This is a genomic window from Streptomyces stoeckheimensis, from assembly GCF_045822005.1.
In the GTDB taxonomy this organism is placed as follows: domain Bacteria; phylum Actinomycetota; class Actinomycetes; order Streptomycetales; family Streptomycetaceae; genus Streptomyces; species Streptomyces stoeckheimensis.
Genome location: NZ_CP169553.1, coordinates 1 through 112,538, shown reverse-complemented (window position 1 = coordinate 112,538; position 112,538 = coordinate 1). Strand labels below are relative to the sequence as shown.

Here is a 112,538-nt window from a genome sequence, read left to right as displayed (position 1 = left end):
GCCCAGCTGCGGCTGCTCGCCTCCCGCCCCTGGATCGCGAACCGCTGCCTCACTCTGGGCGGCCTCAGCTACAACACCTCCTTCTTCACGCCCCGGCCCGTCAGCACCGTCGGCGAGGAGGACTGGTACCTCGTCATGCAGTTCAAGCTCGTCAGCTACATCGGCTCCAGCCCGGCCGTCGGCGGCGCCATCGCCTCCGTCATCGACCGTGCCCATGGTCCCGTCATGACGCCCGACGACCGGGCCCGTCGCGCCGACTTCCAACACGCCTTCCTCGACCACCTCACCGCCACGGCGTGACCGCGCCCGGCAGAAGGGACACCTGGTGACCGACACGAGCCTCGAGCCCGAGGTCCTCGACTTCTACAACGAGGGCTACGAGCAGGACCGTCTGACCGCCCCACACCGCGCGATCGAGTTCTGGCGCACCATGGACATCCTGGCCCGCCACCTGCCCGCGGCGCCCGCGACCGTCTACGACGTCGGCGGCGGGCCCGGCCGCTACGCGCTCGCCCTGGCCGCCGCCGGCTACGACGTCCACCTCCTGGACCCCGTCCCCCTCCACACCGACCAGGCCGTCGCCGCCTCCAAGGCGAGCGAGTACCCGCTCGCAAGCGTCCGCCGCGGCGACGCCCGCGCCCTGCCGTACGAGACGCACCGCGGTGACGCGGTTCTCCTCCTCGGGCCGCTCTACCACCTCACCACCGCCGCCGGCCGCGCCCGGGTGTGGTCGGAGGCCGCCCGCGTCCTCAAGCCCGGCGGCACGGTCATCGCCGTCGGCGCGTCCCGCTTCTACACGGTCTGGCAGATGCTCTCCCAGGACCTGCTCGCTCTGCCCGGCGCCGAGGGGACGGTCGCAGAGCATCTGGCGACCGGGCAGCACCGCAACCCTGGCCGGGACTTCGAACGGCTGTGGACCACCGCCTACCTCCACTCCCCGGACGAGCTCGCCGCCGAGGCACGGACCGCAGGTCTGACCGTCCAGGGGCTCCTCGCCGTGGAGGGGCCGGCCAAGCTCCTACCGGACCTCGCCTCACAGATGGCCGACGAGCGGGGCCGGGAGCGGGTCCTGGCCGCGATCCGGCGGACCGAGGCCGAGCCGAGCGTGCTGGGCCTGTCCTCCCACATCCTCGTCGTCGCCCACACCGCCACCGGCGCGACCACAAGGGGGACGGCGTGAGCAGGACCCGTACCAGCGCGCTGATCTGTGCCGTTTCCGCCTGGATCGACGCGGCGCCCGGCAACAAGGACCGCGACCCGGAGGCGCTGCTCTGGGGGCGGGTCACCAAGGTCGGCGAGGAGTCCGGAGAGGTGATCGCCGCGCTCGTCGGCGCCACTGGCCAGAACCCGAGGAAGGGGAACTCCCACACACTGCAGGACGTCGAGCGCGAACTCCTCGACACCGCCATGACCGCCCTCGCCGCAGTCGCCCACCTCCACACCCGCGACGCCGAACCGCCCGACGTCCTCGACCTCCTCGACGACCACGTCCTCGCGGTCGCCCGCCGCGCCCAGCTCTCCTGAACGCACTGCTGCCCCGGCCGGAACCTCCGGCCGGGGCAGCAGCATGTGTGAGCGCTACGGGCGCCCGACCGACATGTACGTGAAGCCGAGCTCCCGCATCTCGGCCGGGTCCAGCAGGTTCCGTCCATCGAAGAGCACCGGTCGGCGCATCAGCTGGGCCACGCGCCCCCAGTCGACATCCCGCAGCTGCGCCCACTCGGTGACCACGACCGCCGCGTCCGCACCGTCCAGAGCCTCCTCCGGGCTCGCGTACCGCCTCGCGGAGAGCCACGGCTCCGCCGCACTGGGCCGGGCCAGCGGGTCCCAGCACCGCACGCTCGCGCCCTCAGCCTGCAGACGCGACGCGAGGACCGCTGAAGGTGCCTCGCGCATGTCGTCGGTGCCCGGCTTGAACGCCATCCCCAGCAGGACGATCTCCCGGCCGGCCAGGTCCCCGAGGACATCCTTGAGTTTCTGGATCGCCCGGCGCTTTTGGATGTTGTTGACGTCGATCACCGCGGACAGAAGCGGCGGGTGGAAGCCCGTGTTGCTCGCGAGCTGCCGCAGCGCCTCGGAGTCCTTCGGGAAGCAGGAGCCGCCCCAGCCGATCCCCGGGCGCAGGAAGTGGGGGCCGAGCCGGTGATCGAGTCCGACCGCGCCCAGGACCTCCATCGCGTCCGCTCCGGTGTTCTCGCACAGGGTGGCGATCTCGTTCGCGAAGCTGATCTTCGTGGCGAGCAGCGCGTTCGACGCCAGCTTGACCATCTCCGCGGAGCGGACGTCCATCGTCACGACCGGCGCGTCGATGCCCGAGTGCAGCTCGGCGATTAGCACCGCGGTGGCCGGTTCGTCGGCGCCGATGACGATCCGGTCCGGGTTCATGAAGTCGTTCACGGCCCGGCCCTCCGCGGTGAACTCCGGGTTCGAGGCGTATCCGGTGGCCGTGAGGCCGGCCTCGTCCAGCGCTGCCCGGGCCCGGACACCGGTGCCCACCGGCACGGTCGACTTCATCACGACCGTGTGCAGGTGCGGGGCGGCGGCCAGGGACCTGACGACCGACCACACCTTCGACAGGTCGGCATCACCGGACACCGACGGCGGCGTATCGACGCACACGTAGGCGACCTCTGCCTCCGCAAGAGCCTCGTCGAGGTCGAGGGTAAAGGTCAGCCGCTCCTTGTTCCGGGTGATCATGTCGCCCAGGCCCGGCTCGTAGATCGGCACGTCGCCGCCCTGCAGGACCCGGACCTTCTCCGGGTCGATGTCGCGTACGACAACGCGGTGGCCGAGCTCGGCCAGGCACGCTCCCGTCACCAGTCCGATGTAGCCCGCGCCGAAGACCGCGACCCGTCGATTCCGCCGGTCCGCCATGGTGATCCATCCAATCTCGGCAGCCCGAATCAGCCAGCCGAACGGGGGAGTTCAAGCTCAAGCCCGCAAAGGGAAGCCTCTACCCTATCCCCCTGCACGGTGCGCCCCGGGGCGCTGCGCGGGCCGCCTCGGGTGCGGCCCCCAGCGGATCTCTAAGCTGCGGTGTCGACCCGCCGGACCGCTGCCAGGAGAGATGCCACTCCTCTGGGTCGAGCTGGGGCTTGGGCGGCGCGATGCGCTGGATGAGGTCGAGGACATCGCGGCTGACCGCGGGCAGTGCGTCGGCGTACCGCCAGGTGTAGGCGTCGTACACGGCGGACAGGTCGATCCCAATGGTGTCGGCGCGGGCGCAGAAGACGAGCTGCCGGGTGATGGTTCCGTCGAAGGAGTAGTCGAAGGAGCCGGCGTAGTCAGTGAGCCCGATGCCATGGATGCCGGCTTCCGAGCCAAGCGCCCGCAACGCAGTCTGCTCAGGGCTCTCGGCCTCCGCGACGACCCCGCTTGGGAGGTCCCACAGACCTGGGATCACGTCTCCTGCGGCGCGCCCGCAGGAGCAGCACCCTCTCCCTGCTATCGAAGACCGCGACGCCGGCGACCAGGCGGGTGATTCCGTCGGCCGCGGCTTGTCGCACGAGCAGGGTGGAATGGATCACGGAAGAACACCCTGCCTCGCTGGCACGTCGGCGCCAACGCGCTCGTCCGCGACCAGAACGACCGGATCCTGATCGTCCGGCCCGGGCGGAGCAAGACCTGGCAACTCCCCGGCGGCCAGGTCGACGCCCACGAAACACCGTCCGAGGCCGCCGTGCGTGAACTCAGGGAAGAGACCGGACTCGTCCTGCCCGCCGGCCCGCTCGTCGCCATTTCCTTCGAGCACCCCAGCCCCGGCTGGGACCACCCCACGCAGATCCTCCTGTTCGACTTCAGCACCGTCGACTCCACAGCGGTCAAGCTCCTGGCCCTCGATCCCGACATCGCCGAGCACCGCTGGGTCACCGTTGACGAGGCCGCCGCGTTCCTCGGACCTGCCCGCGCGGACCGGCTTCACGCAGGACTCGCCGCGCTGCACGAAGGCCGTCCGGCACTCATCACGGCAACCGTCCCGGAGGTGTGACGAGCCAGCCCGGCGTAGCCGGGCCCGACGGGAGCCGGGCAGATTCTCCACGCGGCCCTCCCCCACGACCTCAGGTCGAACGCGTGTATGCGGTGTCACCCAGGTGAGGTTCGGCCGTGACGCCGGCCCGAGGTCCGGCATTGACCTGGTGTGAACATCACCAAGGCCCCCGTCCTGGCCGTCGTGACGGCGCTGAGCGTCCTGGCCGCGGCATCGCCAGCGGCATCTGCTGCCTCTGCTGTCTCACTGCGCTATCAGTGCTCCAGCAGTAAGCAGGTCATCGACGACGCCGGCTACACCGGGCCCGCACCCGACAACTGGACCATCAAGATCAAAGTGTGTGCGGCTCGCTCCAGAGCGACCGTCCACGCCTATGCCGAAGCGCAGTGGGACGGGCCCTACTACGCCTCCGCGGACGCGGTGATCCTCGATGCGGCGAAGCTTCGACTCCAGATCAAGCAGGCCCGACAAGGCACCGACGCGGTCGTCACCGAGCGGGACTTCGCAGACATCAAGAGCCCGCTGGAGAAGGCCACCCCCAGCGGGGACCGCGACGGCCGCTACCGGACACCGACGATCAGCTCCCGGGCCGCATCCGGGGCGGTGGCCGACGTGATCCTCTACCTGGACTGGCACCGGGACGGACGAGGGTATCGGCGGTACGACTACACCGGATCCCCGACTGTCTGATCCATCGACCGCCACGGCCGGACCGGCTTCCCCCTGCACGCTTACCGGACCGTTCTGGAGCCGCTCGGAGTTGGCGATGGAGTTCTCTAACGCTTCGCGCGCCTCGGCGACAACACCAAGGGGGAGGCTGCCGAGGACCGACATGCTGCTCGACATGCTCAAGGTCGTCGGCCTGCGGGAAGACGCGCAGCCTGCCCCCACACGACACGTACGAGGGGCGGGTCTCGGAGCACCAGGTGCCCCGAGACCCGCCCAGACGGCAGGAGACCAGGTCAGCGGCGGCCCCGGCCGTCCCGGTGGCGCCGGTCGGCCCGGACCACGACCACCACGAGCACGGTGAGCAGGATGCCCCCGGAGATCCACGGCCGGACCGAAGCCGGGATCATGTCGTTCAGGTCGGCGGCGACGAACAGGTACAGCCCGACGATCGTCCAGAACCGGGCCGAGAGCTGCCGGGCCCGGCTGGGCCCGATCGGACGGGGGACATCGGGCACGATCTGCGCCATGATGACTCCTTAGATAGAGGTGCGACCCGACCCCTTGGACGGAAACAGGGCGCGCACCCACTGGCGATGGCGGTCATCCAATTCGGGTGACCGCCATCTCTGACTCGCCGACATTATTCGACCGCGCCACCCCATGCCAGCAATTTCAGCAAATTCCTTCATGGGCTTCCATTGCTGCGCCTTATCGGATCGCACCTATCTGATAACGGCCTAGAAGCCTGGCCGGATAGGAACCTGCCTGGGCAGGTAGGTGGCTGGTGACCTGCGGAAACAGAGACGTGAATCCGCGTCTTGCTGCGCGCGCAGCAAGACAGGATCGCGACTTCCCCAAAAGGGCCCCCTCTTTCTCCACGCGCTTTTCTCCTCAGGAAACCCGGAGAATCGGACATCACTCTTTGGGGTGTTCGTGGGTTTTCTTTGCCTGTTATCGACAGTTTTTCGAGGCTTTTAAGGGCCGTCAGGGGCGAGCGATCGAGCAGAACCAGCAGGTCAACGCCGGTTCGCGGCCCGGGCTGCTGGCCAGTTCAACAGAAACATCCGCTGGGGAAACCACACACCAAAAAGTGCCGCAGCGAGCCCGGAAAGCTGTCGGGCCCCGGACCGCTGCCCTGCCTCTCGGTGCGCTACAGCGCCAACACCTACACCGAGGTGTGCGCGAGCCTGCAGAATCACCTGGCCGCCCGCGCACGGAGACCCCCGCCCCTCGAAGCCGCGGCCGCCGTCGCCCGAACCTTCCCGCCTCCCCCTTGGCCTGCCTCCGGGGAACACCTGGTCCTCCAGGACGAGCACACCGCCGTGTCCGTGTTCGGCGGCCACACGATCAGGCGCCGTGCGTGCTGGCCTTCAAACGCCCCGCCGCCGACCGCGCCCCCGTCTCACCCCTGCCGCCTTGCACCCCCGCACGCCCGCGCCCGCGGTGGTCGGCGGGACAGGTACGCGCATGGTGGTCGTCGTCATGGGCGCCCCGGTGGTCCCCAAGGCCGGAGTCTGAGATGCGAAGCTCCGGGTTCGGCCGAGCGATAAGACACCGTGGGACGGAACGGCGAACGCAGCAAGGCGCAGTGAGACAGCGGCAAGATACGCCGGGAGAGGACATCAACACACCAGTGGAAGGTCTCGTGGACCGTCACGGGCTGATGGGCGCCTCGAAGCTGGGCGGATCTACGAAACGGGACTCCCGCATACCGCACCTGAAACCGCAGCTCCTGCTCATCGGTGGAGGTGCCGGCTCGGGTAAGACCGTTCTCGCCCGTGCCCTGGCCGAGGCCGTGCCCAACGCGGCCCTCGTCCACCTGGACCTCTGCTACTACAGCGATCCAGACGTGGCCCCGAGCGTTCCCCGCTTCGACGGGCCAGGCCGGGTCGTCGACTTCAGCGACCCGCTCGCCCTCGACCCCGCCCGGATCCGCGCCGCGCTCGCAGAGCACGCCGACGCCGCGCTCGTGATCGTGGAGGGCACCTTCGCCCTCGCCCTCCCTGAGCTCACCGCTATCGCCACCGTGGCCGCGTTCGTCGACACCCCGGCGGACATCCGGGTGGTCCGCAAGACCCTCCGCAAGATCCGGGAGGGCAAGGACCCCGCTCCAGGCCTCCTCGGGCACGGCACCAGCCGCGTCTCCCACACCCGCCACGTCGCCCCCACCCGCGAACACGCGGACATCGTCCTCGACGGAACGCGCCCTCCAGCCGAACTCGTCGCCGAGCTCCGGGCTCAACTGACTGATCCGCGCGAAGGCGGACTCGGCCATGGGTCAGGCGCTGCGGGGTGACGTCTTGCGGGCGCGGGCGGCGGTCTTCTTCGCCGCCGTCTTCTTCTTGGCCGGGGCGTCGGTCTTGATCTCGTGGACGGTCGCGTCCTCCTGGCCGTGCTCGCCGCGGGCCGCTTTCGCGTCCTGCACCGACTTCTCCAGGGCGGCCATGAGGTCGACGACCTGCCCGCTGGGTGCTTCGGCCGGCTCGGGGGGCTGGGCCCGGCCGCCTCCCGCCTTGGCCGCGATGACGGCTTCGAGCGCCTCGCGGTACTCGTCGTGGAGATCCTCCATAGGGCGGCCCGAGAGCGCCTCGGTCAGGGCGATCGCAGCCTGCACCTCCTCCTCCGGCAGGTTCACGTCGGCCGGCGGGGTGCTGACGCCGTCAGTGGATCGAAGCTCGTCCGGCCACAGCATGATGTGCAGGCACAGGGCGTCACCGACGACACGGAGCAGGGCCAGGCGCTCGCGGCCGCGCAGTGCGACCTTCGCGACAGCCACCTTGCTGGAGCGCTCCAGGGCCATGCGCAGCAGGACGTACGGCTTCGCGGAGGCCGGCCCGCTGGCCATTAGGTAGTACGGCGTGCCGACCGCGATGGGGTCGATCGAGGCGGCCGGGACGAAGCAGACGATGTCGATCGTCTTGGCCGTGGGGAGCGGCATTCCGTCGAGGTCCGCGTCGGTTACCTCAACGAGCGTGCCGGTCGCGGTCTCGTAGGCGCGACCGATGTCAGCCTGGCCGAGCTCCTGGCCGTCGAGCTCGCACCGCTTGCTGTACCGGACTCGGCCGCCGTCCGTCGTGTGGATCTGGCGGAAGGAGATCGAGTGGTCCTCGGTTGCTGGCACAAGGGCCACTGGAATCGTGACCAAGCCAAAACTCACGGCCCCGTTCCATGTCGGTTTCAAGAGACCTCCGTCACCGCAGCGGACCCCTCTTCCCAGCGTCCCACCGGCGAGGACTGTGACTTAGCGTGCTAGTTGGCCCCGATGGACAACTAGCGTGCTAAATCTTGGAGCCCTCTCACCTGCGGAAACGCGCACACATGATGCGTCCCTCCCGGTCGATCGCCTCACCTGCGTCCCAGCTGGGACAGCTCACTGGATCAGGTCGGTGTGCGGATGATCGGGGGAGGTCGGGCAGACGTAGATCTGCATGTTGTCCGTGCTGCCCACTTCTACCCTCGTCGGCTGCGAGGGGTTCTGGCCCGCGTAGTGAGAGCCAGCGGCGTTCGCCTGGTCTTCCTGCGGCACCCAAGCTTCGTCGCCGTCCCACTCCCAGGAAGCGATCGTCAGCAGCGGGACCATCTGTGCCTCGCACACGGCGCAGTACCGGAGGATCGGGTCGGTGCGGCCCCACGGGGGCCAGCCGCCGACCTTCCAGCCGGGGGCGTTGCCCAGATGAATGGAATAGAAGTCGCGCGGATACGCCGCGTAGGAGCTGGCCAGGCCGGCGCCGCCTTCCTGCCACCTGTTCCAGTCCTCCAGCATCTCCTGCAGCTCCGGGCTCAGGTCCAGGCTGTTGGGGTACTCGGTGATCACTTCTGGTGCCAGCACGCACGGCTCCGGCACGTAACCCGGATAGTCCGCCTCGTACGCTTCCGGTGGTGCGACGAGGACGTCGCCGACGTCCGCGGCCGACCGCCAGAACACTGCGGTCGCCGGCTTGTAATCCGGATCGTGCTCATACGGGCACCAGAGAATCTGAAGCAGGTCGGCCTGCCCTGGCGGCCGCAACAGGGGTATGTCACGCAGGAACAGCTGAGCCACGGGCAGCATCGGGACCGGGCATTCGGCGGGCCTTGGAGGGCCGGCTTCGAGCCGTTTGGCGAGCCACGCAGCATTGCGCTTCTTGAGCGCCTCCTCCTCGGGCGTGAGCGTGGGTTGGACGTCAGGGCGCCACCTGAACTGCAAGAGCCTCTCAAGTCGCACTTCGGTCGGCGACTGACGGAATCCACTGTCCACGTGCAGGTGCGCGTCTTTGCAGTGCGGCCATGGCTCTCCTGCCGGCCAAAGCAGCGGCCCGCCTACCGAGCTGTCCCTGACCGAAGGTGCCCCCGGACGCGGATGCAGTCGCATCGCAGGACGTGCCAAGGGCGCCAGCTCGGGAAAGACCGCTGCCACCTCGACAGGCCGCGGCGGAGTGGTGCGTACGAAACTCATACTGGTGATCTTGTCACCAGGTACCGACAACGAGGGCTGGCCAGCTGTCGGACGAGATGGCCGACTACCGATCGAGTGTGACTGATTCCCAATGGCCCGTGTCGAGAGTCGAGAGTGACTACGGGCTGGGTGATGCCGTGCCGATCGCGTGCCGGAACCTTGCCCACAGTGAGGTCGGCAAGGTGGTGCCGGCGACTCCCTCGGGGGAGCCAACATCCCGTGCCGTGGCGGTCTGCTCTGCTGGATCTTCGCGAGGGTCTCCGCGGAATGAGACGGCCTCCTCGCCGAGCCCGACCACCGCCAGGAGCGTGTCCAGGGCCATGTCGGCTTGCTCGTGCGGCTGGGTGAGCCAGACGTACGAGACGCCGAGAGGATTGCCGTCGTGCTTGCTGATCGCGAAGCTGAACCCTTCCAGCCGGAACAGAACGACGTCGAGCTCGTCCAGCCCGTCCCACGACCGCTCCACGTGCAAACGGAGCCGCTGAGCGACCGGCTGCACCGACAACGCCAGCACTCCGATCACCTGGAACAGCGGAGCGGAGTGCTCCCAGACGCTGTACTGGTTGGCGGGGTTCTTGCCGGTGTAGTAGGGCGGTTGCGTCGCTGGCTGCCAGTCGGGCTCAGGACCCGGGACCTCGATCTCTGTCACAGCAGCTCCTCCCCAGGGCCTCCGGCCAACTGGTGATCAACCTACCCCCACCAGGCCGACCGGGTTGGTTCGGCTCTGGTCAGGCCCAGCCGCATTGGCTGGACTGTCCATTGGATTTGGTCCCGGATGAGGGGCCACGAGACGTCGAGGCGGCGGTGGGCGAGAGCGCGGTCCGCCATCGTTCACCAGTCCCGGCCGGCGGTCAGCACCTCCGAAGCCGCATCCGTGAAGCCGTATGCCGACGCGACGAAACAAAACTCGTCACAGATCCACTCACGTGCAACCGTCTCGATCCCGCTTCCGGCTGCCGCGAGCTCCCCGTCCCAGAGGTTGAACTCCTCCGTTGCAGCCTGGGTCAGCGAATACAAGGTCCCCAGATCAGACGGCTTCTCGACCTCAATTCGTTCGCACAGCCGCAGCAGGATCGCCTTCCCGTGGTCGACTACACGATCTGGAAAATATGAGTCGTTGTACATCTGCCACAGGAACGCGTGTCCCGCTATCTGCTGGTTTGTGATCGGCATGGCGCTCTCCTACCTCCGCGAAGACGTGACGCGCCGATCATGCACCGCACCACTGACAACGACGCCCTCTGCGTACCCCAGACCCCACGCGACCGGGACTTTCACAAAAGGCCCTATCGGCCGACGGTGCTCCAGTCGGTGGGGGCGGGCGAAACCGATCGGTCCGCAGCGTGCTCGCGGAGGCGCCGGGTCAGCTCCGGCAGATCGTACGCCGGGAAGCTCACCTGGAGCAGCTGTAGGCGAAACCCTGAGGGCAGCTCCTCCTTGAACATCGCCACGTCCATCGGCTTGACCGTCACGTCCCACGCGTCCGGAGCCGCCCAGTGCGTCATCCGAACGTAGAACGCGTCCCGCGGGCCGGCATTCGCCACGGCCGAGAGGAAAGCAAGGCCGCTGTCGACCGGGAAGTCGACGAGTATCCAGCCGCGCCTGGACTCCACCCACTCCGCCATGTGCGGCAGCTTCTCCGGCCAGTCCGCGTTGCTTTCGCCCACGTCCTGGCAGCAGGTGAAGGTATCGAACCCGCATTCCCACATAGCCTGGATCGTGGGTGCGAGCTGCTCGTCGATCTGTGCGTGCCGGTCGCCCACCTGCACAAGAACAGTGGGGTGGGCGCCTTCGTAAGACGTCATCGGGCGAGCATAAGAGCGAGGTACGACACCCCTCAGCCCGGGCCGCCTGCTGCACACCCCTCGGAGGACCCGTCCTCGCGCGACCTGACTTCAAGTCCGGCCTCGGTCTCCTCTGGTGTAGCGCCGGCCGTTTCAGCTCAGCAGAGGATTGCCCTGGAGGTTCCCTTCCCCGCACGGCCAGGGACCTTCAGCCAGGGAACTCAGCGGTGTACGGAAGACCATGACCTCGTTGTCCAGGGAGACGACGACGCTGCCTTCGCTCAGCAGGAGCGCGCGACCGATGACTGCTCGGCTGTCGTCCATGGCGAACAGCTCGTGTCCGGTGAGGTCGGTGTCCACGGCGAGCAGCTTGCCGTCGCGCCAGAACACGACGGTTCCCTCGCAGTCCATCGCGGGGTCGGATGTGTAGTAGCCGGTCAGTGCCGGCCCGTCCACGAGGCTGTTGTCCGGTGCGAGCCGCCGGAAGCGTGATCTCGACGGCAGGCGGTTTTCGAGCTCGGGGCCGCTGACGCTGCCGTTCTTATCGACGAGCATGGCCCCGTGGGTCGCCCAGCGCGCAGTCTCGGCTCCGTCGCCGCCGAAGAGGACGGTCGTGAACGCGCCGTAGCCCTGGGACCCGATCAGGAACTGGCCAGGGCCGGCTATCGCCTTTCGGCCTGCAGGAGCGGGAGTGGTGGCCGACACGGTCTCGCCGCTTTCCAAGTCGAGGAAGAACGTCCGCCCGATGCCGCCCCGTGTGTCGGTGAAGCTGGCTGCGATTCGGTCGCCCGATACGAGCAGTGGCTCCCAGTGGTCTACGCCGATCTCCTCCGGGACCCAAGGTCTACGCGGCCGGATCTCCCATCCGGTCCGGTCTCCCATCTCCACCACGCCCGGGAACGACACCGCACCGAGCACGATCGGCGCAGACCAGAGGCACTCGCCCTCGCGCGTGTACCGGGCCACGCGAGGCTCCGGTACAGACGTGGGCCGACTTCGTTCCCCACGGACCAGGCGGGAGGCACTGACCCAAGAGATGACGAACCCATCGTCGAGGAGGACAAACGCCCCGACCTCCTCATCAGGGCGGCACTCCGGGCGAACGGTGGGGCCGGTGGATCCGTCCGGCAGAACACCTTCCAGGAGCCGACCGTCACGATCCGGGTAGGCGACCCACAGCGTCCCGTCCGTGGACATACGGGAGCGCGGCCTGCCTGTCCCCGGGTAGGTCCGCTGCCACGCCACCTTGTCTGAGAGGTCGAACCTCGTGATGACGGTCGCCAGGGGGTTCGCACCGTAGCTGGTCACGGTCAGTGGCCCGGAGGGATCCGCCGCGGCCACAGCTCGGACCTGGCCTGGCAGGGTGAAACGCGAAGAGAGGGTCACGTCCGCATCTTGCCGCATGCCTACGTGCGCAGTGGTTGGCCCTCTACAGCGCCATCGGCCAACTGAACACTTCGGTCCAACTTCGATCCTGAGAGCCGAGGCTGTCTGGAGCAGCACCGCCCCATCATGGGGACCCCCTCACCTGGCCGAGGCACCTCGCGGGTCGCCTTCGCCGTCAGCGATAGCGATCTCGGCGACGCGGTGAAGGGCATTCTGGTACGCCACGGCGTTGCCTGGTTCCTTCTGCCAGGGGCGGATGGTGACGGTGGCGGAGTGCAGCGACCCCAGCGGGATTCCGAGGTAGAGGGCGGCGGACCGGCGGGAGCGGCCGGTGGCCATCTGGACGAGTCGGATCGCCGCGTCCCGCCGCAGTTGCCGTCTCGGTACGTCAAGCTCGTCGAGCGGGGTGGTCCAGTGCTCGGGCAGGACAGCGGGGATGGTGTGAGGGTCGAGTCTGCCCCGGTGCGTAGCGGGCTGGGGGAAGAGGGCAGGCTTTCCAACAGCCTTCCGTGGGAGCCGGACGACCCCGCGGAGCACCGCGGTCATCGTGGGTGAGCAGTGGGAGGCATGCCGGCGGAGCCGGATGTGGGCGGTACTCGTCGACGGCAGAGCGGACAGGAGCGGCGCGAGGGTGTGGTGCCCGTTCGGGTCATCGAGGATCGCCACAGTGAGGGCCATCAGGGCCGCTGCCGGGAGCGGGTCGGCGGGCGGGTGTCCGAAGGTTCGAGCGACCCGTCCGTCTCCCAGCGCCGCTGTCCGCTCGGGGTGGGGGCGGCGGAGAGCATCGACGTGGGCCGTAACCGCGTCCATCGACCCGAGCTCTGCGAAGACCTCGCTGGCCATGGGCCAGCTGCCGCGAACGGCCGAGACGGTCGCCCGGACGTCGTTAAAGAACGACTGGGCGGACACCCGCTGACCAAGGCTCGCTACCTCATGATCGGCCCCGGCTGTGGCGGCTTCGGCTAGCCGGCGGTGGGCGTGCGTCATGGCCGGGGTGGGCCGCAGGTGTTCTCCGGTGGGCTGGTCGAGTGGCTGGCCGCAGGCGGAGGCACGGCCAGAGCCGGCTCGGTGGCGACAGCGGGCTGGGTGCAGACGCTGCCCCGGGGCGGGGATGAGCTGGGTGGGTCGCCATCGTCCGTCGGAGCGGTAACCGTTGGAAAACGCCGGCGCGTGGCAGGCGGGGCATTGCCAGGCTAGAAGTCGGTTGTGCCGCTCGCAGAGAAAGGTGTGCGGGAGGCGCCAGGCGCCCTGCCAGACGGATCCGCCGGGGAGCTGGGCGGTGTCGGTCAGGCAGTCCGGGCAGTAGCGGCTGAAGGCGGTGAGCACCCAGCCGTCGTTGGCCATGGTGACGGAGCTCTGGTGCCGCCCAAGGTAGTCGATGCGCAGTGGTGTGTAGCCGGGGGCTTGCCCGGCGAGGGTGAGTGCGTGGACTTCGGCGGGGTGGAGGCGGCAGATGTCGGCGATCTGCTGGGCCTGGGCGGCATCGAGGCGGACGAGGTGGCGGGCCGGGAAGATCGGGCCGGTGGTGAGGCCGCAGAGGTGGCCGAGGTCCAGCGGTGGGAGGGCGATCCGGTGGGCGAGGCGTAGAAGGTAGCCGGGCAGCAGTTCGCCGGGGACGGGGTCGAGGCTTCTGGGCAGCGGGGTGTTCGTCATGCTGTGTCCGAGGCGGCGGGGCCGTGGTCGTCGAACGCGGTGTTGCGTCGCCGTCCGGCACGCGGGCGGCTGGCGGGAGCTGCGGGGACGGCCGGGATTTCGCCTGCTTCGGCATCGCGGCTGGCTCCGGCCAGGGTGAGCGGGAGGTCGTCGAGGAGGGTCTCGGTGAGGCGCTCGGCGCCGCTGGTGATCGCTTCGGCACAGCCGTCCTCAATGAGGCGTTCGAGTAGGCCGACGACGCCATTGGTGCGCGTGAAGAGGTACTCGGGCATGCGGCCTGAGGTGAGCATGCCCGGTGGGGCGTTCATCAGCCGGAGGGCCTGTTCCACGCCGGTGAGATGAGTGGTCCAGGCGGTGATCTGTTCGTCGGTGTCGTAGCGGAAGCGGTCGAGTTCGACGAGGTCGAAGCGGCGCTCGGTCTGGGTGGCCTCCAGACCGTGTGTGGTGGCGTGCCGGGACGGGGGCAGCACGCTCTGCCTGGACGCCACATCAAGGCGGCCTTCGCGCAGGAGGCCGGAGGCGGGGATGTCGACGCCGATGAGGACGAGGGTGACGTTCATGCTCATGAATGCGCGGATCAGGTCGAGGGTGTCTTGGTCGTCGGCGCGGTGCATCCGCAGCCGGGTGATGTCGTCGAGGACCAAGACCTTGGTCCCGTGGTCGGTCAGGGAGGCGGCAACCTGTCGGATCAGGTCGGGGAGGTCCAAGTTCTTCGTAGGCGCCCCGTAGAAGTTCAAGATTGCCTTGCAGGTGCTCTTCGGCTTCGCAGTCACCGGGGTCTGCACGTAGGCGACCGGCACCCACAGGTCGCGGGTTCCGGGCGTGGCGTCGGGGGGGAGTTGGTGGTGGAGGGTGCGCCAAGAATCTTCGAAGGCGGCCACGATCTCGCAGGTGGTCTCGGTCTTGCCCTGGTAGCCACCGCCGCTGATCATCACTCCCGCGCGGGTGGACGGCTTGGCCTTGAAGGCGTTGGTGCGGATCCGGGCGCTCAGCAGCCGGTCGACCGTCCGGCTCATCGGGGTGTCGAGGAGCGGGAGGTTGGCGTGGGTGGCCATCCGGTGCAGGTCGAAGGCGGATCGCTCCCGTGGGGTCATCGCCCGCCACTGGCCGAATGTCCGTGCTGACGCCGGTACGAAGGCGTGGCGTGCCCGTCGCCACGTGTCCCAGCCCGCCACCTGGTCCCGCGCCGCGGGCACGATCAGCCCGAGCCCGGCGCCGACCTGCTTCATGCCCCCCTCCCCTGCCCGCCCCGTGCCCGCTTCCTCATGTGTATCCCGCTCTTCGTCGGGGAGGAGGAAGAGGTTCTTGGCCCTGAGAGAATCGGACAAGAGCTGGGGCGCCGGCGGCGGGACGGAGACGGCGGACATACGGCGCCGCCGCCGGTCTGCCTCCACGGCGGCCGAAGCCTGCCTGTGCAGAGCCCGGGCGTCCGACGGTGGCGGTCCTGGAGGAGGCTCCGGTGCTGGCCGGTCGAGTGCCGCGGCCCGGGCCCGGGCCAGTTCGCGAGCCCGGTCGGTCTTCTGCTGCCGGGTCATCTGGGTCGGCCAGGCGTCCACCGGCGTCTTGGCGGCCACCAAGCCGAGAAGCACCGGCAGTAGTTCGGCGTCGCTGCGGGGCTTGAGCCCTGCCTTGGCGGCCTGCCGCAGAACATCCCCGACGCGGGCGTCGGAAAAGGCTGGCACCTCCTGGCCGGACGGGAGCCCGTTCCAGAGGAGCTCGTGCCAGGCTCCGTCCAGCTCGATGAAGACCTGGCGGCAGTCCCGGGGGTCGCGGTGCACCGCCCACTTCCCCGCGTGCTGGCCGCCCTTGCCCGACAGGCGGCCCCTGTGGGGTTCGAGAACGGGGCTGTGGGCGCCGTACCAGAGGCCACCGATCTTCACACCGCGCCGGGCGTCGATCCGTACGAAGTGCACCGGCAGCAGCTCGTAGTAGAGGTCAGGTGGCGGGATCTCCAGGCAGATTCCGTCCCGCGCGGCCGCGGCGGCGAAGAGGGTGTTCGGGCTGTGCCGACCGCCCGGATCCCAGGCGGGCGCGTACTGGTCGAGACGCCGGTTCTGCCAGATCTTCACGATCCACGTGGCCAACAGGTGCTCCATCTCCGACAGCGTCCAGGTCGCGTCGCCCTCCGGGTCGGCGCCCCGGTCGGCGACGTCGATGCCGCGGTAGCCGAGGAGAAGCTCCAGCAGCAGCGACTGGATCCCGGCGAAGGCCCGCTCGCACGCGGCCTTATCCGGCGGCCGCATCGCCCGGGCCGGCAGCAAATCGACCCCGAGCGTCGCCGCGGCCTGGACGAAGTGGTGGCTCTTGTAGACGGCGCCGTGGTCGCTGGTCACCGTCTCCGGAGCGAAGAACGGCAGACCCGCAACCGGATGCCCGGCCAAGTCCGCCACCAAGGCCGCCGGGGCGCCGGGGTAGGGCCATTCCGTTTCCGGGCCCCAGTCCGGCCGCATCGGCAGTGGCAGCAACACGTCCCGCAGCAGCATCACCACCTCCACCGCCGACTCCGCCACCGGTGTGAGCCGGAACGCCACGACCGAGTGGGTGCAGGCGTCCAAGGCGATCGTCAGGTGCACCGTGATCGGCTCGGCGAAGACGTCGTCCAGCACCTTCACCGGCAGCGGCGTCGTATCGAGGACCACCACCTGTCCCGGCCGGCTGACGTGCACCGCGGTCTCCGGCATCCAGGCCGCAGCGGCTGCGGCCGCCGAGCGGACGTAGCGCTGGCGGCCGCCGCCCGGCCCGAACCACTCCCGCCACACCTTGATCAAGGTCGTGTAGTGCGGGACTCGGACCTCGCGGTCGGAAAATCGCTCGCGTACGTACTGGTGAATCAGTCGCTCCTTCGACTTCATGCTCATCCGCGAGCGATGCAGCGATTCCGCGTGCACCGCCACAATCGCCGCCTCCACCTCCGGCGTCACCGACGCATGGCCGGACAGCCCACGAGTCCACCGGCCGTCAGCAAGGCCTGCAAGCCCTCGCTCGGTATGCTGCGCGGCCATGCGTCGAAGCGTTCGCTCGCTGATCGAATCCAGCCCCAGCTGCTTCGCCTCCTGCGGACCCATCTCCCGGAGCTCCCGGACCTTCGCCAGGCGCCGCTCAGTCAACGTGGTCCGTACGGGATCGAACGCGGAACGCGGCTCGTCAGGCCGGGCCCAGAACCGGCTTCCGCTCCGGTAGCCGGTCTCCACCTCCAGAAGGTGCTGCTCCCTGATCCGGGCCCGGGCGAGGTCGTGCTCGGCGAGGTCCTCCGCCCGGCGCACCTGGCCGCCCTTTGCCATCAGTCCATCCTCGGCAGGTAGATCCACGACTGATCTCCCAGCGGCAGGGCCAGGTCCACGGTCAACCGCCGCGACCAGAGCAGGTGCAGCAGGTAGGCCCGTGCGAGTGTCGGCCAGGAGGTGGCTGCCACAAGCTCGCCCAGTCGTCGCGGTTGGTCCGCAGTCAGCTCGAGTAGCTCCGGCAACAATCCCAAGGGGTCGGACATTGCGCGGCGCCGGGCGGACAACGCTTCCAGCGCCGCCCAAGGCTGCGGCCGCCATCCCGCGACCACCGCGTATTGCCAACCGACGGCTCCCGCCGCCCGCTGGGCAGCGGCGAACTTCACCGCGTCGTCCGGCTTGATCAGATCCGCCGGCCGGACGTCGATCAGCAACGCCGTCCCCCGCGTCAGCGCCAGAAAGTCCGGCGTGTGACGGACCGGGCGCCGGCACGTCGTGAACTTCAGGGTGAACGGCTGCGAGAGCACCTCCGTCATGCCGCCCACGAAGTCGAGCGCCAGCAGCACACGCCGCTCAGCCAGGCTCTCGAACCCGTGCAGCCGCCCCGTTCCCGACGAGTAGGCCAAGCCTGGGCGATGCCGCTGGCCAGGCCGCCAGGCGAACGCGCGGGCAGGCCGCGAAGCCGGCCACTCGAAGGCAGCGAGGTCGCGTACAGGGCTCACAACCTCCCCCTGAGCAGACCGCCATGTGGCGATCCACCTCCGTGCCCAGCCCGCCCCGGTGTCTAAGACTTCAGTCGCTTCTGGCACCACGAACAGGACCGCGAGATCATCGAGGCAGCAACTGTGGGACCACACCGGTCCCATGGCGGGCTGGACAAAGGCTGAAGCCATGCCGCCAGCACACACGTCTGTCGCGCGGTCCCGCCGCACTTTCACGAAAGCCATCACCGAGAGTGCTGCAACCGCTACCCTGCGGCCAACTTCGACGCTAACACCGGCCAACTAGGCCGCTAACTGGCCAACTACGGCACTAAGTCACAAGGACGTCCGGCTCGCCGCGGATGGAGTAACCGACTGGTCTGTTCGAATAAGTGTTCGGTAGGTTGATGGAGAGACGAGTGAGATTCGGCCAGGTCGGCTGAAACAGGCGACGGCTGGAGGTGGAGCATGGTCTGTGGCGTCCACCTGCACGTCGCCAGCGGCTACTCGGCCCGCTACGGCGCCTCACACCCCGCTGACCTGGTACAACGTGCCGCCGAACGCGGCATCGGCACATTGGCGCTCACCGACCGGGACACCGTCGCCGGGACCGTCCGCTTCGCGAAGGCCGCTGCGGTCGCCGGGGTCCGGCCGATCTTCGGCGTCGACGTCGCCATCGCCCCCTGGACCACGCCGCACCCGGCCGCCGGCCGCCCGCGGACTCCAGATCGCGGTGGTGCGCACGTGGTGGAACCGAAGCTGCGGGTGACCCTGCTGGCGCAGCACGCCGCGGGGTGGGCCCGGCTGTGCCGCCTGGTCTCCGCCGCACACGCGGGCGCCGCTGGTGGGCCCCCGGTGGTGTCCTGGGAGACCCTCGCCGCGCACGCGAACGAGGGCTTGATGGTGATGCTCGGGCCGTCCTCGGAGCCGGTGCGTGCCCTGTCGGCCGGGCGCCCGGACCTCGCCGAGCAGCTGATCGCGCCCTGGCGCGAGGCCGTCGGCGATGGTCTGCGGCTGGAGACGGTGTGGTGGGGGCTGCCCGGTACGGGGCCGGGTTCACTGCGTCTGGCCGCCCGCACCATCGGCCTCGCCGACCAGCTCGGTATCCCTGCGGTCCTGACCAACGCAGTCCGCTACGCCGATCCGGCCCAGCACCGGCTTGCCGACGTCCTGGACTCGGCCCGGCTGCTGCGCCCGATCGACCGGCGCCGGCTCGACTGCGGCGAGCGCTGGCTCAAGGGCCCCGTCTCGATGTCGGAGGCCGCCGAGCGGATCGCCGAAGCCGCTGGAGCGGGTCCCGGCCGCGCTGCCGCGCTTCTGGCCGAGACGGCCGCGACGGCGGAGGCATGCGTCGTGGACCCGCGGGCCGACCTCGGCATGGGCCGGCCCCACTTCCCCGAACCCACCGTCGTCGGCGCCGCCGCGGACCGGGGCGGGGCGATGGAGCTGCTGCGGCGCAGGTGCGCGGACGGCATGTTCGCGCGCGGCCTGGACGGCGACCGGCGGGCAGTGGGGCAGCTGGAGTATGAGCTCGGCGTCATCGGCCAGCTCGAGTTCGAGCCGTACTTCCTGGCGGTCGCCCAGGTCGTCACGGACATCAGGGCGATGGGAATCCGGGTCGCGGCCCGCGGGTCGGGCGCCGGGAGCATGGTCAACCACGCTTTGTTCATCGCGACGGCCAACCCGCTCGACCACAACCTGCTCTTCGAGCGCTTTCTCTCCGTACGGCGGTCCTCGATGCCGGACATCGACCTGGACGTGGAGTCCGCGCGTCGGCTCGAGGTCTACGACCGGATCATCGAGCGCTTCGGCAGCGAGCGGGTCGCGGTGACGGGGATGCCGGAGACCTACCGGGCCCGTCACGCCCTGCGCGACACCGGCCTCGCCCTCGGCCTGCCCCCGCAGAGCGTCGACATGGTCGCGAAGTCGTTCCCGCACCTCCGGGCCTGCGACATCCGCAGTGCGCTCGCCGAGCTCCCCGAGCTGCAGAAGCTGTCCGCCGAGGCCGGCTCGTACGGGCCGTTGTGGGAACTCGCCGAAGGGCTGGACGCCCTGCCGCGCGGGTACGCCATGCATCCGTGCGGCGTGATCATCTCCAACGCCTCGCTCCTGGACCGGTTGCCGGTGCAGCCGACGCCGGGCGGGCAGTATCCGATGGTCCAGGCCGACAAGCACGACGTCGAAGACCTCGGCCTGGTGAAGCTCGACGTGCTCGGGGTGCGGATGCAGTCGGCGATGGCGCACGCTGTCGCCGAGATCCGCCGTGCCACCGGCCGCCAGCTCGATCTCGACAACCCCGACCACGTCCCCCTTGGCGACGCGCGTGCCTTTGACCTGATCCGAGCGTCGGACACGGTGGGGATGTTCCAGCTGGAGTCGCCCGGCCAGCAGGACCTCGTCGGCCGGCTCCAGCCGCGCGACGTCCAGGACGTCATCGCCGACATCTCGCTCTTCCGACCGGGCCCGGTCAAGGGCGGCATGCCCGCCCTCTACATCGCCGCCCGCCACGGCGCCGCTCCCCACTACCCGCATCCCGATCTGGAGCCCGTACTCGCCGACACCTACGGGGTGACGATCTGGCACGAGCAGATCATCGGGATGCTCTCCGTCCTGACCGGCTGCGACCGCGCCCTCGCCGAGGTCGCCCGCCGCGCGCTCGCCGACCCCGACCGGCTCCCGAAGATCGAATCCTGGTTCCGGCGCGACGCCGGCGCCCGCGGCTACTCCCACGCGGTCCTCGACGAGGTGTGGGAGATCGTCAAGAGCTTCGGCGCGTACGGGTTCTGCCGCGCGCACGCCGTCGCCTTCGCCGTGCCCGCCCTGCAGTCCGCGTGGCTCAAGGCCCACCACCCCGCGGCCCTCTACGCCGGACTCCTCGAGCATGATCCCGGGATGTGGCCGGCCCGGGTGATCGTCTCCGACGCCCGCCGCCACGGCGTACCCGTGCTCCCCGTCGACATCAACCACTCCGCGCCTGAGCACCGGATCGAGCAGACCGAGACCGGCGTGTGGGGGGTGCGGCTCTCGCTGTCCACGGTGAAGGGCATCAGCGAGGAGCAGGTCGCGCGGATCACGGCTGGCCAGCCCTACAACGGTGTCCAGGACGTGTGGACCCGCGCCCGCCCCGCGTTGCCGGTCGCCGAGCGTCTCATCCAGATCGGCGCGCTCGACGGACTGCGCGGTCCGCTCACCCGCCGCGACCTCCTGCTGCAGACGACCGAGCTCCACCGGCACACCGCCGCCCGGCCCGCCGCCGGCCAGCTCCCCCTCGACGGCGAGCTCGTCACCGCCGAGCCGTCCGGGCTGCCCGAGATGACCAGCCGCGAGACCCTGGACGCCGAGCTCAGCGTGCTGAAGATCGACGTGTCCCAGCACCTGATGACCCACCACCACCGGCTGCTCCGCGAGATCGGCGCCACCGACTCCGCCCACCTGCGCGCGATGCACCCCGGGCAGCAGGTCCTCGTCGCCGGAGTCCGCGCCTCCACCCAGACCCCGCCGATTCCTTCGGGGAAGAGGGTCATCTTCGTGACCCTGGAGGACGGCTTCGGGCTCGTCGACATCGCGTTCTTCGACGACAGCCACGACGCCTGCGCGCACACGATCTTCCACTGCGGACTCCTCCTCGTCCGCGGCACCGTCGAAGCCCGCGGCCCGCGCCGCACCGTCGTCGGCCAAGCCGTCTGGAACCTCGACGCGCTCGCCGCCGCCCGCCGCGACCACGGACCCGAAGCCGTCCTCGCACTCCTCGGCCGGAGCGAGGCCGCACGCACCCCGGCTCAGGCGCCGTCGCGGACCCTCTCGAACGGCACCAGCGGAGCCCGCCTCCACCCGTACGCAGACCTCCAGCCCGCCGGCACCCGCGCCGCCGACCTCAAAGCCCTCGGCTACACCAGCCCCGGATCGGCCGGGTGATCACCATGACCGAACGCCGAATCCTTCACGCCTACTTCCACATCCAGCCCGGCTCCCGGCCGGACATGTACGAGCAGCTCCTCGCACTCGCCGAGAACCTGACCCCGCGCGTTCAGGCGATCCCGCCGGACGCCGCGCACCTGGACATCACCGGCGCGCTCCGATACTTCGACCGCGACCCCGAAGGAATCGCCGCACTGCTTCGGATGCGGACCCTGGCCTTGCACGGCGTGCAGACCACCTGCGCGATCGCCCCCACGAGGATGCTCGCCACGATGGCCGCCGCCGTCACCCCGCCCGGCGCCACCACCATCATCGAAGCCGCGGACGTGCAGGCGTGGCTGCGGCCGCGCCCCGTCGCCGCGCTCCACGGCGTTGGTCCTGCCACCGCCACCAAACTCCGGGCCTACGGCCTGCACACCATCGGCGACCTCGCCGACGCATCCCTGCCTGCCCTCACCAGGATCTTCGGCGCCGCCACCGGGCGCTCGCTCCATGCCCACGCCCACGGCCATGACCTGCGCACCGTCCAGCCGCAGCCGATCGCGAAATCGGTGAGCGCCGAGCGAGCCTTCGGGCACGACGTCCTCGACCCCGTCGAGCACCGCCGGGCTCTCCTTGACCTCGCCGAGGAACTCGGCGGTCTGCTTCGCGACGAGCAGCAGATCGCCAGCACCCTGGCCCTGACCTTCCGGTACGCAGACCGGTCCACGAGCTCGCGTAGCCGTACGCTGCCCGAACCCACCGGCCACACCCGACCGCTCGTCGGCGCTGCCTACGAGCTCTACGACCTCCTCGGCCTGCAGCGGGCCCGTGTCCGCTCCATCAGCCTGCGTGCACAGGAGCTTCGCCCGGCGGCGGAGGGCGCAGAGCAGCTCAGCCTCGACCCCACCGCCGACCGTGCCCTGGCCATCGAAACCGTCACCGATCGGGCCCGAGCCCGATACGGGCCCGGCACCCTTCGCCCCGCGACCCTCGCCAGGGCGGGTCCCCGGCACGACAGCCCGTCCTGACCTGCGCTCATAGACGGAAGTCGCAAAAAAACGCTGCAGGTGAGGCCTGAGCAGGCGCCTACGCCGCTTCCGTCATGTCGCCAGCGGCCGGGCGGGTCTGCTTCTTCAGCTTCATCCGGGCATCCACCAGGACGGCGCGGTCGACCGTCGCCCAGTACGGGTGGTCGACGAGGGTGATCGTCAGCTCCCGGATCTCGGCCCACATCCGGTCGACCGTCTCCTTCTGCTCGTCGCTCCAGCCGGGGCTGTCGGGAACGTCGCCGCGGTGGGAGAACCGCTCGCCCCGCCGCCAGCCGGCCATGGGCTCCACGCTCCACGGCAGCCCGGCCAAGTAGGCGCGATGCTCGGCGTGCGCGCGGTGGAGGCGCTCCTGGAGCTGGAGGAGGTCATCGGGGAAGGTCTCGGTCTCACCATTCGAGGTCACTCTTGAATCGTATGCTTGTTCGATTCTGGAAGGGAAGTCGGCACTCCGGCCGGTCACCCGTTCGGCGTGCGGACCGCGATGTGCGCCTCGGTGAACATGCCGCTCGCTCGCCTCCATGGTGTTCCGCGATCGCCCGCGCCGACGTGGGCGTCGCCGATAGCGTCGTAGCGCCAACCCGGGCAGTGGATGGGGAGGGGCGGGATGCCGACGACGGTGGTGGGGTTCCGGCTGGGCAAGGCCGCGACCGGTCGGCAGGTGACGGTCCTGGTCACCGAGTCCGGTGTGCTGCACCGCTCCCACGGCGTGTACGGGCAGCCGCCCAAGCTCGATACGCCGAAGCTGCCGTTGCGCTACCTGCGCCCCGACCTGCCGTGGATGCAGGGCGAACATGTACTGACCGGCCCGATCAGCGCACTGCGCGGACACCACGCCACCGCCATGAAGAACGGCTACGACAAGGTCCTCGTCCCGCCGGCGTGCGTGCGCCTGGAGGTAGAGGAGCACCCGCTGCCACCGCGGGAGGACCCCCGCGCGCGCGTTCACCCCGAGCTGACCGAAGCGTTCCTCGGCACCGCACCGCACCCCACACCGCGCAGCCGCTCGACCGTGCAGTCGACGCCTTCCGGACCGCGCTCGGCCTCCCGGTCCGGCTGCGAAACGTGACGTGGCGGCCGCGCCAGACACCGGTCCCGCCCCGGATCGAGGCCATGCTCCGCACCCTCGCCCACGGCTCCGAGATCACCTCCCCCGACCGGCTGGGCGCGGGCTGGAGCGTCACACCCCAGGCCGTCACGCTGCGCGCCGGCCGGACAGCACAACCCCTCGACCGCCAGGCCGTCCTCGAGCTGCAGGCCGCACTGACCGCCTGGCTGCGCCTCACGCAGCCACCGCCGTCGTAGCCGCCCGGGGGCGGTCTTCCGCGTCGCTGTCCGGCGTAGCCGGGCGCGCGCCCGGTCGTTGGGCAGCGACGCTGGCGGAGTGGAAGTCCCCGTGTCCGTCGCACTGACCGAGTCCGTCACCGTTCTGCCCGGCGGGCCGGGCTGGCCCAGCGGCGATGACCTCTTCTAGCGCGGCCCGGTACTGGGGGTGTTGGTCCCCGACTTGTCGGCTTGGTGCTGGATCTGCAGGCGGGTCGCGGGATCTCCGATGATGATCCGTGAGGCTGCCTGATTGTTAGGCACTGGCGTGGCGGTAGCTTCTCCGCGGATCTCTCCCGGGCTGCTGCTGGCCGAATCCAGGGTGTACTCGATCACCATCGCGTCCTTGCTGCAGAGCAGGGAGGCCCAGGCCTTCCCGCTGCCGTTGCCGGAGGCACTGTTGTAGGGGCCGGCCGGGTAGGGGGCGGCTCCCTGCCCAGGTGCGGGCCACTTTGACACGAGGTGGATATCGCTGTGCTGGGGGTCGTTCTTCGGCGTGGTGACGATTCCGCAGGAGTCGCTGGTCGCGTAGGCGATCAGGCGGACGTCTCCATACTGAACCTCGGACAGAATCTTAGGGCGCTCCTTCAGATCGCCTAGCGGGTCGCTATCCACCGAAATTGAACTCAACTCGGTCAGTGGAATGTTGCGTTCTCCGCTCGGAGCGGAGTTCCCGTCAGGCGATTTAGCGGAATCGCATCCAGCTGTCAGCGCAATCAGGGCAGCCCCGATGGCTAAAGTCCTCTTTGTTTTACCCATCAGGGCCGCCCCTTACTTACGTCACATGGTCAGACTCTAGTCACTGGTACCACGAATTGAAGCAGACGCCCACCGGCTTGTAAGCGTAGGCGTCCTTCCCCGTGTCCGGACCCCACAGGTTGTAGACGTCGCCCTGGTACAGATCGTAGAGCGGGAAGGCCTGCACGCTTCCCCACTTGCCGGCGGGCACCTCGTAGCGGGTCTCGTTCTTGACGGTGTAGGTGTTGGTGACGCTCCACCCCATCCCAGCCGAGATGGCCTTGACCTCGATGCCGATCTCCCTGGAGTAGGTCGCGGCGACGGCCTTCTCGACGGTCAGGACGAGTGTGGTCTTGCCGAATCCGCTCGTCTGCGAGAGAACGTCTGTTCCGCACGACTGGCCGATCCGGCGGGCGTTCTTGAGCTGGTAGGACGCCGCCGTACCAGCGGGCCCCGGGGTGACCGTTGCCAGCGCCTCTGCCGACGGCGTGCCGGGGACGTCCTCACCAGCGTTCCTCTTGACGGTCGTGTTCGGGCCCGGCGTGAAGAACTTGCCATCCGCCGAAACCGCACCCGGGGGTAATCCCTGCGGTGTTCCGGAGTCCGCGTACGAAACCCCCGAGGTCATGGTGGCGGTCAGCGCCGCCGCCAATGCAACTCCGGTAGCCATCGTGGCGGCGCCACGCTTGTTCAAGTGGAAGTTGATGCGCTTCACGGCTCTCCTTGAGCTTGGAAACTCGAATGTGATTCTTTGAAGAGGTGACCCTCTCCGCGGGAATCGCTTGGTTCACCGGAAGTTTGTTCTGTGCATCCGCATAGTTCAATCGACCTTAACTGAATGTGATCCAGGTCACGGTGAACCCTCAGGGGTACCTCAAATCTATTGCCGGATTCGAGCCATCGCGTCCAGTTCTCAGTCAAATCTAATTTTGGGTCGAAATTTGGGAGCTGCGATAAATTGCCATTGTGGCGAAAATTTGGCTGCTGCTCACCTGTGTAGCTGAGCGTCGGTGAGGAGCGGTTTAGGCTGGCGTAAACCCTGAATCTTGACCCGGTGTGAGTCCTATGTGCTGGGTTGTCTGCTAGTAAGCGGTCAGGTCCGCAGACCGTATTCGCGAGAACCGACTACACCTTCGCGGGCTTCGGCAACGTGAGCCGGATGAGCGAAGGGGACCTGCCCAGGCGTGCCGTTTCTGCGGTGAATCAGCACGCCCGCCCGGGTGACGGGCCCGTGGCCACTCTCCCGGCAGAGCTGGCACAGCGGCTACAACCCTGGGCGTGATCAAGAACCTGCTGCGCCGCGGCCTGCCCGCGCTCGCCCTGTCCGTCCTGCCCCTGCTCGCCACCACCGCACCGGCCACCGCCGCGGACGGCCCGGCTACGGCCCTCACCCTGCCCTCCCGGGTCGAGACGGCATCCCTGTTCGAGGGCATCGACCGGATCCCCGTAGCCGCCGAGTCCCGTGAGGGCTACGTCCGCCGCCTTCAAGCACTGGAACGCCGGCGCGATCGCGGACGACGGCTGCAACACGAGGATGGAGGTGCTGATCGCGGAGGCTGTGGAGGCCCCTGAGATCGGTCCGGGCTGCACGTTGACCGGTGGGGTGTGGTGGTCGTACTACGACGAGCGGCCGGTGACGCCGGCCGGGGCGCTGGACATCGACCACATGGTGCCCCTCGCGGAGGCGTGGGACAGCGGAGCCTCGGCCTGGACGGCTGCGCGCCGAGAGGCGTACGCGAACGACTTGGGCCAGGAGGCTTCGTTGGTCGCGGTGACGGCCCGCTCGAACCGCAGCAAGAGCGACCAGGATCCGGCGGAGTGGCTGCCGCCGTCGGGCTCCGAGGAGGTTCTGTGTCGGTACAGCGCCGAGTGGACCGCGACGAAGCTCCGCTGGGGCCTGGCCGTGGATGAGCTGGAGCGGGACCGCCTGTTGGACATCGCGGCTGGCTGCGGCGGCACCGAGGTGGAGTTCACCCCAGCCCCGTAGGCAGGCTGGCAGGAGCTGAGGGCCGTCACCTCGCGGGGCGGCGGCCCTTCGTCATCGGGCCGTACACGGGGTCCGCTGTCAGTTTTCAAAGTCGCCTGCACCGATGTCCGAAGTCCTCTGCCCGCGCGTCAGCTGAGGTCAGCGTGGTCGGCGATGGTCATGCTCGTCCGAGCTTCCCGTGCGCTCGACTACGAACAAGCTGGTCACCCGTGCAGACAACTACGGACATTGAGAGCTCCTGTGGGCGCTGCCCGGCATGATGCTCGGATGCCTTCACCAAGTAGCCTCCGCGCTGAATCCGTATTCCGTGAGCGGCTTGCCGAACTGGGCGCCACCCTCCTCGAAGTCGCCTGGCTCGGCCTCCACAAGCCGCACCGGGTGCGCTGCGCCCAAGGCCACGAGAACACACCCAGGCCGTCGAATGTGTCGCGGGGATTGGGGATCTGCCGTACCTGCGCCGGCCAGGACCCGCGGGTCGCATGGGCGGCGTTCAGGGCCCGGGTTACGGAACTGGGGGGCGAAGTCCTTGAACCCGCCTGGCTCGGCGCCCTCAAGCCCCACCGGGTACGCTGCGCCGCCGGACATCACTGCACCCCCCGCCCCAACGCCATCCAGCAGGGCCAAGGGCTCTGCCGCACCTGCGTCGGCAACGACTCCCAGGCTGCATGGGTGGCATTCAGGATCCGGGTTACGGAACTGGGGGGCGAAGTCCTTGAACCCGCCTGGCTCGGCGCCCTCAAGCCCCACCGGGTACGCTGCGCCGCCGGACATCACTGCACCCCCCGCCCCAATAGCGTCCACACCGGCCAAGGGCTCTGCGGCACCTGCGCTGGCCGCGACTCCCAGGCTGCATGGGTGGCATTCAGGATCCGGGTTACGGAACTGGGGGGCGAAGTCCTCGAACCCGCCTGGCTCGGCATCCACACCCCCCACCGGGTGCGCTGCGCCCAAGGCCACCACTGCACGCCCCAACCCGGTGGCGTCCAGAGAGGCCAAGGACTCTGCCGGATCTGTGTAGGCCAGCACTTCGATGTGGTCTACGTGGTCACCGACGACGAGAGGGAGGTGGTCAAGTTCGGAGTCACTGGCGGAGATCCCCGCCCTCGACTCTCCGACCACAGACGGGACGGCTTGGGCATAGTGATACGCCTGATCGAAAACCTCCCCGACGGCATCGCCCTGGAGATCGAGAACAGCATCAGGCTGGCGCTTCGCGACGCAAAGGAAACCCCGACGAGGGGCCGCGAATACTTTCCCGGCCGCTGCACCGGCCTGATCCTCTACACCATCGACAACCACCCAGCCATCTGTGAGGCCCGGACCGGCCGTGGGGACCAATCGAGCAGCCAATAACGGTAGCGACAGTTCCGCTTGTTGGCCTGCCGTGAGCCCGGACCGGCACCGTGACGAAGTCTCCGTTTCATAGGTGGTCCCCGTCGAAACACCGGGTGTGCGCCGCCGCGTGGACGGCCGAGCGCAGATCGCGGGCATCGGATTGTCGGCGCCGTCCCGCCCGGGCGAGCGGCTGGTGCACCGGCCGGCGGCCACCGCTGACGTCGGGCTGTCCTGGCCGATGTTTCCCAAGCCCTGGGAGGTGACGAGCAGCACCGAATCCTGGTGCCATCTCGTCACCTCACCCCCACAGGGAGCGGTCGAGGGGTTCGGCGGCGTAGGTGCCGTCGTAGGGGAGCGCGTCGGTCAGCTCGAACCGCTCCGCCCCCTCCAATCTCCACGGACAAGCGGTTGAGCAGGCGGCCGTGCCGGATGCACGGCTGTGACCTGCTATTACAGACCGTCAGCGCGGCCGGACATGAACGACTGCTCGGCCGCGTCACCCCGGCCCGGGTCCCGGGCGTGTCAGTGGCCTGCGGCATGATGCGGGAGAAGGGACGGCAGATCCGATAGGGATTTCAGAGGCCGTCCCGAACGGGGGGCGTGTGCACAAGCTGGTCTCAGATGGGGTAGGGGTCGCGGAGGATCGGCAGCTGCACTACGAGAGGTGGCGGTGGGGCGGAAGACTGCCGAGTGAGTCGCTGCGCCGTGCCCGCGAGAGCAACGTCCTGGGGCTGCTCGACTTCGACAGTGACCTAGTCCACGACCTCGGTGCCGCTGATCCAGACGTCCAGCGTGCCGTGGCGGTGCTCGCCGCTCAGCGGGCCTGCGAGGTGGCGGGCCTGACCGATGTGCCGTGGGTCGCTGGGGCGCTCGCCGCGTTGACGCAGGGGCATCCGCTACCGCCCCCTTTCGACGACGCGGCCCGGATGCGGGAGGCTCTGGAGTCCACCCCTCTCGAACCGGGCCCGGATGTTCTCGGGGCAGTACCGCCCCAGCGGGGGCGGTACTTTCCCCCGGCGCCGGCAGGGTTGGTGTGGGTCAAGACCGCAGAAGAGAGCGACGGGGAGACGAGCTACAGGCTTGACCGGCTACCGGGAAGCCAGGCACCGATGGTGTACACCGAACTCGTGTTCCCTGCCATCACACCGCAGGTCCGTGGGCCCATCTCACAGCCGCATTATGCTCTCCCCGCCGTACGCGCTGCTGCCGAACCCGACCCGCTCAAAGCAGCTCTGAATGCGGTGTGGCATGCGCTGGGCACGTACGGAGAGCACTATCCGAAGTTGTTGGATGAGATCCGGTCGATCTGGGGCGGACGGCTGTCCGCACCGGATGCAAAGACAGGGCCCGCTGATCTGGGCCGGCGAGTGCGGAGCGCACGAGGGAGCGTAGCGATGGTCAACTACCGGGTGAAGTGGGTACGCGCGCGCGACGGCAAGGCCATGTTGTCCGCGGTGAGCTACGACCAGCCCAGCGCCGAACACCGCAAGGCAGATCTCGAGGCGGAGGGCGCCACGGACATCAAGATCGTGAAGGTGCGGGCCGGCGAGTAGAACCGCCCGATTCGCGTGCACTCGGCCGTCTCCACGGCACACGCGGTGTTGAATGCGAACAGCCCCCTCGACCTGGTGGTCGAGGGGGCTGTTGCGTTGGTAGCGGGGACAGGATTTGAACCTGCGACCTCTGGGTTATGAGCCCAGCGAGCTACCGAGCTGCTCCACCCCGCGTCGGTGAACACCACCCTACGGCACTGGCCCCACGCTTCCGACCGAGTATCCGGGCGGTGAGGCGCTCCCGACCCACCCGCGGCAACAGCTTGTAAGGAACACCAGCGACTAGGGTCTGCTCGACATCGACGAGACCGCGGCCCGCGAGGACCGACCCGTACGGCGCCAGGCCGGTGGATACTCGGAGCATGACTGTCTCCAACCCCGGTCTCGACGACGCCGTCCTGTACAGGCTGAAATTCGCCCGCCGGCTTCCCCCGAGCCTGTCAGCGCTGACCGGGCCCATCCACGGAGTCATCGAGCTTCCCCTGCACGTGGCCTGGTCCGGGCTGCGCGCCTTCGACCTCGACCAGCCCCGCCAGCGCATGGGCCTCTACCGCACTGTCTTGGCCGAGGGCACTCGCGAGGACCTGTGCCGCTTCCTGAACGCTGAGCTGCTCGCCAGCCTGTGGCCAGTGCTGCGGACTCTGGCCGGGCCGAGCGTGCGGGACGTATGGGAGGAAGCCTTCCCCCAGCTCCGGGAGCTGGCCGCGGCGTGAAGATGCCGGAACTGCATGCGCGGCTCCTCGCCGACGTGCTCGCGCTCGGATCCCCCTACCCCCTGGTCCTGACCGGCGGCTACGCGGTGCAGGCGCACGAGCTGCTGGAACGGGTCAGTCAGGACCTGGACCTCGCTACCGAGTCCCCGACCCCTATGGACGAGATCGCCGAGGCCGTGCGCGCGGGGCTCACGGAGCGGGGCTGGCAGGTCGCCGAGGTCGAGATCGCCCCGCTGTCCGCCCGCTTCCAGGTCACCGACCCGCTCACGGGCGAAGCGTGCGAGGTCGACGTGCTGAAGGAGGTCTTCTGGCGGCCGATCGCCCAGAGCGCCTACGGTCCCGTCCTCGCCGAGGAGGACGTGATCGGCACTAAGGTCCGCGCCCTCGCCGACCGGGGCGCCGCCCGCGACTTCCTCGACGTGTACGCCGCCTCCCGCCGCTGGACCACCCCCGACCTCGAAGAGTTTGGCCGCCGCCACGCACGAGGCCGGTTCAGTCCCCAAGACCTCCAGAGCCGCCTGGCCGGCGCTGACTGGATCGACGACGCCGAGTTAATTGCCTACGGCCTCGACGAGAGCGCCATGGCCGCCCTGCGGACCTGGGCGCAGCTCTGGTCCGACGACCTCGCCCGCCGGCTCCACGAAGACGATGCCGACCGGGACTGACTCACTCCCAGCAGTCGGCCAGGATGCCGTCGCCGTCCGGGCTGAGTGACCCGTTCCCGGCGAAGCGCGGGCCACCCATCAAGAAGCGGATCCGCTGGTGTCGAGCTTGGTCATCGAGTCCCGCGGGCCTGATGGCGGCGCCTTCGCCTATCCGAGGTGGTGGACGGCGATGCGGGCGCCGACGAACCGTCCGGCTGCGGCCGCCTCGCGCATTAGACGGGTCTTAGTACGCTGATCGTCTGCGGGGACGTCGCCGATTCCTGCCTTCCCCACGTACATGACGCTCCAGCCGTAGTCCTCGACGCCGACGATCCACTGGGCCGGGGGGTGGATCGGGCCGGTGTAGAAGATTGTTCCGTCGGGTTCCATCACCGTCAGGTCGGAGGCGTTGTCCGGCCCCGGTGTGGTGTAGGCGGCCAGCCACTGGTCCGCGCGCGGAGGGGCCTGGCGCATACGGCCTACGGGGGAGAAGCCTCGGGCCAGGACGCGGGAAGCCAGAACGTCCATGAGCTCGGATCCTGTTCCCGTGCGGAGGAAGACTGGGGCCCCGATCTCCGCGAAGAGGGTGGGGAGCACGGCGCGGCCGTGGTCGACGGCAGAGGCGGTCATCAGCATGGGGACCCCCTCGTCCGGCGCCGCTAGCGCGGACGCGGTGCGAGGGGTGCGGGCTTCGGGAATCCGGACGACGGCCGAGGCGTGGCAGCGGGCGTGCGCGTACCGGACGTGGGCTACGTGGCCGCCGATCCGGACGACCACGTTGGCCGGCTCATCCGGATCGATCCTCGTCTCGCAGCCGACGCACACCGCGTTGGCGAGGGTGACCGCCCCGGCCTGGGCGATACCGTCGGGCCCGAGTACGGCGCGTACATCGGCGCTCATACGAATGTCGGTCATTCATCGCTCCCGGAGATCGATCCACTCCGCTCTACTGGTACCCAGTGCGGCAGATCCACGCACAGCCGGCGGGCAACTGGCCGGACCCGCGCCGCCCGTGTGAGCAACCGCCGCCACTCGTGAGGGCTCGCCGGGGTGCGGGGACGGGTCCGGTGGCCTGCGCCGGCAGGGGCGTGGTCGGGGTCCGTGCCCGTGCCGCCAGCGTCTCGATCCCCGCGCCCCGGCTCTTCCGGTTCCGCGAGGCACCGGTGGGCTCACGGTGTACGGACCAGACGGTGTCCGCGCACCGACGTGGCCGGGCCGCCTACCACGACCACCCCCTTGGACGCCCCGAACACCAGGGGACGCCTCGGCTCATGGCCACCCCCGCCCAGGTCACCAGGCCGTCCATCCGCCGCCCGACTAGAGCCGGCGAGTTGACGGGGGACTACCGGTGATGTCACCAGCCACCCGGTGAGCAGCGGGCCTGTAGGGCTGTGACCTGCGACGGGGAGGTCGTGGTGAGTCACCGTTCCAGCTGTAGCTCACCTGTGATGTCGGAGGGATTGCTGTGGGGAGCGATCCGGTGAGGACGCCGCCGTTCCGTGGGGCAGAGCAACTCCCCTCCCACGGAAGGCGTCACCATGAGTCCCACTCCCCTACGCCGTGGCCGTACGGCCCGGCGGACACCCTCCTCGTCGGCTGTGTCTCTGCGCCGATCCCGCCCCGAGACCGTTCCGGGCCGCCGCCCGGTCTCCCGCGGGCCCCGCTTCGCTCGGATCGGGATCTGGACCGCGCTCGCGGCCGGTCCCCTGGCCTTGGCCGTCGCCCTGGCCGCGCCGGAGGCAACGGTGGCCCAGGCCGCACCCACCGCGCGCGTCTCGGACGACGTCCGTCTTCCGGCCGAGCCGGGCGGTGTGGCGGAGATGTTCGTGGAGCTGTGGCTGCGCTCCGACGCGGCCGCCCCTGACAGCAACGTGGCGGTAGCCGTGCGGGCGCTGGCCCCACAGGCCCAGCTTCCCAAGAGGCCGCACTCCGAGGTAGGTGCCTTGGCGTCGGCTGTTCGTGCGGTGGCGGTGCGGACGTCGTGGGCTCCTGGCGGCAGGTGGACGGCAGTGGTGGCGGCCTACGGCGGCCGCGATCAGACGGCGCCAGCGGCACCGGGAAACCCGGTGGCGGGCGACGTCGCGCTGGTGCGGTACTTCGCGGTGTCCGGGACCGGCGGGAAGGACGGCGGCCCGGTCGCGATCAACGGTTCGCCGGCGGAGATCGCCACCCCGGGCGCGGTCGCGGTGCCTGACTCCGTGTTCACCCACCGCGTCCCGGCCTCGGGAGCGTTGGCGACCTCGCTGGGCGAGTTCGTCCGCGCCTACCTGGGCGGTCAGGGAGCAGGGCTGGAGCGGTACCTGTCGCCGGGGCTGGAGGTGTCCGCGCCCAAGGCCGCTCCGTACGTACGCGTGGACGTCGAGGACGTAGCCGCGGACGCCGAGTCCGCCGTCGAGGCGACGGTGCCGGCGGACGGGGCTCGGGCGCGGGTCCGGGTCCGGGTGATCGGTGAGGACCGGGCGGGGGTGCGGTGGCCGCTGGTCTACCGGCTGGAGGTGACCGCTCGGGCAGGACGCTGGGAAGTCAGCGGGCTGGAGGCCGGCGTCACCGCGCCGCCCACGGGCTCGACGTCCCCCTCCGCTGCTGCTGTCGCGGGCGGTGCCCGATGAATCCGACGAACACCGTGATGCTGGCGGGCAAGCTCGATGAGCTGGGCGACTCCCTGCTCGGGACGTTGGGCGACTGGGGCGACAACGGGCTGAAGGTCGCCCTGACGGTGCTCGTGCTCGCCGCCATCGTCCGCCAGTTCTCCGTCAAGGCCGCAATCGGCGCGGTCCTCGGGCTGATCGTCGTACTGAGTCTGTATGCCGCCCGCAACGAGCTCGCGGCCATGTTCTCCGACGAGGTCAAAAACCCGGCCAACGTCACCGGATCCAGCACTCTCGTCGTCAGCCCCCGCGCCACGGCGGACGGCCGCGGGGGTGTTCTGTGAGCACGGCCACGCGGACGCGTGTCGCGCGGGTCTACACGAGCGCGCGCCGGCATCCGTGGGTGCTGGGCAAGCTCGGGGACTGGACGATCTGGTTCGGCCCCTACACACCAGCGCAGCTGGTCGTGATGGGCGGCGGCGCCTTCACGCTGATCAAGACATACGCCTGGTGGTCGTGGGCAGGGCCGGTGCCGATCGTGATCTGGCTGGTCGCGGTGTGGGCGGCGCGCGGCGCGCAGATCGCCGGACAGAACCCGTTCACCGCGCTCCTCGGGGTGCTGACCCTGCTGGCGCGGCATCCGGCCGGCCGGATCAGCGGGCACGTAGCCCGCGACCGGCGACCCTCCTGCCTGCGGGGCCGGTTCGTGATCGAGGCAGCACCCGAAGTGCCGCCCGGCGTACCGGCCGTCGAGCCCGAAGGGGCCGCAGCACGCCACCGTGCGGCTGCCGGCTCAGGCCTGTCGCGGCTGCTCGCCGATACGGCCGGGCCTGTGGGGAGGGCGGCGTGATGCGGACCCTGTTTCGGCATGTCGCCGGACACCTGCTGTGGTCGCCCACAGCACAGGTCTGGGCGGTGTGGCGGGTGACCCCCCTCCCGGGGGGCTACCTGCCTGCCGCGGTTCACCAGGAGCTGCTGGAGCGCATCACCTCGCTGGTTCGTTCCATGCCCGGAATGGAACCGCGCCTGTTCGTGCTCGCCTCGCGCACCGATCCCGGTGAGGTCGCCGAGCGGATGACGGCGGGGACGCAGTGGTGGGAGCTGGCGGGGTGGGCGGAGACCTGCGCCGCGGCCGTTGACCTCCTGACCGGTGAGGAGATGCACGAGCGGACCCTGTGGCTTGCTGTGCCGTTGCCTGGCCGTGGCGGCGCCGTGACGGCGTCCCTCGCCGGCCTGTACGCGGAGCTGTCCGCGGCGCTGGACCTTGCGCCGATTGCGGTCTCCGAGGCTGAGGTCCAGGCGGCGTTCGCGGAAGCCGACCGGATCCAGACCTCACTCGGTGGCGGCCTGGGGCTGCGGCCCGCATCAGCGGCGGAAATCGTGTGGATGGTGCAGCACGCGGTCCACCGCGGGCTCGGTCAGGAGCCGCTCCTCTCGGACGCCGAGCAAAGCCCCCACTACGGCAGCCGGGTCCGTGCGGGAAAGCTGGACTCCCCCTCGTACGCCGATCTAGGCGCGATTCGGCTGGCCGAGGGCGGCCAGGACACCCGCAAGGAGACCAAGACGGCGAGTGGTCCGTGGTGGCGGTCGGCTGGAATGTCCTCGCCGGTGGGCCGGCGATGGCTGCAGGTCGAGTCCGAGGCCGGGACCGGCTATCAGGCGCACCTGGTCCTGGCGGAGCTCCCGCCGGCGGTGTCGGTGCAGCACGCCGACGTCCTGGCCCAGCTGGAGGGACTCTCGTTCCCGGTGGACGTTGCGGTGGACCTGCGGGTGGTGGCGGCGAAGAAGGCCCGCGCCCAGGTCCAGCGCAAGAAGCGCGAACTGCTGGACCAGTCCGGACAGTACGGTGCGCAGCCCACCGGGATGCCGCACTCGCTGCCGGAGGCGGCCGGAGATCTCGCCGAGCAGGATGCCCGGATGGCGAGGACCTCGGTCGAGGTGGAGGTCCAGTCCGTGACCGTGCTCTCCGTGTGGGGGCCGGACGCTGCGACCTGCGACGCGCGGGCGAGGACGCTGTCGGCGGCCCTGGCCGGCGGTGACTACCGGCTGGTGCGTCCGTACGGGATGCAGGAGGAGCTGTTCGCTCTGGGGCTGCCGGGCGCGGTACGAGCACCGAAGCTGCAGCAGTTCACGCAGCACCAGCTCTCCGAGGACTGGGCCGCGTGCGGTGCTTTCACACTGTCGCGGGTGGGTGACCCGGCGGGGATGATGGTCGGCCACGACCTGGATAGCGGTACTGTCCGGCCCGTCCTGCTGAATCCGGCCGATGCTCCGCAGGTCAACGCTTCCGCGTCCAGCGCGGTGGTCGGGGACCTGGGCGGCGGCAAGAGCGTGTTGGAAAAGCTGGTCACCGGCGCGGTGGTGGACCGGGGCGGGCGGGCCATCGTCATCGACCGCACCCCCATCCGGGAATGGGCGGCTTTCGGGCAGTCGGCGATGGGTGAGCGCTGCCAGGTCATCGACGCCGCCAAGGCCCGCATCTCCATCGACCCTCTGCGGGTGTTCGGCGGGCCGGTCGGCGCCCACTACGCCTTGTCCTACCTGGCCTTGCAGCTGGGGGTCGGGGCGATGACGACTGCGGGTGCCGTCTTGCACCACGCGGTCGAGGAAGTCGTGGCCGGGCCGGAGCCGTCGATGGGCAAGGTCCTGGGCGTCTTGTCCGCGCTGGCCGAAACCGGCGGGGGTACGACCCGTGGGGACACCGCAGCCACCATGGCCGACCTGCTGCGGATCGTGCGCGGAAACCCCCTCGCGGCGATGGTCTTCGACCCGGACCTGCCGCCGGTCACCTTGGACGGGGACCTGGGCGCCGACCTGGTCGTCTTCACCACCACCGGCCTCACTCTCCCCCCGAGGGAGGCCTTCGCCAATGCGGAGGTGCTGCGTCAGCAGCCGCTGGAGGCGCTGATCGGGCGGGCGGTGCTGTACCTCATCGCGGCGATCGCCCGGCAGGCGGCATTCACGCAGCCGGAGCGGTTCTGCACCGTCGTGGTGGATGAGGCCTATTGGCTCACCTCCTCGGCGGAGGGAGCCGCGCTGGTCCACGAGATCTTCCACGACGGCCGTAAGCACGGTGCCGGCGCCTTTCTGGGCGCCCACGACGAGGCGGAACTCGGCCCGGACCGCGCGCTGATCGCCTACCGGTTCCTCGCCCGAACCACCGACCGGGGCCGCGCCGCCAAGGGACTTGCCTTCCTCGGCCTGGACGGCGAGGACGAGGACCTGCTCCGGCTGGTCACCACCGGCCTTTCACCGGTCGGCCAGGCGGGGCGCGAGGGAGAGATGCTGCTGCGCGATCCGCGGATGCAGGTCGGCCGGATCAAAGTCGTCGTCCCCCCGGTGCCGCGCATCAAGGAATCCATCTACACCACGCCCGGCCGCTCCGTACGGTCCGAGGCCTCCGGGGGGAAGCGATGACCCGCACGAACGGTATTCGGCTGCTGCTCGTCACGGCCGCCACCTTGCTCCTGCTCACCTGCACCGTCGCGGCCTGGGCACTGCCCCACACCCGCCCGACTGCCCCGGCGTCGCTCACCGCGTCGGCGGCGGGGAAGCCCTGCGGGCGGATCATCGGCCCGGCCCGCGACTACTGCATGCGGAACACCAGCCCCTCGGTCGCCGCGGCGCCCGCGCCGGAGCGGGCGGCGTTGTGGCCCGGCGTGCGCGATGCCCGTGCTGGCCTGCTGTTGTTCTCCACCGCTGCTGTCGCGGCCGCCATCGCTCTCGTGTCCACCGCTGGGCGGCGGCTGTGATCGCGCGCTTCGGCCTGGACCGGGGAACGCTACGGGCGGCCGGGTTCGTCGCGCTGATGACGGTCGTGTTCCTCACGGTGAACACCGCCGTTGCGGCCGCAGCCGACGGGACCGGTGACGCCGCCGGTGAGGGGCTGCTGGGCCCGCTCAACATCGCCAGCTCCGAAGGTGTCCCGCTGGACGGCTACGAGCTGGGGGCGGACGGGGGCACTGCCCTGAACGTCGTCGGGCAGTTCCAGGTGCTGGTGCTCGGGGGACTGTTCTCTCTTGCACGGCTGCTGGTCGGGCTATCCGGCTGGCTGGTCGACTTCGTCTTCGACTTCCCCCTCCTGCGTCTGCTGGCCGACCCCGCGCAGGACCTCGCCGACACCTACAACACCCACGTCGTCGGCGCCTTGGGCCTCAAGGGCCTCCTGCTGGGCTGGGCGTTCATCTTCGGCGGCATCGTGTTCATGCGGGGGAAGGCCGGCACCGGCCTCGGGGAGATCATTTTGACCCTGGTGATCGCGGCGTTCGCCGCGAGCGCCTTCATCCGTCCCGACTACCTCCTGGGGCAGGACGGTCCGCTCAATCAGGCCCACGAAGCAGCCATTGAGGTCGCCCAGATCACCACCCGCAGCTACTTCGGCGAAGACGGAGCGGGCGTGTGTGCGGCGGCCGTGGGCCCCATGCGCGACACCTGCTACCGCGAGGAAGCACAGGGCACGGGCGTGGTGCAGCCCATCCAGGACGCGCTGACCGACGCCCTTGTTGTCAAGCCGTACATGTTGCTCCAGTACGGCACCGTCCTCGACCCCAAGGACCCGGCCGACAAGGCCGCCTACGAAGTCCACCTCAAGTGGGTCGCCAAGCTCGACAGAGGCAAGCCGGGCACGGGGAAGGGAAACCAGTGCCGGAAGATCAAGGGCCCCGCGCGGAACTACTGCTTGGGCATGAAGCCGCCCCCGATCGGGCTGACTCCCCAGGATCCGACGGAGATGCCGTGGGACCGCAACACGGCCGACCCCGAGTTCATGAAGATGCTCGCCGATCTGGAGAAGGCCGGGGAGCGGGGCAAGGAAGCCGCGGCGTACGCGAAGGAGCCTTCCTGGGATCGGGTCGGCGCCGCCCTGCTGCTCCTCGTCGCTGTCGTGGTGATCGCGCTGATGGTCATGTCGATGGTCCTGGTCATGTTCGGCGCCCAGGCCGGCGACGCGGCCGCGGCTGCCTGCGGGGGCGTGGCCTGGGTGTGGGCGATGCTGCCGGGCCCCTCCCGGATGGCGCTGTGGCGCTGGTTCGGGGTGTTCGTCGTCTCGGTGATGGTGTCCTTCGTGGCCGCGATGACGCTCCCGTTGTTCGGGATCACCGTCCACGTGGTGTTCTCCCGCAGCGGCCCCGATCTGATGGTGGAGCGGCTGCTGCTCCTGGACGCGATCGCGGTGGCCTTCCTCGTCTTCCACCGGCGCATGATGGCCGCCGCGTCCACGTTCGGGCAGCGCATGACCACCCGGATGCGGTTTGCGAAGATCGGCGGCAGCCACCTCCGCGGTGACAACAGCGAGTTCGGCGCCGCCCTCGCAGTCCACGGACCCCGCCCCGGCGCAGGCACCTTCGGCATCGGGGGCTCCGCGCCCGCGCACAGCGCGTTCGGAGCGCGCCTGCGCTCGATGGGAAGCCTCGCCGCCCTCACCGACCCCGCCGGCCTGCCGTTCGCTCCCGGCCGCGCGATCGGGGATGCACTCGCCGAGGGCCGCCGGGGTATCGCGCCCCTCGCGCTGGCCCTGCGCGGCGCGCATTCCCTGCTCGTCGGTCCCCCGCCCGCCCGCCACCCTGCGGCCAACACCCTCCAGCAGGCCCCTGGCGGCCAGCCGCACCCGGCGGGAGAAGTACAGGTCGACCAGCAGACCGGGGAAGTCCTGCACGACCCGGCAACCGACCGGCCCCTGCTGGGGTCCCGTATCCATCACGGTGCCTCGAGGCTGCGCGGCTACCGCGTCGCCCACCGGGCCGGCCGCGTCGCCTACGGCGCCACCATGGGCCTGCCCAGGACCCTCCACGCTGCCAGGACGACGACGAGCGAGTTCACTCAGGACGCCTTGACCCAGCTCCGCGTGACGCGCAGCCACCTCAGCGACGACGCCTTCGCCTGGGGCCAAACAGGCCGGGCCGTGCGGGACGGTGTGGACCACGCCGGGCAGCGCCTGGCCACCGCCTGGCAGGTCCACGACCCCGCCAGCACCGTCCGCGCCGCCGCCGTCGCCGCCGCCATCCACACCGCACCCCTCACCGCCGCCAGCCGTACCCCCCGCCCGCCGACCACCTACTCCGCCCCGCCCACTCCGGGCGGCCATCGGGTCGACCCCGTCCCGTGGGCCCGACCCGATGTCGCTCCGCATCCTGCAGTGCCCTCGCACATGCACCGTCCCGGCCCGCCCCTCAGACGTACCGGGGAACCCCGAACGGGCACCGCCCCGTCGCGATCCGTGCGGGCCGCGGATCCAGCCGCGGAGGCGAACGCCGCGCGGTTGCGGGCGATTTTCGAGGCCCGCGCCGCCGAGCGCCGCCGCCGCGAGGGCGAGGGCGAAGGCCCGTGAAGCGATGGAAGAAGATGGGCTGCCTGGGCGTGCTCCTGCTGGTGGCCGCTGCCTGCTGTACCGCTCCGGTCCTGCTGTCGGCCGTCGCAGGCCAGGCCTCGGCCGGGCAGGGCGCCCCGCCGAGCGCGGGTGCGGCCGGCATCCCGCAGCGGATGCTCACCGCCTACCTCACCGGCGCCGCCCAGGTCACCGCACACGTCCCTGAATGCAGGGGAATGCGCTGGCAGATCCTCGCCGGGATCGCCCGCGTGGAGTCCGACCACGCCCAGGGCCGGCAGATCACCCCCGTGGGAGACATCACCCCTCCGGTGATCGGCCCCCGCCTGGACGGATCAGGAGCAGGCGGCAACACCACCGCGATCCCGGACACCGACGGCGGCCGCTGGGACGGCGACAGCGAGTTCGAGCGCGCGGTCGGCCCGTTCCAGTTCCTTCCCGCCACGTTCGTCGCGAACGGCGTGGACGGCAACGCCGACGGCGCGCTCTCCCCGCACAACGCCGACGACGCCGCCGCCTCCGCAGCCGTCTACGTGTGCGGCAGGGGCCGCAACCTCACCGACCGCGCGCAGCTTCGCGCGGCCCTGTACACCTACAACGCGTCGTGGGCGTACGTGGACGACGTCCTGTCGGGCATCGACCGCTACGACTCTCTGGGGAACACACCCGCCGTCCCCTCGGGAAACGTCGGGACGCTCATCGCGGCAGCCCTCGCCCAGCAGGGCGTCCCCTATTCCTGGGGCGGCGGCGGCCCCAGCGGCCCGACGACCGGGATCTGCTGCTCCCCCGGTGGCCAGGACGGCCGCACCGTCACCGGCTTCGACTGCTCCGGACTGACCCAGTACGCCTACGCGCAGGCCGGCATCACCCTCCCCCGTACGGCGGCCGCCCAGGCCGGCGCCGGGCAGCGCATTCCCGCCGCCGCCGGATTCGCCGCACTCCAGCCCGGTGACCTCGTCTTCTACGGCTACAGCCCCACCGCTGACTCCACCATCCACCACGTCGGCATCTACGTCGGCGACGGAAAGATGATCAACGCACCCCGGCCGGGTAAATCGGTCCGCATTGACCCCGTGACGGCCATGCCCGATTACGCGGGCGGGGCGAGACCGCTCTGAGTTCTCCAGCTGGAGCGGCGACGGACTGTCCGCCACTGCGCCCAGCTCGCCGCGTCTTCGCGCCGTTGACCTGCGATGGGGAGGTCGGAGCGGGCGGCTGGGGAGTCACCGCCGCAACTGTTTCCCACCCGTGATGCCACGAGGGTCACTGCGGTGAGCAGACCGGTGAGGACGGCGTCGTTTCGTGGGACAGACCCCAACCCCTTCTACACGAAAGGCCTCTTCATGGCTGCTCGGGCACCAGCCCCCGTGCACGGCACCCGCACCCGGTGGTCGGGAGGCCAGCTCCTCACAGCCGCTGCCCTCCTCACCGCGGCCGGCACCTTCCTCCTCCACTCCGGACTCAGCGGCAGAGGCAGCGCGGGGGTGGCCAGCGGGGGGCATCGACCCCAGCCAGCACCCTCCTCGCAGGCCGAACTCCCCGTTCCGAAGCCGGCTTCCACGTCCGTAGGGCAACAGGTCGAGCCGGCGCACTCCACCACCCAACCGCAAGTCCTCAGCCAGCACACACCCGGCCGGACCGCGTCGCCGTCCGCCACCGGCCACACCGCTCTCCCCTCCTTGCCGTCGGGGCCGGCTGAACTCCCGCCGCCCGGTTCGGGACCGGCCGCCGACCCCCTCATTCAGCAGGCTCTGGACCAGGCCAGCGCGGCGGACCTGTCTCCCGTGGCCGAGCAGCAGGTTCTCGCTCTCGGCCGGACCGCGTGGCTGGCCGAGACCGTCGGCTACACGCAGGTGCGGATCCAGGCCGCGACCGCACGCCGCGACACGTCACCCCCGACCGGCACAGGCCCCGGCCCTGGCCCTGGCCCGCGGGAGCCGGTGCGGGCGGTGGTGCGGCTGGTCTGGGCCGGAGCCGACCCGGCAGGGACCTTCCTCGACGGCCGCACCGCGACCGTCCGCTTCACCCAGAACGGAGACGGATCATGGAACCGCACCACCTAGCCGCACCCGGAGTTCTCCGCGCGGGCGCCGAACTCATCGCCTTCCTCGTTGCCTTCGCCCACTGGGTGGTGGCGAACTCCTGGTGGCTGGTGCTGGTCGCGGCCGCCACTTGGGCCGGATGGGAGGCCTTGCAGCGGCGTCTGGCCGCCGCAGCCCTGTCCCGGCGCACGTACTTCGAGCTGGTGCCCACCGGCGAGTTCGACCCGAACCCGGAGCAGATCTGGCGCCAGGGGATGCAGCTGATCCGCGCAGCCGGCTCCGGTTCGTGGTGGACGCCCCGGCGGGCCCGCGCGCTGCGGCTGCGGCTGCGCGCCGACGGATCCCGCCCCCTCTCCTACCGGCTCGAGGCACCCGCCTCGGCGTACGCGCTGCTCACCCAGACCCCGTACGGCGACCGCGTCCAGGTGAAGCCGGCCAGCCCGGTCGCCGACAAGCACCGGGAGCACACCGTTCGCGCGGTGCTGGCCCTGCACGGGAAGCCCGGATCGCGCCTGCGTGACGTCCCGCTGGACCCGGATCCGCTACAGCCGCTGATCGATGCCGTCGCCGACCTGAACGCCGAGCTCGGGGATCTGGCCGAGGTGTGCGTCGACCTCTCCCCCGCCTCCCGCTGGCAGCTGGCCGCCCACCGCTTCCGCACGATGCAGCAAGCCCGCAACGAGGCGCGCCGTGAAGCCCGTCGTGAGGCCCGCTGGCTCACACAGGACTCCACCGACAGCGCGTCCGTCGCTCTGGGCCGGCTCCTGGATCCGGCGGAATGGCGCGGGACCCGCCGCGGGCAGATGGTGATGTCGCCCCAGCCCCGCCGCCTCGACCGGGACACCGTTCTGGGCAAGCTCGCGCACACGCCCGGGCTGGTGCGGGTGCAGATCCTGGTGCGCTGCGCCTCCGACGACGCCGGACGCGCAGAGTCGCGCCTCGTACGGATCGGCGCGGCCATGGACGTCTACGCGGGAGCCTCCCAACTCGCTTCGAAGGGATGGTCCCTGGGCCCAGTACGGATCGGCCCCGACCAGTGGCCGTGGCGGACGCGCTTCGACGCACGCTGGGCCAGCGGACGGATCCGACCGGCACGGTCCGGATGGGCGCACATCGAGGAACTCGCCGGGCTCCTCAAGCCGCCCACCCGCCAGGCACAGCTGCCGCTGATGGAGAGCGACATGCCCACCTTCGAGCGGGGCCAGGACCTCCTGCCACAGGGCTGGCACCGGGGCCCGGACGGCCGGGAGCGGCTGCTGGCCACCCACGAGGACGACACCCTCTTCGAAATCCAGTCCGGCAAAGCCGGCTGGGGCAAGACGATGCGCGCCCTGGTCCATGCCGTCGCCAGCGCCCACAACGGCCGCGGGCTCGGGTTTGTCGACCCCCATGGCGACTCCCTCGCCGACGCGGCCCGCTACCTTGCCCACGACGAGATCATGGAGCGGATCGCTCTGTTCGACCTGACCGTGAGCGACCCCGACGATCTGCTGGGCTGCTGGAACCTCCTCGATATGACCCGCGGGCAGCCGCCGCACGAGGTGACCGCCGCGGTGGTCGAGGCGTTCGCGACGGCCCTGGGATGGGACGACGCGGGCACACCGCGGGCGCTCACCGTCATGACGAAGGCTGTCGAAGCGCTCGTAGCCGTCAACGCGGCCGCCGTCGCAGATCGTGTTCCTGAGCAGCAGGCGACCGTGTTCCAGATCCGGCCGCTGCTGACCGACCCCTCCTTCCGGGGTCTGGCCGTGGCCGTTCTGGACGAGGAGAGCCGCCGCTGGTGGACGAGCATCTTCCCCGACCTCCCCAAGGAAGCGCTGCCCACCGTCCTCAACCCCCTGGAGCGACTGGGCGCGAACCCCGTCATCCGCGCCTTCTTCGGCTGCCCCGTCAGCGGCTACGACATCCGCCGCGCCATGGACGAGGGCCAGGTGCTGTGGATCTGCCCGCCGGGCACCGGGCCCACCGACCGGCTGCTGATCTCCCTGATCGTCCGGGACTTCCTGCGCGCCGGCCTCTCACGCCGCGACCTCCCCGAGAAGAAGCGACGGCCCTTCCGCCTCTACCTCGACGAGCTGATCTCCCTCGACCAAGGCTCCGACACCGTCCTCGCCGAGATCACCGAGCAACTACGCAAGTTCGGCGCCCGCCTGCACGGCATGACCCAGCTAATGACCCGCCTCTCCCCCACCACCCGCGCCGCCCTGCTACAGAACTCCTCCTGCCTGTCCACAACGGCCGGCTCCATCGAGGCCATCACCCAGATCACCAACCAGTGGCCCGGCGCCACCATCACCCCCCGCGACGTCGCCGGCCTCCACCGGTGGTGGCACTACGCGTCGTTCACCGTGGACGGCGAGCGCATCGGCCCCCTGCGCATCCGCGGCCCCGAGCTCGAAGAAGTCTTCGGCGACCTGGCCCGCCGCAAGGAGACCACCGCGCTGTACCAGGCCGCGCACCGCAACGCCGGCGCCCGCCCACTCGGGCAGCGCACCGAGGAGGCACTCGCCCAGGAGACGAAGGTCCGCGACTTCCTCACCACGAAGCGCACCACACCCGCCACCCCGGCCGACGACGCAAAGGACCACCAGTACCGATGAGCCCCACCCCCACGCTCCAGCCCCCCACCGGCGACACCCACGCACGGCGAGCCCTGGCCCTCATCTCCCAGTACCGGCTCCTCACGAGCACCCAGCTCCACCAGATGCTCACCCCCCACACCCCGCCACGGAAGATCCACAACGTGCTCGCGCCGCTGCGCGAGGACGGCCTGATCACGCACACCGCCCTGGGCGGGAAGAAGGGGATGCACGCCTACTTCCTCACCGCAGCTGGCGCCCAGACGGTCGCCGACTGGCCCGAGCTCCGCGGCCGTACCCCCACCACCATCCAGAGCTCCACCGCGGCCTCCCTGCGCGCCGCCCACACCCTTACCGGTGTCCGCGCCCATCTCGCCTTCCTCGCCGACGCACGTGCCCACGGTGACGAGTACGAGCCCCTGGACTGGGTGCCCGAGGTCACCCACCGCCTTCCCGACACCGTCGGGGAAGACCGGCTCATCGCGGACGCCGTCCTCCACTACACCGTCGCCAGCCCGCGCCGCCTGCAGTACCGGGCCTTCGTGGAGATCGACCGAACGACGATGAGCAGCGAACGGCTGGCCCGCAAGCTCATCTCCTACGCCCGCTTCCACAGCTACACCCCACAGCCCGCAGGCCGGCGCGGAAACATCGCCGACCAGGGGGCCATGCTCGCCTGGCAGCGGTTCTACCCCCGCTTCCCCCGGGTCCTGTTCATCCTCACCGGCGCCGCCCGCCCCACCCTCACCAGGCGCATTGAGGACCTGAGGCAGATGACCGCGGACCACGAACTCGTCACCGGTCTCGCCACCCACGTCCCCCTCGGCGCCGCCGTCCTCGAAGACCTCGAAGCCCACGGTCCGCACGGCAAGGTCTGGACGCCCCTCGCCGGCACCACTGAACCCCGTGGCTGGACCCAGCTCTAACCACTCCCCACCCCCACGCGGCGGGCGATCACGGGCGCCCGCTGAATGCCGCCCGCTACGCCAGAGCACAGCTGCCTTGTCCGGCACATCCGATTCCCTGGAGCCGTCAGATGCCCTCACAGCCCGCGTCGCCCTCAGACCTGTCCTCCGAGGAAGGGCCGGACTACCGGCAAGCGCAGAGCGACCACGACGAGCTGATGGACCAAGTCGCCGACCGGGAAGCCCAGATCGAGAACCCGGCTGATCGACTCCTACGGTGAGTACTCCTTCACCTGGACGCGCCCGGAGATTCCCGGTGACTGCGCGCCCCCAGCTGATCGTGAGCGGCAGAGCATCCAGTGGTGAGAACCGGCAGCCAGCACCAGAGAGTTGCCAACAGCAAAGATCTAGCCAGAGTGGCTGATTTCAGACATGATCCGCCGGAATCCCGTCATCCGCCGAGCCGTCCCGCCAGATGAGACAGGAGCTCCGCCATTCATCGATCAATTGGCATATGCGTGAAGGCAATTCAGGGCAAACCGGGCTGTTCGTTTACCCCCGCCCCAGAACGCCATAGGACCCGTGGCGTTGACGTCGTATGGTGCGCTGTACAACGCACTGTGACGGCAACAACACGTTGCACCAGCGATGACGCGGCCGGGGCGGGTGGCTCATACGACCTACCCCACGAGGTGACCACCGGGGAGATCTCCGTGACAACGGCACGACAGCACCACACTCGCACCGCCCACCACCGACTGCTCGCAGTCGCCGCCGTTGCCGTGACCGCCACGGCCCTCACCACCGGGTGTTCCAAGGACGACAAGGGCAAGGCCTCGCCTCCGCCGGCGAGTCCCTCAGCATCTCCGAGCCCGACACCTGATCCCCAGGCAGCCGAGAAGACCGCGATGCTCGCCGTCTACCGGGCCTTCTGGGACGCGCAGTTGAAGGTGTACGCGACCGGGACCATGAAGGACACCGGCATCGAGAAGGTGGGCACCGACAAGGCGTATGCGAAGGTGCAGACCACCCGCATTTACTACGTCGACAACGGCTTCGTCATGACGGGCGCTCCAGGCCTGTCACCGGCGGTGACCCGGGTGGACATGGCAGCCACGCCTCCCAGCGCGACCATCACCGACTGCATCGACAGCACGAACTACATCAAGATTGAGAAGCAGAGCGGCAAGCCGGTGGAGACGTTGGACAAGAACCGGCGTCACGTTGCTACCTACACCGCCTTGAAGATCGGTGGCGCCTGGCAGATCCGCGACTTCGAGATCTCGCGAGACCAGCTGTGCTGAGTCAAAGAGGGCGCGCCCTCGCCACCGCGACGCTGCTCGCCCTGTCGCTGGTTACCTTGCCTGCGGCTGCGGACGGGCCGAAGCCAGGAACAAAGTGCCCACCTGGTGAAGTGGACTGTGACATCAACTCAGGCGGCAAGAAGCCGCCGCGGCCGGGTGACCCTGGTGGAGGCGGGACCGGCGGGGGAAGTGGCGGTGGAGGATCTGCCAAGTGCATGGCCCGTGACGGCTCGGGTGGGACGTTCGAGGTGCCATGCCACAGCGCGGCGGGGTGGTTCGATCCCGGAACCTCCTGCTACTGGATCCTGTCGGATCCTCAGCCGCCCGCCGATGATCCGGTCTGGGCCGGCCGTACGCCGGGCGACGGGGAAATCTATGACGGCACGTGCCCGGGCCAGCCTCTGAACGGGGGCTACCGGTGGTGGCAGAACCCGCCGCCCGGGTACGGCGGGGGCCCCAACCTCGAAGCCCTCGCCGAGGAAGCGGTCACCAAGATGAGGCTGCTCGGCGCGAACATTGGCATCGCACCCAAGCAGGGCGGCACCGGCACGGTCGGCGTGCCCGTCTGGGTGTGGAACGGACCCGGCCCGCAGACGACCGGCCCGACGTCGGCAAGTGCCACGGCGCTCGGTGTCACGGTGACCGCCACGGCAACGGTGCAGAACGTGGTGTGGAACTTCGGCAACGGAACCACGGTGTCCTGCCCGTTCCCCGGTACCCCCTACAACCCGGCGTTCGGTCTTACACCGCCGAGCAACGCCAACGGCCAGTGCGGCACCGCGGGGTACTCCCGGGTCGGCGAGTACACGGTGACCGCCACGACGACTTGGGCGGTGCACTGGGTCGGCGGCGGCCAGCAGGGCGACCTGACAACCACCCGCACCTCCCAGGCCCCGGTCCGTATCGGCGAGCTCCAAGTCGTCGGCCAGTAGCAGCGCTCCTCACAGCCATCGGATCGTCCTTCCCCTCTCTTCTGGAGGCACAGCACGTGAGCACCACCACCTCGCCCGCGCCGGGCCGCTCCGTTCCCGGACCGAGCGGTCCGGGAGCACAGCCGGCGGCCGCACCCCGCTTGGTGCGTCAGCGTCGGCGCCGGCCCGGGCTGATCGCGTTGTCCATCGCGCTGATCGCCGCCGGCGGCCTGTCGGGGGCGTTGCTGTTCACCGCGTCCGGCCAGCGCACCGCGGTCCTGGTGGTGGCACGGGATGTACCGGTGGGTGCCGCGATCACCGACGCCGACCTCGCGCCCGCGTCGCTCGCGCTGGACCCGGCGGTCAAGGCAGTTCCCTTCGCGAAGAAGGCGGTAGTAGTCGGGCAGCGGGCCGCGGTCGCCTTGAAGGCGGGGGCGTTGCTGTCGCCTGGCCAGGTCACCTCGGTGTCCCTGATCAAGGCGGGCGAGCAGTTGGTGGGTGTGGCGCTGAAGCCGTCGCAGCTGCCCGCGAGCCGGCTGGCGCCGGGGCAGAGGGTGCTGATCGTGTCGACGCCGGACCCCAACCAGGGTGCGGCGGCCGGCGGCAAGGCGGTCGAGCCCGCCGCGCCGAAGACGGTGGATGCGACGGTGGTCGCGGTGGGGCTGCCCGCACCGGCCACCGGGATCGTCGTGGTGGACGTCGCCGTACCGGTCGCCCAGGGCCCGTCGTTGGCCGCGCGGGTGGCTACCGGTGCCGTGGCGCTGATCCTGGCTCCGCAGGAGGGCAGCTGATGGCGGTCATCGCGCTGGTTGGCGGCCTGGGTGCTCCGGGGGTGACGACGACGGCGATGGCGCTGCTGATGGCGTGGCCGCTCCCGGAAGGGCACCGGCTGGTCCTGGCGGAGGCCGATCCCGATGGCGGGGCAGTCCTGTCCGGCGCGCTTCAGGGCACGCTGGGCAATACGCACGGGCTGCGAAATCTGGCGCTGGCCGCGCGCCAGGGTCAGCTGGCGGAGGCGTTTTGGCGTCAGCTCGTTGACGTGACCGATGCGGGTAGCCGGGACCGCCTGGTCCTGCCCGGTCTCTATGATCCGGCGCACGCCTCCGCGATGGAGCCGGTGTGGAAGCCGCTGGCCGGGCTGTTCGCGGGGATCGAAGCGCATCAGCATGACGTGATCGTGGATCTGGGGCGTCGGGGAGCGGTCGGGGCCTCGGCGGCGCTCGCGCGGCAGGCCGACGTCGTGGCCGTCGTGGCCCGCAACACCCTGCGGAGCCTGACCCAGGCCGAAGTCCGCCTGGCCGCCCTGCGTGAACAGCTCGGCGCCGGCGCGGACATCGGGCTGCTGATGCTGGACGAGGGGCCGTTCTCCAAGGAGGAGGTCCGCAAGAAGCTTGAGGTGACGGTGACGGCGGTCCTGCCGTGGCGTCCCAAGGAGGCCGCGGTGCTCTCCGACGGGGCTGAGCAGCCCCGTCGTTTCGATGCCGCACCCCTGATGCGCTCCGCGCGGTCGGCAGCCGTGCGCTTGCAGGAGATGGTGGCGATCCGCCGCGCCCGCCTGGCACCCCCTCCCCCAGCCTCTGGCACTGCCCGGGCGGTGAATGGTGCGCGCTAACCCGCTCCACAACGATCCCCAAGTCGCACCCGGTTCGCTTCACGCCCGCCTGGCCGGCCCCCGCACCGCTTTCGGGAACCCAGGGTCGAACGGTGCCATCCCGGTCGACCCCCGACAGGCACCGCCGCTGGGCAGTCCGACGGTCACAGCGGCGCACGCGGTGTCGGTGCCTGTGGTGGATTACTCAGCTGTGCGCCTGATCAAGAAGGAGGTTGGGGAGCGGCTCAGCGACCTGCTCCGCACGCGCCCGGGTATGAGCTTGGGGGCGCAGGAGCAGCAGGGCCGGCATCTGATCAATGAGCAGGTGGCGGTGTGGTCGGACGCTGAGGCGATCAAGCGCGGATTCGGCACGGGTCCGGGCGAGGATGCCGCGATCGCCCAGGCCGTGTTCGATCTCCAGTTCCGGGCCGGCCGGCTCCAGCAGCACCTGGACAACTCGCTGGTGGAGAACATCTTCATCAACGGCTTCGCGGACACCTGGCTGGACTTCACCGACGGCCGCCGTGTGCAGGTGGCTCCGGTGGCCGACTCGGATGAGGAGTTGCGCGAGCTCCTGCACGACCTGGCGCGGCGTACCACCGGCCAGTCGGAGCGGAGCCTGTCGACGGCGGACCCGTTCCTGGCGCTGCGCCTGTCGGACGGGTCACGCCTGCAGGCGGTCACCGGCGTTACTCCGGGCACCTATGTGACGATCCGCCGGCACAGCATGCGCCACGCCAACCTGCCCGACCTGGTGAACCGGGGCATGCTCGACAGCACCCTGGAGCAGTTCCTGCGCGCCTGCGTCCGCGCGGAGAAGAACGTGATGATCGTGGGCGGCCAGGCTGCCGGGAAGACGACGCTGCTGCGCGCGCTGCTGAAGGAGATCGACCCGGACGAGCGGTTCGCGACGCTGGAAACCGAGTACGAGCTCTTCGCGCACGAGAACGGGCATCACCGCCAGGTCGTGCCGATGGAGGCGCGCGAGTCCAACGGTGAGATCGTCGCCGGCCAGGCGGCCGGTGTGATCACGCTGATGGACCTGATGTACCGGGCGCTGCGCATGACGCTGACGCGGATCGTGGTCGGGGAGGTCCGCGGCCCCGAGATCGTGGCCATGCTCCAGGCGATGACGAACGGAGCCGGCGGCAACCTGTGCACCCTGCACGCCATCCACCCGTCCGTCGTCTTCGACCGCATCGCCGAGCTCTACCTCCAAGCGCAGGCCAACATGTCCGAGACGCTCGCCTACCGGCAAGCTGCGAACGGCCTGCACTTCATCGTGTTCGTGTCCTCGATCGACGAGACGAAGATCGGCGGACACCGCCACCGGTTCGTCTCCCACGTCCTGGAGGTCACCGGCATCGGGGAAGGCGGACGCCCCGAGACCAACGCCATCTTCGGGCCGCGCCCGGAATGGGGTGAACACCGGGCGGTGCCGCTCATGCAGCCCCGCTGCATCACCGACCTGCGCCGCGTCGGCTTCGACGGATCCCTCCTCATGGACCCGAGCGGAGCCTGGACGGCCGAACTGCCACTGCTGGTCAAGGAGGCCGGGCTGTGACCGTACTGCTGCTGTGGGTCCTGGCCGGCCTCGCCCTCGCGGGCGGCCTGGTGGGCCTGGTCTACGGGATCGTGGGCACCACCGCCCCGAAGGGACCGGACCTGGCCGCGCGGCTGCGCGCCGGGCGCGGCGCCGCCAGCCGTGACGCCCGGATGGCCCGCCGTACTCGGCTGACCTTCGGGGCTGTTGCCGGCGCCCTGGTGTGGCTGATGAGCGGGGTGTTCGTCGCGGGGGTGCTGATCTTCCTGAGCGTGATCGGGGTGCCCTGGCTGCTCACGCCAACGAAGGCGGCGACAGTACGGATCGGGAAGCTGGAGGCCCTCGGCGACTGGACGCAGCGCCTGGCCGGCACCCTGCGCCTGGGCCGCGGCCTCGACGAAGCCCTGCAGATCTCCCGAAAAGGCTGCCCGGAGGATGTCGCCGCCGAGGTCGGCGACCTCGTCGACCGGCTTCAGGTCGGCTGGCGGCCCGCCGACGCGCTGCGCCAGTTCGGCGACGCCCTGGGCGACGTGACCGCCGACAAGGTCGTCGCAGCGCTGGTGCTGTCGGCCGCCGACCGAGGCCCCGGCCTCGCGCAGGCCCTGGACGACCTCGCGGAGTCGGTCCACGAGGAGGTCGCCCGACGGCGGGCGATCGAGGCGGACCGGGCCAAGCCGCGGACCACGATGCGGTGGATGACGATCATCACCCTCGGCGTCGTCGGAGCCGGCTTCCTCGTCCCCTCCTACACCGCCCCCTACGGCACGCTCCTGGGACAGCTCGTACTCGCCGTCCTCTCAGCCGGCTTCATCGGAGTCCTGGCCCTGATGCGGCAGATCGCCGACACGAAGCCGGTACCGCGGTTCCTGATCGCCGACCCCCGCAGCGCGGTCACCCCCACACCCATTGAGGGCAGCGCCGGTCACGAGAATATGGAGGTGACGGCATGATGCCCCTCGCCGCGATCCTGTCGGGCGCCGCCATCGGCGCCGGCACGGCGCTCCTGGTCCGTGAAGTCCTGCGGCCGGCGCCAGCGCTCGGCCCCGCCCTGGACCGCCTCAACCGTCCCGCGCCCGCGCGCGCCGACATCGAGAGCACCGACCGCGACGAGCGGTGGGGCCAGTGGCTCCTTGAACACCTCGCCGACGTACCCGGCGTGCGGATCCCGTACAAGGACCTCGCCCTGACCGGCGCCACCCCGGCCCGGTTCCTCCTGATGAAGGTGGCCCTCGCGGGGGCCGGTCTGTTGCTGCCGCCGCTGTCCACGGTGCCGCTGCTGCTTCTGGGCCTGCCCCTGTATCTGCCGGCGATCGTTGGGATTGTGGCCGCAGTCGTCCTGTGGTTCGCCCCCGACCTGGCCCTGCGGGACAAAGCACGCCGGGCGAGGGCGGAGTTCGCGCACGCGATGGCCGCCTACCTCGACCTCGTCGCGCTGCGCCGGGCCGGCAACGTGTCCGCCGAGCAGGCCATGGAACAGGCCGCGCAAGTCGGTGAGGGGTGGGCGTTCCTCCGTATCCAGGGGGCGCTGGCCCGCTCGCACGTCGACAAGGTGGCGCACTGGGAGTCGCTGGCCCGTCTCACCGCCGAGCTCGACTTGCCGGTCCTGGACGACCTCGCCGCGATCATGCGCCAGTCCTCCGACGACGGGGCCTCCGTCTACTCCACCCTCCGCTCGCGCGCCAAGAACCTGCGCACCGAGCTCCTGGCCGATCAGGCCGCTGAAGCCAACGCCAACAGCGAGAAGATGACCGCCCCCGGAGCACTCCTCGCGGTCCTGGTGATGGCCCTGATCGCCTTCCCCGCCATCATCCGCATGCTCAACACCTAACCCACACCAGCAAGGAGTCCATCATGATCAAGACCGCCATCCGCGTGACCCAGTGGCTCAAGAACCGCCGCGAGCAGGCCGGCGACCGAGGCGAAACCTCGATCACCACCGTCATCATCATCGTCGCCCTGGTGGCCGGCGCACTCCTCATCGCCGGCACCCTCGCGCTCGTCTTCAGCCGTTACAACACCGCCCTCACCGGCGTCTGACCCGCCAGAAACGACAGGAGGCGGGAAAGCGTGCCGCAGCAGGACAAGCCCGGACCGGCCCCGGCCGTGCCCGACAGCACGGGTACGGGCCGGTTCCGGGGCGACCGGGGTGAGGCGTCCCTCTCCACCGCGATCGTCTTCCCGTTCGTCATCCTGGTCACCGTCGCCGTGGTGCAGGCCTCGATGTGGATCTATGCCCGCAACATCGCGCTCACCGCCGCCAGGGAGGGCGTCGCCGCGGCCCGCACCTACCAGGCACCCGAAGGCGCGGGCGAGGCCCGCGCCCGGGAAACCCTGGGACGCATCGCCGGCAGCAGTCTGGCCCAGAGCGCGGTGAGCACCTCCGGGAGCAGCGCCGGTGAGGTACGCGTGACGGTCACCGGCCTCGCGCCGTCGCTGATTCCCGGCATCGCCGGGCTGAGCGTGTCACAGTCCGCCGGCGCACCGCGGGAACGGTGGGTGCAAGCACCATGACCACCCAACAACCCATGAAACAGAACGGAATCCGGGGCGGCTGGCGTGGGCGCATGCGCGATGACCGGGGCAGCGCGGCCATCGAGGCCGCCATCATCACGCCGCTGATGCTGATGCTGCTGTGTATGGCGATCGCCGGCGGCCGCATCGTCACCTCCGGGGCAAAGATCGATGCCGCCGCAGAGGACGCTGCGCGGGCCGCTTCCATCTCCCGTACCGCCGCCAGCGCGCAGGCGGAAGCGTCCGAAGCCGCGGCCCGATCCCTCAACGACCAGGGCATCCGCTGCGCCTCCACCAACGTCTCCGTCAACACGGCCGGCCTCGCCGTCCCTCTCGGCCAGGTCGGCACCGTCACGGTGACGATCTCGTGCACGGTCCCGCTGGCCGACCTTCTCCTCCCCGGCGTTCCCGGATCCCGAACGCTGACCAGTCAGTTCACTTCCGTCGTCGACGCATTCCGATCCCGGGAGGGATGAGCCATGCCCCAACCCGCATCCCCACCGGCACCGTCACCGGCACTGGAGTCGTCCTCGCAGGGGAGGAGGCTGCGTGGCGACCAGGGCGGGATCTCGGTCTACGCCGCGATCGTCACCGTCGCGTTGCTGGCCATCGTCGGGCTGGCCATCGACGGCGGCGGCAAACTCCGCGCCACCGAACGCGCGGACGCCGTAGCGATGGAAGCCGCCCGAGCCGCCGGACAGGCCATCGACCCCGCCTCCGCCGTCAACGGCACGGGCATCCGCGTCGACCCCGAAGCCGCGGCAGCCGCCGCCCAGGCCTACCTCGCCCGAGTCGGCAGCCAGGGATCGACCACCCTGTCCGCGGACGGCACCCAACTCACCGTGACCGTCCGCGGCTCGTACACGACGAAGTTCCTGCCGGTCGTGGGGATCGGCTCGATGGAAGTCACCGGGCACGGCAGCGCCCGTCTGCTCCACGGCGTCACCCAGCCCGAATAGCTGACCCGCTCAAGAAGGGGCCCCGTTCCATGCCCAAGCCCACCACCACAAAGCCGCCCGGCCCCCGCCGGACAAGCGGAGCACATACCGCGGCCGCCCTGCTGCGCGCTCTGCTCAGCCTGGCCGTCTTGCTCGCGCTGCTCGGCGGACTGCCCGTGCTGCTGTGGTGGGCCACCGCCCAGGTGGGCCCGCCCGGACTCGCCGCCCTGTCCAACCTCCTGTCGACCGACGACTCCGGGCAGGTTTTCCTCCTCGCTCTCGCCGTCGCTGGCTGGGCAGGGTGGGCAGCTTTCGCCTGTGCGGTCCTGCTGGAAATCCCCGCCCAGCTCCGCGGCCGCGCCGCCCCGCAAATCCGTGGCCTCGTCGGCCAGCGGGCCGCCGCCGCCCTCGTCGGCGCCGTCCTGCTCGCCCTGCCCGCCGGCCCAGCGCTCGCTACACCGGCCTCCGCCGCGACCTCCACCGCGACCTCCACCGCGCAGACGGTCAGCGTGAGCGCGGCCGCCGTGCCCGGCACCCCGGCCGGGAGCAGCTCCGGTATCGCGGCGTCCGGTGAGGCCGGGAGCGGCGCGGTGACGCACACGGTGCGCGATGTCCGCCCGGCCGAGAGCCTTTGGTCGATCGCCGAGCAGACCTTGGGCGACGGGGAGCGGTGGACCGACATCGCCGCCCTCAACGAGGGCCACACCATGGCCGCCGACGGAACCACCTTCCACGCCGATCGACCCATCCAGCCGGGATGGACCCTCACCCTCCCCGCCGACGCCACCCCCGCGCCCTCCGGAGGAGACCAGGCCCAGGACGGACGGGCGCCCGCAGCCGTGGCCGGGCAGAGCGAGTACCGCGTGGAGAAGGGCGACAGCCTCGCCCGGATCGCCGGCGAGCAGCTCGGTGACGCCGCGAAGTATCAGGAGATCTTCGACCTCAACCAGGGCGAACCGGTTCCCGGCGGCGGTTCCTTCACCAACCCCGACCTCATCTACCCCGGACAGCAGCTCACCCTCCCCCCGCGCGACGCCACCCCGGCCGAGCCAGGCTCGGCTGCACCCGCCCCGCCAGCAGCCCAGCCCGAAAGGCCGGCCGCGACCCCGGCCCCGCCCGCCGCCACGCCGCCGGCCGTGGACGGGACGCAGGCCTCTCCCGCTCCGGCCCCAGCACCGTCCAAGCCCTCAGCGCAGACTCTCGCTCCGACCGCGCCGGTATCGACCGCCCCGCTCCCCCACCAGGCCGCACCCACACCTGCGGCGAGCTCGTCCGATGCCCCCGCGACGGCCGCCCCGCAGACCGCCGCCACCGGCTTTAGCGTCAACTGGACGATGACCGCCGGGATCGGCACGCTCCTCGCCGCCTCCCTCGCAGGGGCACTCGGCCTGCGCCGGATTCTGCAGCAGCGCCGGCGCCGTGCGGGACAGACCATCGCCCAGGACTCCGACCCCACCACCCTCGAACAACTCCTCGGGGCCACCGGCACCCTGGCGGACGCCGACATCCTCGACCAGCTCCTGCGCACCCTGGCCCACCAGGCCGGCGCAGACGGCCGCACCCTGCCCGCGCTGCGCGGCGCCCACCTCACAACAGGCGCCATCACCCTGCTGCTCGACGAGCCCGCCGAACCCATCGCCCCGTTTGCCGCTGGCCCTGATGCGCTCACCTGGATCCTGGACAACCAGACGGTCCTGCCGTCCGCCACGGACCTGCAGGATGTCGAGGCCCCCTACCCGGGGCTGGTCACCCTCGGCGCCACCGACGACGGCCTGCTGCTAGCCGACCTCATGACCTGCCGCGTCCTGCTCCTGGACGGCACGCCCGACGAAGTCCTGGAGGTCGCCCGCGCCCTCGCGTTGGAGCTGGGGACCTGCAAGTGGACCGACTACAGCGAGATCCTGACCGCCGGGCTCGGCACCCGCCTGGCCGGCCTGCTGCCGCAGGGCCGCGTCCGTACGATGCCCCACCTCTCGGCTGTCGCCGCCGACCTCGGTGAACTCCTCCTCGAAGCCCACCAGAGCGGCGAACAGGTCCTGCCGTGGCTGCTGATCGGAGCCGGCGACCACGACGAGGAACACGTCACCCAGCTCGCTGAAGCCCTCGCCGCCGCCCGCACCCTGCAGACCGCCCTAGTCCTGCCCCTCACCCCGACCGCCCGCCGCGTGTTCCCCCACGCCGAAATCCTCGACACGACCCGCGACCAGGAGAGCCGCCTCGAACCGCTCGGCCTGCAAGTGACGCTGCAGCGGGTCACCGACGAGCAGTACCGGGAGTACGTCCACGCCCTCACCGTGTCCACCCAGGACCCCGTCCCGGCCACCGGCGCGTGGGAGTTCACCGAGAGCCACGAACAGCCCGCCGCCACCGGGCAGCCCCTGACCGTACGCGTCACCAGCGCCGACGCACAGGACCCCGGCAACCCCTTCCCCGCGCTCCTCGCAGGACTCGGCCCCACCCCGGCTCCACACCCCGCGACGGATCAACCTGCCGCCGGCAACGCAGGGGATCCGGCCGGTCCGGCCGCCGCACCAGCAGCTCTCCCGCACCAGCCGGCCGCCAAGGAACCTGAACCGCCCACTGAGCCCGCGGCGGCAGAGAGCGGCGAAGCCACAGGCGTACGGATCGACCTGCTCGGCCCGCTGCGTATCACAGGGGGTGCCGGCTCCGCCCACGCCCACACCGCCCGCACCACCGCCGTCGCAGCCCTCATCCACCTCCGCCCCGGCCGCAGCACCGAGTACCTGTGCAAGGCGATGGATCCGGTCAACCCGTGGAAGGCCCGCACCCTGCACTCGCGGCTCGCGGAACTCCGCAGCGAAGTGGGCGCCACCAAGGACGGACTCCCGCTGCTGCCGCGGCCGAAGGACGGCGGCGGGTACACGTTCCACCGCTCCGTCACCTCGGACTGGGACCAGTTCCGAAAGCTGGCATCCCGCGGGCTCGCCGCCGGACCGAAGAACGGCATCCCCGACCTAGAGAGCGCGATGGGGCTGGTGAGGGGCAAGCCCTTCGACGGGCGCAGCCTGACCTGGGCCGACCCCGTGATCCAGGAGATGCTGTCGCGGATCACCGACACCGCACACACCCTCGCCCTCTGGCACACCGACGGCTCCGACCCCGACCTGGACGCCGCCCGCCGCGTCGTCCAGCACGCCCTGGACATCGAGGAGTCCTCCGAAGTCCTCTACCGGGACCTCCTCCACATCGAGTGGGCCGCGGACAACACCGCTGCCCTGCACCGGACTATCGCCCGCATTCAGCAGATGGCCCGAACCTACGACATCACCCTCGACACCCTCACCGAGGACACCATCAACCTCGTACTGTCCGGCCACCCCGCCCCCGCCCCCACAAGCTGACCCATCCCCCTTAGACGTACGTGTGGGGCCCGCCGGAGGCCCCACACGTACGTCTACAGCCAGACCAGCGGCCCGATCAGGCAAGGGCCGCGACCGAGTGCCGGGCGCCCGCCAGGAGCTCCGCACGGGCTTGCTCCTCACCTACGGACGGCCGCACCTTCCACTCCTGCCGGATCTCCACGACCGCCGCACACACCGCCCGCACCGCTTCGGCCAGATCCTCATCCAGCTCCGTGAGCTGCGGGCCTGTCACCACGACCGGGCCGTACAGGCCGTAGGGGATGTCTATCCCCCGCCACACCGAAGCCAGCGCCCACGCCGAAAGGTTCACGGGCAGGTTCTCGGCCTGCCAGTTCCCGTGGACATGAAGGTGCGCCCTGCGGTGGTAGACCGCCGTATCCGCGCCACCACCTACGGCGGCGCGTACGACCTGCCTCCGCTCGGCGTCGTCTTGCGGCCACGCCAGAACGACCACCGTTCCGTCGGGATCGATTCGCAGAGCTTCCACCAAGTTCTCCTGCCTCTCGGACATCGCACCAGGCTACGAGTACTGACCAGTCGCCGAGTCAAGACGGGTACAGCTCACCGAACCCTTACGCATCGGCGCGCACTCGCTGCCCCCCTGCCCCGCACGGGCATGCGTGTTTAGCCGTGGATCTCTGGGAACTGAGGATGCAGGAACCGCCAGTCCAGGGCGATGTTGTGCAGGGCTTCCCGTGTCGCTCCCTTCAGGTCATCGACGCCGACGAGCTCCTCAGGCAGGTACTCGCTTCCCCTGCGTAGCTCAGCCGTCCCGGTGCGCTCTCCGAGCATCTCGATGCTCAGCGAGTTCGACAGGGGTCGATGGTCAGGCCACCCCGATGCGATGTGCAGCTCGACTGGTGGAGTGGCGACCTCGCTGGTGCCGGTGAGTTCCTTCGTCAGCGAAGGGAGTGCGCGGCGCGTGAGGGCCGCGACGGCGTCGAAGGCAGTCTGGACCCAGAGTTCTCCAGCGAGGCGTTCTCCCCCCAGCCAGTACAAGACGTCGAAGTGCACGGCGAAGCCTGTCTCTCCGCCCGTGAGCTCGACAGCGCATTCGACGCGCACCCCGGTCTTCGTCGGCGGTTCGGACAGGCTGCCATGGCCGGCCGAGATCCGCACGAATCGGCTGCTCCCGTGATGCGGGTCAACTTCCCAGGAGCCGAGGCGCTCCCCGGGGACCGCGCGCATAGCAAGCGCCGTCAGGGCGGGGGGCAGCGACTTCCGTACGCCAAAGGGCAGTCCCTGACGGTCACTCAACGCGGAGGTGAGCGCGTCGATGGTGTTGCCGCGCAGCCGGCGCCGGACCCCGTCACGCCGCAGCTGACGCGCAGCTGATGCTCGGATTACTACATCCGGGGGAGCCTGCATGTAGGTCGGCCGGTGGTGCGGGGCGAGGTGCTGGTCGGGAGGGCACCGCGGATCGATGCCCGGCATCACCGCGGACTCGTCCGCGCCCTGCTGGAAGAGAAGCTGCAGGAGTCGCCGATCAGCCGCGCCATTCCTGCCGTCCATCCGCACTCTGGCCGCGCCACTGTACAAAAGAGGGCGCGGGACCGTATCGGGGTCTATTCGGACGACCAAGAGTGTCTTCTCGTCGATCGTCACGGGGATGACGTCAGGGCACCAGCCTGGCGGGTCGAAGACCGTGACCATCTTGTTGACGAGCCTGTCCTTGTCAGATGGCTTCACGCCGGACAGTGGACCCGGCAGGTTCTGGTCCTTGGGGTCGTTGTCGACTCCGATCAGCACGATGCCGCCGTAGGTGTTGGCCATCGCGGCGACCGTATCCGCAACCGAATCAGTGTTCCGCTTGTAGTCGATCGTGAAGCTCTCCGCTAGCCGCAACTCAAGGAAGCTGCGCACCATCTCCGCGTCAATGGCGAAAGCAGGCGCTGTGAACAATTGATGCGGGTACGTCGGCATGATGCACAGGATGACGCTCCCCATGGTGTCAGCGCACCCGGTTTCGCATTCCGGGCTCGCCTTTGCACGGCCACGCCCCACCTCGGTCGTCCCACGGCCCAGGCTCCTGGCGCGACCGTCGACGCCCCGCTGTGAGCGTTCCGCGCTTCTCCGTCATAGGACGCTGGTGGAGAGCAGCTGAGTGGCCGCCCGGCCAAGGTGCATAGGGCACAGGGCTCGCAACCGCGGAGTGGACCTCAAGGCCGGAAGGGAACAGCAGAGTCCGGGTGGGGACGCGGTACCCGGCCGACCGCATGCCAACGCCGCCGCCTGCGACTGCCGGGTTCGCAACCCGTGAACGGGTTGCCGTCGGCAGCACTACACGGTCAGTGCGCTGTGCAAATGTTCCAGGGAGGTGAGTACCTTCGGGTCCACCGGCGGTGCGCCGTCTGCCGCGAGCTGCTGACACAGCCTCCACATGGATCCGTCCGCACAGGCCGGGCACACCATGGCAATGCCCCGGCCTCCGGGCAGACGGGCCATCAGTGAGGGGCAGCTGTCGAACACCGGTCTGCCGCACGCTGAGCAGACGTGGAATCCCATCACGAGTTCCGGCCGTGGTTCTGCCGGGTCGATCAGCGGCAAGATCCGTTCCTGCATCGCCCGACCGAACTGCTCCCAGTACTCCAGTGGGTACCGTGCCCGGTACGCGACCCCCAAGTCCTCCAGAGGGCCCTCAAGCTCGGAGTCCGCCTGGTCCAGGCGATCGTTGTCGATCTCGAACAAGGCGCCCAGCCCATTGTCGGCGGTCGCTGCGTAGGCCACGGTGCGGTTCTCGAATGCAGCGATCGGCCCTGATGTGGATGTGGCCAGCAGTCGGGCAAGGCGGTCTGCCGGCCCCTCAGTGCCGTTTCTGCCCGCGTACAGCAGGCGTACCCAGGAGTCTTCCTTCTGCCACCCGGCTGTTTCTACCGGGGCCGCGAAGAACTGGACGCCGGGGCCGTGCGCCCGTGCATCGATCCATCCGAAGTGAGTGCGTCCGTTTCGGACGTATGGGGAAACCATGGTGATCCCATGGTCTTCCCCTGCGCTGCGCGCCTGGTTCGCCCCGCTGCTTGCCCTGCGCTGCCGACCTGGTTTCACACGCCCCACGCTCTGCTCCTTCAGTTGACACCCTGGCGCTGGCCGCGTTGGGGGCTGCGCACGGCATCAACGCCCCGCCTCGAGCTTCAGTTACGCCTCCGGCGCGCGGGTCCATTGGAAACGCCGATCACGTCCCGGTTACGTTCCGTGGGCTGGCGCCCGTGGTAGGACGGTGGTCTTGAAACCGCGCACGACAGGATCACAGGTGCCAACCGTCAGGGACATTCCGAAGAGCCGAAAGGCCGGCGAGGCTGAGGACGGCCTCGACGTCATCGACCGTGTGCTGCTGGAGGCGGCCAGCCTTAGGCCGACGCCCGGCTACATCAACGGCGACGACTACGGCCAGTGGTACGTCGAGGCGCCGACAGGCCTGCTGGAGGCTCTTGCAGCCCTCGCGGCGCACAGGAAGCAACCTGCCCTGTCCTCAAGGCTGGAACGCATTGCCGGGCCCATGTGCCTCGAAGTCGTCGACGATTCTGAAACCAGCTTCCGGGTGTGCATCAGCACCGTCGCCGATCATGAAAGGCCATGCCCCGCCCACGCTCCCGAGAACGGCCCTGCCCTCGGCCGCTGCAACTACGCAGACGTCAATCGCCGCCCCTACCCACGGATGTGCAAGGACGCTTGCGTCGAAGGTTCTGACAGGTGTGCAGGCCACGACGCTCTGTGCCGGGTTGTGAAGAAGAACGGCGAGGTCTGCGATAACGCAAACTGTCGCACGCCGGCGCACCGGAAGGCGCGGGCTGGGCAAGCGAGCTGACCTCGCTGTGCAGGCACCTGAGGTCAGTCGTCGCTCGGTCGGTGCAGGCTCAGACACGTTGGCGTTTGAACTCTTCGGGGTTCGATTGCCAGGCGATCACTTGCCGCAGGCCAGCACGCAGCTGCTCCTCGTCGGCTTCGGAGCGCGAGCGAACGCCCATGGTGTGGTTGATACGAATCTGGACGTCGATGATGCTCTCCCCTACGGCGCGGGCGAGCGGCCCGACCCTGCTGGCGATCTCGCGCTTGAGGCCGGTCATGTCCGCCTCGTCAATCTCTTCTGCAGACAGCCTGCTCTGGGAGAGAGGGACGGGGAAGGAGGAGGGATCACTCAACCAGTCTTCGGTATGAGCCAGTCCTCGGATGAGGAGTTCCAGAGTGACCTGGTCTCGAAAGCGAATGCCCATGGCGTCATTGATGACGGGGTGGATGACGCGGAGCGGCTTCTTGAGCTTCCTGCCGACCTCGGCGGCGAGATCGTTGAGCAGGCGCCGGGCCCGGCTCTGTGTCAGTACTGGCACGGGCTGACAGACCCAGCAGGGCATGCCGACTGATGCTGCTGGGCGCTGGCTACACACGGAGCAGACGAATCCGGGGCACGCTTCGCACAGCGTGTCGGCATGTTCCTCGGTGTAGGCGCCTGCCCCCGCCTCACGAAGTTGGTCGCCGACCGAACGGCATGACCTCACGCAGAGCCGGTTCGCCTCGGCGGCGCCGGGCTGTGGGCAAAGCGCGGTGAAGAATACTCGGTCCCCGCGGGCTGTCACCTCTTCGTGTCGTGCTTCCCGGTAGGCCTGAAGGAGTGGGCGTGCGTTAGCGCCTGACTCGCTCTCCGGGCGTCCCGGGCATGCGCAGGGAAGGCGGTCGGTGTATCCGCAGTACTCCGCGCCGAACAAACCGCACTGGGGGCAGAGCGTCCACTGATACAGGCCGTCGTCATAGGTGGCCATCCCGTAGGTCTCGTGGTTTCGCCACGGCCCGTGGGTGGGGTCGTCGCTGAAGCAGATCCACTCGGGGATGGGTCCGGTCGCCAGAAAGGCACGGCCTCGCCACCCCTCGTCGAGGACAACCTCGCCGTCCCACGCATGGTCGTCCGTGGGACGCGGTTGGCCGGCCCCCTCGGCGGAAGCGGCGAACTCCTCCCACCAGATGGGCTCGTCCGCCCCGGCTTCCTGCACGTGGAACCAGAAGCACTCACCGGGCAGCCAGAAGGTCGGGGTGAAGGCCATGCCCCCCACCGCGGTGAAAACGGCCGGTTCGTAGGTCCAGGGGATCCCCATGTCTGAGAAGAAGATCGCCCAGCGGGCATGGAGTTCGCTGCGGAACTCGAAGGTGATCAGCTCGTATGCCATGGTGGTGCGCTCCCGAAGGGTCGGCCGGCTCGACTACGCACCACGATGACGCGAACGGGACGGGTGGCGGCGGCTTCGTCACCAGTCCGGACCAGTGGGGTCGCCCTGACGGAGACACCGCCGATCACGGGGTGTACCCCTCAGGCTGACGTGGGATGCCTGGTGTGGTCGCGCGGGCGGCCTACGGCTGCTGCGTGGGAACCGCGGCGTGACTGGCGATGGCGTACCGAAGGCGCGCTCGTTCGTCTGCGAGCTCCTGCTGACGACGCTCCCAGCCCTGTGGATCAGGATGGCACCGGGGGCAGGGCACACGCACCCCCTCCACGGTCGCCATGCGGCCGGCCCGGCTGGGGTCCTCGCACTGCCCACACCACTCCACGCTCGCAGGCTTCACGGCTCCCTCGCCCGCAGCAGCACGGATCCCAACAATCCGGGAGACGGGGCCGGCCATCCGGTGTCCCGGCCTCCCGTCTTCAAGCAGCTCCACGAACTCGTACCACCGTGTCCCATCACCACATGGAGAGTCGCCCAGCCGGAAATCGCGGGCTTGGTGCCATCCGTCACCCTCCAGGTTGACCAGTTCCACATTTTCGGTGTCCACGCTCAACGCCATGACAACCCTTCTCCCTCCAACGGCCGATCCTCAAAGCCGCGCAGTTTGTCTTCCTCAGCCCAGGTCCACCGCTTGTGCGTACGCCGTCGGCGCTTCTGCTTGCGCTCGCACTGCCAGCACAACCAGCCCTCCTCGACGGTGCGGACCGTTGTATGTGTGCAGCCGTCTGAGGCGCACACAGGCACCGGGGCAGCCGCGGGGGCATCCTGGGAGTCTGCTTGCGCCGGCCGCTCGTAGATGATGTGGCCCTCGTCGCGGAAGATGCTGAAGCGTTCCCACTGCGGGGCGACCGCGTCATGTGCGGTTCCCTCCCAGTGGACTGTGCAGCGCTGGGAGAGCCACCTGCGGTAGCCGTGGTAGTCCAGCCCATTGATGGAAAAGGCCCACATCATCTGGCCAGCCCACAGGCTCTCCTGTGCGGCTCTTCCGGCTGGGACGGGAATCTCGACCTGTTCCCAGGAACCCTGGAAGGACCCGTCGTCGAACACCGTCTTCTTGCACCGTTCACGCGAGGTGGACACATGCGCGACGCAGCGGACGCGGTCGATCTCGGCCGGACCGATCCACAGCACACTGCTGTAGGTCAGGACATGACGGATGCCCCTCTCCGTTTCCGCCTCCACCGGAACGAAGGTCACCTCGTCCTCGGTGATGCGAAGCGGCGCGGCAAACAACCCACGGCTGATCGCGCGCTGTGTCCGAACGGCCATAGCCCGGCGCGCGTCGGCCAGCTGAGGATCGTCCGCGTCTTCGTGCTGGACCCCCGGGCAGAGAGTGGGGTGCGCGATGTAGCAGTACGCGCGGCCTCGATCGCCGACGGACGCCACTCCACCGTTGACGTGCCACCGACATCGCAGCGGCACGGACGCCGAGGGGAACTCGCGGGGCACGAGCGGGATCCGTCCACCGTCAACCCGGTCGTAGTACTCGACCAGATGATTGCAGTAGCGGCACCGGTCTACGTTGTTGCTGCGCAGGCCTTTCGTCGGTGTGAAGGAATCGATCCGCATCGTGCGCAATAGGTCGGCGCCGCGATCCCAGGGTGCGGTGTCTGAGCTGTACACAGCCGGAGTTGTAGCCGCGGGAGTTCCCCGGTCAATGCTATTCACCCGATCGTCGGCGCTGCCGCGAGCGACTGGTTGACGCCGAACGTCCTGCCCCTCGGTTGGCTGCTGTAGCGGTCGGGGCCCTTGCCCCGTTGCATGTACTGGGCGGCGAACACTCATCGCCTGAGGGGGGTCTCACTCGTCGGCACACCGCCCGGAGTGGACCCGAACGGCGGTGGTGGCGAACAGTGCGGCTGCGCTTTTTTGGTGGTCATGAACTCCTGCGGATGCGACTACGGCATCTCTACTGGTCCGGGCCTCATGGCCGCCGACTTCCTGCGTCGACACCAGCTCCGTGGCAAGGTCTCGCGAGGTCAGGGGCCCGACACGTTGCTCCTTCTTCTGATCGTCTACACGGCCCTCGACGCCGACAAGCCGGTCCAGGTCGACTTCGCCGCGAAGGCGGAGGAAGCGGGCGTGAGTGTGGAGCACCTGCGCGCTGAGGTGGCCTGGCTGGTCGAGCACGAATTTTTGGCGCTTGACGGAGACGTCGACGGCGTAGCGCGCGTCTGGGTGAATCCGTCGGTCGGGTTCCTGCCCGGGACGGATCCACGGATCGCGGCGGCCCGGCACAGCTTCCCGTACTTCGACATCGCCGAGGGCGGGATGAGCGCTGCGGAACCCGTCGTCGTCTACCCGTACAAGCCGGAGCTCTGGGAGGCGGTCTACAACGCCCAGCAGGACCTGTTCGAGGATCCCCCGGTGTTCAAGCGCTGCTCAGCCCACGCCATGTAGGAACCAAGGCCCCAGGTGGCGCAGGGGCAAGGGCGGAGCAAGCAGGCGTGACGCTGACCAGCAAGGAGCGTTATGCGTACGTCGACCGGCTGCCTCTCAAGAGACCGCCGTCCGCTCATTCTTCTCCGCGATCTGTCCAGGCCGCAGCCGAAGCGAAGACCTCGTCCGCCATCGCCTGTCCACCTCGAACCAGACGCCACGAGGCCGCCGCCCCACTTGCACACGGGGACGGCCGGCGACCGCATCGGCATGGCACCGGTTCCGTCGGCCGACCAGGTGCCAGGCTGAGCCATCCCGCCCACCGCCCGCTGGGAGCTCCGCCGTGCCCGTCGCCTTCCGCATCAGCTGCTGCCTGTGTTGCAAGAACATCCCGCTCGCCCAGGCCATCTACGAGCTGGACGCGGAGTGGCAACGCCGGTTCCCCTCCATGGTGGGGAACCTTGCCTGCGCGCGCTGCGCGCTCCGCACTCCGTGGAGCTGTGAAAAGGGCGGCCGTCCCAAGGCGTACGTCGAAGGCCACATCCCCGCTGCCAGGAGTGGCTGCTTCGACGCCTGGAGCCACGTCGGCCGCGAGGGAACCCACCGCGCGATGGTGCTGAACTTCCCCGAATCAGCCTTGCTCCAGGGAGCGGAGCCGTACGTACGCTGGCGCGCCGACGACAAGCAGACCGGCCTGAGGTCGCCGCCAGGATGCGCGCAGCCCTGCTGGAGTGGGATGAGGCGTCTGCGGGGGTCATCCGCTGAGTGCCGTTTCCATTGGAAACGGCAGAGCGGGGCAGGAGGCGTGACGCCTGACAGCATGGACCGTTATGCGTCCTGTGCCTACACCTACCGCTCCTGCCGCAGCTGAGCTGCGGTTTCTGCTGACGGGGCCTCAGGGTCACGCGGCACGCCTGCTCATGTCGTACGTGGCCGCGCTCCCACTGTCCTCCCCGGACGCCCAGCTGCTCGCGGTGATCATCACAATCCGGGCCGCCCGGGGCGGCACCGGCAACATCACCGGCCAGGATCTGCAGTCCCTGAAACTGACCAACCAGGTGCAGACGGTCAACGCGCTGCGCGAGCTCGGCTGGGAGATTCCCGCCCAGCTCCTGAACGGGCCGCCCGAGACTCCGGTCGCGGTCACGGTGCCCGCTCTGACCGTCGAGGACGGTCACCCGCTGCCATTCGGCAGGCAGGTACGGACCCGGGTATCGGGCTGGACCACCCGCACACTGGCCGCCAAGCCCCTCAAGAAGACCACCCCGGCCGTACGCCTGGCTGGCCTGTTCCTCGCCGCCCACAGCTCTCCCACGCTCCACGGAACGCTGCCCGCAGACGTCCCCGAAGCCTGCCGCGCCGTGCTGCCCAACCTGCTGGCGACAGGCTTCCTCGCCGAACTGGTCGGTGACCAGTACCGCCTTGCCGCTGCAGTACGGCACGTCGCCGGACGGCTTGCCGACCCCGCCGACACCAGCGAGGTCCTGCCTACTCTGCCGAAGCAGCCCCGCTGGGTACCTCCACAGTTCAGCGCGGACGACTGGGCGCGGTGGAAGAATGGAGCGAGCCCGGCTCTGCGACAGCACGCCGAGGCCGTCGAATGCTGCGCCCTCTGCGCACTGCCTCTTGCTCATGTGGCTTCGGCGTTCATGGCCGGCGCGGTGGCCGTCCCCTCGGCGCGCCATTTGCTCGCCCCCTACAACGCGTGGAAGGCCAAGCATCCCGATCATGGCGTTAGGGCTGCGCAGTTCACCGTCGCGTTCCGTGCCGAGCATGGTCACGGGCCGTCGTACGGTCAGCTGTGCGCCGGTCTGCGCTGGGGAATGTTCCGCACCCTCCGCATGCTCGTCGTGGGCCGGCTCCTGACGGACGGTTGGCTCACCGAGACCGGCCCCGTGCCGTGGACGCTACGGCCGGGACCCGCCGCCGCTACCCGCGGAATCAGCCTTGCCCACCGCACCGCAGACTGATCACGTACCGCGCAGCCCGTCGGATGAACCCTGCGGTTCAGCCTGCCGATCCGTCCTGATGGGCACGGATCTTGTCCCACACGGCCTGACCGGCGTGCTGGACCTGGACCGTGTACTCCAGCCCGAGCTCCGCGGCCGCCTGGAGGACGCGCTGCTCCCGCTCGGTCGCGGTCATCTGGCTCCCAGGACGTTCTCCGAGGAGCTCAGCCGGCCCACCGGGCACGGTGTCCCGGACGGAGGCGAGCCCGGCGTCGGCCTGCTCCGCAAGGTCTTCGACGAGCTGCTGGATCGTGGTGCCCCGCGCGGCCGCCAGCACCGCCAGACGAGCATGGGTGGCCGCGCTGACGTTGATGCTCGCCTCATCCGACATGCCATTGACGCTACTCCGGCAACGGGCGATTTTCCGCTTCGCGGGATGGCGGAGCCCGGGCCCGCGGGATCGCGACGCAGACAGGCCCGCCACACCGCCTCGGAGCCTGGCCACGATGCTCATGCGGTGCGGTCCAGGATCTCCGGCGCGGCCGCCGCGGCCTGGCGCGGGAGGTGGGTAAGCCCGGCCTTCTCGGCCCGCGCCCGGGCGACGGCAAGTGCGTGCGAGGAACGCCTCTCACTCTCGTGGTCGGCCCGCTCCCGGAGCCGAGCAAGCTCGGCCTGGCCCTCCGCGAAGAGGTGCTCGGGCTCCCGCCAGGCATTACGGATCTGGCTCTCGACAGCGGCCTGGTGCGCAGGGTCCACCGTCCTCGAGGTCCTGGCCTTGCGGTGCGCGGCAACGGCGTCACGGTAGCCAGCGGGCGCCTGGGAGTGCTCCCGGGTTCCGTCCGGGGCGGGCAGCTGAGGGGTGCACACGGAGTCCACCACGGTCCGTGATGGGGCGGAGGCGGGCGCGGTTCCGGGCGGCAAGATGCGGATGGTGCGGACGGCAGTGGCGTGGCCCATGACCTGGTTGGCGGCGTCGATGAGCTGGCGGGTACGCAGCCGGACGGCCGTGGCGTAAGGGGAGGAAGCGGGGCGTACAGCGAGTTCGCCGGTGTCCGGGTCGTAGCCGGCGAGGGCGACATGGCCGGTGAGGTCGGTGACCACGGCCGGCCACTCGTCGACCAGGGAGGCACCAGCGGAGGGGAGTTCCCAGGCCCGGTCGGTGACGAGGTTGGCGAGGAGGGCGGCGAATCCGATGGGCTCGCGGCCGTCCGGCTGCCGGTTGGCGCGGCTGCGGTGGGCTTTGCGGGAGCCGCTGGGCCGGTCACCGCGCTGCTGGGCTGCGGCGCGGGCGGCGGCGAGGGCCTGGCGGGCGAGGTCGACACCGGATCCTGCCGGGGCCTGCGGGGTGTTGATCGCGTCGGGCATCAAGGGCTCCTTACCAGCGGTTCGCAGTGGCCATGGGGCGGGTGGGGCGGGGGATGTGCAGGGCGCGGTGGACGAGCTCGTCGCCGAAGATGAGCTCGGCTGCGGCCCGGCCGGAGCCGGTGATGATGACGCGGACCAGGTCGTTCTTGCCGTTGCTGTACTCCTCCTGGGCCTGGGCCCGCAGCTCCTCGACCTCGTGGGCGCTCATCGCGTGGCCGACGTGCCGGTCGGCGATAGTCCCGGAGGTCCTGTCGTAGTCGGAGGGCAGTGCCTGGCCGGCGGTGACGTAGGGCATCCATGCGGCCTTCGCCGCCTGGCTGCGCGGGCCCTGGGGTACGGCCTCGAGCTCCTGGTGGCGGCGGGCGGCCGCGATCCGTGAGTCGCGCCAGTCGGAGACCAGCCCGGCCCTGGCCTCGGGGGTACAGGCGATCTCGTGGGCGCCGGACAGCAGGGTCGCAAGGAGGCCGGAGGCGCGGTGGACGGTGTCGACCTCGCCGCGGGCGTGCAGCCATCCCTGGACCTCGGCAGCGCTCCAGCCAGCATCAGCGACGTGCCGGATGACCCAGGCGATCCGGGGCGTGGAAGCCCGGCCCAGCCAGGGGATCACCCGGATCAGCTCAGCGGCCAGCTGGTAGCGGCGCCCCACCGTGTTGATCCCACGGCGGGCCTTGTCGCTGGACACCTTCCTGATGGACAACTCGCTCTTCCCGCTGGCGATGCCTGTCGTCTCAGAGGGAAGCGAGGTAGTAGCCGCAGAGGAAGAACTAGAACTACCCACCTGCTTTGGGGTGCAACGGGCCTCACCGGAAACAGCCGCCTCAGACGCCCCGATAACCCCTTCCTGGACGGGCTTCGCCGTGCCCTTCGGAGCTGCTTTCCGGGGCTTGCGGACCTTCCTGGACGCCTTGCGCGCCAGTTTCGCCATCAGCTCCCGGCCGGCGTCCGCGATCCCGGTCATCGCGCGGGTGTACGCGGGCGCGGCCTCGTCCCGCAGCACCGTACGGATCCCCAGCGCGGCATCGAACGCGGGCGGGACCATCAGCGCGAACTCCGACGCCTGGCCACCCTCCTCTGCGACCCGGGTGCCCCTGACGACGTACGCGAGCAAGCCGGTCTCCCGCAGCATGCGCAGGTGGTCCTGCACCGCCCGCTTCGACAGGCTGGTGCGCCGCATCAGGTACTTGATGCCCGGACGGCACGGCGACAGCTGCGCGAGCTCCTGGGCGACCCGCACCGTCGTCACGCCGAACGAGCGAGGGCCGTGCGACCGGTAGCGGCGCGGCTCGTACAGCCCGGACCCGGCGACCCAGTGGACCGCCTGCATCCAGCTGTAGCCCTTGCCCGCGATCCGGCCCGAGGAGGCCGACAGCCACTGCGACGCCTCGGCCACGAACAGCTCGGGCATCACGGTTACCGCGTCGGCGTCATCGACGGCCCGGCGCGGAGCGGGCAGCACCACGGCGGCCGACGCCGCCACGGTGCTCACCGGCCCGCCTGGACGGAGGAGATAGAGATCATCTCGGCAGCCTTGTGCAGGCAGCCCGTGGACAGAGTCCGGGAAGTGCCGAGGACCCGGTTCGCGCCCGCCTGGCGGGCAGAAGTCTGCGAGCGCGTCCCGCCCTGCAGGACGGAGAGCCGGGACATCACGGCAGTCGGTGCCGACGGGAGGACGAAGATCCTCCGGCAAGCTCGCGCTTCGAGTTCGGCGCCAGCTACATGACGGGCGTCCTGTTGTCCAGGAAGCCCCTCTTCCAGTCGGCTGCTCTTATAAGCGGCAAATCTCGGAGGAAACGGACGTGATGCTGTTCGCTTCTCGGCGAAACGAGCAGGGTCCAGCTTTTCAGGGGACACCACATCGGGCACTATGAGGACCGACCACCTATCCATATGGATGCGAGAGCGGCCCGCCACACGGGACCGTGACCACTTCTCTGCGGGTATGTGGACCGCCCCCTCAGTGAGGAGCGGGCGGCCGAACGAAGAGCAACGGCGACCTCCAGTTCTTTTGGGGATCTCGGCGGTGTGAATCGGACGGTGATGCTGCGGAGCCCCTGTGGTGGGGGTCCCGCGGTTCGGACCTGGTTAAGGCCCTGTCTGTTGTGGGCCTTGGTTAGAGGCCCGGCCCCGCCTGCAAGCGGGGGTTGTGTTGCAGTGACTGAACGGCTCTATGAGCCAGGCTCAGGTCCGGGTGGTACCGGAGACTGAGCGGGCCGACCTGGGTGGTGAATCCAGGCGGCAGACGGGCCGCGTGAGCGCCGATCGTGGGTGGTTAGTCCACTCCCTGGCGCGCGGCTGATGGCCTCAGGTCATCCCAACCCCCAACATTCGGAGGCTGGCGTCAGGCTGCCCAAATGATGTGAGGTGCAGGTCATTGTTCACCTGCGGGCTCCTCAACTGCTGCGGCCGGGTACTTCTCGGCCAGGCGCCGAAGGAGGTGTCCGTACACATCGCGGTGGGGCTGGCGAGGCTCGGATTTTCCCGACTCCCAGTTCTTGACCGCCAGCTTTTTCACTCCAACGGCGTCAGCGACCTGGGTCTGCGTCAGACCTGCTGCGAGACGCAGCTGTTGACGGATGGGAGGTGAGGGAAGGGCTAGGGCACGGTCCACCAGCTCGTCGACTCGACGCAGAGCATCCGACATCAGTGAACCCCCAACCCTAGATAGCAATACCGCGAAACATACCCCACGGGGAGGGTCGCTGATGCCTCTGAGGGGCGTGTTCTCGTGTAGATCATCAACGATGCCCAACGGCCTTGCCGCCCCTTCGCGAGGGTCACGCGATTCCTGAGGAGAGAACGCCCAGCTCATAGGCGCAGGGCCCTCAAATCCCGACAGGATTCGGGCAGTAGTTCCAGCAGCCATCAACACGGGATTTGAACCCTCCCGTGTGTTGGGAAGGAGCGAGGCGAACCTTCGTGCCTCCGGGAGGCCAACCGTGTCTGAGCCCGCCAGGGGTAGGGTTTACGTCCGTGCGCCGACTCGCGATCTTCGACCTGGACGACACTCTGATCGACCGAGGTTCGGCGCTCAGCAGTACCATCGCCCGTCTCTGCCTCGCACATAGCTACGGGCCGATGGTTGGGCTGTGGCTTCGAACGGAGCTGGCCGATCGTGCAAACCCCGCGGACTTCGTCCGGCTCTGCGCCGCCTTCGGACTGGAGGAGTCGGCTGGGGACCTCTGGGCGGAGTACGTCGAACTCATGGGCACCTCCGCCGTATGCCGCCCAGCAGTCCTCAGCGCCTTGGCGCGGCTCCGCGCCGCAGGATGGACGATCGGCGTCGCGACAAACGGGCCGAGCGACATTCAGCGCGCCAAGCTGAACGCGACCGGGATCGCCGAGCTGCTGGACGGCATTGCAGTGTCCGGTGACATCGACGCCCGGAAGCCCGACCGACAGCTCTTCGACCTTGCAGCCGCCCGCTGTGGCCGACGACTCCCCGACGACAGCTGGATGATCGGAGACAATCCAACGGGTGATATTGAAGGCGGCCGCCGAGCGGGTCTGCGCACCATCTGGATCCGCGGCCGAACCTGGCCCGGGCAACTTGCCGCGGCTGACCACGCCGTCGACGATGTCACCGACGCCATCACCATCCTGCTCAACGAACCGGAGTAGTCCCGTGGACCAGCCCACCGTCGGCATCCTCCACCCCGGCAGCATGGGCGCCGCCGTCGCCGCGTGCGCCTTGGCTAACGCGACATCTGCCCTCTGGTGTACAGAAGGACGAAGCCCGGCGAGTGCGAAACGAGCAGAGTGGTACGGCCTGGAGTCGGTGCTAACGGTGCAGGAACTGTTGGACCGCTCGGACATAGTGATCAGCCTCTGCCCGCCGGCTGCCGCCGAGGACTTGGCCCGCGAGGTTGCTGCCTTCGGCTTTACCGGCCTGTACGTGGAGGCTAACGCCATCAACGCCGAACGAGCGGAACGGATCGAGGGGCTCCTCGGACCGGCGGCGACCGTGGTCGATGGCGGCGTGGTCGGCTCCCCACCGGTCAACGGCAAAACCCCGACCCTGTATCTGTCCGGCCCTGCTCCCGCGACCGCGTGCGTCGAAAGGCTCTTCACCGGCACCGCGGTACGGACAAAGGTACTGGGAGCCGAGGTCGGCCAGGCATCCGCGCTGAAGCTCGCGTACGCGAGCTTCCAGAAGACCTCGCGCGTGTTGGTGGCCCTTGCGATCGGCATGGCCCGCGAGCACGGAGTCGACCAGGAGCTCATCGACATTGCCTCGCGTCGAACTGACTCGTACCTCTCCGAGCCTGAGTACATCGCGAAGACGGCTGCGCGCGCGTGGAGGTGGGGCCCCGAGCTGGAGGAAGCCGCCGACATGGTCGCGGCCGCCGGCCTTCCTCCGGAGATGCTGCGGGCGGCCGCGTCCACGCTGGCTCGGTGGGACGACGTAAAGGACGACGGCGAGCTCACGCTCACCGCAGCCCTGGACCGGCTTGCCCAGCCGTAGCTCCCGTTCACGCCGCTCCGGCTCCCGCCCGCTGTGCGAGCAGCCGGTCGATGAGCCGGGCGGACTCCGTCGGCGAAGCCGTCGTGGTGTCCACCCTGAGGTCCCAGACGGTGTCCGGATGTGAGTCCAGGTCCTCGCGTGTTGCCGCCCACGCCGCCAAGCGTGCGGTGGTGTCGGTATCCCCCCGGCCTTCGGACCGGGCGGCCGTGACCTCCTGCGGACACCACAGCAGCACGAGTTCCCAGTCAGCCGGATAGCCGTCGACCAGGGCACCGATGCCGTCGATCTGCCCGAGGTGGACCACCGGCACCCCGGCCGCGAACGCTGCGTCGACGCCGGGCCGGTCAATCGCATATGTGTTCCCGTACCGTGAGTTCGCGTAGACGACGTCGCCGGCGTTCTCGAGCTCGCGTAGCTGCGCCGCCGTGCCCATGCGGTAACCGTCGCTCTTGCCTGAACCGACCTTGAGCCTGGCGAACTGCGCGTACCGCGAGTCGAGCGCCGTGAGGGCCTTCGTGACGGTGTCCTTGCCCGACGCAGGCGGCCCGTACAGGATCACACCCTGCTTCCGGTTCATGCGTAAACCGCCCCCATCGCCTGCCGTGCCTGGTCCGCGAGCGACACGGCTGTGCCCATCCGGTTGTCTACGACCAGGTGCGGCACCGCCGGCCGGAGGTCCAGGTTGATCGTGGCCATGTACTCCTCCCAGCGCTGCAACTTCCAGGCATCCCGGGCGGCGGAACGGAAGCCGATGTACTCGCGCATCGACTCCTCGTCGCACCGGACCCAGACCGGGAAGACGTCGACGCCGAGGGCGTTGCACCGGTTGGTGAGGCGCTGCATCCAGTTCACGTCCGTCATCTCGGCGATGAACGGCGCCGTCAGCACGGTGGAGATCCCGCACTTGATGTTGGCCATGGCCGACTGCATCAAGCAGTCGTACTCCACCGGCCGGACCTTCTCCCGATACAGGTCGGTGTGACGGTCGTTCGCGTCCCCATCCAGCGCGACCAGAAGGCGCTCAACCAACGGGCGGGTCAGCGGATCCTTGTCGAGCAGCGGCCATCCCGTCAACTGGACGAGGAACCTCGCCAGCTCGGTCTTCCCGCTGCCGGCATAGCCGCCCACGAGGATCAGGACTGGGCAGTGAGGGTCGCCGCCGGTGTGCCGCCGCTTCCAGGCATCGATGATGCGCTGCTGCAGGGCGAAATGATCGGCTTCGCCAGCGCCGGGCCCAATGCGGTGGATCGCTCGCTCTACGGCCAGGACGTGAGATCCATTGAGGCGGTCATCCAGGGGCGTCAGCTTGAACGCAGACTCCTCTCCCGGCAGCGCAGTGCGGAAGCCGAGGTCCGGCTCGGTGGCCCGGTAGAGCAGGCAGTAGGCACGCCGGTAGTGCGGACCCGGGTACACCTCACCCTGCTCGTGCTGCCACAAGGTCTGCGGATTCGCCGCTGGGATGCCCTTCAGCTTCGCCTGCTCGGCGACCTCCCGAAGGCGCTCGCCCGCCTTCTCCAACGTCAAGCCATGCGCCTCCCGCTGCTCGCGCAGCCGGTCCGGCTCCCACCCCGCTCGGTACTTCCCCACCCTCTGCCCCTCCCTCGTCGCCATGTCCGCGAGCCTAGATCCAGGGCCTCAGAACCCATGTGTACGGACATGTTGAAAACCTGTGAATGAGCGTATGTACGTGCTTCGACAAGCCGTAGTGATGTCGCTAGGGAGCTGCAGCCGATCTGATGGGTTCGATAAGACGACCCGTCAGAAGGCAGACGAATGACTATGAGTGACTTAGACGTCGAACCCGTAGCTGAGCACGTATGCGGCGCTGTCGAGTGTCGTGTCGCTCATTTCGACAGCCCTTCCATCCTTGTCAACTGCGATGCGGTGCACCTTGAGGACGGATCGCTCCAGAGGCATCCCGAGGGCGGTGGCTTCCTGCAGAGTGGGCTGCCGGCTTCGGACCTCCTCACGGACGTGCACAGGAGCGTGGCCGAACTCAGAGAGAACTGCATGCGTGGAGCCTTCGCCCAGATCCACAGGGAGGGCGGAGCCGCCGAGCAGGGCGAGAGGAAAGTAGGAGCTCTCAAGTCTGACTGGACGCCCGTCCACGATGAAACGACGCGAGCGGATGCAGACGAACTCGCCTTCGCTCAAGCCCAGCGCCTGAGCAACCTGAGCGGGGGCCTCGGCTTTCTGAACGCTGACGTCAATGGTTGTGTTCCGGTCTTCGTCGGCTTCCCGGATCGACATTCCGGCACCCTGCGGAGCCGGAGGGCCGTGCAGACCGCTGTGGCGACGGATCGGGTGGAACGCGATGACACGCGCGCCAGCGCCCTTCTTCGTCTCGATCAGGCCTTCGGTTCGCAGGAGCTTCAGGGCCTGGCGGGCGGTCAGTGCCGCGACGTTGTACTGGGCCGCCAAGGCGTTCTCGCCAGGGAGGCGATCGCCCGGGCCGTAGTCGCCAGCCGTGATCGCCGCCTTCAGGTCGTCAGCAATCCGCTGGTGTTTGGTGGGCTGCTGACCACCCATTTCATCCGCCATTCGACTCCCTACCTCGCCAACGATCCTACGGCGGCAGGACATCTCAGAGGTCGGCCGGGCCTGCAGCTGAGGAAGAGTCATGCCGTGAGCGTACCTCGTTAACGTTGTTCTTGACATCGTTAACGAGGTCGGCTCTACTTGTCTCATCGCCTCGTTAACGAGGTGGGGGCGCCGGAGTCAGACGCCCTTCATGGCCCGCACCACCGCAGTAAGTCGTCTGCCCCACACGGGGTGGCCGGAGTTGATGGCACCACCAAATCCTCCGGGTTCTCGACTTTCTGCTGCACGTCGCAGCGCTATGCGCTGTCTGTCCGTCAGGACGTCGGGCTTGTCCCGTGCGCCTGGTGGGCGGAGAGAGCACCGCGACGCTGTCCCCTTCCCCTCCCTCTGCACCCGAGGAGATTCGCCATGACCATCACGGCCGCGATGCCCACCGCCAAGGAGCGCCCCCGCCGGACCCGTACGAAGCGCCAGCTCAGTTCCCGCCCTGCCCTCAAGCTCTCCCAGCTGTTCCCCTCACACATGGACTTACGGGAGCCGCTGAAGGCGGTCCTCGTCTGTGAGGACTGTGGGACCTGGTGCCCGATCACTGGCATGCAGAGTCGGATCCAGAAGCTCGTCCCGCACCACACCGGCAAGGCCGGCGTAGCCGACGCGATCCACTGCCGCGGCAGCAACCGCCGTGTGGAGTTCGACATGACGATCGTCGAGTGGCGCCAAGCACTGGCCGACGCACACACGGAGACCTCGTCTCGCCAGCCGACCACCGTGCTGCCGAAGGCGTTCAGCCCCCGCACCGACCAGACCCTTCGGGCCCGTGCGGAGCGCACCGGGGCCGTACGCGTCGCCGACTGGAACGCCGTTCGCAAGCAGGTCGGTGACGCGGATGAGGCGCGCACGCAGGTTCCGCACGGCGACCGTCCGGCCGACGGCCGCGAGGTGCCGCTGGACACTCTCCACCCCGTACACCCGACGCGCTGACCTGCGTCCGCACGAACGATCACGGCCTCCGGTCTCCCTGCAGGTAGGGGAGGGCGGAGGCCGTGGCTGTTCGTACGACCAGCCGAGATGGCGACAGCCCCGGCGAATTGAGACCCCCCGGGGCTGTCCAGGACCTACGTGGAGGACCTGATGGATCACAGGATTGCACAGCACCCGACCGACTCGGACCCGGATATGGACGAAGCGCTGCGCCGGGCACGGGGAGGTCAGTGATGATCACCAGCCTGACCGAAGAGGAACACGCCGAGCTGTCGCGGAAGGTCGCCGAACAGAACAGGCAGTCGTCGCAGGGCAGCGGCCGATGACCGGGCCGAAGGCCGACCCGCTGTACGTCCGCTACATGACGACGTTCAGCGCCTCCACCCTCCATCGACGCGCCTGCCAGCCCTGCCAGAACGGCCAGGACTGCGAGAGCGGCGCGCCGCTCCACAAGGCGTTCGCCAATGCCCAGGACGCCTACCTGGCCCGGCAGTCCGCGAAGCGCCGCAGCTGAACCCGGCATTGCCCGTCGGCCCCGCCCTGCACTCGGGCGGGGCCGACGGAGAGCGCCGGGAGCTCACGCTCCCTCTTTCCCGCTCAGGCCGTCCGGCCGCAGGAACAGAACAGCCCCGGGGCGGCATCCCCGGGGCTGTTTCGCTAGCACGGACCCTCTGGAGGCCCTCATGCGCACCATCGTACGCACCTCGCCTAAGCAGGCCCCCGTCGCGAAGTCCCGCCCGGCCTGCGCCTCCGTTGGTGTGGACCCCGAACTGTTCTTCGCCCACGCCCTGTCGACCTTTAAGACCGCGCGGGCCAAGGCCATCTGCCGTGCCTGCCCGCTGCGCGCGGCCTGCCTCGAAGGCGCGCTGGAGCGCGGTGAGGAGTACGGCGTGTGGGGCGGGACGGACGAGGACGAGCGGCGCCTGATGAAGCGCGGCGCCGCCCTGGACCGCATCGCCAGCGCCGCCTGATCTGCAGTACGGGACGGCGACACAGGTTACTGCCCGTCCCTTGCGACTTCCCGAGGCCAGCTTCCTTTACCACGGGCGGCCGGCCTTCCGCACACCTTTGGTCTGGGAGAGTCTCGGGCCTGCCACTCGCCAGGAGAGCTCATGCAGCGCAGCACCCAGCTCGACACCGCGACGACCACCGTCACCACCGGGACGACCCGAATGCCGGAGTCCCTGTGCAGACACCGGCCGACGTGCCCGACCGCCGACAGCCCCGACCGCGAGGCCGCGCACACCATCGCCGCTCACCCGGAGCAGGGCTGGTCGCTCCTCTGCAACTCCTTGGTGCTCTTCGAGGACACCGGGGAGCTGCTCCCCAACGGCCAGGTCGTCGCTCCGCACCGGCTCTTCGCGACGGCCTGACGGCTGCCTGATCCGCCCGCACCAGCTGCCGCACCCCTGGCGGCTAGTGCGGGCGGTGACTGGGAGCCGGACAGTCCGCCTCTGCCCCGTGAGATCGCCCTGTTCACCGTTTGATCCGAAGGGACCCGCCGTGCAGCTCCTCGACCTGTTCCGCCGCCGTCAGCAGGACATCGGGACCGACTTCCCCGACATCGACCCCATGCCAACGGACCACGTTCTCGGCGACTTCGAGCCGGAGCCGGAGCCGGAGCCGGACGTCCCGCTCCCGCTGATCCGTTTCCTGACCATGGGCGGCGCCGTGGTCGCGGTGAGCGCCTACCAGTTCACCACCAGCGTCACGTGGAAGGGCCGCCCGTACGTCGACCGGGAGAACCCCCGCAAGGTCGACGGATTCCGGTGGGAGTGCGGCGGCTGCAGCGCGACCGGAGCCACGGACGGCTCCAGCGGCCCCCGTATGGACTTCGGGAGCTACCTGCCCGACGAGTGGGACCTGGCCCGCACCGACGCCAACGACCACGCCAACAAGTGCCGGGCGATGGACCCGGCCGCTCTCGACTGACAGCGCTGTGGCCCTCTGACGGCTGCCTGATCCGCCCGCACCGCCCGTCGAACTCCGGCGGCCGGGTCGGGCGGTGACGGGGAACCGGACAGCCCGGACCACCGACCGCCAGGAGTCGCTATGCGCAGCAGCGCCCAGAGCACCACCCGCGTGATCAAGTTCGAGCGGGGTCAGTTCGTCCTGTTCCGCGACCCGGAGATGTTCTGGATCGGGCAGGCCGGCCACACGTTCGTGTGCAAGGTCCAGCGGACGTGGCTGGACGACAAGTACGACCTGATCGCCCTGGCCTCCGACCGCTTCATCCACTCCGCCGGGGCGGAGTACATGCGGCTGCTGCCGGCCCTCGACGCGATGCGCGACATCGACACCGCCCCGCTGAACACCGACGGCGCGGCCGAGGACATGACCGCGGCCGCCATCGCCTGGCTCACCCAGCAGCACGCGACCGCCAACCGGCGGGCGGAGCTGCCCGCCCAGAGCGACTGACCGAACCACCTTGAACCGCCGCCCCTCACCCAGGGGTGGCACTCGACCCGGAAGGAGGCGGCGTGGCCGCCACACGAACCGCCCGCAAGAGGACCCCCACCCGCAAGAAGCCGGCGGCCCCCCGTCCGGCTTCGCAGCCCACCGCCTCCCCCACCACCCCCGACGCTTCCCCGGCCCAGGCCGAGACGACGAAGCCGGAGCCGGAGATGGAGGTTGTCGACTTCGAGGCGCTGGCCCGCGTCGCCGACGCCCGGGACCGGGCCGCCGACGTCATCGACGCCGCGCGCGAGCAGGCCGCCGCCCTCCAGGCGGAGGCCGAGACGGCGGCCGCGCGCACCGTCGCCGCCACGCACGAGCAGGTCGCCGTGCTGATGTCCGAGGCGCAGACCCGCGCCGCGGGCATCACCGCCGACGCTGACCAGGCGGCCACCGCCCAGCGCACGGCAGCGCAGGACGACCTCCAGGCCGCGCGCGGCGAGGCCGACCGCCTTTTGGCCGTGGCCCGCGAGCGTGCCGAGAGCGTGGTGGGCGAGGCCCGCGCGCAGGTCGCCGACCTCACCGAGCTCGCCGCCACCGACCGCGCGGCCACCGCCACGGCGGTCGCCGAGCTCCGCCGCCTGGCGGAGGCCGACCTCACCGAGATCAGCACCCTGGTCGACCAGCGCCGCACCGACGCGGGCCAGATCCTGGCCCGCGCCCAGGCACAGGCCGACGACCTGGTCGCCGCGGCACAGCGCGAGGTCGACCAGACCCGCGAGCGGTTCGCCGCTCTCACCGCCACCGCGGCGAAGGAGTACGACGGGCGCCGGGCGGAGGCGGAGGCGCTGTACGCGGACACGGTCAAGGCCGCGGACGAACGGCGCCGTGAGGCCGAGCAGCACGTTGCCGCCGCGCACACCGAGGCCGAGCAGGCGCGGGCAGACCTGCGCCAGCAGCTGCGCGAGCTCGGGGAGGCGTTCGACGCCGAGGCCCTGGAGAAGCGCGCGGCCCTCGACGCCGAGCTCGCCGGTCTCAAGTCGGCGTGCGACAAGCAGCGCGAGCGGCTGCGCGACGAAGCCAAGACCGTCACCGCGCAGCTGCGCGAGGCCGCCCAGAAGGAAGCGCTCCGCATCACCACCGAGGCGGAGCGCAAGGCCAAGGGCATCACCGACCGGGCGAAGGCCGACGAGGCGCGCGCCCGCCGACTGCTCGATGAGGCCCGCGAGGCGAAGAAGGCCAGCTCCCGCTGGAACGGCTGGCAGCACAAGGTCAGCCACAAGGCGTGGAAGACGGCCCCGTGGATCGCGCTCGCCGCCGGCGTCGGGCTCGCCGCCTCCGGCGAGTACAAGCTGGCAACCATGGTGGGCATCCACCCGTACGTCGCCACGCTGCTCCCGGTCAGCATCGACGTCTACTGCGTCACCGCGTTCCGGGCCAAGAAGGACATCTCCTACGCGCTGCTGCTGATGGCGTCGGCGAACGTCACCTATCACCTGTCCGAGCAGGCCCACCTCGTCCAGGACGGCCAGTCCGCGCCCTGGCAGCTGACGACCTTCGTCGTGCTGATCTTCGTGGCCGTCATCTGGCGCGTACACACGCTCATGCACGACGACAGTAAGGACGCCGAAAACGGAACGGCTGCCCGTACAGGTACGCACCGGCGTACCGACGGAACGGACACCGCGTCGTCCAGCCGTACAGAGGGCGCGAGCCACGACCTGTACGCCGCGCAGAACGCGGTTCGGCCGGACGGTACGGGCGCCGGATGGGACGGTACGGACCCTGTCCGCCCCGCCTCGCACCCGCCGCATGACGGCGGGGCCGAAGCGGGGATGAACAGGGCGTACAGCGACCGTACATACGGCGTACACACCACCCCCGAGGGGGCGGCGCGTACAGGTACGGCGGCCACGGGACGTGCCGGGACGGCCAGCGCGGCCGTACAGGGACGCACCGGCGCCATCAACGTCCGTACACAGCCCGGTGGCGACGCCCTTCCGGGGGTCCGTACAGGTACGGACACTGCGTCCTCTCCCGCAACCGGAACCGGCGGTACAGGCGGCGCGGACCGTACAGGGACGGCTGTACGGACCGACGCGGAGCTCCTTCCGCTCGTACAGAACCTTCCCCGGGACGCGAACGGCTTCGTCACCCTCTACCGGGTCCGTACCGACCTCTCCGTCAACAACACCCGCGCGGTACGCCTGCTCTCCGAGGCCGGCCTGCTCCGCCCCGAAGACGCGGACAAGCACCTGACCTGACCCCGCAGTCCGGCACACACCAGTGAGGGCCAGCCCGAAGGAAGCGGGCTGGCCCTCGCTGCGACTGCCGGAAGCAGTCCACAGCCCCCCGAGTACAGCAGATCCGACCCCTGGAGGACCCCGTGAGCACCGAAAACAACGGCCAGCCCTTCTTCGACGACCCGGACGCGGCACTGCGCGAGATCGCGAAGAACCCCGCCGCCTACGCGCACTACCTCGCGGACTTCCACCGGGTCGTGCTGGACATGCAGGCCAAGCTGGAGATCCTCCAGCGCGAGGCCCGCGTGCACTGCCGCGGGACCCGCGTGGAGGGTGACAAGTGGGGTCAGGCTTTCCTGCGCTCCTTCCCGGTGGAAAAGTCCCTGAACGGCGTTCTCGATGACCTGAAGAGCATCAGTTCGGGACTGGAAAAGAGCGCCCACAAGCGTCACGCCCACGACGAAAAAGTGAAGGATGTGAAGAAGCAGCGCAAGGAAAAGGCGCAGCTCAAGGAGCGGAAGAATAACCCGCCGCTCCAGGCCGCCCCGCAGAACCTCGGTCAGCAGGGTGCGCATAACCCGAATCCGGGCTATGGTGGCCCCACGTCGATTTACAACCTGGACCGCAGGGAGTCGGCGTGAGTGCAGGTCGCCCGCTCACGAAAGTCGAGCGGAAGAGAATGAACCGTGCGGAACACGAGCGGAAAATCAGACAGGATCTGATCGCCCAGCACGGCAACGACCTCGGCACTTTCTACTACTGGCTCCGGATTATGAATATCCGAGGCACCCAGGCTTACCGCGACGGAGACACCGGCTTCATCCGTGACGTCGCGCTCGCCCTGGAGAACGTCTACCGCCGCCACGCCGGCTGAACCACCACGCACCGCACGAAGGGCCGCTCCCGATCCCCGGGGGCGGCCCTTCGGCAACCCCAACGCGTGCCGCGCGTGACGCGTGCCGCGCGTGGCGTGCGCGCGTGTACGCGAGGCCGGAGCCGACTGTCAAGCCCAGGAGGAGGAGTCGCGTGTCCGACGACACCGGAAGCAACGTTGTTCACCTCCCCACTCGGGGCGCCGATTCCGGCAGCATGCCGGACGCCCCCGACGGCGGAGATCTCTTCTATTCAGAACCGCCCAGAAACAGTTCGGGCGGCGGCGTTCCCCCGGAATCCCCGGAGGAAACAACCATGGAAATCCCGGCCATTCGCGGCCCCATCTCCCCGCGAATGGCCTTACGGGATACGGGAATGCCCGACGCCCCGAATTCCGGCGACGGCGACTACGAAGAATATGAGGAAAGCGAATACGTCCAGCCTCGCTCTCTCGCCGATCGCCTCGGTGACTGGCTGGAATACCGGCTGGACGTGATGCGCGAGCGCCATGCCGGGGAATCCCCGTTCCGTGAGGCAGAAATAGCGCGCAAAGCGGCTCTCGTGGAGGCCCGCACCGCTGCGGAAGTCGCCATGATGGAGCAGAACGGCAAGCTCCACGCCGCACTGATGAAAGCGAAGACCCACGGAAAGGCCGACACGACACGCTCCCCCGCGTCGGGGATGGGCGCGGACAAGGGCCGGTCCAAGGCCGCTGGCGGGGCCGGCCCGCGCGCAGGGGGTGGCGGTTCCAACGGTACGGGCCGTACCTCCGGGACGAACGGGTCCGGCGGCGCTGGACGCGGCTCCGGGGGCGGCAACTCCCCCAAGGGCGCCGGGAACGGCTCTGGACGCCCCTCTGGCGGCCGTAGCGGTGGCTCGAAGGGCAATGAGTCGTCCGGCGGTCCCAAGGGTCGCCAGAACGGATCTGGCGGCCCCGGGTCAGGCAAGAGCCTTACCGGCAAGGGCAGTTCAGGTGGCCCTAGATCCGGCAAGGGCGACGGAATCGGCAAGTCGCAGAACCGCCCGGCCTCGAGCCCGGCGGCCGAACGGGCCCGCGGCCGCCAAGAGCGCGCGTCGGCCCGCCAGGCCGCACGTCAGCAGCGGCGCGGCGCCAACCAGGCGGCACGCATCGCCGACCGCAGCAAAGACCGTGACCAGGACCGCGTCAACCAGCAGGCGGCGCGGGAGGAACGCCGAGCGGCGAAAGCCGAGCGGAAGGCCGCCAGGAAGACAAAGCGGGAGACTGCCAAGGCGGTCGACGGCCGCACCACCCTGGGCGCGGCCGTGGCCGGCGAGGCGCAGCGGCGCTGGGAGAAGCGCCGCGCGGCAGAGGCCAAGGCCAAGGCCGCCAAGGACGGCGAAGCCACGGACACCACCGCGGGCAAGGACTCCGAGGCCACGGCCAAGAAGACGGCCAAGGACGACCCGAAGACGTCCTCCAAGGGCCCCGAGGGCGACTCCGCAGCCAAGAAGCCGGAGGACGGCAAGGAGCCGGCCGACACCGGGAAGCCGGGTGAGGAACCCGCGGGCGATGCCGCCGACAAGGACGGTTCCGGTACGGACGACGGCTCCAAGCCCGACGACGTCAAGGACCCGCCCGACGATCCCAAGGACGCGGCCGACGACGTCAAGGACCCGCCGGACGACGGCGGGAGCGACGACGAGCGCTCCTTCAAGGACCGCCTCAGGGACTTCTTCACCAAGGCCCGCGAGGGCTACGCCCAGCCCGAGGCGGAGGAGCCGTCCGGCACGGTGAAGCCGGAGGACCTCGGGTTCACCGTCGACAGCCCCGGCCGTCCGAGCCGGCCGACACGGTCCGGACTCGCCGAGGAGGACGACATCGAGGACGCGGTCATCGTCGACGACCCGTCCGGGGCGCCGTCCGGCCCCGCGGCTCTTCCTCGGGCCCGCGAACCCCACACCCAGCGTCCAGGCATCAGCCGCCCCACCGCACAGGAGGAGCCCCCCGTGGCATCGCAGGTCAGCAAGCCCGCGGCCGGTCAGGCCGGCATGGCGGCCAAGCACCGTACCGACATCACCTTCGGCGAGTTCCTGATGGAGATCGTGAACATCGCGATCGCCGCCGACCTCGACAAGGCACGTGCCGAGGACCTGGCCGTCGCGCTCGGCAGGGTCGCCGACGCCCTGCGGGACATGGCGGCCGACCTGGTCGGTGATCACAACATCGCCACTGAGGTCATCGATCAGATCACCGATCTCGCCGACGCCGCGGCCCGGATGAAGCAGCTGGCCGAACGGTGCGCCACCGAGTGCGAGATCGCCTCCCAGGGGGCGCGGATCACCGCCCTCTCGGTCGGCGTCACCTACGGCGAGGACATCCAGGCCATGGACGACGCGGGCCTGGCCACCGCCTCCTCCGCCACCCACCACGACTAGAGAAGCCGGGAGAACTTGCTGATGAGCGACCTCACACCCCACACCGGCGGCGCTGCCGCCCAGAGCGACGGCGACAACCGCTTCAAGGCCGTCCAGCACAAGCTCAAGACGCTGGGCACGGCCATGGAGATGGCCAGCAGCGAACTCGAAGGGCTGCTGCTGGGCATGCGCACGAACGCCCAGCGCGCGGAGGGCCTGGCCGTCGACATCGCCAACGCCGAGCTCGACGTGAAGTTCGTGGAGATGACCAACCAGGTGTCCGTCGCCCTGGGCGGTGCCGCCGTCGAAGTCCGCAAGCTCCACGAGACCGCCCAGGAAGTCGCTGGCCTGGCCGACGACACGCGGCGTACGCACGCACGGCTGTACGAGGGCCTGGACACCGTCCGCTCGGGCCGCCGCGAACGCACCCCCAAGCCGGGCTTCCTCGTCCGCTGACCCCGGATCCACCTACACACCCCCGAGGGCGGCCCGCCGGTACGGCGGAGCCGCCCTCGCCCTTTCTCGAAGGAGAGCACCGCCGTGTCTGTGCCGCGCAGCGTCGCACTGGAGCGCACCCTCTACACCCTGGCCGCCCCGGTCCTCGCCGCGGCCCCCACCCTCTACCCCGACAGCCCCGTGAACACGGTCGTGCAGCTGGCGGGCGTCGCCGGCCTCGGCGGCTGGTTCCTGGCCTACAAGAGCGACGGGCTCGGCGCGGGACGCAAGATCCTGCGCTGGTCTCCGCTCGTGGCCGCCGCCGCCATCGACGTCGCAGCCCGGCACACCATCGGCTGGGGCCCCTACTGCCTGGACGGCCTGCTCGCCGCCGGATGGGCGGCCGCCGGCCTGCTGGTCCTGCCGTTCTCCCGGCACACCCGCCGCCACCACCGTCCCGCCCTCGCCGCCCCGGCCCCCGCCCCGCAGATGCAGGCTGTCCCTGAGCCTTCGCCGGCGCAGCCGGACGACGGCGCCGACAACTTCACCCGCCAGGTCCGCTGGCTGTGGGAGAACCGCGGCCTGCCTGGCCGCACCATCGTTATCAAGGCCACCCCGCACCCCGGCATGCCCATGGACCTGTCGCTCCTGCTGCGCGCTGCCGAGCCGGGCAGGCCGATCTCCGGCCTGACCGAGGAGGCCGTCGCTGCCGCGTTCGGTGTCGACGTCACCGATGTACGGATCGAGGAGGTGGGACGGCAGTACGGGCGTGAGGGCGGTCCCGGCTGGAAGGAAGTTCACGTCACCCCCGACATGAACGAGCAGCGCCGTAAGGCGCCCACCGACCACGAGTGGTGGGCCGACCGGATCGGTCAGGCCGGCGGTCCCGTACCCGGCTCGCAGTTCGTCCGTAAGGTCCGCGAACACGGGCGCAGGGTCACCCACTACATCGCCCAGGTTCCCGACGAGATGGGGGAGCCGCGCGTCAACCGGCACACGCTGGCGGCCGCGCTGAAGACCAAGTACGACGAGGGCCGGCTGTTCGTCACCGTCGACGGCAACCAGGTCCTGGTCTCCCTGTGGGACACCAGCCCGCTCGGGCAGGTCTTCCCCGCGACCAGGGAGCTCCTCACCCCGGACAAGGACGGACGGTGGGTGACCGGCTACCTCGGCAACGGCCAGCCCGCCCGCAACCGCGTCTACACCGACCGGGGCGCCGCCCACGGCCTGTTCGTCGCCCCCTCCGGCGGCGGCAAGACCCAGCTCATGGCCCTGCACGTCGCGGCCGACGCCCTGTTCGGAGCCGTGGTCATGCTGGCCACAGAGGCACCGGATGAGAAGACGGCCGTGCTGGGCAGCCACACCGCCCGCTACGGCGTCGGCGCGCTCTACATGATCCGCCTCCTGCGGGTCCTGAACGCGCTGATGGAGATCCGCGGCGAGATGGTGTGGGAGGACGGTCAGGTCCACGACTGGGACCCGAACCTGCCCGGCTGCCCCTACCGGATGCTGTCCGCCTACCTGGACGAGTTCCTCTCCGCCGCCCGCGACGGCCTGTTCGGCGCCGAGATCATGGACCTCGCCGAAAGGGTGTCGGTCAAGGGCCGCAAGTACGGGGTCGGCCTGAAGGTCGCCGGCCAGTCCATCTACGTCCAGGACGGGTTTACGCAGCTGCTGTGCGAGAACCTCCGGGAGAACTGCATCCCCGTCGTGCTGAAGGTCGCGCCGAAGAAGGTCGGCGACATGTTCAAGGCCCTGGGCATCTCATCCGAGAACACCCCCGACCCCCTCCCCCGCTCCTTCTCCCCCGCCGAAGCCGGCCGTATCGACCGCGTGATGCGCGGCGAGCCCGAGCCGCCCTCCGACTCCAACACCGGCGGCGCTGGCTGGATCGTCGAAGCCAAACAGCCCGATGTCCTGCGGACGCTGTTCATGGACTTCAAGGCGGGCATCGACGGCTACTTCCCCGACACCATCGAAACCCTCACCGCCCACGAGATCCGCGAGCTCGAAGCCCGTGACCTGTGGTTCGACTGGACCGAGCCGCCCCGGCCCGGCGAGTTCGGCCCCGAACCCAAGGACGACGAATACGGGGACGAGGAGGCACCGGCGAAGGGCGGCAATCGCCGCAGCGGTGGCGGGAAGCCGGCCACCCGACGCGACACGGTGACCTCGCCCCGCCAGGCACTGGAGGCCATCAAGAACCTCTCCCGCACCTGATCTACGCCTCGGTCCACGGCGGGTCGGGGGTGTCGTTGAGCCCGTCACAGAAGCGGCAGTGCCAATCCGAAGGGATCTCCCACTTGTCGGCCCACCAGCCGACCTGCCGGCCCACGAAGTAGTTGTCCCCACCGCACCAACCGCAATCGAAAACGAACTCCACCCCAACCCCTCCCCGTCTGCCAGCCCGAGGATGCCCGGGCCGCGTGGACGGTGCCTACCCACCACCAGCACCCAACTCCCCTGCTGCACCACGCCGAAGGACGCCAGCCCCCGACGGCGGCCTTCGGCGTGCCCCTGCGCTGCCTGGAGCCCCGATGCCCTCCTCCCCCGCCCCTCTCACCACAGACCACCCCACCGCGACCGCCACCCGACCTGCTTCGAAGCTGTCCTTCGAGGAACGGCTGACCCTCGTCACCTCGGAGATGACCCTGCGCCTGGACCAGGCCGCCGTCGCCTACGAGGTCAACACCGCGCACATCGACACCGAGCCCCTCGGCCTGGCCGACGTCGTCACCGTCCCGCTCACCCCGACCCTCCAGCCGCCGACCCCGTACCCGACACCGGTCGCAGCGCTCCTGCAGCGCGCCCACCACCGGCTGCTCACCGCCGGCTGGTGCACCGGCCGCCTGGTCGACGCGGAAGGCGCCCGCTGCATGCTCGGCGCGATCGGGATCGAGGCCCGCGGCGACGGTGGCCTGCAGGACAGCGCCGTCTCCGTTCTGCTGCACGCGATCCAACGCACGTTCGGCGAGCACGTCGACTCCGTGCCCGCCTTCAACGACTCCTGGGCCACCAGCCGTATCCCGGCCCGCATGGTCGCCCAGGCCGCCACCCTCGCCGACACCCGCGGCCTGTAGCCCCGCCCCTTCCGGGCCCCCTGCCTCGTGCCCGAACCCGCTACCGGGATCGGGCACGCGGGCAGGCCACCCGGCCGGTACTCCCCCTGAACATCACTGACCTCCCGTGAAGGAGCAGCCCGACCATGCCCTCCAACGACGAGCAGCCCACCAACAAGAAGCACCCGCTCAGCGACCAGGCCGACACCGAAGCCACGACCAAGACGACGGACGCCGAGTTCGAGGAGATCCTCGCCTGGTGGAGCAGCACCTGGAACGACGCCTGGGACGGCGGCGGCGTCTTCCACCGCCGGTGGGAGGAGATCCGCACGGCCCGCAAGGCCGGCTGGCACGGCATGGCCAACTGGATCAAGGCGCTCCTGGTCCTTGCCGGAGTCTGCGTGCTGATCATTCTGCTCGAGGCCGCCGGCGACATCTTCGACGGCTTCCTGCGGGGCCTGGCCGCCTCGGCGCCCACCACCTCGATCGGCACCAGCACCTCCAGCGAGTTCTGGGACGTCGTCGATACCCCGGTGCGCGTCTACATCGACCAGCACACCGCCGGCCTCCCGGTCAGCGGCTCCGCCGCCTACACCTTCTGGCAGCTCACGGGCCTCTTCGGCCTCATCGGCGGCTTCATCGGCGCCACCGGCGCCCGCATCACCTGGACCCTCTGGGGCGCCGTAACCGCCACGGCCGTGTGGACCACCACCCCCGCTGACGGCCACACCGTCGCCACGGTCATCGCCGTCCTCGCCTGGACCATCGCCTCGACGTTCGCCCTGCGCGGCCTCAGCCTGCGCCCGGTCATCAACAACTACGCCCCGGTCCAGCCCCAGATCGACATCAGGCCCGAGATCCACATCCCCGCCCAGCCCGCACCGCCCGCCGAGGAGGCACCCGACAACGTGCATCCGATCCAGCACTGAACCCTGTAACCGCGCCCTACGCCCAAGCCTGTGCCCCGTCGACAACCGAGCGCGGCGGGGCACAGCACTGCCCGCTCACACCTCACGACAAGGACCCCCTCTGTGCGCCGCTACCGATACCGCTGTGCCGTGTGCAGCACCACCAGCCCCGTCACCTTCCACTCCGAGGACCTGGCCGCCGAGGGCGCGGCCCACCGCCAGGCCATCCACGGCGGCCACTTCCCCGACGGCGAGAGCACCGGCCGAATAGACAGACTCGGCCGCCCGTACGCCTCCCTGACTCCGCTCACCGCCCTGCACGCCCAGATCGCCGACAACCTCGCCGACATCAAGGACCCCAAGGGCATGGGCCACCCGTGGTCGGCCACTGCGGGAGCCGCGCTCATCCTCGTCGCCGCGGCCGCCCTCGTCCTTGGCGTCATCACCGCCGCACTCTGACTCATCTGCCCCGGCCGCTCCGCCTGGCCACCGGCACCCGCCACCCCGCACCCCGGGGCCGGCCGGGTGCCGGTGCCCGGGCAGGCCGACCGGCCTCAGCAAGATCCCCGTACCAGCCACCCCACCCCGCCGCACTCGGCAGGTGCATCACCCACGCCTACCCCGAAGGAGTCGCTCCCGTGACCAGCCAGACCGCATGGCTCGAGGGCGTCATCGCCCGCTACCTCACCAAGGCCGCCGAGATCACCGGCGACCACGACGCCACCGTTGACGTGAGCGATAACGGCAACGAGACCACGGCGACGTGCCGGGGCTGTCAGCGGGACATCTCCCGCTACCTCAACTACAGGGCCGAGACCGTCAAGCACGACGCCCAGAAGCACGCCGAGACCTGCCGGGCCCTCCCCCGCCCCGCATAGGCCGCGCCGAGCACACGCTGAACCCCGCGCCCGCCACCCCGAACGGGGACGGCGGGCGCCCGTACGTGCCCAGCCACTGCTTCGTCTTGGAGGGTCCATCGTGCTCACCCCCCGGCCGCGCCGCAGGACCGGCCGCCCGCGCCCCACCATCCCCGGCCCCCGCTACCCCCTGCCCCAGCGACGCCTGCCCGGTACCTGGAGCCGGTGATGCCGCGGGTACGGCGCAAGCGGCGCCGCGAACTCAAGCGGGTTCCGCGCTCCAACATGACGCTGCCAGAACATGATCGCGGGGCCTTACCTGAGGGTCTGCTTACCCGGCGGCAACTGAGGGAGAAGGGGCTGAGCCCCGGCGGTCACGACCCGGTCGCCGTCCTGCGCTGCAAGTACTGCGCGTTCCGGCCCGACCAGTCGTGCAACCACCCCACCCGCGGCTGGCTCTACGACGTGAGCCTCGCCCGACCGAAGCGGGTCCCGACGCTCGCCCAGGAGTGGGCGCTGGACCGTGCGATGGCCGCCCGGCAGACATGCCCGGTTCCCACCTGCGGCCGAAGGTACGTGTTCTGCCTTCCCCTCAAGACCATCGGCTCGTGCCTGGAATGCCACGAGGGCACCCCGGCCGACCCCAGCTCCTACTTCGCGCCCCCGGCCAAGCACCTGCTGGCCGCCTGACCCGAGAGGACACCCGCCCATGAGCACCGCCGTCCGCGCCACCGCCTTCACCGAACCCGACCGGCCCAAGAACCTGCAGATCAGGTTCCTCACGACCGGCGGCAGCTACGTCGACGTCACCGGCCACGGCGAGCACGCCGAGAACAACCGCTGGAACTGCCTCGGCTGCGGCGAATCCTCCAACCTGCCGGAGCAGGACCTCCTGTTCCGCATCCGGCCGAAGGCCAACACCCACGCCACCGCCTGCCGCGCCATCCCGCTGAATTGACCTCCCGCCGCCTCGCCGCTGGACTGCTGCTGGCCGCCGCCGTCCCGCTCACCGCAGCGGCGGCCGCCGCCGCACTCAGGGCCGGCCACCTCAAGCTACACGCCAACCGGCACCTCATCGAGATCACCGCCCAGCCCCGGCCGAACTGCCCGCACTGCCACGGCGAAGGCGGCTGGTGGACCGGCGGCGCCTTCCCGGAGATGGAGGCGTGCGGCTGCTGGTCGGCCCGCCGCGAGCTCCGCATCCGGCTCCTGCCCATCCCGGCCTGGGACGAGCCGCCCTTCTAAAACACCGCCGCCCCCGGCCGGAACCCGGCCGAGGGCGGCGGAGCTCACGGGGCGGCCGCAGCATCGGCAAAATGGCCGGCCGCCCACGACTCCGCACCCCCAGAACTCGAGATGAGGAGCACCTCCAGCATGCCCGATCACCATCACAACACCCCGCTCCCGGGCGCCCTCCCCGCGGACCCCGAACCCAGCCTTGGCAGCACCCAGGTCCAGCACCGGCCGGTGCCCTTCTACTCGGAGGCCGGCACCGGCGACTGCCCCCACGGTGACGTCCTGCACGAACGGCACGACGGAGCCGCCGACATCGACCTGCTGATCTGCTTCGACGCCCCGATCGGCGACCAGTGCTTCGGCTGCCTCCACTCCATCGGCGAGATCGTGCCCTGGGAGCACTGCCCCCACCGCACTGACCCGCACACCGCTGTCGAGACGACCGGCTGATCCCTGCCCGAGCTGAGCGCTCGGACTCCGTACGCTCCCGCCCGCCGCGCGCCGGCGGCCGGGACCGTGCGGTGTCCGTCCGGTCAACCGAGACCGGGCGACCGGCCCTCCCCTGGAGGCCACCATGCCCCTCGCCCGCCGATCGCTCATGGAAGCCGCCGCCGCCCGCTTCGGATGGCGCCGCGCCTACGGCGACACCACCCACGTCGACGCGCTGCTGACCGAGCAGACCGAGACCGCTTACGCCGAAGCCACCGACCACGCGGCCCAGGCCACCGAGAAGAACACCGACGCCCTGCACGTGCAGCCCTGCGTCCTGGACGTCCGGGGCCGGATCCTCGCCGACGTCCTCTACCTCGAGGGCCTCCTGGCCGGAGCCCGCGACCGCGGCCTGCCCCTGGCGCTCATCGAGCGCCTCGAGGACGCCGTCGACCACGGACACGAGCTGACCGTGATCCTCGCCGACACCGTCCGCACCACCACCGCCCACACGGCCGACCGCTGAACGTCCGGGGCGGCCGCAGGCATCGAACCCGGCCGCCCCGGAGCACCCCCTACGAGATGAGGAGTACCGCCAGCATGACCGACCGCTTACGCGCCATCGAGGGCCTGGCCCTGGTCGCCGCCCTGACCGCTGTCTTCGAGGGAGTCCACGCACTCGGGGACCACTGGGCACAGAATTCGCACGACGCTTCGACCAAGGGCATGCACGGCTCGCACCTGGTCTACAAGAACGACGGCTCCCTGGTCACCGAGGACCCGTGGCGGCACGGGGCCGAGGGCCGCACCTGCACCGCCAGCGCGTACGGCCGCCGCTCGGTGAGCCGGCATGTCGCCAGCTACTCCGCCGTGCAGCTCGCCTCTACCCTCGCCGTCACCCGCACCCTGGGCTACCGGATCCCCGCGGCCGCGCTCCTGACCGGCGCCGCGATCAATGCACTCACCCATGCGGTTCTGGACAGGCGCGAACCTCTGCTCTGGCTCGCCGAGAAGACCGGCAAGAGCGGCTACGTCCAGCACGCCACCGTCGTCCGCAAGGCCGGCGGCGAAGGCACCGCATACCCCGAGCCGGTGCAAGACCTGTCCGGTCCGGGCACGGCGCTGATGGAGCTGGACGAGGCGGCCCACCGCTCGATCGGCGTGGCCGCCGCCCTGGTCACCACTTTCATCGCCCTGCGCAAGAGCGGCCGCCGGTGACTCCCGCCGGCCGCCGACTGAGCCGGGTGCGTGCCTCGGCGGGGATCGTGAAGCTCGCCATTCAACAGATCCAGGACGAGCTGGACGGCCCCGCCGACGCTGAGTTCCTCGCCGAGACACTGCGTGAACTCTTCGACGAACCCTTCCCGCAGGACGGCATCCTCGGCTCCCTCAACCAGCTGCTCACCGTCGCCTCGCGCGCCGCCGCACGGGCCGCCGCGCTCACACCGCCGGACGGCGAGGACGCAGCGCGCGCACTCGAGGAGGCGGCGGCCTTCCTCACCGACTCCGCCGGGATGCGCCTGCACCGGGCCACCGCCACCCTCCATCCGCAAGGAGAATCCGTATGAGCACGCCGACCTTCTTCACGGAGCTGCCCGAGCACAGCCTGGTGATCCTCATCGGCGCGAGCGGGGCCGGGAAGTCCACGCTCGTCCGCACCTGGCCCGCCTCACAGGTGCTGTCCCTTGACGCGCTGCGCGAAGCCGTCAGCGACGCCGGCGACCAGGACGCGACCGGCGCCGCCGTCGCCGTCCTGCACCTGCTCCTGGAGGCCCGGATGCGCCGGCGTCTCTTCACGGTCATCGACGCCACCAACGTCACCAGCTCGGCCAGGGCTCCGCTGGTCGCCGCAGCCAAGCGGCACAACATGCTTCCCATCGCGGTCATGGTCTCCACGCCCGGCACCGTCTGCGTCGAGAGGCAGGGCCCGCGGCCGGCCAACCGCACCGTCCCCAAGGACGTTGTGCTGCAGCAGTACAGGGACATGGTCAACTCGCACACCAGCCTCGCCTCCGAAGGCTTCGCCGAGGTCATCCTGGCCGACAGCCTCGGCTGGCTCCTGCCGTACCCGAAGCGCCTCGGCGAGAAGCGCACCGCCGAGCTCGGCCTGGACGGCGGCGGCGGGCTGGGCGACCTGCTGCTCGTGCGCCGGACCTTCGGTGAGGAGATCCTGCCGCTGTGGCGCTGGCTCGACTCGGACATCGCTGGCGGCGACCGCGTCGGCGAGGTCCGCCTCGGCCAGCGGCGCCTCATCCTCGCGCTGCGCACCGACGTGGATGGCGAGGGCGACATCGGCTTCGACGTCTTGGTGCCCTGCCCGCACAACGACCAGTGCATCGCCCGCGCCTGGGCGCCCGCCTACAGCGTCACCTCCCTTTTCCGGGCGCTCAACGGCGACCTGGACGACGACGAGGACAGCGTCTGCACCCTCCACGGGCCTAAGACCCTCCTGAGCCAGGACGACGACGTCCTCGTGGAGGCGAGGTGACCGGCGAGCGCTTCGCTGGGCCCGACGCGCAGGAGACGCTCGGAGTCCTCGCTGAGCTCGGCCTTGAGCTGGTTCACGAGTCCAGGGTCTTCGCCTCCGGACCTATCCGGTGCGAGCCCGTCACCGACCCGGCCATCGGGCTGTCCCGCCTCACCGCCGAGCTCGCCGCAACCGCCGCGCGCCTCGACCAGCTCCGTGCCGGCGCCGGAGCGGAGCGGTGAGCCGCGCTGCTCCCGGCCCGCACCCCCACCCGCTCACCCCAGCCGAGCTTCCCGCTGGGGAGGACTGGTGGATCGGCTGCGGTGAGTGCAACACGGCGGTCCAGGGCGGCGCAGCCGGCTTCGCCGCGCACCGCCGGACCGTTCACGACCCGCGCCGCGACTACGGCGACCACCGAACTCCCATCACCGTCACCGTCCAGTTCTGAACCCGGCGGCCCACCCGGGCCGCCGGCCACCTTGGAGGACTTCATGACCCGCACCCCGAAGCAGCCCGTCTGGTACATGGCCACCCCGGCCGACGGGATCATTGAGCGCAGCCGCCGCTTATCGCCGGTCAGCCTCGCCGACGCCGTCGGCCAGGTCATCGACCACCCCACCCCGGGCCGCCGGAAGTGGTTCGACGAGACGCCCCACTCCTACTTCCGGATGGTCAAAAGCGTCGGGGAGGTCCTGGAGGACACCGGGATCCTGCCCACCGGCTGGCCGGTTCGGCTGTGGGTTGTGGAGCCGCTCGGCGAGACCGGCAACTGGGGCCAGCGCCACTACCCCTACCGGCTGCTCTCCCACCAGATCCGCGTAGTGGAAGAGACCGACGCCTGGCAGGCCCTGGGCACTCGCGGCCGGGAGGTCCTGGACGTAATCGCCCACCAGGTCCCCGCGCTCGCGCTCCACTGGGCCGCCGACTGGGATGCCGACCCGAAGGAGGTGGGCGAGCGGCGCGAGACCTGGCGGCTGCGCGGCGGCCCGGACACCACCAGCGGCATGAAGGCCGAGTCGCTGGCCGACGACGCCGCCCGTGCCCGACGCGAGTCCGCAAGCCCAGTGGTGGATCCGGCGCCTCGCCGCCGACGCCGCCGACCGCGCCCTTACCGATACCGGTGCCAGCGCGGCCGCCACCCACTACGCCTGCAACCGCGCCACCGGCCTCGCCCTCGCAGCCCAGTACCAGGGTTCCTTCGATGCGTACATCCTCGATGCCCTGCGCGGTGTCGCCCTCGACTCCCCCGCCCAGGCCGCGGCCGCCTGATCCGCACGCACCGAATGAGCTTCCCGCGCGGTCCCAGCCCCACCCGCCACACCACGGGCTGGGCCCGCGCGGTGACCTCGTACCCCCTGATCGAAACCGACGGAGGTTCTCTCATGCATGCCGCCTTGCCCATCGACCTGCTCATCGGCCCGCACAAGGCCGCCGAGTTCATCACCGCCTGCGTCACCGAACTCGTCACCGAGGACTGCATCCCCGAGCCGGCGGCCTACGCAGCCGTGTGCCATGCCGTCCTGACGAGCGACCCGTTCCTCCTGGCCGAGGCCGGCCAGGTCTGGGCCCTCCGTCCCACCACCGAGGCCGCTGCCGACGCCCCGGACACGCCTCGAAACTCTGAGAGCCGGCCCGGCATGCTCTACATCGTCCGCCGCATGCGCAGCGACCACGGCCGAGTCACCGTGGAGGACGAATGGGCTGAGCGCTCCATCATCAGCGTCTCCCAGCTCGCCGACTACGAACTCGACCAGTGGACGTGGGCCCGACCCTGACCGCAAGAAGCACACGCTGCTCGCGCTCCGGCTGGCCACGACGCCGACCTCCCCCTGAGACGAACTGCCCCGTATCCACCGACCGAACGGAGGCACCACCATGAACACCCTCAACACCACCGAGGCCTTCCCGCTGAGCACGGCGGACGGCTTCACCACCCTCTACGGAGTCCCAGTCGTGGCGATCGGCGAGGACGGCGGCACGCTCCTCATGCTCGGACACCCGGACGAGCGCAGCATCCTGGCCGTCACCTCTGCCCAGTACCGAACCGTCTACGGGCAGTGCATCCGGCCGGGCAGTGAGCTCAACGACCTGATCGCCTTCGGTGTGAAGAGGGCGTGGGCCCGCGCGGTGCCCGCCACCGACGGCCCCTGGAGCACCGAGCTGACGCAGCCGGACAGGAAGCACGCCTTGCCCGTCACCTTTGTGTCCGTCGAGTGGCTGGAGGCTACGGACGTCGCGGTCCAGGAGCAGTGCCCGGCCTGCGGCCGGGCCAGCCGCACCAGCGAGATCGCAAGCAGTTCGGGCCGCGCCGGGTACTCCCCCGTGCGTGCCTGCCGCTACTGCCTCGCTCGCTGGCCCTCCGCCGACGCCTACCACGTCAGCCTGTTCAAGCTCCCGCTGTGGGACGGCGCCGACCCCGCCGCGTGCTTCGGCTGCGGCTGCACCAGCACGTTCACGTGCAGCGCTGGCTGCCGGATGACTGACGACTCACCCATCACTCAGCTCCTGTGCATGGCCTGCCAGGCCCCGCACAGCGCCTCGACCTGGCAGGCCCTCCGCGACGCCGGCTACGGCTCCCCCGCATCCGACGCGCAGCGTGACCGCTGGCTCTACACCGAAGCCCTTCGCGGCACTCACCCGACCACCGCAGCCACGACCTGGACCGAACGCCGCGCCCTGGCCCGCCACCGCGCCCTCGCTGCCAACGCCCGATAGACCGAGGCCGAGCGAATTCCCGTTCCTTGAGTCGCGCCCGCAACCGACATGGTCGAGCCTGGCGTGCACCGTCGCCGAGACGACTGCCATCTGATCCCTACGCCGAGCGACAACGAAGGCCCGTGCTCCCCGCATTGCGGGGGAGCACGGGCCTTCTGTGTTTCCTGCCCCTCGTCTGGCGGTAGGGCTCGCCGACACCGGTGCGGGCCAGGAGGGACTGCTCAGTCAGGGGCGGTCGGTGGCGGCGCCGAACAGGGCGTCGAGCGGATCGCCCTCGTGACCGACGACGAGGCAGGCCGCGGCGACGGGTTCTTGGGAGAGCTGGACGAGCATGGCCAGGGCCTCGGCCTCTGACGGCAGTCCGGCTGCATCGAGACACCGCATCTGGGGCCTCCGACGCGGTAGACCGTCAGGGGCCGGTCGGTGCGCGCCTGATTCACGGGGTGGCCGTCAAGGTCCGATGAGACAGAACAGCGCTTCGCGGAGCCAGCAGAGTGGGCTGGACGACACAGGGTGGGTGCTTACGGCGTAAGCACCCACCGTTTCGCGGAGCCAGCGGAGTGGGGTGGACGACACAGGGTGTGTTCCGTCTCAGTGAACCTTGGCCAGTCTCACCGAACTTTGATCGCTACTTGGGTGTTCCATCTGCCGTGAGGACCGGCGGGTTGAGGCAGTTGCATCCGACGACGTCGGAGGGGCCCTGGGCGGGCACTTCGAAGGTCGCGGTGACGCTCCTGCGAATGGTGGTCTGGCGCCACCGCGCGTCGGGGGCGCCCCCCAACAGGATGGCCGCGTGGTTGTTGGCGAGGTGGGACTCCCCGGTCCCCCCGACAGAGAAGTCCCAGTGGCCTCCTGGCTTGCTGTCCGTGCGGGCCGTTTGCGTGAAGGTGCAGGTGACCAGCGCCTTCCCGTCGGCGAGCCGTAGTACGGGCAGGTCCGCTCCACTGACCTTGAAAGCGAACCGGAACCGAAGGCCTTCCCACCCCCGCACCTTGGCCTCGGCGTTGTAGGCGGTGACGACATCGCTGGTGAGCTTGCCCGCAACGAAGTGCTCGCTCTTCGGTTCCCCGTCCGGTGCGGTGAAGGAGAGGTACTCGGCGTAGCGCCCGCAGACCTCCCGGTCCTTGGCGGCGGTCGGCGAAAGGACCGCGGCGCCCGCCTCGTCCCGGGCCGGGACGGCGACGGGGGCGTCCCGTACGGAGAACGCCCCGAACCCCCAGTTCCCGTACAGGCGCTCGTCGGCCTGGCCCGGCTTGGGCTGCGGAGCGGGCTTGTCTGGTGCCCACGACTTGGCGGCGGCCTTCCACGGCCCGCCGGCCTCCTCCTGAACGAAGTAGTACAGCCCGGCCGCCCGGTCCTTCCCGAGGTCGTGCATGTCCTCGCTCCTGAACTGAGCCACGAACGAGCGTGGATAGCCGGGCTGCTCCCGCTCGGTGGGGATCAGGTAGTCCACCCACTGCTCCGAGCGCACCAACGTCGCATCATTCCCGGCCGTTCAGCCGTCGGATCGTCTTGCTCTGATCCAGGAGGGCCCCGGTCTCTGCCTTCGCCAGCGCTACCTCATCCTTCGCGTAGGCGACCTGGCGCAGCACCTCGTCCGCCAGCTTCTCGGCCTGAGCCCGCTCAACCACCAGGGGCACGGGCGGGGCGGCGCTAGCGCTCGCGGCCGGCTCGGGTGCGTGTTTCATCGGCGTAGGCGAGCACCCCGCCAGGACAAGCCCGCCTGCCACCCCGACGACGACCGACATCCTCTTGCTCAGACCGGACACATGCCCCCCACAGCACTCTCGATCCGAAGATCGGGACCAATTCAGTGCCTGATGCAACCACGCTGGCGCCACACCTTGACCAACACCCCCTTCTACACCGAGCGCCCGGTGGCTAAAGGCGGCTCCCGAACCACTGCGCCCCTGACTCCCAAGCGGCACGAATCCGGCGTTGCGACGAACTCTGGTTGCGCCAGGAGTGTCAGCGAAGGGTGACCGAGAGGGGGCCGGTCAAAGTTTGGTGAGATCGGTCAAGGTGCAGTGAGACGAGACAGGGTGGGTGCTTACGGCGTAAGCACCCACCCTGCTGGGCATCGGTGGTAGCTGCTGGCCAGCTGTCCTGTCTCATCGAAGATGCACCGGTCTCACCGAAGATTGACGACCGCCTAGTTCGTCTCATCGAAGTTTGACCAGACGGGCCCGGCTGGCCGCCGTTGCAGGTGAGCTGGCGCCGATCTCGATGGTCCGGCCTCGCCTTGGCCGGGCGACGGCGGGCGCTCGCGGCGCGCCATACTGCACGTCGTGAATCGCGAAGACCTGGCTGCTGCCCTCGAACTACATGCAACCGATGCCGCCCATGGGGCCGCCCTGGCCTTGCGGGCCGGGGCAGCCTTCAAGGTCTGGGAAAAGCTGAAGCCAGCTCACCAGTACCTCGACATCTACGCATGGCGAGCTGAATGCATGGCGCAGGACGGCGTCTCCACCTGCAAGGACTTCGAACAGGGGCTGCCGGATCTTCAGCGTGCGGGAGATGACCCAGTCGCCTTGGGACGAGTCGATACCGCCGAAGGCACCCACCTGGTCTTCCTGGCCGCCGATCTGAAGTCATGCGTTGCCGTGCTGTAGGAGCGGCACTCGGGCCGGCGATGCCACTGCCCCGGTCAAACTTCGGTGAGAACGGTCAAGCTTCAGTGAGACGAGACACCAGCCCCGGACCGAGGGACGGGAGCAAAGCAGAAGGGGGCGGGCCGCATTTCCGCGGCCCGCCCCCTTCTGCGTTCAAGTACAAGCGGCCTCGCGCGCGGTAATTGACCGGTGCGCTTAAGAGAAAAGCCCTTGAGAGGCACATCCCGTAGGTGAGCCCCAGGCAGGTCCCCGGGCTGGCCGCGAGCCCCACGGTCGATCGTGTTAACAACCTTTGGGTCAATGACCCGGGTATGACCGTGTAACCCAAGGCGACTGTAGCGCCGTTCGGACTGGCGGTCCAGACTCTGTGAGTAGATAACTAACGCAACTCGGCGGCAAAACACGCCGAATCGAACGCCTGGAACCCTGCTGGGCGGCAGTATGCTGCCGTACATGTCATCTCCGAACCCGGGGGGCGAGCGGGAGAAGCTGATCTCCAAGCTGCCGGCCCACCTCCAGCAGGCCCTCAAGGTCCGTGCGGCCCAACTGCAGACAGACATGCAGGACGCAGTCGCTGCCGGCATTCAGGCCTGGCGCAGCTGCACCGATCAGCTTCCCACCGTCAACACAGCAGGTGCCGCGTCTTTCGGTACCTTCCTGCCCGAGGGTCTGTATGACGCCTTCAAGGAAGACTGCCGCGATCGTGGTGTCTCCTACATCCAGGGGCTGGCCCAGTCGGTGGCCCTCTGGCTCGTCGAACACCCCGCTGGCCTTGATGTGCGACCGCGGCATACCAGGCGCATCATCGTCTGCAATCAGAAGGGTGGGGTCGGTAAGACTGCCGTGTCGGCGGGTCTGGCCGAAGCCCTCGCGGAGGCCTTCCCGGAGGTCACGTCTGACGCCGAGGCGCTGGAGAAGGCGCTCGATGCGGCAGCCGAAGGGCTGAACGTCCTGCTTGTCGACTACGACGCCCAGGGCCACCTTTCTCACCAGCTTGGGCTGAAGGCAATCCCAGCTGGGGAAGAAAGCCTCATCACTCACATGCTCCACCGTGAGCAGACCAGGCAGTCGCTGCTCGACCTCACCGTGGTGATAGAGGGTGACCGGTTCGGTGGGCGCCTGCGGATCCTGCCGGCCGCGTTCGACGCGTTCCTCCTGGACTCCGGACTCACCATGTTCCGCGGCCCTCGTCACGCCGCGCTCGAGCGGGCCCTCGCGCCGATCGAAGAGCACTTCGATGTCATCGTCATCGACTCCCCTCCTAGCCTCGGACTGGCCATGGACGCCGCCCTCTACTACGGGCGCCAGCGCGACGACGAGCGGCCCGGCCGATCTGGCCTCCTCATCCCAGTTGAGGCGGAGGACACCTCTGCGCAGGCTTACGGCATGCTCATCCAGCAGACCGACTCCTTGGCCCGCGACTACGACATCGTCATTGAGCAGATCGGCCTGGTCGTCAACAAGTACGACTCCCGCCGCGGCTACATCGCCACGTCCTCCCTGGGAAAGTGGAACTCCCTTGGGACGCCCCCTGTCCTGGCGGTTGTTCCTGACCTGAAGGAGCAGCGCGAAGCCGTACGCAAGCAGCGCCCACTGCTCGACTACGCGCCCGACTGCGATCAGTCGCATCAGATGCGGAAGATTGCCCGGGCGGTGAAGTCAGCGTGAGCAAGGCAGACATGCTGGGGGAGTCCGCAACCTTCGACGCCGTCGCCCAGCCGATTAGTAGCCGGGCAGCTGCCTTCGCGCGATTCGCCGGCCAGGAAAGCGCAGCCGCGGCCCCTGTCCACGACCTTCCGGAGTCAGGCCGCCTCCCGCTCAGCGCACTCGCCCACAACCCGTACAACCCGCGAGAGGAGCTGAAAGAGCTCGAGGAGCTCGCCGACAGCCTCGCCGCACGGGGAGTCATCCAGCCGCTCACGGTCGTCACGCGCGCCGCGTTTCTCAGTGCTCACCCCGGACAAGAGGAAGCACTGGCCGACGCCTCGCACATCGTCGTAGACGGCAACAGGCGGCTGGCCGCAGCCAACCAGGCCGGGCTAGATGACGTACCCGTCCATGTCGACGACTCGTTCGCCGAGGACGCGGACACGCTGCTTGAGACTGCGCTCATTGCGGCGGTTCAGCACGAGAACCTTGATCCGATGGACGAGGCCCAGGCCCTTCAGCGACTCGTGGGTGTTCACGGGTCCCAGAGGGCCGTCGCGCGGGCACTTGGCAAGTCCAGCGGCTGGGTAACCCAACGCATGGCCCTGCTCAAGCTCACGCCCGACCTCAAGCAGGCTGTTGAAGAGCGAACCCTGCCAGTTGAGGTGGCCCGCCGAGTGGGTCAAATGCCCAGCGATCAGCAGGAGGAAGCCGCCACCGCGGCGCTGGCCGAGCGCAGGGAGAAGAAGCAACGTCGTTCTGCTCCCCAGCCGGGTGCTTACGCCGTAAGCACCCCAGCTGTTGCTGAGGTGCCTCAGGCACGTCCTTCCGAGGATCAACCAGCGGAGGACGACGCGACGGCTGGCGTCACTGCACAGGAAGGTCAGCCTTCCGCGGATCCTCACACGGATACCTACGATGCCGACATCCCAGGACCGGGCAAGGAAACCTGGGTGATGGACGTTCGCAAACTTCCCAGAGTCCGCTGGAGCGATGGCAACGCCGTTGCCGATCTCGTCTTCGAGAAGATGGATGCGGCGCAGCGCGAAGTGCTCCTTGAACGTCTCCTTGCCGCGCACGGTGAGGGATAGCCAGCTCGATCCGTCTACGTCCGAGCCTGCCTGACGACGGTCAGGCAGGCTCGATGCGTTACGGAACTCCTCGTGGATGCGAACGAGGTCAGCTGCTCGAGCTCCTTGCGGGGCCAGCCAGGTGCGTGCAAGGCGCAGGAAGCGGGTGCAGTCGCAGGTGACAGCGGTTCCGAGTGGGTATCGGCTGTCGCCGGTGGCCTGGAGGAGCGGGAAGTGGGGCTTGCCTTTTGCGTCCTTGCCGAGCCAGGAGCGTGTGCGGGAGACGACTCCGCTGCGCATGCTCGGGTTGTAGGCGCCGGAGAGAACACGATGGTGAAAGCCCGAAAGTGGGCTGACAGCAGCGATGACCTGGTGACAGGCTGATCAACTGGACAACAAAGGACGGGACAAGAACTCGTGGCCGCGATGCAGTTGACTCGTACGCACCGGATATTGATCGGTGTGGTGGTCGCCGGAGCCGTCGTCATCGCGGGGATCGGATTCGCCGGTTCGTACTCCGCCGTGCGCGCCCTGGCCCTGAAGAAGGGTTTCGGTAGCTTCTCGCTCGTCTTCCCGATCGGCATTGACGCCGGCATCTGCGTGCTCTTGGCCCTCGATCTCTTGCTGACCTGGATCCGGATTCCCTTCCCGCTGCTGCGTCAGACGGCGTGGCTGCTGACGATCGCGACGATCGCGTTCAACGGGGCTGCGGCCTGGCCGGACCCGCTGGGTGTCGGGATGCACGCGGTGATCCCGATCTTGTTCGTGGTAACGGTGGAGGCGGCCCGGCACGCGGTGGGCCGGATCGCGGACATCACTGCGGACCGGCACATCGAGGGCGTCCGCATCACCAGGTGGCTGCTCTCTCCGCTGCCGACCTTCAAGTTGTGGCGCCGGATGAAGCTGTGGGAGCTGCGTTCCTACGAGCAGGCGGTCGGCATGGAGCAGGACCGTCTGATCTACCAGGCCCGCCTGCAGGCGAGGTACGGCCGTGCGTGGCGGCGCAAGGCCCCGGTGGAGGCCATGATGCCGCTGCGGCTGGCGCGGATCGGCGTGCCGCTTGCGCAGACCGCTTCCGCGGGGCTGGCCGCAGCAGGCCTGAGCCCGGCATTGCTCTCCCGCCCCGAGCCCACGCCGTCACTCGAGCCCCAGCCGAAGCTGGTGGCCGTGGACCAGGTGCCCGAACTGCCGACGGTCGCTCGGTCCGTGATCGAGGACGCACCGGCGCCGGAAGCGGAGCAGCCGGCCGTGCCTGCCCCGGGCACCTGGGTGGAGACGTCCGAGCCCGCGTTGGTCGACCTGGCCCAGGCCGGTCGGCACTTCGTGGAGCAGTACGGCTCGGTTCCGTCCCCGGAGCAGTTCGCGGCGTTCCTCGCGCGGGACTACGGCCTGACCGACCAGGACACAGGCGCTCTTGTGCCCGACGTACTTCTGGAACCGGTGCTCGCCGGACTCCAGGCGGCCGAACTCGAAGCGGCTGAGAAGGCGGCCGCCGTGCCGATGGCCGAAGCACCAGTGGCCGAGGCGCCAGCTACGTCGACTCCGGCCGACGAGGAACCGAACGGTGTGGGGGAGCCGCACCCCTTCGGGGAGCAACTCAGCCTCCGCAGCCTGTCGGAGCAACCGGTCGATTCTGCGCCGCTCCCGGTCGGAGCGATTCCGGCGCCGACGGCTTCCGTGACCGATGCTGGCCTGGGTAGCCCTGAGGGTCGTCCCTTCGAGCCGCCCGTCCACGGCCCGACGCCGACGGCTGCGGATGCGCAGGCCTGGGTCGCTGACGTGACCGCGTCCGGCGAAGCGACCGCCCGCGTGCCCCGGCAGCAGACCGACGACGGGCCGGCCGAGGCCGACCCGATACAGAGCGCGATCGAGCAGGTGGCCTCCTGGCTGGCTGAGGCCGAGGAGGCCGGGAGCCGGTTGTCGGGGGCCGAGGTTGCCCGGCGTCTGGGGGTCTCGCCCAAGACCGGTCAGCGCCGGGTACTCGACGCGCAGCGGCACCTGGAGGAGCAGCGCAAGCAGCAGGGCCGGGCGCGCCTTCGCTCCGTCGGGCGCAGCTGACCGAACGTCCCGATACCGATCGCGGTGACCGGTCATCGGTCACGGAGTCGGGCGCCTCGGACAGCCATCAGGCCGTGACCGATCAGCGCGTGGCCGATGCCGTGACCGATGGCCGGACCCGTCCGTGACCGATGCCGGGACCTGGTGACCAATGACCGATCCGGTCCCCATCGGTCACCGGTCATGACCGAACCATGGGCCACCGGTCACCGGTCCGCCACCTGCACCCCGACCACGGCTGCGGGTTCTTCGACCGGCTGGATGCTGACTGGACCGTGCTGTGCACGGACCCAGACGTCCGGCACGCGACGACCGACTGGATGGCCGATGGCCGCCTCGGCGACGGCATCGCGGTCGTGACCGATTCCTGGGTCGGCTACCTGGAGCCCGTTCAGCTCCTCGCTGCGTTCCGGCCGATGGCCGACGTCGGGACGGATTGCGCTGACCCTTGCCGTCAGCGTGCCCTCGTTCAGCGCGCCGCCGGACTTGACCGATCGGCCGTTCTCGCCGACCGCGTCAATATTCAAGTGATGCTCCCCGCCATCATCCGCCTCGCGCGTGGACAGGTACGCACGACCGCGGCCGCGCCCGCGACGTCGTCGGCCGGCCCGTAAGAGATCGCCCGGACTGCCCGACCTGCGCTGGGGAGGTTCTTGGGGAGGTGCGGCCTCGGGGCGCAGCTGCAGACATTCGTCGTGGCGGACAGGGCCCGGTGCGCTCCTGTGACCTGCGATGGGGAGGTTTGCGGTGAGGTTCGCTGCCGGGCGGAATGCACCCGGCGCGGACGTGCTGGCGGCGAAGGAGGCGGAGCGGCGCCGGAACGAGCGAGCCCGCCGGAAGCCGAAGAAGCAGGGTCAGCCCCAGGGCGCTGGCAGGAGGAGCCGCCCTCGGGAGGGGGTGGCGTCATGCATGAGCTACGGGCGGTTCAGCACCCGTGCTCGTCGAGCACCGCTCGGGTCGCCTGATCGAGCGGGCGCAGCGGATGCGTGCCGCCGTCCTCGGCCGGGCCCAGGCGCAGCGTCGGCCCGCCACTCGTCGGCGTCACGGTCAGCACGCCGCCGTCAACCATGGCCTGGACCGTGTCGTGCTGGTAGGGGCTGGAAGCGAGGCACCCGTTCGCGTACTCCCGCTCGTAGCGTTCGTACGGGCCGGCGAAGTAGTGGCTGGCGATGGGCCCTTGCCCCTGCCACACCACGAGGGCGATCAGGCCTGCTGCGATGCCGGGCACCGCCGCGCGGGGACCGGGTGCGTTGATCAGCTTCGGACCGTACCGGACCATGAGCCCGACGCTCGCGCAGGCAATGAGGGCGGCTGCCAGGAAGAGCAGCAGGGCGTGGGAGAGCAGGTCAGCCTCCTTCCCGAAGGTCAGCGGCAACGCCGTGCATACGAGCACCAGCCAGCCCAGCCCTGCCATGGCGACGGCCTGGTAGGCGTTGAGCTTCGCCGGCCACTTCGCCCGGTCCGGCACCAGCTGCTGCTCGCGTCCTACCCAGCGTCCGGCACCGCGTAGCCGCCCGGGCTGCGGAGCGACGCTGCCTGCTCGCTGCTCGACGAGGAGGGCAAGGACCGCGTCGCCGAAGGCGCGGGCTCGGGTGTGGACCGCGGACCGGTCGTGCGACAGCCGATCGAACTCCTCCTCGCGACCGGGCTGGATACGGAAGCCGTCGCCTTTGGGGAAGGCACGGTTGAGGAAGTGCCCGGGGTCGGGGAACCCGGGCAGTGTGGGCGCCGACCTGCCGCCGACACCGACCAGGTCGGTGACCGCGCTCCCGGTGTGCTCGGGGATGTACGACTCGTACAGCCGGTGCACGTGCCGCTCGCCGTGGAGGCTGGCTTGCAATGCCTCGGCCTGCTCGACGACGACCGCAAGGAGAGCGGTGGAAGGGGCGCTGCGCATCTGTTCCAGCTCGGCGTCCCGGGGGACGGCCCGCCACACCCCGCCGCGGCGGGGTGCAGATCGCGCCTCCCACACGTCGCGGAACCACGGCCACAGACGGGCGACCGGCAGTCGACGGGGCGGATGCCGATCGGAGAGGTGCGCCCGCAGCAGCGAGTTCGCGCTCCGCAGGTAGTCGGCCTCGGCTACGTACGAAATCGCCTTCGCGGTCGCACGCTCCTCCCGCGGGGCGTTCTCGACGCGCTGGGCGGCTGCTTGGACGGCGTTGCCCTGGGCGCTCAGTTCGGCGATCGCACGATGCCAGCTGCCGCTCACCGGCTGCCCCTCTCCCTGCCAGTTGTGGTGTCGCCGTGAGGCTACCCGGGTGGTCCGACACGGTACTCGCCCCGTCCAGGGCCCGGGGAGATCGTAGCCAAAGGGCCGGGCTGTCACCGCGGCGCGAGAGTTCGCCCGCTCGTTCCCCGTCCTCGTCAGGGTCTCGGCGGACTCGTCACTGGGCAACGCTCGGCGTCGCTCCGCCGGCTTCTTGGCGCGCCCTTCACCGCGAGGGAGCCGGTTTCTCGCGCAGACCACGGACTCTCCGCCGCTGGCTCGGACTCGGGCACGGAAGCCGGCGCCCCCTAAAACCTGCACTGCACTGCCCTGACCTGCGCTGGGGAGCTTCTTGGGGAGGTTCCGGGCCCCGGGTGTACCCAGAGGAGCCCGAGGCGGTCGTCAGGACCAGTGCGGGCCCGTGACCTGCGGTGGGGAGGTTTCTGGTGAGGTTCGCTGCCGGGTACGGCCGGGCGTGATGGGCTCGGGGTGGGCTGACGTGCCAGCGGCTGGGACCTGGCAGGACCGGGCCGATTTGGCCACCGGACGCGGTAGATGAGAGGAACCGTCCCGGCCCTCCTTAGGTGCGGGCCGCGCCGCCCGCGCCGAGCGCCCGCCTCTGGGGCCGCAGGACAGCCGCGGGCGCCCGTTCCCCGTCGGGGGGTACCACCGGGTCGGGGGCGGCGAGTTCGGCCGGCAGACGGCCGCGACGCGGCGGCCCGTCCAGGGCGGGGGCCAAGCGGGGTCCGGAGCCCAACGGGCGGCGCTGCTCACTCATCCGCACATTCTCCCGCCACACCCGGCGCTCCGGAGCAGCGGTTCCTGCCGAGCCCCCAGGTGGTCCGCCGGCCGCTTGTTCGCCGCCCTGGACGCGGGAACCACCGGGCGTCGGTCAGTGCTTCCGTACCCCCTGGTCGGGTTCCGTCGGCGCGGGGACGATGGTGGGTATGGGCGAGCAAGACCAAGCCGAGGACGACGTCGCCGAACTGGTTCGGCCATCGCTGACCGGCGCGCAGGCCCGCGTGGTGACGGCGGGGCTGCGGGAGGCGGTGGACGACGTCCGGCGCCCGGTCGCGGTGCTCGCCCACCGGGTCCGTGACGCGCACGTCGCCCGCGTCTGGTTCGCGCTCTCGCACCCTTCGTGGGAGGCGTACTGCGCGGGTGAGTTCGGGATCAGCTGCGCGCAGGCCTACCGGCTCCTCGAAGTCGCCCGCGGCCTGGGCGCCATCCAGGCCGCGGTCACCGCCGGCACCCCCGTGGCCCGCACGCGAGACAGCCCCCCGGTCGCTGTAGCCGCGCTGGACTACAGGCTCTCCCAGCGCGCCCTGATCGCCGTCGCCGCCCGCCGCGGCGACATCACGGAACGGATCACCGGCCGCCTCGCCGCGCTCACCCGCGACGGCGCCCAGGACCTCGACGCGCCCACGGTGCGCGCCGTGGTCCACCAGGCCGTGCCGGCAGACACCGGAGTCGCCGAGTTGCGCCGGGTTGTCGACGACCTGGCGGCCAGCGCACTCACGAGGGGCGAGCTGTTCCTCGAAGTCGCCCCGGCTTACCTCTCGTACGGCGCCGCCGCCGACGTCCTGGGGCCGCTGTGCGATGTGATCGGCGAGTACCTCGACACGGGCCTCTCTGCCCGCCGCTACGCCCTCACGGGAGACCGCCGCGCCTTGCACGGCGCCGTCCTTTGACCGGAAACATGGGGGGAAGGATGGGGGGAAGTATCGGGGGAGGGATGGGGGGAAGTATCCGGGGAGGTATGGGGGGAAGGTGCACAGGCGACGGGTTTGCATTTTGCCTGCTGAGGGGCCGTTTCCCGGCTGGTGAGTGCGCGGACTTTCTTGTGTGGGTGTAGGGGGTTGGTTCGGGCGTGGATGGCTGGGTCTGCGGGGGCGCAGGCCTGGGCGGCGAGCTGGCTATACGTGGCTCTCGGCGCATGGGTGATGGGGGTTGAGCGTTTGGCTGTCGGGACTGCTGCCGGGGCCTGGTTCTTGGGTGGGTACAGGAGCTGGGTCGGAGGAGGGCTTTCGCTGGAGAGGCTGCGGTTCCTTGCAGGAGCTCCCGGTGGGGGTTTGGGCGGGGTGGGGCTCTTTGGGGCTCGCGCCGCTCGGTGCGGGGTCCTGCAGGGTGTTGTTCTGCGGATCTCCCGGTTGGTCTCGGGGCGGCTGCGAGATCGTGCGGGTGATGATTGATCGCCACTCAGCCTCGCGCTGATGCGGCCGTAGAACGTCCCCAGACGCCCGTTCCTCGCTGGGGGCACCGCCGGGATTGGGGTGGCGAGCTGGGCCGCCAGGCGGCCACGCCGCCCCGGTCCGTCACCTGCGATGAGGATCAGTTCGGGTCCGGCGCGTAGCACGCGACGCGCCCACTCACCTGCGGAGTGTGCGCCTCGAAGAACCTGCCGGATGACCACATCGTCGTTGTCGCAGCCGCAGCTAGCGCGCGCGACTTGGATGGCGTACCGCTCGGCGACTACGAGCGCGACGCGAAAAGCATGTGGCCGGCGCCCACTTCCGCGCGAGCGGGTGGCAAGGGCGCCGGCCTGGAAGGCTCACGACTGCGGAGGACCGCTGTCGGAGTCACTTCAGAGTAGCCGGATCTGCCGGGGAATGACAGATGTGGGGTTACAGTTCTCTCCTGTGCTGCTCGGGCTGGCCCTGCGGCTGAAGCTGTTCTGAAGGGGTTCCGGGTGATCCGTGCCGGGCGACGCGAGCATGTCCAGTCGATTGCCGGCATGGCGCAGGTGCTCGGAGTGTCCGTGGGCACCTTGAGGAACAACAAGCCCTACGCGGCGACGGGATTTCCCGAGCCCGTCAGCTCGCCAAACGCGCAGACGCTGCTGTGGGACGCGGAACAGACGGCGGCGTACTTCGCCGGCGAGCCCGTGCCAGCGCTCCCTGCGGGTGAGGACGACGAGGACCTGCTGGACCGGCACGAGGCTGCGCACGAGCTGAACGTCGGGGTGAGCGCGTGGAACACCTACAAGCACGATCCGGCGGTGGCCGAGCACCGCGTGGAAGTTGGCGGAGTGGAGCACTGGCCGAGGGGAGCCGTGCGCCGCTTCCGTGATTCCCGTCCGGGACGCGGTGTCCGGCACGGCAGTGGCCGGCCGCAGGGCAGCGGCGACAAGGTCCGGCGGGACCAGATCCTGCCCCGGACTGAGGAGCTCCTGAACGCCGATCCGGCGCTCACCGCGGCCGCCGTCGTGGAGCGCCTGGGGGTGGCGATGACCACGGCCATGAAGAGTCTCGCGGTCCTGCGCGGCCGCCGCATCGCGGACCTTCTCGAACGTGATCCGAACCTGGACCCGCAGGAAGCCGCCGAGCGCCTTGGGTACCCGCTGATCGCCCAGCGTCGGGCCCTGTCCGCCGCGGAGGCCGAGTTGCGTATGCGGGAGGTGCGCCCGTACTTGCGTGCGGTCGCGGATGCGCTCGTGGGTGCCGGACTTGCGGAGACCGCCGAGGTGGATGTCGTGGAGCTGGAGGACGGAGCGTTGGCTGCTGCTGTCCAGCTCGTCCCTGGCCTGGCAGCGCCTGCCCTGGTGTGGGACGAGCGATTCGGCTGGCGGACGGCAACCAGCCGGCGCCACCCCATCGGGAAGGACACCGGCGCCCGCCCGGAAGGCGAGGGCATCTTCTACCTGACGCCCGAACTCCGGCCGGACCCCCTCCGGGTGCCCAGCCTGCTGGACAACCTCGCCCCGTAGAAGCCAGGGCCTGCGTCGGTTCCGGCGCCTGGAACGCTGCGGGACTGGTGTGCGGAGCAACTCCTCCCGGTGGCTGGGCTCGGTGGGCACCGTGCCGGCGGTGGGGGCGCGGTCCGCTGCGCTCCCCGCGCCCCCACCGTGACCGCGGGGTCCGCTCCGCTCCCCCCGCGGTCACGCACGCGTGCCGGGACTCCGCTTCGCTCCATCCCGGACCGAGCGCTGCGCGCTCTCACGCGCTGCGGGATACGGCAGGCGGGCGCGGGTCGCTTCGCTCCCCGCGCCCTCGCTTCGCGCTGCCGTATCCCTTGCCTCTGACGCTGCGCGTCAGAGGTGCCGTCGGCACGGTGCCCACCGTGCCCAGCCACCGGGCTCCTACACCCTCTGAACTGCGGAAACTTCTTTTTCTTTGAGGTCCCCATCTATGGCGATCATGATGAAGCGACTGTTATAGTTGTCTTGTTGGCCAGCAAGGGCAAGAGGCCAACACAGGAAGGCTCAACGACAACAAAGGAGAAAGATCATGTCGAAGAAGTCCACCCCCGGTGACGGCGGCCACGGTCTCGGTGCGAAGGGCCTCCCCTTCGGTGAGGCCAAGCGGAGCCCGCTCTCCGTGGTCCGGGCGATCCGTGAGCTGCTGACGGCCCGCCAGCGGTAGTAGTGACGTCTCTGGCTCGATGCTTCCGGGGCGGGGACGGACGGACAGCGGCAAACCCGCTGCACCTGTCCGGCCCCGTCCCGGGGGTCGATCTGACTGCGGTGGGGCTGCTCCTCGCCCCGCCCGCGCTGTCGGGGGAGTTCTACCCCGACAGCCTGTGGCACAGGGTCGAACGGCTCCCTGTGCCCCCTGTACGGCCCCGCCCGCATCCCTGCGGGCTCCGGGCCGCGTTCACGGACTCGGTAACCGAGCTCACCGCAAACGCCAACATCATCGGGGTCTCGCTATCCGGCGGACTCGACTCTTTGGCCACACTGATCCACGCCTGCAAGGTTGCAGACGGCCGCCAGGTCATCGCATTCAACGTCAACCTCACCGACGACCAAGGCGTCCAGTGCGCACCCTTCGTCGCGTGGCTCCTGAAAGACCTCGGGCTCACCGAGGTAAGGCTCGAAGTCATCGACCCGGACGAAGAGCGCGCCGAACCGGCGTGGTCGCCGCTGGGCCCCCGGCTGGACGCCCTGCCCGAAGTCAACGCGGCAGTGTCCCGCCGGGCCGCACAACTCGGCGTGGACATCCTCCTCTCCGGCGACGGAGCGGACGAGTTGCTCGGTGTACCCCGGTACGCCACGGCAGAGATCGCCCGCCGCTTCGGCCCCAGGGCAGCCGCCCGCTACGCCGAAGACGTCGCGCACTCGGGTCTCGGACTCGCAGGCGAGGCAGCAGCGGCGACCGCCAGGCTCCTGCCCGCCACATCACGAGCGCGGGCCTACTGGGCAGCCAACTGGCCCGACTGGTGCGACCCCCGCGCCACGGCCGTCCTGGCCGATCCCTACCGGGACCGGGCAACGAGGTGGTCGCAGGCCTGGGTAGCGCAGCGGATCGAGGATCACGCAACACAGGGACGCTCATGGGCTCAGGCGGACGCGCATGACGCGTTCTGGCCCCATGAGCTGATCGGGGCCGCCGGAGAAGTCCCTGAGGCATCACCGTTCCTGACGGACACGTTCCTGGCAGCCGCCTTCTCCGTCCCTCTCGCAGAGCGCTACGGGCAGCACCTGCCCACCGGCTACTGGCGGTGCAAAGCCCTGGTTCTGTCCCTGCTGCCCCAGGACGCGTGGCTAGTACTTCCCCGCCAGAAGCAGTATTTCCGTACAGCTCTGGCCCGCTACGCGGCCGCAAAAGCGTCGTCCGCACCACTCCTGTCCGAGCTCGGGCTCATCAACCCGGACCAACTTCGCAAGGAGGAGGACACAGCCGTACGCCTGATCGTCCCGGCCATCGAGCGATGGCTCACCGGAGCACTCGCCCAAGGCGCTGAGATCATCTGACAGACCCGTCCAGGGAGGCACGAGCGATCGCGCCTCCCTGGACAGAGGGGAGCCGATCCGCCATGGTCTTCGTTGTGACTGCACCGCTCCAAAGCCTGACCCTGCGCCGCTACCGGCCCGCAGACGAGGAAGCAGTCCTCCACCTCATCGAGGCCGACCGCTTGCCCGGCCAACCGCGTACCGGTCCGGCCATGTTGGGTGAGGCGCTCGCTGGTCGCTCGCCGGTTGATGCCGGATGGTGGGAGGAACTTCCCCGCCCCACCACGACCGTGGCAGTAGATGCGGCGGGATCTGTGGTGGGCGTAGTCTCGTACGCGCTCCGGCCCCGAGACCGGTCGGGACTCATCCTGTGGATGCACTGCGCGGAGAACACGGACACAGCCTCAGCGCTTATCGAGCATGCCCGCTTGACCCTAGGTCACCGTGCCCTGGGGGCATTCCAGTTCGCATCAGCGCTCTCGCTCGGCTTGGAGGCCCTGCCCGCGACGCACCGGCCGGTGACCGACAGGGCCTTGCGTGAAGCCGGTTTCACGGCACAGAGGCTGTGGCGCTACATGAGAGCTGACCTGCCAGCCTCAGGCCTCCCCCTCCTTGACCGCTACGAGGTGTCCCCAGCGCCCGAAGGACACCGGATCGAGGTCAACCGCGACGGCAAGACCGTGGCCGGAGCCCTTGTCA

Annotated in this window: 114 protein-coding genes, 1 tRNA gene and 1 pseudogene (1 of these 116 running past the window's edge); 79 read left to right on the top strand and 37 right to left on the bottom strand. The window is 69.9% G+C overall.

What is annotated here, in order from left to right; translation table 11 throughout:
• The 3 genes in view from ACE1OC_RS43230 to ACE1OC_RS43220 are tightly spaced (at most 25 nt apart) and all read left to right on the top strand, a layout consistent with a single transcriptional unit that may run on beyond the window.
• Window positions 1-300, top strand: the final stretch of a protein-coding gene (locus tag ACE1OC_RS43230) for a hypothetical protein (protein WP_407842165.1). 972 nt of this gene lie to the left of the window's left edge; only the last 300 of its 1,272 coding nucleotides appear in the window; its start codon lies off the left edge, out of view; its stop codon occupies window positions 298-300.
• A gap of 25 nt (window positions 301-325) precedes the next feature.
• Window positions 326-1,180 carry a class I SAM-dependent methyltransferase gene (locus ACE1OC_RS43225; RefSeq protein ID WP_407842164.1) on the top strand — a complete coding sequence of 285 codons (855 nt, stop codon included), beginning with the start codon at window positions 326-328 and terminating at the stop codon, window positions 1,178-1,180.
• A complete protein-coding gene (locus ACE1OC_RS43220; RefSeq protein WP_407842163.1) occupies window positions 1,177-1,524 on the top strand; it encodes a MazG-like family protein in 348 nt (115 codons plus the stop codon). Before ACE1OC_RS43225 ends, ACE1OC_RS43220 begins: the two co-directional genes overlap by 4 nt.
• Before the next feature lie 54 nt (window positions 1,525-1,578).
• Here ACE1OC_RS43220 and ACE1OC_RS43215 read toward each other — a convergent pair whose 3' ends face one another.
• Both ACE1OC_RS43215 and ACE1OC_RS43210 read right to left on the bottom strand, forming a co-directional pair.
• On the bottom strand, window positions 1,579-2,874 hold the full coding sequence (locus ACE1OC_RS43215; RefSeq protein WP_407842162.1) for a UDP-glucose dehydrogenase family protein: 1,296 nt from the start codon (window positions 2,872-2,874) through the stop codon (window positions 1,579-1,581).
• Between the two features lie 79 nt (window positions 2,875-2,953).
• Window positions 2,954-3,448, bottom strand: coding sequence for an NUDIX hydrolase (locus tag ACE1OC_RS43210; protein WP_407842182.1), 495 nt, complete (start codon window positions 3,446-3,448; stop codon window positions 2,954-2,956).
• A 90-nt stretch (window positions 3,449-3,538) separates the two neighbouring features.
• Between ACE1OC_RS43210 and ACE1OC_RS43205 the strand changes: the two genes are divergently transcribed.
• Together ACE1OC_RS43205 and ACE1OC_RS43200 are read left to right on the top strand one after the other, a co-directional pair.
• Entirely contained in the window at window positions 3,539-3,988 is a 450-nt protein-coding gene (locus ACE1OC_RS43205; protein ID WP_407842181.1) for an NUDIX domain-containing protein, read from the top strand.
• 150 nt (window positions 3,989-4,138) lie between these two features.
• Window positions 4,139-4,678 carry a hypothetical protein gene (locus ACE1OC_RS43200; protein WP_407842161.1) on the top strand — a complete coding sequence of 180 codons (540 nt, stop codon included), beginning with the start codon at window positions 4,139-4,141 and terminating at the stop codon, window positions 4,676-4,678.
• Window positions 4,679-4,950: 272 nt separating this feature from the next.
• Here ACE1OC_RS43200 and ACE1OC_RS43195 read toward each other — a convergent pair whose 3' ends face one another.
• A complete protein-coding gene (locus tag ACE1OC_RS43195; RefSeq protein ID WP_407842160.1) occupies window positions 4,951-5,184 on the bottom strand; it encodes a hypothetical protein in 234 nt (77 codons plus the stop codon).
• A 1,118-nt stretch (window positions 5,185-6,302) separates the two neighbouring features.
• On the opposite strand from ACE1OC_RS43195, the gene ACE1OC_RS43190 reads away from it, so the two are divergent.
• A complete protein-coding gene (locus ACE1OC_RS43190) occupies window positions 6,303-6,953 on the top strand; it encodes a uridine kinase family protein (protein WP_407842159.1) in 651 nt (216 codons plus the stop codon).
• Here ACE1OC_RS43190 and ACE1OC_RS43185 read toward each other — a convergent pair.
• The 9 genes from ACE1OC_RS43185 to ACE1OC_RS43145 form a co-directional block, all read right to left on the bottom strand.
• Complete coding sequence (locus ACE1OC_RS43185) at window positions 6,936-7,838, bottom strand: Ku protein (protein ID WP_407842158.1); 903 nt, start codon at window positions 7,836-7,838, stop codon at window positions 6,936-6,938. The genes ACE1OC_RS43190 and ACE1OC_RS43185 overlap by 18 nt on opposite strands.
• A gap of 189 nt (window positions 7,839-8,027) precedes the next feature.
• Complete coding sequence (locus ACE1OC_RS43180; protein ID WP_407842157.1) at window positions 8,028-9,092, bottom strand: hypothetical protein; 1,065 nt, start codon at window positions 9,090-9,092, stop codon at window positions 8,028-8,030.
• A 118-nt stretch (window positions 9,093-9,210) separates the two neighbouring features.
• Window positions 9,211-9,741, bottom strand: coding sequence for a hypothetical protein (locus ACE1OC_RS43175; RefSeq protein ID WP_407842156.1), 531 nt, complete (start codon window positions 9,739-9,741; stop codon window positions 9,211-9,213).
• A 182-nt stretch (window positions 9,742-9,923) separates the two neighbouring features.
• Window positions 9,924-10,265 (bottom strand): DUF5713 family protein, encoded by a 342-nt coding sequence (locus tag ACE1OC_RS43170; RefSeq protein WP_407842155.1) that lies wholly within the window; start codon window positions 10,263-10,265, stop codon window positions 9,924-9,926.
• A 113-nt stretch (window positions 10,266-10,378) separates the two neighbouring features.
• A complete protein-coding gene (locus ACE1OC_RS43165; RefSeq protein WP_407842154.1) occupies window positions 10,379-10,897 on the bottom strand; it encodes a hypothetical protein in 519 nt (172 codons plus the stop codon).
• 132 nt (window positions 10,898-11,029) lie between these two features.
• A complete protein-coding gene (locus ACE1OC_RS43160) occupies window positions 11,030-11,842 on the bottom strand; it encodes a hypothetical protein (protein ID WP_407842153.1) in 813 nt (270 codons plus the stop codon).
• Between the two features lie 558 nt (window positions 11,843-12,400).
• Window positions 12,401-13,915: a TniQ family protein gene (locus ACE1OC_RS43155; protein WP_407842152.1), complete on the bottom strand. Its 1,515-nt coding sequence runs from the start codon at window positions 13,913-13,915 to the stop codon at window positions 12,401-12,403.
• Window positions 13,912-17,196, bottom strand: coding sequence for an AAA family ATPase (locus ACE1OC_RS43150; RefSeq protein ID WP_407842151.1), 3,285 nt, complete (start codon window positions 17,194-17,196; stop codon window positions 13,912-13,914). The genes ACE1OC_RS43155 and ACE1OC_RS43150 overlap by 4 nt, the downstream gene beginning before the upstream one ends.
• Window positions 17,196-18,002 carry a TnsA-like heteromeric transposase endonuclease subunit gene (locus ACE1OC_RS43145; protein WP_407842180.1) on the bottom strand — a complete coding sequence of 269 codons (807 nt, stop codon included), beginning with the start codon at window positions 18,000-18,002 and terminating at the stop codon, window positions 17,196-17,198. Before ACE1OC_RS43145 ends, ACE1OC_RS43150 begins: the two co-directional genes overlap by 1 nt.
• Before the next feature lie 303 nt (window positions 18,003-18,305).
• Here ACE1OC_RS43145 and ACE1OC_RS43140 point away from each other — a divergent pair, with 303 nt between their 5' ends.
• Window positions 18,306-21,752 (top strand): DNA polymerase III subunit alpha, encoded by a 3,447-nt coding sequence (locus ACE1OC_RS43140; RefSeq protein ID WP_407842150.1) that lies wholly within the window; start codon window positions 18,306-18,308, stop codon window positions 21,750-21,752.
• A gap of 5 nt (window positions 21,753-21,757) precedes the next feature.
• Complete coding sequence (locus ACE1OC_RS43135) at window positions 21,758-22,765, top strand: DNA polymerase Y family protein (protein ID WP_407842149.1); 1,008 nt, start codon at window positions 21,758-21,760, stop codon at window positions 22,763-22,765.
• 58 nt (window positions 22,766-22,823) lie between these two features.
• Here ACE1OC_RS43135 and ACE1OC_RS43130 read toward each other — a convergent pair whose 3' ends face one another.
• On the bottom strand, window positions 22,824-23,189 hold the full coding sequence (locus ACE1OC_RS43130; protein ID WP_407842148.1) for a hypothetical protein: 366 nt from the start codon (window positions 23,187-23,189) through the stop codon (window positions 22,824-22,826).
• A 201-nt stretch (window positions 23,190-23,390) separates the two neighbouring features.
• On the opposite strand from ACE1OC_RS43130, the gene ACE1OC_RS43125 reads away from it, so the two are divergent.
• Both ACE1OC_RS43125 and ACE1OC_RS43120 read left to right on the top strand, forming a co-directional pair.
• Window positions 23,391-23,852: a hypothetical protein gene (locus tag ACE1OC_RS43125; RefSeq protein WP_407842147.1), complete on the top strand. Its 462-nt coding sequence runs from the start codon at window positions 23,391-23,393 to the stop codon at window positions 23,850-23,852.
• The gene (locus ACE1OC_RS43120) at window positions 23,849-24,088 is read left to right on the top strand and encodes a hypothetical protein (protein ID WP_407842146.1); all 240 of its coding nucleotides are present in this window, start codon (window positions 23,849-23,851) and stop codon (window positions 24,086-24,088) included. Before ACE1OC_RS43125 ends, ACE1OC_RS43120 begins: the two co-directional genes overlap by 4 nt.
• A gap of 165 nt (window positions 24,089-24,253) precedes the next feature.
• Here the strand turns inward: ACE1OC_RS43120 and ACE1OC_RS43115 are convergent, their stop codons facing one another.
• Window positions 24,254-24,865 carry a hypothetical protein gene (locus ACE1OC_RS43115; RefSeq protein WP_407842145.1) on the bottom strand — a complete coding sequence of 204 codons (612 nt, stop codon included), beginning with the start codon at window positions 24,863-24,865 and terminating at the stop codon, window positions 24,254-24,256.
• Window positions 24,866-24,905: 40 nt separating this feature from the next.
• Window positions 24,906-25,559: a hypothetical protein gene (locus ACE1OC_RS43110; protein ID WP_407842144.1), complete on the bottom strand. Its 654-nt coding sequence runs from the start codon at window positions 25,557-25,559 to the stop codon at window positions 24,906-24,908.
• A 563-nt stretch (window positions 25,560-26,122) separates the two neighbouring features.
• Here ACE1OC_RS43110 and ACE1OC_RS43105 point away from each other — a divergent pair.
• Window positions 26,123-26,831, top strand: a pseudogene (locus tag ACE1OC_RS43105) (HNH endonuclease family protein).
• Between the two features lie 1,041 nt (window positions 26,832-27,872).
• On the top strand, window positions 27,873-28,184 hold the full coding sequence (locus ACE1OC_RS43100; protein ID WP_407842143.1) for a hypothetical protein: 312 nt from the start codon (window positions 27,873-27,875) through the stop codon (window positions 28,182-28,184).
• A 734-nt stretch (window positions 28,185-28,918) separates the two neighbouring features.
• Here the strand turns inward: ACE1OC_RS43100 and ACE1OC_RS43095 are convergent.
• Window positions 28,919-29,059: a hypothetical protein gene (locus ACE1OC_RS43095; protein WP_407842142.1), complete on the bottom strand. Its 141-nt coding sequence runs from the start codon at window positions 29,057-29,059 to the stop codon at window positions 28,919-28,921.
• A gap of 501 nt (window positions 29,060-29,560) precedes the next feature.
• On the opposite strand from ACE1OC_RS43095, the gene ACE1OC_RS43090 reads away from it, so the two are divergent.
• On the top strand, window positions 29,561-29,719 hold the full coding sequence (locus tag ACE1OC_RS43090; protein ID WP_407842141.1) for a hypothetical protein: 159 nt from the start codon (window positions 29,561-29,563) through the stop codon (window positions 29,717-29,719).
• A 97-nt stretch (window positions 29,720-29,816) separates the two neighbouring features.
• Here ACE1OC_RS43090 and ACE1OC_RS43085 read toward each other — a convergent pair.
• Window positions 29,817-29,893, bottom strand: a tRNA-Met gene (locus ACE1OC_RS43085).
• 188 nt (window positions 29,894-30,081) lie between these two features.
• On the opposite strand from ACE1OC_RS43085, the gene ACE1OC_RS43080 reads away from it, so the two are divergent.
• Both ACE1OC_RS43080 and ACE1OC_RS43075 read left to right on the top strand, forming a co-directional pair.
• A complete protein-coding gene (locus tag ACE1OC_RS43080; protein ID WP_407842140.1) occupies window positions 30,082-30,432 on the top strand; it encodes a transcriptional regulator in 351 nt (116 codons plus the stop codon).
• A 2-nt stretch (window positions 30,433-30,434) separates the two neighbouring features.
• Window positions 30,435-31,097 carry a nucleotidyl transferase AbiEii/AbiGii toxin family protein gene (locus ACE1OC_RS43075; protein ID WP_407842179.1) on the top strand — a complete coding sequence of 221 codons (663 nt, stop codon included), beginning with the start codon at window positions 30,435-30,437 and terminating at the stop codon, window positions 31,095-31,097.
• Between the two features lie 147 nt (window positions 31,098-31,244).
• Here ACE1OC_RS43075 and ACE1OC_RS43070 read toward each other — a convergent pair whose 3' ends face one another.
• The gene (locus tag ACE1OC_RS43070; protein ID WP_407842139.1) at window positions 31,245-31,991 is read right to left on the bottom strand and encodes a hypothetical protein; all 747 of its coding nucleotides are present in this window, start codon (window positions 31,989-31,991) and stop codon (window positions 31,245-31,247) included.
• Window positions 31,992-32,674: 683 nt separating this feature from the next.
• Here ACE1OC_RS43070 and ACE1OC_RS43065 point away from each other — a divergent pair.
• The 23 genes from ACE1OC_RS43065 (at window position 32,675) to ACE1OC_RS42955 (ending at window position 57,672) form a co-directional block, all read left to right on the top strand.
• Window positions 32,675-33,685, top strand: coding sequence for a hypothetical protein (locus ACE1OC_RS43065; RefSeq protein ID WP_407842138.1), 1,011 nt, complete (start codon window positions 32,675-32,677; stop codon window positions 33,683-33,685).
• Complete coding sequence (locus ACE1OC_RS43060) at window positions 33,682-34,008, top strand: hypothetical protein (RefSeq protein WP_407842137.1); 327 nt, start codon at window positions 33,682-33,684, stop codon at window positions 34,006-34,008. The genes ACE1OC_RS43065 and ACE1OC_RS43060 overlap by 4 nt, the downstream gene beginning before the upstream one ends.
• Window positions 34,005-34,514, top strand: coding sequence for a hypothetical protein (locus ACE1OC_RS43055; RefSeq protein WP_407842136.1), 510 nt, complete (start codon window positions 34,005-34,007; stop codon window positions 34,512-34,514). Before ACE1OC_RS43060 ends, ACE1OC_RS43055 begins: the two co-directional genes overlap by 4 nt.
• The gene (locus tag ACE1OC_RS43050) at window positions 34,514-37,081 is read left to right on the top strand and encodes an ATP-binding protein (RefSeq protein ID WP_407842135.1); all 2,568 of its coding nucleotides are present in this window, start codon (window positions 34,514-34,516) and stop codon (window positions 37,079-37,081) included. The genes ACE1OC_RS43055 and ACE1OC_RS43050 overlap by 1 nt, the downstream gene beginning before the upstream one ends.
• On the top strand, window positions 37,078-37,416 hold the full coding sequence (locus ACE1OC_RS43045; protein WP_407842134.1) for a hypothetical protein: 339 nt from the start codon (window positions 37,078-37,080) through the stop codon (window positions 37,414-37,416). The genes ACE1OC_RS43050 and ACE1OC_RS43045 overlap by 4 nt, the downstream gene beginning before the upstream one ends.
• The gene (locus ACE1OC_RS43040) at window positions 37,413-39,989 is read left to right on the top strand and encodes a hypothetical protein (RefSeq protein WP_407842133.1); all 2,577 of its coding nucleotides are present in this window, start codon (window positions 37,413-37,415) and stop codon (window positions 39,987-39,989) included. The genes ACE1OC_RS43045 and ACE1OC_RS43040 overlap by 4 nt, the downstream gene beginning before the upstream one ends.
• Window positions 39,986-41,104 (top strand): NlpC/P60 family protein, encoded by a 1,119-nt coding sequence (locus ACE1OC_RS43035; RefSeq protein WP_407842132.1) that lies wholly within the window; start codon window positions 39,986-39,988, stop codon window positions 41,102-41,104. The genes ACE1OC_RS43040 and ACE1OC_RS43035 overlap by 4 nt, the downstream gene beginning before the upstream one ends.
• A 666-nt stretch (window positions 41,105-41,770) precedes the next feature.
• Window positions 41,771-42,049, top strand: coding sequence for a hypothetical protein (locus tag ACE1OC_RS43030; protein WP_407842131.1), 279 nt, complete (start codon window positions 41,771-41,773; stop codon window positions 42,047-42,049).
• Window positions 42,031-44,628 carry an ATP/GTP-binding protein gene (locus ACE1OC_RS43025; RefSeq protein ID WP_407842130.1) on the top strand — a complete coding sequence of 866 codons (2,598 nt, stop codon included), beginning with the start codon at window positions 42,031-42,033 and terminating at the stop codon, window positions 44,626-44,628. Before ACE1OC_RS43030 ends, ACE1OC_RS43025 begins: the two co-directional genes overlap by 19 nt.
• The gene (locus ACE1OC_RS43020) at window positions 44,625-45,533 is read left to right on the top strand and encodes a replication-relaxation family protein (RefSeq protein WP_407842129.1); all 909 of its coding nucleotides are present in this window, start codon (window positions 44,625-44,627) and stop codon (window positions 45,531-45,533) included. The genes ACE1OC_RS43025 and ACE1OC_RS43020 overlap by 4 nt, the downstream gene beginning before the upstream one ends.
• Before the next feature lie 110 nt (window positions 45,534-45,643).
• Window positions 45,644-45,793 carry a hypothetical protein gene (locus ACE1OC_RS43015; RefSeq protein ID WP_407842128.1) on the top strand — a complete coding sequence of 50 codons (150 nt, stop codon included), beginning with the start codon at window positions 45,644-45,646 and terminating at the stop codon, window positions 45,791-45,793.
• A gap of 432 nt (window positions 45,794-46,225) precedes the next feature.
• The gene (locus tag ACE1OC_RS43010) at window positions 46,226-46,816 is read left to right on the top strand and encodes a hypothetical protein (protein ID WP_407842127.1); all 591 of its coding nucleotides are present in this window, start codon (window positions 46,226-46,228) and stop codon (window positions 46,814-46,816) included.
• Window positions 46,817-47,031: 215 nt separating this feature from the next.
• The gene (locus ACE1OC_RS43005; protein ID WP_407842126.1) at window positions 47,032-47,748 is read left to right on the top strand and encodes an ATP/GTP-binding protein; all 717 of its coding nucleotides are present in this window, start codon (window positions 47,032-47,034) and stop codon (window positions 47,746-47,748) included.
• 56 nt (window positions 47,749-47,804) lie between these two features.
• Window positions 47,805-48,518, top strand: coding sequence for an SAF domain-containing protein (locus ACE1OC_RS43000; RefSeq protein WP_407842125.1), 714 nt, complete (start codon window positions 47,805-47,807; stop codon window positions 48,516-48,518).
• Complete coding sequence (locus ACE1OC_RS42995) at window positions 48,518-49,339, top strand: hypothetical protein (protein ID WP_407842124.1); 822 nt, start codon at window positions 48,518-48,520, stop codon at window positions 49,337-49,339. Before ACE1OC_RS43000 ends, ACE1OC_RS42995 begins: the two co-directional genes overlap by 1 nt.
• Window positions 49,326-50,882: a CpaF family protein gene (locus tag ACE1OC_RS42990; protein ID WP_407842123.1), complete on the top strand. Its 1,557-nt coding sequence runs from the start codon at window positions 49,326-49,328 to the stop codon at window positions 50,880-50,882. The genes ACE1OC_RS42995 and ACE1OC_RS42990 overlap by 14 nt, the downstream gene beginning before the upstream one ends.
• Entirely contained in the window at window positions 50,879-51,811 is a 933-nt protein-coding gene (locus ACE1OC_RS42985; RefSeq protein ID WP_407842122.1) for a type II secretion system F family protein, read from the top strand. Before ACE1OC_RS42990 ends, ACE1OC_RS42985 begins: the two co-directional genes overlap by 4 nt.
• A complete protein-coding gene (locus tag ACE1OC_RS42980; protein WP_407842121.1) occupies window positions 51,808-52,689 on the top strand; it encodes a type II secretion system F family protein in 882 nt (293 codons plus the stop codon). The genes ACE1OC_RS42985 and ACE1OC_RS42980 overlap by 4 nt, the downstream gene beginning before the upstream one ends.
• A 23-nt stretch (window positions 52,690-52,712) precedes the next feature.
• On the top strand, window positions 52,713-52,898 hold the full coding sequence (locus ACE1OC_RS42975) for a hypothetical protein (RefSeq protein ID WP_407842120.1): 186 nt from the start codon (window positions 52,713-52,715) through the stop codon (window positions 52,896-52,898).
• A 30-nt stretch (window positions 52,899-52,928) separates the two neighbouring features.
• On the top strand, window positions 52,929-53,372 hold the full coding sequence (locus ACE1OC_RS42970) for a TadE/TadG family type IV pilus assembly protein (protein WP_407842119.1): 444 nt from the start codon (window positions 52,929-52,931) through the stop codon (window positions 53,370-53,372).
• Window positions 53,369-53,848, top strand: a complete 480-nt coding sequence (locus ACE1OC_RS42965; RefSeq protein WP_407842118.1) for a TadE/TadG family type IV pilus assembly protein — start codon at window positions 53,369-53,371, stop codon at window positions 53,846-53,848. Before ACE1OC_RS42970 ends, ACE1OC_RS42965 begins: the two co-directional genes overlap by 4 nt.
• A gap of 3 nt (window positions 53,849-53,851) precedes the next feature.
• Window positions 53,852-54,331 (top strand): hypothetical protein, encoded by a 480-nt coding sequence (locus tag ACE1OC_RS42960; RefSeq protein ID WP_407842117.1) that lies wholly within the window; start codon window positions 53,852-53,854, stop codon window positions 54,329-54,331.
• A gap of 29 nt (window positions 54,332-54,360) precedes the next feature.
• The gene (locus tag ACE1OC_RS42955) at window positions 54,361-57,672 is read left to right on the top strand and encodes a LysM peptidoglycan-binding domain-containing protein (RefSeq protein ID WP_407842116.1); all 3,312 of its coding nucleotides are present in this window, start codon (window positions 54,361-54,363) and stop codon (window positions 57,670-57,672) included.
• 76 nt (window positions 57,673-57,748) lie between these two features.
• Here the strand turns inward: ACE1OC_RS42955 and ACE1OC_RS42950 are convergent, their stop codons facing one another.
• The 3 genes from ACE1OC_RS42950 to ACE1OC_RS42940 form a co-directional block, all read right to left on the bottom strand.
• Window positions 57,749-58,204, bottom strand: coding sequence for a hypothetical protein (locus ACE1OC_RS42950; RefSeq protein ID WP_407842115.1), 456 nt, complete (start codon window positions 58,202-58,204; stop codon window positions 57,749-57,751).
• Window positions 58,205-58,317: 113 nt separating this feature from the next.
• Window positions 58,318-59,640, bottom strand: a complete 1,323-nt coding sequence (locus tag ACE1OC_RS42945) for a helix-turn-helix domain-containing protein (protein WP_407842114.1) — start codon at window positions 59,638-59,640, stop codon at window positions 58,318-58,320.
• Window positions 59,641-59,973: 333 nt separating this feature from the next.
• Window positions 59,974-60,747, bottom strand: coding sequence for a hypothetical protein (locus ACE1OC_RS42940; RefSeq protein ID WP_407842113.1), 774 nt, complete (start codon window positions 60,745-60,747; stop codon window positions 59,974-59,976).
• A gap of 169 nt (window positions 60,748-60,916) precedes the next feature.
• Between ACE1OC_RS42940 and ACE1OC_RS42935 the strand changes: the two genes are divergently transcribed.
• Window positions 60,917-61,498: a hypothetical protein gene (locus ACE1OC_RS42935; protein WP_407842112.1), complete on the top strand. Its 582-nt coding sequence runs from the start codon at window positions 60,917-60,919 to the stop codon at window positions 61,496-61,498.
• A 49-nt stretch (window positions 61,499-61,547) separates the two neighbouring features.
• Here the strand turns inward: ACE1OC_RS42935 and ACE1OC_RS42930 are convergent, their stop codons facing one another.
• Both ACE1OC_RS42930 and ACE1OC_RS42925 read right to left on the bottom strand, forming a co-directional pair.
• Window positions 61,548-62,849 carry a hypothetical protein gene (locus ACE1OC_RS42930; protein WP_407842111.1) on the bottom strand — a complete coding sequence of 434 codons (1,302 nt, stop codon included), beginning with the start codon at window positions 62,847-62,849 and terminating at the stop codon, window positions 61,548-61,550.
• Window positions 62,850-63,452: 603 nt separating this feature from the next.
• Window positions 63,453-64,526 carry a DUF6083 domain-containing protein gene (locus ACE1OC_RS42925; RefSeq protein WP_407842110.1) on the bottom strand — a complete coding sequence of 358 codons (1,074 nt, stop codon included), beginning with the start codon at window positions 64,524-64,526 and terminating at the stop codon, window positions 63,453-63,455.
• 372 nt (window positions 64,527-64,898) lie between these two features.
• Between ACE1OC_RS42925 and ACE1OC_RS42920 the strand changes: the two genes are divergently transcribed.
• Window positions 64,899-65,303 carry a hypothetical protein gene (locus ACE1OC_RS42920; protein WP_407842109.1) on the top strand — a complete coding sequence of 135 codons (405 nt, stop codon included), beginning with the start codon at window positions 64,899-64,901 and terminating at the stop codon, window positions 65,301-65,303.
• An 899-nt stretch (window positions 65,304-66,202) separates the two neighbouring features.
• Window positions 66,203-67,252, top strand: a complete 1,050-nt coding sequence (locus ACE1OC_RS42915) for a hypothetical protein (protein WP_407842108.1) — start codon at window positions 66,203-66,205, stop codon at window positions 67,250-67,252.
• 37 nt (window positions 67,253-67,289) lie between these two features.
• Here the strand turns inward: ACE1OC_RS42915 and ACE1OC_RS42910 are convergent, their stop codons facing one another.
• From ACE1OC_RS42910 to ACE1OC_RS42895, 4 genes are all read right to left on the bottom strand, one after another.
• Window positions 67,290-67,622, bottom strand: coding sequence for a hypothetical protein (locus ACE1OC_RS42910; RefSeq protein ID WP_407842107.1), 333 nt, complete (start codon window positions 67,620-67,622; stop codon window positions 67,290-67,292).
• A 119-nt stretch (window positions 67,623-67,741) separates the two neighbouring features.
• Window positions 67,742-68,596, bottom strand: coding sequence for a DUF721 domain-containing protein (locus ACE1OC_RS42905; protein WP_407842106.1), 855 nt, complete (start codon window positions 68,594-68,596; stop codon window positions 67,742-67,744).
• 10 nt (window positions 68,597-68,606) lie between these two features.
• On the bottom strand, window positions 68,607-70,082 hold the full coding sequence (locus tag ACE1OC_RS42900; protein ID WP_407842105.1) for a transcriptional regulator: 1,476 nt from the start codon (window positions 70,080-70,082) through the stop codon (window positions 68,607-68,609).
• An 882-nt stretch (window positions 70,083-70,964) separates the two neighbouring features.
• Window positions 70,965-71,237, bottom strand: coding sequence for a helix-turn-helix domain-containing protein (locus tag ACE1OC_RS42895; protein WP_407842104.1), 273 nt, complete (start codon window positions 71,235-71,237; stop codon window positions 70,965-70,967).
• A 329-nt stretch (window positions 71,238-71,566) separates the two neighbouring features.
• Between ACE1OC_RS42895 and ACE1OC_RS42890 the strand changes: the two genes are divergently transcribed.
• Window positions 71,567-72,214 (top strand): HAD family hydrolase, encoded by a 648-nt coding sequence (locus ACE1OC_RS42890; protein WP_407842103.1) that lies wholly within the window; start codon window positions 71,567-71,569, stop codon window positions 72,212-72,214.
• 4 nt (window positions 72,215-72,218) lie between these two features.
• Entirely contained in the window at window positions 72,219-73,058 is an 840-nt protein-coding gene (locus ACE1OC_RS42885) for an NAD(P)-dependent oxidoreductase (protein WP_407842102.1), read from the top strand.
• A 7-nt stretch (window positions 73,059-73,065) separates the two neighbouring features.
• On the opposite strand, the gene ACE1OC_RS42880 is transcribed toward ACE1OC_RS42885, so the two are convergent.
• The 3 genes from ACE1OC_RS42880 to ACE1OC_RS42870 form a co-directional block, all read right to left on the bottom strand.
• Complete coding sequence (locus ACE1OC_RS42880; protein ID WP_407842101.1) at window positions 73,066-73,635, bottom strand: phosphotransferase-like protein; 570 nt, start codon at window positions 73,633-73,635, stop codon at window positions 73,066-73,068.
• On the bottom strand, window positions 73,632-74,669 hold the full coding sequence (locus tag ACE1OC_RS42875; RefSeq protein ID WP_407842100.1) for an AAA family ATPase: 1,038 nt from the start codon (window positions 74,667-74,669) through the stop codon (window positions 73,632-73,634). Before ACE1OC_RS42875 ends, ACE1OC_RS42880 begins: the two co-directional genes overlap by 4 nt.
• 177 nt (window positions 74,670-74,846) lie before the next feature.
• Window positions 74,847-75,599 carry a GntR family transcriptional regulator gene (locus ACE1OC_RS42870; RefSeq protein ID WP_407842099.1) on the bottom strand — a complete coding sequence of 251 codons (753 nt, stop codon included), beginning with the start codon at window positions 75,597-75,599 and terminating at the stop codon, window positions 74,847-74,849.
• Window positions 75,600-76,007: 408 nt separating this feature from the next.
• On the opposite strand from ACE1OC_RS42870, the gene ACE1OC_RS42865 reads away from it, so the two are divergent.
• The 12 genes from ACE1OC_RS42865 (at window position 76,008) to ACE1OC_RS42810 (ending at window position 87,121) form a co-directional block, all read left to right on the top strand.
• Window positions 76,008-76,580: a hypothetical protein gene (locus ACE1OC_RS42865; protein WP_407842098.1), complete on the top strand. Its 573-nt coding sequence runs from the start codon at window positions 76,008-76,010 to the stop codon at window positions 76,578-76,580.
• A gap of 322 nt (window positions 76,581-76,902) precedes the next feature.
• Entirely contained in the window at window positions 76,903-77,094 is a 192-nt protein-coding gene (locus ACE1OC_RS42860) for a hypothetical protein (RefSeq protein ID WP_407842097.1), read from the top strand.
• Window positions 77,095-77,263: 169 nt separating this feature from the next.
• Entirely contained in the window at window positions 77,264-77,551 is a 288-nt protein-coding gene (locus ACE1OC_RS42855; RefSeq protein WP_407842096.1) for a WhiB family transcriptional regulator, read from the top strand.
• 213 nt (window positions 77,552-77,764) lie between these two features.
• Window positions 77,765-77,953 carry a DUF5999 family protein gene (locus ACE1OC_RS42850; RefSeq protein WP_407842178.1) on the top strand — a complete coding sequence of 63 codons (189 nt, stop codon included), beginning with the start codon at window positions 77,765-77,767 and terminating at the stop codon, window positions 77,951-77,953.
• Between the two features lie 130 nt (window positions 77,954-78,083).
• The gene (locus ACE1OC_RS42845; protein WP_407842095.1) at window positions 78,084-78,512 is read left to right on the top strand and encodes a hypothetical protein; all 429 of its coding nucleotides are present in this window, start codon (window positions 78,084-78,086) and stop codon (window positions 78,510-78,512) included.
• A 120-nt stretch (window positions 78,513-78,632) separates the two neighbouring features.
• Window positions 78,633-78,998 carry a hypothetical protein gene (locus tag ACE1OC_RS42840; RefSeq protein WP_407842094.1) on the top strand — a complete coding sequence of 122 codons (366 nt, stop codon included), beginning with the start codon at window positions 78,633-78,635 and terminating at the stop codon, window positions 78,996-78,998.
• A 62-nt stretch (window positions 78,999-79,060) separates the two neighbouring features.
• Entirely contained in the window at window positions 79,061-81,238 is a 2,178-nt protein-coding gene (locus tag ACE1OC_RS42835) for a hypothetical protein (RefSeq protein WP_407842093.1), read from the top strand.
• Between the two features lie 122 nt (window positions 81,239-81,360).
• Window positions 81,361-81,858 (top strand): hypothetical protein, encoded by a 498-nt coding sequence (locus ACE1OC_RS42830; RefSeq protein WP_407842092.1) that lies wholly within the window; start codon window positions 81,361-81,363, stop codon window positions 81,856-81,858.
• Window positions 81,855-82,091 carry a hypothetical protein gene (locus ACE1OC_RS42825; protein WP_407842091.1) on the top strand — a complete coding sequence of 79 codons (237 nt, stop codon included), beginning with the start codon at window positions 81,855-81,857 and terminating at the stop codon, window positions 82,089-82,091. The genes ACE1OC_RS42830 and ACE1OC_RS42825 overlap by 4 nt, the downstream gene beginning before the upstream one ends.
• Before the next feature lie 374 nt (window positions 82,092-82,465).
• Window positions 82,466-84,487, top strand: coding sequence for an ATP/GTP-binding protein (locus tag ACE1OC_RS42820; RefSeq protein ID WP_407842090.1), 2,022 nt, complete (start codon window positions 82,466-82,468; stop codon window positions 84,485-84,487).
• 21 nt (window positions 84,488-84,508) lie between these two features.
• On the top strand, window positions 84,509-84,922 hold the full coding sequence (locus tag ACE1OC_RS42815; protein ID WP_407842089.1) for a conjugal transfer protein TraB: 414 nt from the start codon (window positions 84,509-84,511) through the stop codon (window positions 84,920-84,922).
• A gap of 84 nt (window positions 84,923-85,006) precedes the next feature.
• Complete coding sequence (locus ACE1OC_RS42810) at window positions 85,007-87,121, top strand: chromosome segregation protein ParM (protein WP_407842088.1); 2,115 nt, start codon at window positions 85,007-85,009, stop codon at window positions 87,119-87,121.
• Between the two features lies 1 nt (window position 87,122).
• Here the strand turns inward: ACE1OC_RS42810 and ACE1OC_RS42805 are convergent, their stop codons facing one another.
• Window positions 87,123-87,284, bottom strand: coding sequence for a hypothetical protein (locus tag ACE1OC_RS42805; RefSeq protein ID WP_407842087.1), 162 nt, complete (start codon window positions 87,282-87,284; stop codon window positions 87,123-87,125).
• 154 nt (window positions 87,285-87,438) lie between these two features.
• On the opposite strand from ACE1OC_RS42805, the gene ACE1OC_RS42800 reads away from it, so the two are divergent.
• The 16 genes from ACE1OC_RS42800 (at window position 87,439) to ACE1OC_RS42725 (ending at window position 96,572) form a co-directional block, all read left to right on the top strand.
• Entirely contained in the window at window positions 87,439-87,981 is a 543-nt protein-coding gene (locus ACE1OC_RS42800) for a DUF6197 family protein (RefSeq protein ID WP_407842086.1), read from the top strand.
• Between the two features lie 125 nt (window positions 87,982-88,106).
• Window positions 88,107-88,889 (top strand): hypothetical protein, encoded by a 783-nt coding sequence (locus ACE1OC_RS42795; RefSeq protein WP_407842085.1) that lies wholly within the window; start codon window positions 88,107-88,109, stop codon window positions 88,887-88,889.
• A gap of 129 nt (window positions 88,890-89,018) precedes the next feature.
• Entirely contained in the window at window positions 89,019-89,327 is a 309-nt protein-coding gene (locus ACE1OC_RS42790; protein ID WP_407842084.1) for a hypothetical protein, read from the top strand.
• Between the two features lie 179 nt (window positions 89,328-89,506).
• On the top strand, window positions 89,507-89,746 hold the full coding sequence (locus ACE1OC_RS42785; RefSeq protein WP_407842083.1) for a hypothetical protein: 240 nt from the start codon (window positions 89,507-89,509) through the stop codon (window positions 89,744-89,746).
• A 207-nt stretch (window positions 89,747-89,953) separates the two neighbouring features.
• The gene (locus ACE1OC_RS42780) at window positions 89,954-90,415 is read left to right on the top strand and encodes an RRQRL motif-containing zinc-binding protein (RefSeq protein WP_407842082.1); all 462 of its coding nucleotides are present in this window, start codon (window positions 89,954-89,956) and stop codon (window positions 90,413-90,415) included.
• Between the two features lie 19 nt (window positions 90,416-90,434).
• Entirely contained in the window at window positions 90,435-90,683 is a 249-nt protein-coding gene (locus ACE1OC_RS42775) for a hypothetical protein (protein ID WP_407842081.1), read from the top strand.
• Window positions 90,680-90,970, top strand: coding sequence for a hypothetical protein (locus ACE1OC_RS42770; protein WP_407842080.1), 291 nt, complete (start codon window positions 90,680-90,682; stop codon window positions 90,968-90,970). Before ACE1OC_RS42775 ends, ACE1OC_RS42770 begins: the two co-directional genes overlap by 4 nt.
• Window positions 90,971-91,099: 129 nt before the next feature.
• Window positions 91,100-91,411 carry a hypothetical protein gene (locus tag ACE1OC_RS42765; protein ID WP_407842079.1) on the top strand — a complete coding sequence of 104 codons (312 nt, stop codon included), beginning with the start codon at window positions 91,100-91,102 and terminating at the stop codon, window positions 91,409-91,411.
• Between the two features lie 124 nt (window positions 91,412-91,535).
• Window positions 91,536-91,916: a hypothetical protein gene (locus ACE1OC_RS42760; RefSeq protein ID WP_407842078.1), complete on the top strand. Its 381-nt coding sequence runs from the start codon at window positions 91,536-91,538 to the stop codon at window positions 91,914-91,916.
• Window positions 91,917-91,990: 74 nt separating this feature from the next.
• Complete coding sequence (locus ACE1OC_RS42755) at window positions 91,991-92,608, top strand: hypothetical protein (protein ID WP_407842077.1); 618 nt, start codon at window positions 91,991-91,993, stop codon at window positions 92,606-92,608.
• Window positions 92,605-92,958: a hypothetical protein gene (locus ACE1OC_RS42750; protein WP_407842076.1), complete on the top strand. Its 354-nt coding sequence runs from the start codon at window positions 92,605-92,607 to the stop codon at window positions 92,956-92,958. Before ACE1OC_RS42755 ends, ACE1OC_RS42750 begins: the two co-directional genes overlap by 4 nt.
• A complete protein-coding gene (locus ACE1OC_RS42745; protein ID WP_407842075.1) occupies window positions 92,955-93,878 on the top strand; it encodes an AAA family ATPase in 924 nt (307 codons plus the stop codon). The genes ACE1OC_RS42750 and ACE1OC_RS42745 overlap by 4 nt, the downstream gene beginning before the upstream one ends.
• Window positions 93,875-94,099, top strand: coding sequence for a hypothetical protein (locus ACE1OC_RS42740; RefSeq protein WP_407842074.1), 225 nt, complete (start codon window positions 93,875-93,877; stop codon window positions 94,097-94,099). The genes ACE1OC_RS42745 and ACE1OC_RS42740 overlap by 4 nt, the downstream gene beginning before the upstream one ends.
• Complete coding sequence (locus tag ACE1OC_RS42735) at window positions 94,096-94,305, top strand: hypothetical protein (protein WP_407842073.1); 210 nt, start codon at window positions 94,096-94,098, stop codon at window positions 94,303-94,305. The genes ACE1OC_RS42740 and ACE1OC_RS42735 overlap by 4 nt, the downstream gene beginning before the upstream one ends.
• Window positions 94,306-94,348: 43 nt before the next feature.
• Window positions 94,349-95,632, top strand: coding sequence for a hypothetical protein (locus tag ACE1OC_RS42730; protein ID WP_407842072.1), 1,284 nt, complete (start codon window positions 94,349-94,351; stop codon window positions 95,630-95,632).
• A gap of 100 nt (window positions 95,633-95,732) precedes the next feature.
• Window positions 95,733-96,572 (top strand): hypothetical protein, encoded by an 840-nt coding sequence (locus ACE1OC_RS42725; protein ID WP_407842071.1) that lies wholly within the window; start codon window positions 95,733-95,735, stop codon window positions 96,570-96,572.
• 225 nt (window positions 96,573-96,797) lie between these two features.
• On the opposite strand, the gene ACE1OC_RS42720 is transcribed toward ACE1OC_RS42725, so the two are convergent.
• The 3 genes from ACE1OC_RS42720 to ACE1OC_RS42710 form a co-directional block, all read right to left on the bottom strand.
• The gene (locus ACE1OC_RS42720; RefSeq protein WP_407842070.1) at window positions 96,798-96,956 is read right to left on the bottom strand and encodes a hypothetical protein; all 159 of its coding nucleotides are present in this window, start codon (window positions 96,954-96,956) and stop codon (window positions 96,798-96,800) included.
• 244 nt (window positions 96,957-97,200) lie between these two features.
• Window positions 97,201-98,046, bottom strand: a complete 846-nt coding sequence (locus ACE1OC_RS42715; protein ID WP_407842069.1) for a hypothetical protein — start codon at window positions 98,044-98,046, stop codon at window positions 97,201-97,203.
• A gap of 7 nt (window positions 98,047-98,053) precedes the next feature.
• The gene (locus tag ACE1OC_RS42710; RefSeq protein WP_407842068.1) at window positions 98,054-98,260 is read right to left on the bottom strand and encodes a hypothetical protein; all 207 of its coding nucleotides are present in this window, start codon (window positions 98,258-98,260) and stop codon (window positions 98,054-98,056) included.
• A 600-nt stretch (window positions 98,261-98,860) separates the two neighbouring features.
• Between ACE1OC_RS42710 and ACE1OC_RS42705 the strand changes: the two genes are divergently transcribed.
• From ACE1OC_RS42705 to ACE1OC_RS42690, 4 genes are all read left to right on the top strand, one after another.
• Window positions 98,861-99,184, top strand: a complete 324-nt coding sequence (locus ACE1OC_RS42705; protein ID WP_407842067.1) for a hypothetical protein — start codon at window positions 98,861-98,863, stop codon at window positions 99,182-99,184.
• A gap of 453 nt (window positions 99,185-99,637) precedes the next feature.
• Window positions 99,638-100,852: a ParA family protein gene (locus tag ACE1OC_RS42700; protein WP_407842066.1), complete on the top strand. Its 1,215-nt coding sequence runs from the start codon at window positions 99,638-99,640 to the stop codon at window positions 100,850-100,852.
• Window positions 100,849-101,922: a ParB/RepB/Spo0J family partition protein gene (locus ACE1OC_RS42695; protein WP_407842065.1), complete on the top strand. Its 1,074-nt coding sequence runs from the start codon at window positions 100,849-100,851 to the stop codon at window positions 101,920-101,922. Before ACE1OC_RS42700 ends, ACE1OC_RS42695 begins: the two co-directional genes overlap by 4 nt.
• Window positions 101,923-102,327: 405 nt before the next feature.
• Entirely contained in the window at window positions 102,328-103,959 is a 1,632-nt protein-coding gene (locus ACE1OC_RS42690; protein ID WP_407842177.1) for a DUF2637 domain-containing protein, read from the top strand.
• 206 nt (window positions 103,960-104,165) lie between these two features.
• Here ACE1OC_RS42690 and ACE1OC_RS42685 read toward each other — a convergent pair whose 3' ends face one another.
• The 3 genes from ACE1OC_RS42685 to ACE1OC_RS42675 form a co-directional block, all read right to left on the bottom strand.
• The gene (locus ACE1OC_RS42685) at window positions 104,166-104,486 is read right to left on the bottom strand and encodes a hypothetical protein (RefSeq protein ID WP_407842064.1); all 321 of its coding nucleotides are present in this window, start codon (window positions 104,484-104,486) and stop codon (window positions 104,166-104,168) included.
• 398 nt (window positions 104,487-104,884) lie between these two features.
• A complete protein-coding gene (locus tag ACE1OC_RS42680; RefSeq protein WP_407842063.1) occupies window positions 104,885-106,171 on the bottom strand; it encodes a hypothetical protein in 1,287 nt (428 codons plus the stop codon).
• Window positions 106,172-106,748: 577 nt separating this feature from the next.
• Window positions 106,749-106,946 (bottom strand): hypothetical protein, encoded by a 198-nt coding sequence (locus tag ACE1OC_RS42675; RefSeq protein WP_407842062.1) that lies wholly within the window; start codon window positions 106,944-106,946, stop codon window positions 106,749-106,751.
• A 169-nt stretch (window positions 106,947-107,115) separates the two neighbouring features.
• Between ACE1OC_RS42675 and ACE1OC_RS42670 the strand changes: the two genes are divergently transcribed.
• From ACE1OC_RS42670 to ACE1OC_RS42655, 4 genes are all read left to right on the top strand, one after another.
• The gene (locus tag ACE1OC_RS42670; protein WP_407842061.1) at window positions 107,116-107,859 is read left to right on the top strand and encodes a hypothetical protein; all 744 of its coding nucleotides are present in this window, start codon (window positions 107,116-107,118) and stop codon (window positions 107,857-107,859) included.
• A 1,043-nt stretch (window positions 107,860-108,902) separates the two neighbouring features.
• Window positions 108,903-109,874: a DUF6292 family protein gene (locus tag ACE1OC_RS42665; RefSeq protein ID WP_407842060.1), complete on the top strand. Its 972-nt coding sequence runs from the start codon at window positions 108,903-108,905 to the stop codon at window positions 109,872-109,874.
• A gap of 520 nt (window positions 109,875-110,394) precedes the next feature.
• On the top strand, window positions 110,395-110,529 hold the full coding sequence (locus tag ACE1OC_RS42660; protein WP_407842059.1) for a hypothetical protein: 135 nt from the start codon (window positions 110,395-110,397) through the stop codon (window positions 110,527-110,529).
• Window positions 110,530-110,630: 101 nt separating this feature from the next.
• A complete protein-coding gene (locus tag ACE1OC_RS42655; RefSeq protein WP_407842058.1) occupies window positions 110,631-111,860 on the top strand; it encodes an asparagine synthase-related protein in 1,230 nt (409 codons plus the stop codon).
• The last annotated feature ends 678 nt before the right edge of the window (window positions 111,861-112,538 follow it).

What these genes read in the sequence shown, in the direction of transcription:
- ACE1OC_RS42865 (WP_407842098.1), top strand. Translation starts at nt 76,008, where the DNA reads ATGACCATCACGGCCGCGATGCCCACCGCCAAGGAGCGCCCCCGCCGG.
- ACE1OC_RS42675 (WP_407842062.1), bottom strand. Translation starts at nt 106,946, where the DNA reads ATGAGTGAGCAGCGCCGCCCGTTGGGCTCCGGACCCCGCTTGGCCCCC.
- ACE1OC_RS42945 (WP_407842114.1), bottom strand. Translation starts at nt 59,640, where the DNA reads ATGGGGAGCGTCATCCTGTGCATCATGCCGACGTACCCGCATCAATTG.
- ACE1OC_RS42960 (WP_407842117.1), top strand. Translation starts at nt 53,852, where the DNA reads ATGCCCCAACCCGCATCCCCACCGGCACCGTCACCGGCACTGGAGTCG.
- ACE1OC_RS43180 (WP_407842157.1), bottom strand. Translation starts at nt 9,092, where the DNA reads ATGAGTTTCGTACGCACCACTCCGCCGCGGCCTGTCGAGGTGGCAGCG.
- ACE1OC_RS42965 (WP_407842118.1), top strand. Translation starts at nt 53,369, where the DNA reads ATGACCACCCAACAACCCATGAAACAGAACGGAATCCGGGGCGGCTGG.
- ACE1OC_RS42820 (WP_407842090.1), top strand. Translation starts at nt 82,466, where the DNA reads ATGCCCGACGCCCCGAATTCCGGCGACGGCGACTACGAAGAATATGAG.
- ACE1OC_RS42990 (WP_407842123.1), top strand. Translation starts at nt 49,326, where the DNA reads ATGGTGCGCGCTAACCCGCTCCACAACGATCCCCAAGTCGCACCCGGT.
- ACE1OC_RS43060 (WP_407842137.1), top strand. Translation starts at nt 33,682, where the DNA reads ATGAATCCGACGAACACCGTGATGCTGGCGGGCAAGCTCGATGAGCTG.
- ACE1OC_RS43005 (WP_407842126.1), top strand. Translation starts at nt 47,032, where the DNA reads ATGGCCCGTGACGGCTCGGGTGGGACGTTCGAGGTGCCATGCCACAGC.
- ACE1OC_RS42775 (WP_407842081.1), top strand. Translation starts at nt 90,435, where the DNA reads ATGAGCACCGCCGTCCGCGCCACCGCCTTCACCGAACCCGACCGGCCC.
- ACE1OC_RS42725 (WP_407842071.1), top strand. Translation starts at nt 95,733, where the DNA reads ATGAACACCCTCAACACCACCGAGGCCTTCCCGCTGAGCACGGCGGAC.
- ACE1OC_RS42800 (WP_407842086.1), top strand. Translation starts at nt 87,439, where the DNA reads ATGCCCTCCTCCCCCGCCCCTCTCACCACAGACCACCCCACCGCGACC.
- ACE1OC_RS42780 (WP_407842082.1), top strand. Translation starts at nt 89,954, where the DNA reads ATGCCGCGGGTACGGCGCAAGCGGCGCCGCGAACTCAAGCGGGTTCCG.
- ACE1OC_RS43155 (WP_407842152.1), bottom strand. Translation starts at nt 13,915, where the DNA reads ATGACGAACACCCCGCTGCCCAGAAGCCTCGACCCCGTCCCCGGCGAA.
- ACE1OC_RS42855 (WP_407842096.1), top strand. Translation starts at nt 77,264, where the DNA reads ATGCGCACCATCGTACGCACCTCGCCTAAGCAGGCCCCCGTCGCGAAG.
- ACE1OC_RS43125 (WP_407842147.1), top strand. Translation starts at nt 23,391, where the DNA reads ATGCCGACGACGGTGGTGGGGTTCCGGCTGGGCAAGGCCGCGACCGGT.
- ACE1OC_RS43215 (WP_407842162.1), bottom strand. Translation starts at nt 2,874, where the DNA reads ATGGCGGACCGGCGGAATCGACGGGTCGCGGTCTTCGGCGCGGGCTAC.
- ACE1OC_RS42710 (WP_407842068.1), bottom strand. Translation starts at nt 98,260, where the DNA reads ATGAAACACGCACCCGAGCCGGCCGCGAGCGCTAGCGCCGCCCCGCCC.
- ACE1OC_RS43045 (WP_407842134.1), top strand. Translation starts at nt 37,078, where the DNA reads ATGACCCGCACGAACGGTATTCGGCTGCTGCTCGTCACGGCCGCCACC.
- ACE1OC_RS42660 (WP_407842059.1), top strand. Translation starts at nt 110,395, where the DNA reads ATGTCGAAGAAGTCCACCCCCGGTGACGGCGGCCACGGTCTCGGTGCG.
- ACE1OC_RS43135 (WP_407842149.1), top strand. Translation starts at nt 21,758, where the DNA reads ATGACCGAACGCCGAATCCTTCACGCCTACTTCCACATCCAGCCCGGC.
- ACE1OC_RS43070 (WP_407842139.1), bottom strand. Translation starts at nt 31,991, where the DNA reads ATGACCGACATTCGTATGAGCGCCGATGTACGCGCCGTACTCGGGCCC.
- ACE1OC_RS42755 (WP_407842077.1), top strand. Translation starts at nt 91,991, where the DNA reads ATGACCGACCGCTTACGCGCCATCGAGGGCCTGGCCCTGGTCGCCGCC.
- ACE1OC_RS42905 (WP_407842106.1), bottom strand. Translation starts at nt 68,596, where the DNA reads ATGCCCGACGCGATCAACACCCCGCAGGCCCCGGCAGGATCCGGTGTC.
- ACE1OC_RS43050 (WP_407842135.1), top strand. Translation starts at nt 34,514, where the DNA reads ATGCGGACCCTGTTTCGGCATGTCGCCGGACACCTGCTGTGGTCGCCC.
- ACE1OC_RS42980 (WP_407842121.1), top strand. Translation starts at nt 51,808, where the DNA reads ATGATGCCCCTCGCCGCGATCCTGTCGGGCGCCGCCATCGGCGCCGGC.
- ACE1OC_RS43025 (WP_407842130.1), top strand. Translation starts at nt 42,031, where the DNA reads ATGGAACCGCACCACCTAGCCGCACCCGGAGTTCTCCGCGCGGGCGCC.
- ACE1OC_RS42670 (WP_407842061.1), top strand. Translation starts at nt 107,116, where the DNA reads ATGGGCGAGCAAGACCAAGCCGAGGACGACGTCGCCGAACTGGTTCGG.
- ACE1OC_RS43115 (WP_407842145.1), bottom strand. Translation starts at nt 24,865, where the DNA reads ATGGGTAAAACAAAGAGGACTTTAGCCATCGGGGCTGCCCTGATTGCG.
- ACE1OC_RS43165 (WP_407842154.1), bottom strand. Translation starts at nt 10,897, where the DNA reads ATGACGTCTTACGAAGGCGCCCACCCCACTGTTCTTGTGCAGGTGGGC.
- ACE1OC_RS42760 (WP_407842078.1), top strand. Translation starts at nt 91,536, where the DNA reads ATGCCCCTCGCCCGCCGATCGCTCATGGAAGCCGCCGCCGCCCGCTTC.
- ACE1OC_RS43090 (WP_407842141.1), top strand. Translation starts at nt 29,561, where the DNA reads ATGGTCAACTACCGGGTGAAGTGGGTACGCGCGCGCGACGGCAAGGCC.
- ACE1OC_RS42975 (WP_407842120.1), top strand. Translation starts at nt 52,713, where the DNA reads ATGATCAAGACCGCCATCCGCGTGACCCAGTGGCTCAAGAACCGCCGC.
- ACE1OC_RS42995 (WP_407842124.1), top strand. Translation starts at nt 48,518, where the DNA reads ATGGCGGTCATCGCGCTGGTTGGCGGCCTGGGTGCTCCGGGGGTGACG.
- ACE1OC_RS43080 (WP_407842140.1), top strand. Translation starts at nt 30,082, where the DNA reads ATGACTGTCTCCAACCCCGGTCTCGACGACGCCGTCCTGTACAGGCTG.
- ACE1OC_RS43140 (WP_407842150.1), top strand. Translation starts at nt 18,306, where the DNA reads ATGGTCTGTGGCGTCCACCTGCACGTCGCCAGCGGCTACTCGGCCCGC.
- ACE1OC_RS42745 (WP_407842075.1), top strand. Translation starts at nt 92,955, where the DNA reads ATGAGCACGCCGACCTTCTTCACGGAGCTGCCCGAGCACAGCCTGGTG.
- ACE1OC_RS43015 (WP_407842128.1), top strand. Translation starts at nt 45,644, where the DNA reads ATGCCCTCACAGCCCGCGTCGCCCTCAGACCTGTCCTCCGAGGAAGGG.
- ACE1OC_RS42880 (WP_407842101.1), bottom strand. Translation starts at nt 73,635, where the DNA reads ATGAACCGGAAGCAGGGTGTGATCCTGTACGGGCCGCCTGCGTCGGGC.
- ACE1OC_RS42915 (WP_407842108.1), top strand. Translation starts at nt 66,203, where the DNA reads ATGTCGTACGTGGCCGCGCTCCCACTGTCCTCCCCGGACGCCCAGCTG.
- ACE1OC_RS43170 (WP_407842155.1), bottom strand. Translation starts at nt 10,265, where the DNA reads ATGCCGATCACAAACCAGCAGATAGCGGGACACGCGTTCCTGTGGCAG.
- ACE1OC_RS42665 (WP_407842060.1), top strand. Translation starts at nt 108,903, where the DNA reads ATGGCGCAGGTGCTCGGAGTGTCCGTGGGCACCTTGAGGAACAACAAG.
- ACE1OC_RS42860 (WP_407842097.1), top strand. Translation starts at nt 76,903, where the DNA reads ATGACCGGGCCGAAGGCCGACCCGCTGTACGTCCGCTACATGACGACG.
- ACE1OC_RS42730 (WP_407842072.1), top strand. Translation starts at nt 94,349, where the DNA reads ATGACCCGCACCCCGAAGCAGCCCGTCTGGTACATGGCCACCCCGGCC.
- ACE1OC_RS42765 (WP_407842079.1), top strand. Translation starts at nt 91,100, where the DNA reads ATGCCCGATCACCATCACAACACCCCGCTCCCGGGCGCCCTCCCCGCG.
- ACE1OC_RS42930 (WP_407842111.1), bottom strand. Translation starts at nt 62,849, where the DNA reads ATGGCATACGAGCTGATCACCTTCGAGTTCCGCAGCGAACTCCATGCC.
- ACE1OC_RS43145 (WP_407842180.1), bottom strand. Translation starts at nt 18,002, where the DNA reads ATGGGACCGGTGTGGTCCCACAGTTGCTGCCTCGATGATCTCGCGGTC.
- ACE1OC_RS42815 (WP_407842089.1), top strand. Translation starts at nt 84,509, where the DNA reads ATGAGCGACCTCACACCCCACACCGGCGGCGCTGCCGCCCAGAGCGAC.
- ACE1OC_RS43195 (WP_407842160.1), bottom strand. Translation starts at nt 5,184, where the DNA reads ATGGCGCAGATCGTGCCCGATGTCCCCCGTCCGATCGGGCCCAGCCGG.
- ACE1OC_RS42895 (WP_407842104.1), bottom strand. Translation starts at nt 71,237, where the DNA reads ATGTCGGATGCTCTGCGTCGAGTCGACGAGCTGGTGGACCGTGCCCTA.
- ACE1OC_RS42700 (WP_407842066.1), top strand. Translation starts at nt 99,638, where the DNA reads ATGTCATCTCCGAACCCGGGGGGCGAGCGGGAGAAGCTGATCTCCAAG.
- ACE1OC_RS42720 (WP_407842070.1), bottom strand. Translation starts at nt 96,956, where the DNA reads ATGCGGTGTCTCGATGCAGCCGGACTGCCGTCAGAGGCCGAGGCCCTG.
- ACE1OC_RS42690 (WP_407842177.1), top strand. Translation starts at nt 102,328, where the DNA reads ATGCAGTTGACTCGTACGCACCGGATATTGATCGGTGTGGTGGTCGCC.
- ACE1OC_RS42950 (WP_407842115.1), bottom strand. Translation starts at nt 58,204, where the DNA reads ATGTCCGAGAGGCAGGAGAACTTGGTGGAAGCTCTGCGAATCGATCCC.
- ACE1OC_RS42870 (WP_407842099.1), bottom strand. Translation starts at nt 75,599, where the DNA reads ATGGCGGATGAAATGGGTGGTCAGCAGCCCACCAAACACCAGCGGATT.
- ACE1OC_RS42795 (WP_407842085.1), top strand. Translation starts at nt 88,107, where the DNA reads ATGCCCTCCAACGACGAGCAGCCCACCAACAAGAAGCACCCGCTCAGC.
- ACE1OC_RS42875 (WP_407842100.1), bottom strand. Translation starts at nt 74,669, where the DNA reads ATGGCGACGAGGGAGGGGCAGAGGGTGGGGAAGTACCGAGCGGGGTGG.
- ACE1OC_RS42840 (WP_407842094.1), top strand. Translation starts at nt 78,633, where the DNA reads ATGCGCAGCAGCGCCCAGAGCACCACCCGCGTGATCAAGTTCGAGCGG.
- ACE1OC_RS43020 (WP_407842129.1), top strand. Translation starts at nt 44,625, where the DNA reads ATGAGCCCCACCCCCACGCTCCAGCCCCCCACCGGCGACACCCACGCA.
- ACE1OC_RS43075 (WP_407842179.1), top strand. Translation starts at nt 30,435, where the DNA reads ATGCCGGAACTGCATGCGCGGCTCCTCGCCGACGTGCTCGCGCTCGGA.
- ACE1OC_RS42910 (WP_407842107.1), bottom strand. Translation starts at nt 67,622, where the DNA reads ATGTCGGATGAGGCGAGCATCAACGTCAGCGCGGCCACCCATGCTCGT.
- ACE1OC_RS43095 (WP_407842142.1), bottom strand. Translation starts at nt 29,059, where the DNA reads ATGCCCCTGCGTCAACGCGGCGAGCGCCCCAGCGACCCACGGCACATC.
- ACE1OC_RS42955 (WP_407842116.1), top strand. Translation starts at nt 54,361, where the DNA reads ATGCCCAAGCCCACCACCACAAAGCCGCCCGGCCCCCGCCGGACAAGC.
- ACE1OC_RS43150 (WP_407842151.1), bottom strand. Translation starts at nt 17,196, where the DNA reads ATGGCAAAGGGCGGCCAGGTGCGCCGGGCGGAGGACCTCGCCGAGCAC.